An 87,205-nucleotide genomic window follows, 5' to 3' on the forward strand; every position below is an offset into this window, starting at 1 on the left:
ACCCGATAACTGAGAGCGCATTCAACTCCTTGCCGCATACTTCACAAGGCTTATTCACTCTTTCCGAAACAGTCATTCCATAATGGGTTCGCGCAGTGAAACAGACGATGCTGGGGGACAGTCCATCCTCGATATCGTAGAGGACTGGTATCATATCCCTGCACTCCTCCTCGTTGTCGTCGCGATGGCGGCAATCCGACTGCAGTCGTATAGTAACTTCATTCGAAACGGAGAGGTGTTCTTCTCCGGGAACGACGCGTGGTACCACCTTCGGTCGACAGTATACACCGTCCAAAACTGGCCATCGACGATGCCGTTCGACCCGTGGACGAACTTCCCGTACGGGACGTACGTCGGCCAGTTCGGGACCCTATATGATCAGATCGTCGCGACAGCCGCCCTCGTCATCGGACTGGGTTCGCCGAGCCCCGAACTCATCGCGAAGACGCTTCTCGTTGCACCTGCGGTCGCAGGCGCGCTCACGGCAATCCCGGTTTATGTCATCGGAAAGCGCATCGCAGGTCGGTTCGCTGGGCTCTTCGGCGCGGTCGTGCTCCTGTTACTCCCAGGATCGTTCCTCAACCGAACCCTCGTCGGCGTCGCCGACCACAACGCCGTCGAGCCACTGGCGATGGCCCTCGCAGTCGCCGGTTTCGTGATCGCCCTCCAGAAAGCCCAACAGACGCTCCCCGTCTGGGAAGTCGTCCGGGAGGAAGTGATCGAGAACCGCGAACTCGACTCGTTGGAAGAGCCGCTGAAATGGAGTCTCCTCGCCGGATTCCTCACCGGCATCTACGTCTGGGTGTGGCCACCGGCGGTTGTACTCGTGGGCATCGTCGGTGTCTTCGCGATTGTCAAGATCACGAGTGACGTCGTCACCGGCCAGACACCGGAGCCGACGGCATTCGTCGTGGCGACGAGTATGCTGGTCGTTACGATAATGGCTCTACTCGCGTTCGAGCAGTCGGGCTTTACGACGACGATCCCGTCGCTCATCCAACCCCTGGCAGCGCTCGGCGTGGCAGTCGCAGCGATCGCCTTATCGTGGCTCGCCCGCGTCTGGGAAGGGACTGAGTTAGATACGGATCTGTACCCGATCGCTGTCGCGGCGATCGGTGCCGTCGGAGTCGGTATCTTGGCGATCCTCCCGATCGGTCTCCTCGACCTCGTCGTCGGCAACCTCCTCGGTATCGTCGGCTTCTCTGCGAGCGCCACCGCTCGAACCATCGGCGAGGCCCAGCCGTTCATCTCTCCTGGTTCGCTCCAACGCTACGGCGTCGATGCCGCCGGACGGATTTCGCTCGAATACGGTCTGACGTTCTTCACGGGCATCCTCGCAGTCGTGTGGCTCCACGCTCGCCCGCTCGTAAAGAAGGGAACGACCAGAGCGTACGGCTACATCAGCGGCGCACTCGCCGTCATCGCGCTGCTCTTCCTCGTCCCCGCGATTCTCGGCGGAATCGAGAGCGCCACCGGTATCGACGACCAAGTCGCTGGCCTGCTCATCATCTCGGCGCTCATCGTCGGTGCGACCCTTATGACGAACTACGACGCGGACAAACTCTTCCTCGTGGTCTGGGCAGTGTTCATCACGTCGATGGCGTTCACCCAAGTCCGCTTCAACTACTATCTGGCAACCACCGTCGCCGTCTTCAACGCCTACCTGTTCGGACAGGTCCTCTCGTGGCTTGATCTCAACGTCTCCGCGCGTGAGGCCGTCGACGACATCGACGGCTATCAGGTGCTAGCGATCGTCGCCACCGTCCTGCTGATTCTCGGTCCCGCACTGGCCGTGCCGATAACTGTTGGCAACACGTCGACGTCGCCCGCGTGGGAGTCCGCGCAGAACAACGGTCCCGGCGCGGTCACCGTCTGGGACGAATCCCTCGAATGGATGCAGGGCAACACGCCCGAAGAGGGGAATCTCGGAGGAGCTGGTAACGAAGGGGAAATGGAATACTACGGCACCTACGAGCGCACTGAGGACTTCGAGTACCCTGAAGGAGCCTACGGCGTGATGTCTTGGTGGGACTACGGCCACTGGATCACCGTCGAGGGCGAACGCATCCCGAACGCGAACCCGTTCCAGGAGGGCGCGGGCGACGCCGCGAACTTCCTGCTCGCTCCCGATGAGGAACAATCCGAGGACGTCCTCGCCTCTCAGAGCGACACGGGCGAGCAGACCCGCTACGTGATGGTCGACTGGCAGATGGCGACGCCGGGATCGAAGTTCGGCGCGCCGACGGTGTTCTACAACGCGGAGGAGAACGTCTCGCGCGAGGACTTCATCCGGACGATGTACCGCTTCGACGACGAGAACGAGGGGCAGTTCGTCGGGACCACCTCCGTTCGGACGGACCGTTTCTACGACAGCACGATGACGAGGCTGTACTACTACCACGGCAGCGCGCAGGATCCCTCGCCGATCGTCGTCGACTGGGAGGACCGCCAGGTCCAGACCCAAGGCGGCGACGCGGTGACCGTCCCCGCCAACCCGCAGGGTGAGGACACCTTCGTCCGGACGTTCGATAATATGAGTGCCGCCGAGGAGTACGTCGAGGAGGACGGCTCCGCACAGGTCGGCGGGGTCGGCTCCTTCCCGACCGAGCGCGTCGACGCGCTCGAACACTACCGGCTGGCGCACGTGAGCGACACGTCCGCGGCGAACTCCATCCTCCGGACCACCGGCCGCAACTCACAGATCGCGGGCGTCAACCCGCAGGCGGTCGTGCCGAACAACCCCGCGTGGGTGAAGACCTTCGAGCGTGTGCCCGGGGCGACGGTACAAGGCAGCGGTGCGCCCGCGGACACGACGGTGACCGCACAGACCGAGCTACGGATTCCGAATACGAACTCGACGTTCACCTACACCCAGCACGCGGAAACGAACTCGGACGGCGAATTCGAGATGACGCTGCCGTACTCGACGACCGGCTACGACGAGTACGGGCCAGAGAACGGCTACACGAACGTCAGCGTGCGCGCGACCGGCCCGTACACGGTCGCGACGTCGCCCACACTGAGCGATAACGGCACGCTCGTCTCCTACCAGTCGAACCTCTCGGTCTCGGAGGGCGACGTCAACGGTGACGGAGACGGCACCGTCAGCGTCGAACTCGAACAGAGCGAACAGGAACTCAATATCGGCGGCGGCTCCGGAGACGACGGCTCGACGGACGAGTCGACAACGGATGGTTCTTCGACTGACGGCGCGGCGGCCGATACCTCGTCCGATACGCAGGGTTGAGTGGCTCGCCGTTCGAATCTGTGATGGCGAACGTGGTCTGATTTTATCATCGTACTCGTCGGGTTTTGCGATTCCTGCTCATTGAGTGACGTTTGAAGTGGACGTATGCGTGTGTCACATATCTAAAAAATAGCACTCACGCACTCAATTATCGCCCACAATTGTGTGTGATGCTCTATCACAATATATCGGTCTCTCGGGGGCGTTTGCGGCCGATTAGCGTCAGACGACTACACAAAGTATTTACCGGACGTAGTACTTGGTTGTCCCGTACCCCTACCCATGGTGGCACCAGCGAGTACTGCGGACCGCCCGATCGGTCAACTGGCCGAACTCCGGTGCGCGTAAAACTGCTGTCGCCGATTGTGGTAACACAACAAACTATGACAGGAAATACAAACAAGACCCGCGCGGTCATTCTCGCGGCGCTTATGGTTTTCAGCGTTTTCGCTGGGACCGTGGCGTTCACGGGAACGGCTGCTGCGGCTAATGCGACCTATGCTGGTGGCGCCGTCCACTACGACAACGCCAGCGATGGGTCCAGTAATTTCGTTATCGAGGTACCGTTCGAAGACAATGCTGGTCTTGCCAGTGAAAATCTGACTGCGCAGAACTTCACCCTCTACGACGGAGACACTAACGTCTCTGGTCAGGTGAACTACGGTGACAGTTGGACTGACGGCAACACCGTCTACCTGAACACCAGTGGCTCTGCTATCGCGTCGAACGATCTGGAGCTCGAACTGTCGAGCCAGGTTGTTGACAGCAGTAGCAGTCAGACCATCACCGTGGCATTCGCGGCTGAGTCGTACAACACGAGTCAGCTCAACACGGATCGAAACGTCTACCAGGGCACGACAATCGCCGTTTACAACGGAAGTACGCCACCGAGTGACTTCGATATCACGGGCGATGACTACTTCCGAAGCTTCTCTGCCGGAACAAACAGTGAAGTTTTCTACGTAAACACCGCTAACCTTGAAACTGGCACGTACGACTTCGACGGCCAGTCGAATTTCACGGTTCGCGACCTCGGTCTGTCGGTCTCCGTTGACGAACTGAACGTCACCACTGAGGACGACATCGAAGGAACCGTCGAGGCGACGGCATCCAACCGCAACATCCTCGTCGAACTCGTCGACAGTGACGGCGACACCGTCGAGAGTGACGGTGCTTCTCTCAGTGGTCAGGGCGACTACGACTTCAGCTTCAGTGCTGACCGAGACACGGGCGATTACACGGTTCAGGTGACGGACAACGCGTCCGCTGTCGAAGTCGAATCTTCGACGGTCACCATTAGCGAACCCGCTGACGACGACGTCAACTTCGCCGACGGTGTCATCACCGAACAGCGCGGTGACGTCTTCGAGTTCACCGTCGAACTCGACAGCACCGACACCGCGAGTGTCGAGTTCGGTTCGAGCAGCGACGGAGTCGTCGCTAACGCCACCCTTGTTGACGACAACAACGATGGTGAAGTGACGGCCTACCTCGATACGAGTGCACTGTCCGACGATGTTGGCAGTGACACCGTGTTCATGCTCGACTCCGACAGCGACGACGTGATCGACGAGCAGTACCTCGCAACGAACACGTCGGACCTCGTCGATGCGGGCGACTACGACTTCGAGGCCTACGCAGCTGATAGTACCTCGGGCGACGACTCCACGGACATCGCGACGGTCACGCTCCAAGAGCGCGGCACGGACGCGGTGAACACGTGGACCCTCCCGGACGGAACCTCTGTCTCTGATCTCGAGGACGTCACGGCAGCCGTCGAAGACGGTGAACTGACTGAATCCTCCGAAATCGCCAACGGCGACCAGCTCGTCGTTGAAATTCAGGCCTCCGGTCTTGAAGGCGCACTCGGCGCCCAGGACAGTGAATCACTGGATGCAGACACGTATCTCACCGCATCTGCTCACTCCCTCACGATTGAGGAAGCCAGCCCCGGTGCGAACCAGGAAGCCTACACGCTCAACCTTGGCGGCGACAATACGTCTGTCCTCGCCAACGGTGACGAAGACACCTACTACGTCGTTGTCCAGACTGGCGACGTCAACACCTCTGAAGGTGACCTGATTGAGGACGACACGGAACTGACCGCTAACTACACGGTCCTCAACCAGAACGACTACCTGTCTGACGAATACGACGACGACGAGCAGGAGACGACCGAGACCAACTTCGAGGTCGTCGAACCTGAGGCTTCGGTCGACGAGCCATTCAACGTCACGAACGCTGCCGAGCAGAGCGTCACCGGTACGACCTCGCTCGCCCCGGGTACGGAGCTCAGCCTCCGCATCCGCAGCACTGGTGACACCAGCCCGAGCTTCCTGAAGTCCGCTTCGCCTGTCGTCCAGTCTGACGGCACCTGGAGCGCAACGTTTGACTTCAGCGAACAGAGCGTCGGTGACGAGTACGATATCACTATCCGCAGCAGTGGTAGCATCCTCGGCAGCGACGTGACTGAGTCCGGCACGGTCGTCGAAGCGGTCGACGACTCCACGACCACGGCTGAACCGACGGACGAGCCGACGGACGAGCCGACGGATGAGCCAACCGACGAGCCAACCGACGAGCCGACGGACGAGCCCGCTGACGGCGACTCCGATGGCGACTCTGACACGTCCACGCCCGGATTCGGTGTGGTCGTCGCGCTCACCGCGCTCCTCGCCGCCGCTCTGCTCGCGGTCCGCCGCGACTGAGCTGAACGGCTGAACCACCGGAACTGATTCCGGTCCTTCGATTTTCCTTTCTTTCGACGCTACATCCGAGAGCGACAGCGCTAGCCACTGGCTCTGCGAGTGAAAACCGCTCCCTACGAGCTCTGTCCGTCTACTTATATGTGCGCAGTACGGTGACGAAAACGATCACCGTAACCGAAGGGGCGTCTGATCCGGCATCTTCTCAGCACTCTCAGCGCTGCACGGTACTTCTCGAAGGGATCATCTCCGTCCGACGTGGTCGGTTCTCTCTCTTGGATTATGTAGCCGGAATCGACCTCCTCAAACGCGACCTCATCGCCCGGCTCAATTCCGAGCGCATCCCGGATTCTCTCGGCGATGGTGACGTGGCCCTTGGTGGTGACGCGTGGCAGATGTGTACTAGCGAGGTAACACCTGATGGGTATTACGTCCACTCTCAGACACCCATAGAAAGTGACACTAAGCCACCGAATCGAGATCCGCTCTGTTCGAGTTTTTAGAACTATCGAGAGCCGCTATGGGACGGATTGGTGGTGGCGCCGCCTACTCCCGATCGTCATCGGACTTCTCACGCACTGCGAGGATATCCCTTGCGACGTCCGCAACGCGCTGCTGGTGGGCGGCTGACGTCTGTAGGCTTTGAGCTGCATCGAGTTGGCCGTTGACAATCGCATTCTGCTGTGACCCCCACTTCTCCGGCGGTTCTGATCGGATGTATTCAACCCACCGCTTGATACCCTCGATGCGTTGCTCGCGGTTTCGTTCGTGCTTCGCATCGAGGCGCTTATGCGCGTTTGAGTCGCTCATATTCGTCTTCGACATCGAGCCGCGTTACCCACATTTCGAGGCGAGACACACTAAGACTTTCCGCGAAAAGCGTATACAGGTGGACCGCATCCTCAATGTCCTTCTGCGCGCCGAGATGAAGTTTGTAGGCAATCTGTAGCTCCAACGGTCCAATCGCGAGGGGGGTATCGTCGATTTCGGCCGTGATCGCGTTTTCGAGGGATGCGCGGTCGAACTCGTCGCGTGGGAACTTGACTTCGAGATGCGGCGTGATCTGGTCCGTCGGCGCAACCCAAATGTTATCGCCGTGATCGAGCATCTCGTACATCGATGTGAGCGGCATCGCCGGTCCCCAAAAGCCCTCCTCGTCAAGCGTCTCTACGAGCGCTTCTGCAGTTTCTTCGTCTATTCGTTCGATGAGGACGTCGACGTCTTCGGTAGAGCGCGCCCGCCCGGCGAGGATCGAGACGTAACCCGCGATGTAGACGTGCTCGATATCGAACCGATCGAGAACGTGAGAAAACGCAATCGCTAACTCGTCTAGCTGGTTTAGCTCACGTTCGACGGCGAGTGTTCCGTTCCGTAGTTCGATACCGCCCATAGACGTCGATCAACAGGTGGACAGATAAATCGTCGGGAGTGATTTCGTGATTTTCACCTGAGACGATCGATCCAGAATCGGAGAGTCCGCACGTCGACTCCTCGGAGGCCAAGTATCGTTTCTTCGCGATGATCGCGGTCGCGGGGAACGTGATCACGAGTGAAACGGTACAACCGATCGTATCACGTCGTTCGTGACAGCAGTACTCAAAAAGTGCCCGGGGTGGGCTCCGAACCCACGATCTCCGCATGTCCCAGGTCCGAGGCTCGGCGGGCCCCGTGGGGAGCGGCGGAGGCTTCCAAGGCGTACCGCACCGAATCTCAGGAAACCCTATGAGTGCGGCGCTATGTCCAGCTAAGCCACCCGGGCTCATCTCCTCGTAAGCCGATGACGTTCTTAAACCTTCGCAAGTCCGACGACGGCGTCGCGGTCGTCGTCTGTCGATCTCGGGTCATCGCTCGCGTACGCAACGCCCTCAAACCTCGTTACCGTTGTCTCCACCCGCACCACATCGATCCAGATACCAGTCGTACGCGACCGGTCCCAAGAGGAGCACCGCCGTCAGTCCCGCGGCGACGACCACGCGGGGATCGAACACGTTGCTGACGTCACTTACGAGGAGCGACTCCGCGGACGCGCCCGCGAGCACACCCGCGACGACCCACGGAACCTCACCGATCGCAGTCCCGACGAGGAACGTCGAGAGGCGAACGCCCGCGATACCTGCCGCGACGCTCACGACGTCGGAGGGGGCCGGTACGAGTCGACTGGCGACGACGCTTCGCACGCCGCCCGCTCGATCGACGAACGCCTCACCCGCGTCTGCGAGCCCGCCCGTCCGTCCGTAGCGCCGCGCGAGGAGAAACGGCGGCACGCTCGTCAGCGTGACGAGCGCGAGCGCCAGCGGGAATCCGACCGGACCCAGGCCGTAGCCGAGAAGGACGGCCAAAAGCGTCGTCGGCCACGCGAGGAGGGGACGCACGGCGGCGAGTGCGATCGAGGCGGCGACGAGCCGCCACGGATCGGCGACGAGCCACGAGGCGCGCGAGAGCACCATCTCCGGCGAAACGACGACCGCGGCGGCGACGACCGCGGCGATCGTCCCCCCGACGACGACGCGCACGCGCAGGCGGGACCGGTCCATCGTCTCCGCGTCGCCGCCCCGCGGGCATAACAGTTATTTTGTCGCTGCGGGACCGACGACCGGTCGAACCGTGGCCGACGAGGAAGAGCGACAACCCGATCTCTCGACGTTCGGCGGGGACCGCGAGCGCGACGACGGGAGTGGAGAACGCGACGATACCGATGCCGAGAGCATCGCCGGGACTGACGAGTTATCAGAATCCCCCGTCGAACGCGAGCGACGGCCCGTCGCGGAGCTCGATCGGACCGGGCGCGTCGAACTCGGCGTCGACCTGCTGGCCCATCTCGAACACGAGTCGCTGTCGCTCTCAGAGGCGGTCGACCGCATCGAGTCGGTGACGACGAACCCCGCGCTCACCAGAGAGATCCTCGACACGGCGGAGCTACGGGGCGTCATCGAGCGTGAGGACGGGCGACTCCGGACGCGCCGGGGCGGCACGTACGTTCGATTCGAACAGCAGGTGGTCGAACGGACGGGTGACTACGAATGCCGACGCTGCGGCGCGAGCCTTTTGACCGGGCACTTCGTGAAATTTGAGGCGGGTGAACTCGGTCCCTTCGGCCCTTCGTGCGTGCGGAAAGTTCTCGGACGGGAATAGTCGGACGAGAATGATCGAACGAAAATAGTCGGACGGGGGTGGTCGGACGAAAATAGTCGGACGCGAGTCGCTCTCGGTGAGCAAAGATCACACACGGATGAACAGCAGAACAAACCGCTCCGTCGTGACCGACTATCGGCCGCGACGGAGTTCTTCGATGAGCTGTTCGATGAGTTCGCGCTGCGTCCGAATCTCGTCGCTTTGCTGCTCGACCGTTTCGCGGAGCTCCGCCAGTTCGTCGAGGACGCGTTCGTCCGCCGGAGCCGCCGCCTCGAAGCCCGATCCCGCGAAATCGGATGGATTCGGTTTCGAGTCGTCGGTATCCCGCGCACCCCGCGTCGAACGGGATTCTCCCGCCTCGCCGGTGGATTCCGTCGAGCCGCTTTCAGCCGGACTCACACCCAGCGGATCCGACTCCCCGGCGTCCGAAGCCGTCGTCGCCGCGGGTGATTCGGGAGCCGACCCGCTCTCGGTCGCGTCGGACTGCGACGGCGAATCGGCTTTGACGCCTCCCGACGTCTCGTCTTCGGGACGCCGCTCGACCTGTTGGGCGAGGGCGTCGACGTTCCCCGGCGCTGACTCGTCGCCTCGTGATTCTTCGGCCGATCGGGTCGCGTTCGCCGGGAACTCCTCGGGTTCGGACGGGTCGGCGATCAACGGGTCCGGTCCGTCGCCGAACGTGACCTCCTTCGAGTCGGCCGCCTTGGCCTCGGCGTCCGTATCGTCTTCTTCGGGTTCCGCGGCCGCCCGAAACTCCTCGATCGAATCGACGTCCCAGTAGGACAGAAGCGTCGTCTCCAACGCCGCGCGGACCGCGCGGGCCTCGTCGTTCGGCGCTTTGAACCGCTCTTGTCGACCGTCGACCGTCAGAACGATCGACGTCGCGACGCTGCCGTCCTCGAAAACGAGATCGGTGACGTCGCCGAAGTGGTACGACTCGAAGTCCTCATCCCACAGGCTCTCGCCGATGTGTCGAACCACGCGCTCGCCCGCGATCGCGACCGTGAGCTCGCTGAATCGGAAGAGCCGCTCCATCGGTTCGTCGGGTTCGAGAACGCCGTTTGCCTTCAGAACGCCCTCGACGATCGGGTGCAACGCGCGCTCGAACCGCTTCGCGGGGAGCGATATCGTCTCTTCGCCGTCGAGACCGTAATCGAGCGTCACCTTCGCCTTGCGGCGGCCCTCCGAGACGGTGATCCGCTCGGCCTCGTGGGGGTACTCCTTGACGGACTCGTCGGAGAGTAAGCCCTCCGCACGGTAGAGCAGCGTCCGCGTCGGCGTCACGTACAGTTCGTCCTCGCCGCCGAGGTCGACTCGAGCGACCACGTCCTCGTCAGCGAGGTCGGCCTGGACGATCTCCGGTTGGCTCATAGATCCGTCCACCGTCCGTTTCGTCATAAATCCGTGGGTATCCTTCGCCGGGGTTGACACTGAAACGGCCGCTGATCGTTCTCGTGGGGTGTGATCCGACAGAATTCGTGATAACGGAGACCGATTCGTCGGCGACGGTCAGTGAACTCAGTCGCCGTCGATGGTCGGTGAACTCAGTCGTCGGGGGATGCGATCTGTCGTCGGGGATGCGATCAGTCGTCGGCGACGGCGTGGTGGCTCGTACTCGTCATCTCGAGGACGTCGTCAAAGAACCCCAGCGAGTCGTGCGGGCCGGGATGGGCCTCGGGGTGGTACTGTCGCGTGATGACGTCGAGTTCGTCGTTCGCGAGCCCCTCGGCGGTGCCGTCGTTGACGTTGACCTGCTTCACGTCGAGTTCATCGCCGGGTTCGCCGACGGTGTAGCCGTGGTTCTGCGTAGTCATGACGACCTGCCCGGAGTCGAGGTCGCGAACGGGCTGATTGACGCCGCGGTGGCCGAAGTCCATCTTCTCGGTGGTGCCGCCGAGCGCACGCGCGACGACCTGCTGGCCGAGGCAGATGCCCGCGATGGGAACCTCACCGACGTACTCCTCGACGAGCGTCTGGGCGGCCCCGAAGTTCGCCGGGTCGCCCGGGCCGTTGGAGATGAACAGGAGGTCGGGGTCGACCTCGGCGAGCTCCTCCGGCGTGGTGTTGTAGGGGAGCACCTCGACCGTCGCGTTCCGCTCGACGAGCGACTCGACGATCGACAGCTTCGCGCCGCAGTCGACGAGCGCGACGTCGATGTCGCCGTCGCCGTAGGTGGTGTGCTCGACGGTCGTCACCTGTTTGCCGATGTCGACGTGCTCGCTCATACCTTTGCACTCCGCCAACTCGGCTTTGGCGTCCTCGGGCGTGACGTCCTCGCCGACCGCGATCCCGCACTTCATCGCCCCCTCTTCGCGGATGGAGGTGACCAGATCGCGCGTGTCGATGTGATCGAGCGCGGGGACGTCTTCCTCGTCCAGCCACTCGACGACATCCTCGGTGAACTCGTGGGCAATCGCCGCGCGCGGGTGGACGCGGTCGGACTCGAATCGCTCCGTTCGGACGCCGTAGTTTCCGATGAGCGGGTACGAGAACGTCAGGACCTGCTCCTCGTAGGAGGGATCGGTCAGGCTCTCCTCGTAGCCGGTGTAGGCGGTCGTGAACACTAGCTCGCCGCGGGTCCGTCCCGGAGCGCGTCCGCGGGCCTCGATTACGCGGCCGTCCTCCAGGGCCAGATAGGCGTCCGACATTACGAGAAACGCACGGTATCCGGGGGTATAAGTGTTGCTTTCGTAGCTCAGTTACGATTTTCGTAATCGGTAAGCCCCTGCGGTTCGTCGGGCCCGTATGGACGACCTCGATCGGCAGATCCTCGACATTCTGCGACGGGACGCGCGGACGCCGTACACCGAAATCGCCTCGCAGATCGGGACCTCCGAGGGAACGGTCAGAAACCGGGTCGAACGGCTGACCGAGGAGGGGGTCATCGAGCGGTTCACCGTCTCGACGCGCACGGGGAACATCAAGGCGATGATCGAGGTGTCGGTGAAGGTCGACGTCGACACCACCGAGATCACGGACCAGATGACCGAGTGGGAGCAGGTCGACTTCGTCTGGCAGGTATCGGGCGAAGAGGACGTCGTGCTCGTCGTCGACGCCGCCGACACCCGTGCGGTGAATCAGCTCATCACTCGCGCGCGCGAGCTCGACGAGGTGAAGAACACCAAGACGCGACTCATCCTCGACGAGCAGTTGGGCCGGTCGCCGTAGTTCCTGTGAGTCCTTCGAGGTCGTCTCCACATCGATTTCGACGGTGCCACTCCGAACGACACAGTACAGCGCCTGCGGAACGAATCGTTTTAGTGCTCGCTGACGGAACAGTGGAGTATGGCGATCAAACCCAAATACGTCAAGCAGCTCGGAAAGGTGCTTTTAGAGAAGTATCCCCAGGCGTTCAACACGGACTTCGAGACGAACAAAGAGAGCGTCGCGAGCCTGACGAACGTTGAATCGAAGGGCGTCCGAAACCGCATCGCGGGCTACATCACGCGCAAGAAGGGCAGCTCGGCACCTTCCTCCTCGGCGTAATTTGGATCTCGATTCTCGGTAGCTAGCGACGTGGTGAGCGGGAGCTTCGGGTTCAAACGCGCAACCGCGTCTGCGCCACCGGTCAGAACCGATCCGCACGCGCCGCCGCAGTCCACTTCTCACGCGGCGCGCCGTCGGGGACGCGTCGAACGCGTCGGCCGCTCGTCGCGCTCACGCGACCGGCGAACGCCCATTTCTCGCCGTCCCACGTCGGCCCCGCGCGGGCCGCTGCGGCGGCGACAGCGACGGCCGCGCGCTCGCCGTCTGAGACGTGTGCGGCGACCGCCGCAGCGATCGCAGCGGCCTCCTCCTCGTCGGCGACGTCGGGGATCGATAGGCAGTCGGTGAAGTCGTCTTCCCCCTCGGCGACGTTCTCGCTGTTCATCGGCGATCAGATCGGGAGGTTCCCGTGTTTCTTCTCGGGGAGCGACTCGCGCTTCGAGCGGAGCAGTTCGAGGTCAGAAACCAGTCGCGCGCGCGTCTCCGGCGGCTCGATCACGGCATCGATGAAGCCGCGGTCGGCGGCCGTGTACGGGTTCGCGAACTCGTCGCGGTACTCCTCGATCAGTTCCTCGCGGCGCTGTTCGGGGTCCTCCGCCGCCGCGAGTTCGTCGCTGTAGAGGATGTTCACCGCGCCCTGCGGCCCCATCACGGCGATTTCGGCCGTCGGCCACGCGTAGTTGACGTCGGCTCCCAGGTGCTTCGAGGCCATCACGTCGTACGCGCCGCCGTAGGCCTTCCGCGTGATGACGGTCAGAAGCGGCACCGTCGCCTCCGAGTAGGCGTACAGGAGTTTCGCGCCGTGGCGGATGATGCCCTCGTGCTCCTGATCTGTGCCGGGCAGGAAGCCGGGGACGTCAACGAAGGAGACGATGGGGATATTAAACGAATCGCAGATCCGGACGAACCGCGAGGCCTTCTCGGACGCCTCGATGTCGAGCGTTCCGGCGTTGACGCGCGGTTGGTTGGCGACGACGCCGACGGAGTGGCCGTCGAGGCGGGCGAAGCCGACGAGGACGTTCTTCGCGAATCCCTCGTGAACCTCGAAGAAGGAGCCCTCGTCGAGAACGCCCTCGAAGACCTCGCGCATATCGTAGGGCTTTCTCGGCTCGTCAGGTACAACAGAATTCAACGACTCGTCGGCGCGTTCTGGATCGTCCCAGGGATCGACGCGCGGCGGGTCCTCGACGTTGTTCGGCGGGAGATACGATAAGAGACGCCGGATGTCGTCGAGCGCTTCCTCCTCACTCTCGCAGGCGAACTGGGCGACGCCCGAGGTGGCGGCGTGGGTGACCGCGCCGCCGAGTTCCTCGAAGCTCACCTCCTCGCCCGTGACGGTCTTGATCACGTCGGGGCCGGTGATGAACATGTGGCTCGTGTCCTTCACCATAAAGGTGAAATCCGTCAGCGCGGGCGAGTAGACCGCCCCGCCCGCGCACGGGCCCATAATCGCCGAGATCTGCGGGACGACGCCCGATGCCTCGGTGTTTCGGCGGAAGATCTCGCCGAAGCCCGCGAGCGACTGGACGCCCTCTTGGATCCGCGCACCCGCGGAGTCGTTGAGGCCGACGACCGGCGCGCCCACCTCGACGGCTTTGTCCATCACCTTCGTGATCTTCTCGGCGAGGACCTCGCCGAGCGAGCCGCCGAAGACGGTGAAGTCGTGGGCGAAGACGAACGTCTTTCTCCCGTCTACCTCGCCGTAGCCGGTCACGACGCCGTCGCCCGGAAGCCGTTTCTCCTCCATCCCGAAGTTGTGATTTCGGTGCGTTCGGAGCTGGTCGATTTCCCGAAAGGTCCCGTCGTCGAGGAAGTACTCGATCCGTTCGCGGGCGGTCATCTTCCCCTTGTCGTGCTGGGCGTCGATGCGCGACTGTCCACCCCCTTTCAGCGCGCGCTCGCGCTTTTCGCGTAGCTCCTCGATACGGTCCTCCATCGTCACGTCGGACCACCTCCGATCATCGTCCCGTACGTACCGACGGGAGGCAAAAGGGTTTCCGCAATCCGACAAGGGAAGGTTCGTTGAATGTCGATAATCCATCCGCAATTCCGGCAAAAGGATACGAATAATAATTATACTTATTATGGCGGAAGCCGTGTTAGATGATAGCACAATGGCGAGCACGTACAGATCACCCTTCGAGCGGCTCAAAACGCAGTACAGCCAGGTCGACCTCGTCTGTCCGAAGTGCGGCTACGACGACACCGACGGCGAGTGGCAGGCGGTGACGACCGGCGGGGTCGTCCAGTACCGGCACATCTGTCCGAGTTGCGGCGCAATTCGTCGGCGGACGATCTCGCTCGGCCCCTGAGAGCGGTACCGTCGCGAGCGAGTTCTCACCGATTCCGTCGGAAACGTGCGTCCACGCGGGCTACACCAGCGATCGCTCGGTCCGCACACCGAGGAACGCCGCGGCACCGACGAGGACGGCGACGCCGACCGTCGGCCAGAAGCCGATGCTGGCGTCGATGCCGAACGTCGTCAGCAGCGTAAAGAGGAGGAAGATGGGAAGAACGACGCCAGCGCCGAGCAGCCACGGCGTCGCGAGCGCGTCCGTGAGCCCGCCCGCGCCCGATCGGAGTTCCGCCACGGCGTCGCGTCCCATCACCCAGCCGACGAAGACTAGGACGGCGGCCAGCCCGGCCGTCAGGAGCGTGTCGACGAGCGGGCCCGCGACGAACCCGAACACGCCCACACCCGCGATGGTGGGATTCATCGCACAGACGCCACCCGTCACGACCACCGCGGCGGTGACGAGCGCCACCGCGCGCGGTCGCGAGAGGTCGTACTCGTCGACGAGGAAGGAGACGGGAATCTCGAGCATACTGATCGACGACGACAGCGCCGCGAGGACGACGACGCCGAAGAACGCCGTCGCGACGAGCGCGCCGGCGGGGAGTTGGGAGAACGCGCCAGCGAGACCGACGAACAGCGCGCCCGGACCGGGAGCGGTCTGGGAGGGATCAACGCCGAGCGAGAAGAGCAGCGGGAAGACGACGAGCCCCGCGAGAACGCCGACGAGCGTGTTGAGCACGGCGATAACGGTTCCATCGAAGGGCAGCGAGCGGTTCTCGTCGATGTAGGACGCGTAGGTGATCATCGTCCCCGCGCCGAGCGAGAGCGTGAACAGCGCCTGTCCCGCGGCGGGGCCGAGGACGTCGAAGAAGTTCGCCCGGACCGTCGCGATATCGAAGCTGAGGTAGAACGCATACGCCTCGGCGGCACCGGGGCGCGTTCCGGCCCAGACCGCGAGACCGATGAGCAGCGCGAGGACGGCGGGCATCATCACTTTCGTGCCGAGTTCGATCCCGCGGCGGACGCCCGCGTAAACGACGACCGCTGTCAGGCCGAGAAAGAGCAGGTGAAAGCCGAGCGCGTCCAGCCCCGCGGAGGCGGCACCGAAGTACGCGCCCGGTTCGGCGAAGTACGCGGGCTGTGCGCCGGCGAGTCCCAGCGCGCTCGAACCGAAGTATCGGAGGATCCACCCGCCGACGACGCTGTAAAACGAGATCAGCGCGATCGCGGTGACGACGTAAAAGACTCCCCAGAGGCCCCACGTTCGCGAGCCCGACAGATCCCTGAACGCGCCGACGGGACTTTTCTTCCCGCGCCGACCGACGACGAACTCGCCGAGGAGTCCGGGTACCCCGACGAGGAGCACGATACCGAGATAGACCAATAGAAATGCGCTTCCCCCGTTGTCCGCCGTCACCCACGGGAAACGCCAGATGTTTCCCAATCCCACTGCAGAGCCCGCGGCAGCGAGGATGAATCCCACGCGCGTCGCCCACGTCTCTCGTGTCATTGGCTCTCAGTCCACCGCTCGCGAGTAAGTGGCTTTCGGACCGCATCTTTCTCAATTGGCCGATACAACGGACGTTCGTGATGAATCCGGCGGTCGTCGACCTCCTCCCAGTCCGCCGATAACCGAGACACCCTTTTGAAACCCATCAGTAGCTCGGGCTGACGCTTATCTGGGCCTACTATAATGAACAAATATGGATGATTCGGCACACGTCGTGATCGCTGGAAGCGGACGAGTCGGACACCGCGTGGCACAGTACTTCGCCGACCGGGAGCGACCCGTCACCGTCGTCGACCCCGATCCGGACGGCGCGATCGAGGGTGACGACATCGAGGTCATCCAAGGGGACGCGACGAAGCCCTCGGTGCTCGAAGCGGCAATCACCGATCGGACGGGCGTCGTCGGCGCGCTCACGGACAAGGAGGACACGAACCTCGTGATTTGTATGGCCGCAAAGCGGTACGCCACGGGGCTCCGGACCGTCGCCCGCATCGACGACCGGGCCGGAGACGAGTACGAAGAGTACGTCGACGAGGTGTATCTCCCCGAGCGCGCCAGCGTCCGCGCGGCGGTCAACGCGCTCACCGGGAGCGACGTTCGAACCCTAGAGGAAGTCACCGGCCAACTCGAAGTGCTGGACGTTCGAATCGACTACGACGCGCCAGCCGCAGGTTCGGTCGTGGCGGACGCGCTCCCGGAGGGTTCCGTCGTCATCGCCGAATCCGGCGGCCACGTCGCCGTCCAACACTCAACAAAACTGATCGAAGGGCGTCGCTACCTCGTCGCCGCCGACCGCGACGTCGTCGGCGAAGTCATCGAACAGTGCCGAGGCCGAGGGGGGTCCTGACGACTCCGGCGCCGCCGCTGAACCGCGTTGATTCGTCGCTGTCCCCACCCATCCGCCGCGATCGACCTCTCCAAAGGTCGCCGGTCCCGGCGTCTACAGCGGCGGGATGATCGCGGGGCTCTCCGCGAAGAACAGCGTCTGAACACCGAGCGCTAGCGTGAGCAGGACGCCGAGAACGACGACCGTTCGGACGAGCCACAGCCACGTCAGGCCGACGCCGTCACCCAGCGACGATCCCGAGAGGAGTTCCTCGACGGCCGGGCGGCCGTACACCCAACCGATGAAGAGGAGAACGCCCAGGACCGACAGCGGGAGCAGCAGTTGGTACGCGAGCGTGTCGAACCAGGTGAGCCACGACGTGTTCCACGCCGAGGGAATACCGAGCAGGAAGATGAGTCCGCCGAGCCCGGCGGCGACCTGTGGACGGCGCGCGCCGTAGTTGTCGACGACGTACGAGGTGACCACTTCGAGCAGGCTGATCGCCGACGACAGCGCCGCGATGAGGACGACGGCGAAGAAGGCCGCGCCGACGAAGCGACCCGCGGGAAGCTCGGCGAACGCGGTCGCCAGACTGACGAAGAGCGCACCCGCGCCGCCGCTGCCGGGTTCGATCCCCTGCACGAACAGCAGCGGGATGACGACGAGACCGGCGAGGATACCGACCGCGCTGTTGAACACGACGACGGTGACGCTGTCCCCGAAGAGGCTCTGATCGTCGCCGACGTAGGACGCGTAGGTGATCATCGCGCCCATTCCGAGCGACAGCGAGAAGAACGCCTGGCTCACGGCGAAGGGAATGATCTCCGTGAGCGGCCCGCTAAAGGACGGAAGGGGATCGAACGAGACGCTCAGACTGAGCTGTGAGAGGTCGGGCGAGAGGAAGTAACTGTAGCCCGGTCCCGCCCCCGGAAGGGTGAACACCCACACGGCGAGGGCGCCGAGGATGACGACGATGCTCGGCACCATCAGCTTCGTCGCCTTTTCGATGCCGTCCTCGACGCCGCTCGCGACGATCGCGACGACGAAGATCATAAACAGCGCGTGGAGCGCGAGCGCCTCGGGTCCGGCCGAGACCTGCCCGAAGTAGCCCGCCGGGTCGGCGAAGTAGCCGCCGGTGAGGCTCCCGCCGATGTAGCGGAGCACCCACCCGCCGACGACGCTGTAGTACGACAGGATCCAGAAGCCGGTGGCGACGCCGAGGACGCCGACCCACTTCCAGGAGCGGTGTCCCAGCTTCTCGAACGCGCTGATGGCGTTCAGGTTGCTCTTTCTCCCGATGACGAACTCCGCGAGCATCGCCGGGAGCCCGATCCCCAGTGCGGCGACCAGATAGACGACGAGGAACGTCGCCCCGCCGTACTCGGAGGTCTTGAAGGGGAACTGCCAGATGTTTCCCAATCCGACCGCCGAGCCGACGGCGGCGAGGATGAACCCCGCGCGCGTCGCCCAGGTCTCTCGTTGACTCATGTCGGCTCGATCTAATCAGTGGGGAAGTGATAAGACACGCGATTATCGGGCGCGCCCGCTGCGAAAAGTGAACACACACGTCTCAAAACGGACAGTTCTGTACGTTCGTCGATAGTGGTCTAACGCCTCTGTATCGATGGCCAGCGCGTCGGAGCGAACAGCCGAGGCTACGCTCCGAGATACTGGTTCAGTTCGCGGAATTGCTCGGACGAGAGGATACCCTCGGTATCGAACGCATCGAACCGCTCGAAGTCGTCGTCGATCGTCAGCACAGTGTTCACGCCCTCGTCGATTGCGGCCCCCGCGTAGTACCCGTCCCGTCCGCCGACATTCGCATCGCTGGCCTGAGAGAACGCGTTTCGGACGACGCTGTGGGTGATTTCGTCGTACCAACGGAACCGTTTCGCATCCAAGAGATTCTGTAGTCGACGACGCGAACCGCTTACAACGTGACGACTAACTTCCCGACGAAGCTGTCCTCCAGAACGGCCCGCTGCGCTTCTGCGGTCTCGTCGAGGGCGTACGCCCCGTAGATCACGGGTTCGACTTCGCCGCGGGCGCAGAGATCGGCGAGTCGTTCCAACACCGCGCCGATGTCGTCGGCGTTGTACATCGACATGAACTGATAGCGGATCTCTTTGCCCTTCGTGATCCCGATATCGTCGAATGAGCCACTGGAAGTGTCGTTACCGATTCCGATTACGCGCGCGCCCGCGTTCGCGACACTCGCGTTGAACTGGAGGTACTGATCCATATGCAGATCGACGACGACGTCCGCGCCGCCCGCGTCGACGACGGCGGCTTCGAGATCATCGCGCGTGTAGTCGAAGACCTCGCTCGCGCCGAGCGCTTCGAGGTCCTCTGTGTACTCGGACGAGGCGGTCGTGTGGACGCGCGCGCCCATCGTCTCCGCGAGTTGGATGGCGACGTGACCGACGCCGCCGCTGCCACCGTGGACGAGTACCGTCTCCGCTGGCTCGGCGGCCGCGTGGTGGACGAGCGCCTGCCACGCGGTCGTGCCGACGAGCGCGAGCGCCGCCGCGTCCGCGAAGTCGACTGCTTCGGGTAGGTGTGCGATGAGGTCCGTGGGCGCGGCGACCGCTTCGGCGTACGATCCGGGGCGTCCGTTTCCGAGACCCGTTCCGAACACGCGGTCGTCGATATCGAACTCCTCGACGCCGTCGCCGACGGCCGCGACAGTGCCCGCGACGTCGGAGCCGCCGATGAACGGGAGGTGTGGAACGGGGTACGCGCCCTCGCGGAAGTACGTGTCGACCGGGTTCACCGCGGCGGCCTCGACGTCGACGACGACCTCGCCATATTCGGGTTCGGGCTCGTCGACCTCGTCGACCGTCAGTACGTCGGGTCCGCCGTGCTCGTGGAATCTGACTGCGCGCATTGCTGTGAGTTTGGAGAGGGCGATCATAAAATCGGTCGGAACTGCACGGCTGCGAAGCTGGTGTTTCACTCCCGGTGTCACCGAGTATATCGGTTCAAATCGCCGGTGAACCGAGTACGCCGAGAATAATATCGACGGGCTTTATGCGCGCGCACGCCGGAGTTTCGCACGATGCGCTTACACGAATATCAGGCGAAGGACGTCTTCGCCGACGCCGGTATTCCGGTACCCGAGTCTCACCTCGCGACGACTGTCGAGGAGGTCGTCGAGGCGGTCTCGGAGATCGGATTCCCGGCGGCGATCAAGGCACAGGTACACGTCGGCGGACGGGGCAAGGCCGGTGGGATCAAGATCGCGACCGACGAGGCGGAGGCCCGACAGTACGCCGACGAGATCCTCGGAATGGACCTCAAAGGCTACACCGTCGAGAAGGTCCTCGTCGAGGAGGGGGTCGACTTCGAGAACGAACTCTACGTGGGGATCACGATGGACCGCGGCGAGGGCGAGCCCGTCGCGATGGTCTCTACTGAGGGCGGTGTCGACATCGAGTCCGTCGCCGAGGAGACGCCGGACGCGATCGCCCGCGAGCACATCGATCCCGCGTTCGGCCTGCACCCCTACCAGGCGCGGAAAGTCGTCTACGACGCTGAGATTCCTCGCGACGTCGCAGGCGACGTCGCTTCGATTCTCTCGACGCTCTATGACCTCTACGAGTCGAAGGACGCCTCCGAAGTCGAGATCAACCCCGTGATGATCACCGCGGACCGCGAGGTCATCGCCGCGGACGCTGTGATGAACATCGACGAGGACGCGCTCTTTCGGCAACCAGACCTCGCCGAGATGGAGGACGAGGCTGCCGCGGACGACCTCGAAGCCAAGGCCAACGAGTACGGCTTCGACTACGTTCGGCTCTCGGGCAACGTCGGCATTATCGGCAACGGCGCGGGCCTCGTGATGACGACGCTGGACCTCGTCGATCACTTCGGTGGAACGCCCGCGAACTTCCTCGATATCGGCGGCGGGGCGAAGGCCGAGCGCGTCGCGAACGCGCTGGATATGGTCTTCGCCGACGAGAACGTCGACGCGGTCGTCTTCAACATCTTCGGCGGCATCACCCGCGGCGACGAGGTCGCGAAGGGAATCAACGAGGCGCTCGAATCCTTCGACGAGATCCCGAAGAAGGTCGTCGTCCGACTGGCGGGGACGAACGCCGAGGAAGGAATGGAGATTCTCAACACCGACCTCGTCGAGGTCGAAGCGACTCTCGAAGACGCGGTGCAGCGAGCGGTCGAAAACGCACAGGAGGCAGGACAATGAGCATCTTCGTCGACGACGACACGCGCGTTGTAGTACAGGGAATCACCGGTGGGGAGGGCAAGTTCCACACCGAGCAGATGATCGAGTACGGTACGAACGTCGTCGCTGGCGCGGTCCCCGGCAAGGGCGGTCAGGAGGTTGCGGGCGTCCCCGTCTACGACACCGTCGATCAGGCGGTCGACGCCGAGGACGCCGACGCGTCCGTGGTGTTCGTCCCGCCCGCGTTCGCGGCCGACGCCGTTTTCGAGGCGCTCGATACCGATCTCGACCTCGTCGTCGCGATCACGGAGGGAATCCCGACCCAGGATATGGCGAAAGTGAACAAGCGCCTTTCCGAAGTGGATACCCGTCTCATCGGACCGAACTGCCCCGGGATCATCACGCCCGGCGAGGCCAAGTTGGGCATCCTGCCCGGCAACATCTTCGAGTCCGGAGACGTGGGACTCGTCTCGCGCTCGGGCACCCTGACGTACCAGGTCGTCTCGAATCTCACTGAAAGAGGAATCGGCCAGACCACCGCCATCGGCATCGGCGGCGATCCGATCATCGGCACGTCGTTCGTCGACTCGTTGGAGGCCTTCGAGGCTGACAGTGAGACGAAGGCGGTCGTGATGTGCGGCGAGATCGGCGGCGAGGACGAAGAGCAGGCCGCGAAGTTCATCGCGGAGAACATGGACACGCCGGTCGCGGGCTTCATCGCCGGGCGCACCGCGCCGCCGGGCAAGCGGATGGGCCACGCGGGCGCGATCGTTTCAGGTTCCGGGACCGGAACCGCGGAATCGAAGATCGACGCGCTCAACGACGCGGGCGTCCCCGTCGGCGACACGCCGAACGAAGTCGCCGACTACATCGAGGACTTCCTGTAACTGGCCGTTCGGTCCCGAACGCCGTTTTTCTATGCTGTCGTACCCAGTACGTCGAAGTTCAGTACGTGACTACGTCGATATCTAGACGCTCGAAGTCATCGACGTTCCGCGTGAGGACCGGCTCTTCCAACACAGCCGCAGTCGCCGCGATGATCACGTCACCGTCCCCGACCGGCGTTCCCTCGTTCTGCAGTTCGCCGGAGAGTCGGCCAGCCTTCCGCATCACAGCGGTATCAGCGGGATAGATCGGTTTTGATTCGAGGATTTCTTCGACTGTATTGCGTTCGGACTCTGTGTCCATCGCTCGCGCGACACCGTAGTACAACTCGAACAGCGTCATCGACGAAATCCGCTGTTGGACGAGATCGCGCTCCACCTCGCGAGCTTTCTCAATGGCCCCCTCGTCGCCATTCATCAAGTCGATGAGAAATGCCGTATCGAGGAGCACCCTATGCCTCCCGCATCCGCTCTGCAATCGCTTCGAGTTCCTCGCCGCGTCGCCCTCGCCGCTCGGAGACCGCTTCTCGGAGTGCGTCGGTTTCCTCATCGCTCAGGATTCCCGCGAGGTCGAGGAGCGATCGTTCCCCGGCCAACCGGAGAACGACCTCTGAAAACGTCTCGTCTTCGCGTTTGTGCGCAGCGAGACGATCGTACGCCTCCTCGGAGAGGCGGATACTTTTGGACATATGCATACGGTTGTATGCAGACGAACAAAGTACTTTCTCCGGGAGATTGCCGGACGGGCGCAATCCGTTATGTGATATCGATTGAACGTTCGGTAATGCGCGTCAGCGACATCTGCTCGTCGACGGTTGTCACGGTGGACCTCGGCGCGTCGCTCGCCGATGCCGTCGGGGAGATGCTCGACGCGGACGTCGGGAGCGCGGTCGTCACCGACGACGGCGCGCCGGGTGGAATCGTGACCCAGCGCGACGTGTTGGAAGCGACGCACCGCACCGGTGAGTCGCTGTCGTCGATCGGTGTCAGGAGGGCCGCGAGCGCGCCGCTGATCACGATCGGTCCCTCGGCGACGATGCGGCGTGCAGCGGAAACGTTGCGCGAGAACGACGTTCACCGGTTGGTCGTCGTCGACGGGATCGACGTCGTCGGTATCGTCTCGACGACGGATCTCATTCGGAACTACGCCGGACTTCGCGAAGCCGAGCGCAGACGCGCGGATGCGGAGTACGACTGGCTCACGCGCGAGGATGTGCGGTGACCCGACGGTTTTCCGACAGCTTCGGTTCGTTCGCTGAGAGCGAGAACCTTCGGAACCGTCATCACTGTCGACGCGTAACCTGGCATCGAGAGATGGAACGTCCTCGAAACCCGTCGTCGCGATCGAGCACGACCCGGCGAGCGTTTCTCGGCGGCGTCGCCGCCGGTGGAGTGGTCGGCACTGCGGGTTGTCTTCAGGCGCTCGGCTTTCAGCGGGAGTCGGCGTGGCGCGATCCGCCGCTGGCCGCCGACCGTCCGGACGCGGTGTACGTGCCCGCGGTCACCGAGGGGATGGGAATGTACGGACGGACGACGACGGGTCGGTACGGCGTCGCGCTCACGTACTCCTACCCGCACCGCTTCTGGACGCTCACGGGCAGTGAAACGTCGAAGACGGTCGTCGAGGCTGACGACGACGTCCACCTGATGGTGTCGCTGTGGGACACGGAAACCGAACAGGTCCTCCCCGTCGATTCGGGACTGACGATCGAGATCCGGGACGAGGGCGGGATCGTCACACAGGAGGTCGCCTACCCGATGCTCTCCCAGCAGATGGGGCTGCACTATGGCGACAACTACGCGCTCGCCGGGGAGGGCGCATACGAGGCGCGGATCCACGTCGGCGGGATTTCGACGCGACGAACCGGCGGATTCGAGGGCGCGTTCGAGTCGCCGGAGACTGCGACGATCCCCTTCGAGTTCCACGCCGACGATTTGTCCGCAATCGAGATTTCGGAACCGGACGGTGCGGGGGAGCGCGGGGCCGTGCCGCCGATGGAGATGCACGACGCTCCGGTCGGCCGAGCCCCGGACGCGGCGTCGTTGCCGGGGCGGCATCTCGGGCGGGCGACCTCGGGCGACGTCGTCTTCGAGGCGTTCGTTGTCGACAACGAGGAGGTTCCCGGGCGGTCCGAGGGGGAGTCGTATCTGTACGTCTCGGCGCGGACGGCGCACAACGGGATCCTGCTGCCAATGATGGGACTGGCGGCGACGCTGACGCGCGAGAACGAGACTGTATTCGACGGTAGATTGACGTCCACGCTGGATTCGGAGATCGGCTACCACTACGGTGCGGCCGGATTCGATGCCGACGTGCGGGCGGGCGACGAGCTCACGATCTCAGTCACGACTTGGTCGCAGATCGCCCGTCACGATGGCTACGAGACGGCGTTTTTCGCGTTGGACGACGTCTCTGTGAGAGCCTGAAGCGGGCCCGTCACTCGTCGAAAACGATTTCGAGCTCAGTCGAGGTCGGGTTCGGGGTCTTCGTTCCCCATCCCGCCTCGCATCGCCTCGCGCTCGTCGGGTTCGTCGCGACCGAAGTAGTCGACGAGCCAGAGGACCGCCCCGACGATGATGAGCGCGATCCCGATCAACGAGGTCGGCGGCGCGGGGATGAAAAACAGGACTGCGCCGACGAGGATCATCATCCCGGGACTCAACCAGGCGACCCATTCGCGTGCTGTGTGTGGCATCCTTCGAACCATAGCGGAACGCACGACCGAGACCGTATTTGTAATGAACGCAGTTCGAAAAGTGACGGTGCCCGTAACCGAACCCCCGATCGCGTAAGGACCACGTACCCTCGCGCCACACACGATATCGAAAGCGACGGTCTGTGAACACCGGAAAGGGTGATTCGGCGCGGTACCGGTGGCTTTCTCGGCCACACAACCAACGTCTTTACCGTATCACGCCCAACCACCGGGTATGGATTCGATCAACCGGATGGCCATCGAGCTCGTCGACGAGGCCATCGACTTCGCGGGCGAACTCCGCGTCGTACCGCACGAACTCGACTCGGGGGCGACCGTCCTCGACTTCGGGGTCGACTCGCCCGGCGGCGTCGAGGCCGGAATGCTGCTCGCCGAGATCCAGACCGCGGGTCTTTCGACGGTGCAGACGCGGATGGACGACGTCGCTGGCGCGCCGACGCCGTACGTCGAACTCCAGACGGACCACCCCGCGCTCTCGCTGCTCTGCTCGCAGAAGGCGGGCTGGGAGCTGACCTTCGACGACCCCCCGTTCGACGGACTGGGGTCCGGTCCGGCCCGCGCGCTTGTCGCCGAGGAAGACGAGTTCCACGCGATGGAGTACTTCGACGAGTTCGACCTCACCGTGCTCTCCGTCGAGAGCATCGACCTCCCGAGCGATCGGATCGCCGAGCACGTCGCCGATCGCGCGGGTGTCGAGCCCAGTGCCGTCTTCCTCCCGGCGTACGCGACCGGGTCGACCGTCGGTAGCGTCACGGGGGCCGCCCGCGCGGCCGAACTCGCGCTCTTCAGACTCTTCGAGCTCGGATACGACGTCCATAACGTCCAGTCGGCGTTCGGCTCAGCCCCGATCGCTCCCGTCAGCTACGACGAGAGCGTCGCGATGGCCCGCACCAACGACGCCGTCGCCTACGGCGGCGAAGTACATCTGACCGTCACCGAGGACTTCGACGACTTCGATCGAGTCCCCTCCAGCGCACGCGAGGAGTACGGAACGCCGTTCGAGGCGATCTTCGACGACGCGGAGTGGGATTTCTACGAGGTCCCCGAAACGATCTTCGCGCCCGGAAAGGCGACGATCGACGTCGTCGACGGCCCCACGCACGTCCTCGGCGACACCGACGAGGGGCTCTTGGCCGAGTCGTTCGGCTACCGATCGTAGGAGGCCGCTATGCGATTCAAGCTCCTCCCCGAACTGCCGGATTCCCTCGACCGCGTCGCCGACGCCCAGCGCGCCGTCCCGCTCGTTCCGGGAACCGAGGACGACTGCTGCGCCCGGCTGATGCGTCGACTCGGCTTCCCCAGCCGCGACGTGGCGCGAACGTGGCTCACGTTCCTGCGGGCGCTCGAGCTCGCCGCCGAAACGCCGTCGGGATTCGTCCGCGAGTCGACGGAGCCGACGCCCGAGCACCTCCGGTCGGCGTTTCGAGAGCGCGTCTACGGCGCGCGGGAGGTCCTCGATGGTCTCGACACCGACGAGCCCCGAACGGTCGACGAGGTGTTCGACGCGTTCGAGGAGCGCGTTCCCGTCTGGGAGACCCACCGCGCCGCTGGCGACTGGCGCGACGTGTGGCGCGAGCGCGTCGAGCGCATCCTCGGATGGGCGGTCCTGCTCGGCCTGGCGGACGAGCGGGACGACGGATACGTTCGCGTCGAGTGACTCGACCACGGGAATTCCGGGTCGCGCTCGGTCATCGAGAAATCACGTCGCCGACGGCGGGACGTCGGCGTCGGGATCGCCCTCACCGGAGGCCTCCGCGCCGTACCGCTCGCGAAGCCGACGAATCCGCTCGGGGATCGGCGGGTGCGTCAGATGGAACGCGGCGTAGGCGGGGTGCGGGAACGGATTGCTGAGGTTCTCGCCTGCGAGCGTCTCCAGCGCCCGCGTCATCGATTCGACCTCGCCCATCGTCTCGGCGGCGAAATCGTCAGCCTCGCGTTCGTGCGCCAGCGAGAGCCGGTTCGTCAACGGTGCGGTGAGCGAGAGCAACGGCCCGGCGTACAGGAGGCCGATCCCGAGCGCGGCGTACGTCTCCGCGGGGAGGCCGAACGCTTCGTACACCCACGCCGAACTCGTCACCCACCACAGGAACGCGAAGACGACGGCCATCTGTACCGCCGACGCACCGATCTGCTTCCAGATGTGTGCCTTCTTCCAGTGGGCGAGTTCGTGGGCGAGCACGGCCTGAATCGCCTCGCGGTCCATCTGCTCGACGAGCGTGTCGAAGAGGACGACGCGCTTCGCTCGCCCGAAGCCGACGAAGTAGGCGTTCGAGTGCGACGACCGCCGACTCGCGTCCATCTCGTAGACCTGCTCACAGGAGAAGCCCGCGCGCTCGAAGACGTCCTCGACGGCCTCTCTGAGCGCCCCCGATTCGATCGGCTCGAAGTCGTTGAACAGCGGTGCGATGACGCGGGGATACAGCACCATCATCACGAGCGAGAAGCCGACGACGAGCGCCCAGCCGACGACCGGCCAGCGCGTGGGAAGCGCCTCCACGGCGAGGAGGACGCCGCCCGCGACGATACCGCCGATGACGAGGGCGACGACCGTTCCGACGAGGAGATCACGCAGCCACAGCGTGAGCGTCCGGTTGTTGAACCCGAAGCGCTCCTCGACGACGAACGTCTCGTAGAGGTCGAAGGGGATCGAGAGAAGTCGGCCCGCGAGGACGGCCCCTGCGAGGAGGAGCACGCCCTGCGCGACGCTCGAAAGTCCGGTTTCGGACAGTGCCATCGCCGCGTCGCCGTAGAGTCCGGAGACGACGACCGCGAGAACGGCGAGCACGCCGAGCCACGACTGTCCGTTCGAGAGGAGCGTCTTCGAGCGCTGGTACGCCACCATCTCCTCGGGATCGTCGACGCCGAGCGACGACCGAATCCACTCGTCGGCGTCGCGGACGGCGCGAGCGCCGTAGCGGAGATTCAGCCGGTCGAGTACCGATTCTAAGAGCTGCACGCCGCCGAGAAGGGCGACGAGTGCGAGCGCGGGCGCGGAGATCATTACTGCTGACTCGGGCCCCGCGGGACTTCAACGTCGCGGGCGCACCGGTGTGAACGTCGCGGGCGAGTCGATGTGAACGCTGCGGGCGAATTTATGTGTACGCCGCGGGCGAATCAATGTGAACGCCGCGAGCACGACGTAGCCGATCAAGGTGACGAGGCGGTACAGAAACGAGCCGCTACGACGTCCCACCGACGTCGACGACGGTGCCGACGCCCTTCGACCGGCCCTCGCGGAAGACGAACCGCTGGCCCTCCTCGACGAGATACGGCCGGAACTTGAACTCGACCGTCGCGGTCCCCGTGTCGCCGGGGAGGAGCTGTCCGCCCTCCGGTTTGAAGATGACCGCCTCGCTCACCGTTTCGAGGTGTACGACTGGCTCGTAGCCCTCGCGGATCCGCGTCGGATGGTTGAGCACCATCACCTCCGCCTCGAAGGAGCGGACGGCGGTCGGGTTCGCCTCCGGCGAGAGCAGCGCCATTCCGCGCTCCATCTCCGCTTCGCGGACGCCTTTCAGGGCGATACCGACGATCCGACCCGCCTTCGCCCGGTCGACGCGGTGGTGGTGCATCTCGATCGATCGCACCTCGACCTCGCGGAAGGAGCCGTCCGGCATCGGGCCGAGCAGCAGCTCGTCACCGGCCTCGACGCTCCCGGCGTTGACGGTGCCGGAGGCGACCGCGCCGACGCCCGTCACCGAGTACGTCCGGTCGATGTACATCCGGAAGTCCGCGCCGGACTCCCGCGTGGTCTTCGGGAGCCGCTCGAACATCGCATCGAGGTCGTCGAGCCCGTCCATCGTGACCGCGCTGGTCGTGAGGACCGGCACGACTGAGTCGCTGATCTCCTCGACGGCGGCGTCGACGCCGTATCGGTCTGCCCGGAGGGGAGTCCGGCCGACGTCGCGGAGCAGCCGCTCTACCTCGCGTTCGACGGATTCGAGCCGCTCCTCGTCCACTGCGTCGGCCTTCGTGATCGCGACGATCGTCGGCAGTTCCATCGCGAGCAGGATGCCGAGGTGCTCCCGGGTCGTCTTCGTGGGGCCGTCGTCGGCGGCGACGACGAGCAGGCCGTAATCGAGCCGCTGGCCGACGAGTCCGCGGATCGTCGTCCGTAGCCACGGCTCGTGGCCCACGGTGTCGACGAAGGAGACCAACCGCTCGGCCTCCTCGACGACGCGCGCGCGGTCGGACTTTCGATGTGGGTTGTCCATGTGGACCGGGCTGTCCGCCGTGAATCCGTAGACCGCATAGGAGAGGTCCGCCGAGAGCCCGCGTTCGACCTCGTGGGGCTGGACGTCGAGGAATCCGCGGGTCTGGCCCTGCCCGTCGTCGGCGGTACCGGTCACGAGCGAGCCGACGAGCGTCGATTTCCCGTGGTCGACGTGGCCCGCGGTCCCGACGACGATGTGGTCGTCGTCGACGTCGAGCATCGCGCCCTCCTGGAGGGTCGCGACGCCGACGAGTCCCCGATCCGCCTCGTCGCCGACGCCCCACGTTTCGACGTCTTCGATGTGTGCGCCCGCCTCCTCGGCCAGGATGGAGAGAACGTCCATCGATTCGGAGAAGGCGTCGGGTTCGATGCCGGCGATTCCCCCGTCGTCGGTGACGCCGACGACGTAGGTCGCCGTGCCGTCGCCGGAGAGCACGCGGTGACGCAGTTGCGCCGCCAGACTCTCCAGGCGACCGTCGGCGAGGTGGAGCTCTCGCGAGAGCCGCTCTTTGAACTCGACGCTGCCGCCCTCCTCCTCGCCGCGCTCGAGGGCCGATTCCAGAACGGCCCGATCAGCGCTCATAGCCGCGGATAGGGAACCGCCTATTAAAACCCTTTTCGTGGTGTGAGTTCGCGTGTCACAGTAGGGCTATTGCGGTAGCGGATCGGCGAATCTACGCGGGATGGTTTGTCGCAGAACTCGTTGCCGAACGCGAACAGCGGTAGCCAGGCGAACGTCCGCCCGCTCACTCTTTGAGCCGTTCGTACGCGCGGTTCACGCGCTTGAACTGCTCCTCGTCGCCGCCGTCGGCATCGGGATGCGCCGTCTTCACCCGCTCGCGATAGGCGGCTCTCACCGCGTCGGCGTCGGCGTCGGCGTCGAGGCCGAGCGTCCGATACGCCTCCGCGAGTGTCGGTTCGGTCGGGTCGCGTCGCCGGTCAACCCGTCGCCAGTCATCCCGTCGCCGGTCACTCTGCCGCTGACTGCCTCGTGCCCGGTTTTCGTGTCCGCGGCTCCCGGTCGCTGCTCGTCGACCGGGGCCGAAGCCCTCGAAATCACCCGGACCGCGTCCGGCCGCGTTCGCGCTCCGGCGGCGCTGACGTCGCGCGCCCGCAGCGCTCGCGGTCGTCCGCTTGATCCGCTCGCCGAGGCGACCGCTCGCGTGGTACCAGATGAAGTACGTCGCCGCGGCGAAGATGCTCGCGAACAGCAGGAGCAGCGGCTGATAGGCGATTCCGAGAACGACGAAGAGCACTGTCGTCCCGGCGAGCACCGCCGTAATTCCGATGGCGAGTCCGTCTTCGTCCACGGGCGAACAAGGCGATCGAGAACCGTAAGCGTCCCGGCGTTCCTCGATCGGACGTCGAAGCCGAGGCGACAGAACAATGATCGGCGTCGCGAAACCTCTTCCTATGATCCCCCTCGAGGAGACCTACATCGAGAATCGGGTGCTCGTCCAGCCCAACGACACGAACAACAACGACACGGCCCACGGCGGCAACGTCGTCAAGTGGATGGACGAGGTCGGCGCGATGTCGGCGATGCGCTTCGCGGGCGAAACCGTCGTCACCGCGAATATGGAGAGCGTCGACTTCCACCGGCCGATCCCCCGCGGCAACGCCGCGCTCATCAAGTCGTACGTCTACGACGCGGGCACGACGAGCGTGAGCGTCTACCTTCGGGTGTTCAGCGAGAACCCGCTCACGGCCGAGACCGAACTCACCACGGAGTCGCACTTCACCTACGTCGCGATCGACGACGACAACAGACCGACCCCCGTGCCCGATCTCGAAATCGACAGCGAACGGGCGATCGAACTCAGAGACGCCGCCAACGGGGAACACTGACGGAACTCGGGGAATCAGCCGCTCATCGACTCAGATAGCCGCCTTCGACGCCGAGCGCCTCGCCGGTGACGAACGACGCCTCATCGGAGCAAAGCCAGCAGACCGCGTCCGCGACTTCCTGGGGCGTGCCCAAACGATTCATCGCGTGTAACCCCTCGATCTGCTTGCGCATCTCCGGATCCGACGTGATTCCGCCCGAGTCTAACAGGGGCGTCTCGATGAAGCCCGGACAGACGGCGTTGATACGGACGCCCGTCTCGCCGTTCTCCAGCGCGGCCGTCTTCGTCAGGCCCAACAGGCCGTGCTTCGCCGCGACGTAGCCCGACGACGAGGCGAAACCGACCTGGCCCAGGATCGAGGAGTTGTTGACGACGGCCCCGCCGCCCTGCGCCTGCATCTGTTCGATCTCTGGCTTCAGGCAGTTGAACACGCCCACGAGATTCACGTCGATGACGGTCTGCCAGTCGTCGGGATCGTAGTCGGTGATCGGCGTCTGCGCGCCGCCGATCCCGGCGTTGTTGAACGCGAAATCGAGCCGCCCGTACGCGTCGACCGCGACGTCGACCATCCCCCGCGTCGCCTCGGGATCGGTGACGTCGGTCTCGACGAAGCGCGCGTCGCCACCGGCGTCCTCGATAGCCTCGACGGTCGCTTCGCCACCTTCGATATCGACGTCGGCGACGACGACGCTCGCGCCGCGCTCGGCGAACTCGATCGCCGTCGTTTCGCCGATGCCCGACCCGCCGCCCGTGACGACTGCGACCCTGTCGATGAACGAACCCATAGTGAAAAATCACAGTGGTTTCGCAAAAAAGTGACGGGGAAGAGAGAGAGAATATCATCGAGATAGATGCGCTACCTTCACAAATTGGCATTCACTCGTGTGATCACAACACGCTCTCCCGTGAAATTGTGTGCGCCTTACGCTACTGGAGCGAAAAATAACGACAATAGATGAGAGAACAGATCGTCACGGAATCATTTGATTCCCAACTCGAAGCGCTATCACACGTCGAGCGTCGTCGGTTGCTCGTAGCACTATTGAAGGCGACGCGGAACGACGGGACGCCGATCGATGCCACTGAGATCGAATCCGACGCCGACGTGAGTGAGCTCTCGATCCGAATGGCTCACGTTCATCTGCCGAAGTTGACGGGAGACGGATACGTCGACGCCGCTACGAACGGATCGAGCCGAAGTCTCGACCGGGTGACTGTCGGGCCACGATTCGACCGGATCAGACCGCTTTTGGAACTCCTCGACGCTAATTCAGGGCAGTTGCCTGACGACTGGAGGTAAGGGAACGACGGATTCAGCGCCAGCTCATCGAACTCGTGCGGTCTCGTCTGGTCCCCCGAACGAGCAGCCCGGACATCGCAACGGCTATTTCCTGTGGGGATCACGCCCCGGAAACAACCCCTGCGAGAGCAGCCGCCGGGAGATCACGATGAGCCCGTTCCGGAACCCACCGCCGAAGATCGCCTGCTCCTCGCGCGTGTCGGGAACGATAGTGCTAACGAGAATGTTCGACCGATCCACGAGTAGCAGGCGGCCGATCGACAGTTCGTCACCGGACTCCCGCTCGGGGCGCAGCCATTCGAGCCCCGAGACGAACGTCGTCGCGTTCGGGAGCGCGTCCCGGAGGTGTTCTTCGAGCGATTCGGTCACGGCACCGACAAGGACGTCGACGTCCTCATCGAGGCCGTTCACGGTCTCGACCAGTTCCTCGGTCAACAGCGAGTCGTGGCCGAGGACCAACACGACCTCCTCGTGTCCGCTTTCGACGAGCTGATTCGATCGGTTCGCGATCGCGTCCGAACCGGACAGCGCCCAGATTTCCTGTACTGAATCCTCGTCGTCCGGTTCGATCTCACCCGCCGTTTCGAGGGCCTTTGCGAGCCGCTCGACGCGGGCCTCGTACTGGTCGCGAAGCGTCTCGGTCGCTTCCGCCAACGGAACCGCCCGAAAGCGCTGCGGGCTCGAGTGCTGAATCTCGACGAGCCCCTGCGCTTCCAACACCCGAACCGCGTCGTAGACCCGCGTTCGCGGCACGTCCGTTATCTCGCTGAGCTGTTTCGCGGTCCCCATCGAGAGCCGGGAGAGACCGACGAAACACTTCGCCTCGTACTCCTTCAGTCCCAGCTGTTGGAGCACCTCTGTTGCCTCCTCTAGTGCGTTTTCTGAATTCATGTGTCCCAACCGATAACCCGGGTTCTCCCCGAAGTCCTCAGAACGTCGCGCCGCTGGACAAATATGTGTTGTCACTACGGGAGGGACGCCGAGCCACGGTCAGCCGGACAGGTGACTGGGAACGCTGGCGATGACGACACCGGATGACTAGTTGTGAGGATGGACGTAACAAAATTCAAAGAAAGAGGTATCTTCGATACACGCCCACCTCGGCACGATACAGGATTCACTCGGTTAATCACAAAATCATTATAGGCAACGGGGCAGTAGCGTTCACCCGGCGTGCATCCCGGAATTGTGTCCCAACCACAACCCGCCTGCGCGCCGACTCGGTCACAGTTCGTGGCCGGGTTTTGCCGCGTCAGAGGCACAATCGCCTATGAGTTCCGATCCAATTGATGACCCGCAAACTGCGGCGATCGAGCAACTCGAACAGTTCGGACTGAGCGCGTACGCCGCGCGGACGTTCGTGGCGCTCGAGAAACTCGGAACGGGCACTGCCATACAGGTGAGTAGCATCGCCGACGTCCCGCGAACGCGGGTCTACGACGCCGTCGCAGAGCTGGGCGACAGGGGACTCGTCGACGTTCAGCACACCGTTCCCAAGGAGTTCTGGGCGATCTCGGCCGAGAGCACCGGCCGGAAGTTCGAGCGGGAGATGGCGCACCGAACAGCCACCCTGACTGCCGCGCTGGGCGACCTCGAACCCGTAGAGTCTCGGGACGAACAACGGGGAGTCTGGACGGTCGACGGACGGCCCGCGATCACGGATCGCGTCGTCGAGTTTCTGGAGACCGCGGAAGACGAGATCGTCTATATGAGCGTCGAGGAACTGCTAACCGGCGAGGTCGTCGACAGCCTACACGCGGCCGCTGATCGGGGCGTCGAGATTAAGCTCGCGGGACTTTCACCGACGGTCCAAGCGCGCCTCCAAGAGCGGATTCCGGAGGCCGAGCTGTTCGACTCGCTCTGGCTGTGGTCTGATACTCCGGCCGGGCGGCTGCTGATGGTCGACGGAACTGAGACGCTCGTGAGCGTCCTCATCGACGACGAGCAGTCGTCGGATTCGCAGCAGGAAACCGCCATCTGGGGGGCAGGCGAAACGAACAGTCTCGTCGTCGTACTAAAGGCGATTTTCACGTGGCGGCTGGGAGCGACTGGCGAGGAAGACTGCTGAATTCATAAGAACACAGCAGAGTGGAACAGAGTCGAGTCGCGGTCGAAGAAACGTCCGACAGATTCCGCTGCCGACAGCGACGAGGGGTGTCGAGAACGGTACGGTTGGGGTCGAAGGTGCTCCCGACCACGACTGTCGAAGCACTCGCGATGGCGACCGAGAAACAGCTCTAATCGGCAAATCTCTGGATCGTGTCACGGTCGATATCGCATTATAAGATATATCTCATCGGCTGCGGCCTTCCAAATCAGTATATTCAACACCGCCCACGCGAGATCTATGGGTATGAGCCTCGAACGGGAGTACGAGTGCCCCGAGTGCGGTCAAACTGGCTTCTGGAAAACGGCGTCGATGGAGCTGCACCTCGGCACGAAGACGAAGTGGCGCTGCAACGAATGCGGCTACGGCTTCATCGAGATCAACGGCATCAGCACCGCGAAAGCGTAATCGAGGGGGTTCGACGCCGGAGGTTACTCTTCTTCGCCGAGCGCGCGCCAGGAGAGCCGCGGGTTTCGCGCGGCGCGAGCCTGATCGATGCGTCCCGCAGTCGTCTTCGACGGCGCGGGTTCGAGTTCCGCGTCCGAATCGGCCATCGCGGCGTCGAACGCGGCCGCCAAGTCGTCCAGCGAGTCGAGACTCTCCGCCTCGGTCGGCTCTGTGAGCATCGCCTCGGGGACGAGTTCGGGCCACTTCGTCGTCGGCGGGTGGACGCCGTAGTCGAGCATCCGTTTCGCGACGTCCGCGGCGTCGCGATCGCCCGCCGTCGCGGCGAACTCGTGGTGGAACGGCCCGTAGGGGATGTCGTAGTCGATCTGTGAGGCGAGGTAGTTCGCGTTCAACACGGCCTTCGCGGAGGCGTCTTCGAGCCCCGAATCGCCGAGTCGGGCGATGTAGGCGTACGCCTTCACGAGGACGAGCCAGTTGCCCTGATAGCCGTGGACCTTGCCGATGCTCCGCTCGGGATCGTACAGTTCGTAGTGGCCTTCGCGCTCGCGGACCCGCGGGCTTGGGAGGAATTCGGCGAGTTCCTCGGTGACGCCCACCGGTCCGGCACCGGGGCCGCCGCCGCCGTGCGGCGTCGCGAACGTCTTGTGCACGTTGTAGTGCATCACGTCGAAGCCCATATCGCCGGGTCGAACGCGACCGAGCAGCGCGTTGAGGTTCGCGCCGTCGTAATACAGCAGCCCGCCCGCGTCGTGGACGATCTCCGCGATTTCGACGATGTCGCGCTCGAACACCCCGACGGTGTTGGGGTTCGTGAGCATCAGCGCCGCGGTCTCCTCGGAAACCGCGGCCTCCAGGGCTTCGAGATCGACGCGGCCGTCGTCGCCCGAAGGGAGTTCGACGACGTCATAGCCCGCCATCGCGGCGCTCGCGAAGTTGGTCCCGTGCGCCGACGCGGGGATGATGACTTCCGAGCGGTCGTCGTCCCGCGATTCGTGGTACGCCTTCGCGACGAGGATGCCCGTGAACTCCCCGGCGGCCCCGGCGGGCGGCTGCAGCGTCACCGCGTCCATCCCGCCGATCCGGGCGAGAGAGTCCTGCAGCCCGTAGAGCACTTCGAGCGTGCCCTGAACCGTCCCGTCGGAGCGATCCGGGTGAACCGCCCCGTTCGGGTCGGCTGCGACGTCCTCGGTGAACGAGGGGTTGTACTTCATCGTACACGAGCCGAGCGGGTACGGCCCGCTCTCGACGCTCCAGTTCATCTGCGAGAGCCGCGTGTAGTGTCTGGCCAGCTCGGGCTCGGAGAGCCCCGGCAGTTCGAGGCTGTCGCGGGTCAGATCGTCCGGCAACGGCGACGACTCGCCGACATCGACGGTCGTCGTGTCCTTCTCGGAGAGCAGCGGTTCGTACCGGTCGTCATCGCCGTAGCGTGCCTGATCGTAGTTCATTAGAGCGCCTCCTCGAAGGCCTCGACCAGCGCCTCCGTCCGCGCCGCGTTCACGTCGGTGACGCACACCTGTAGCAGGTGGTCGTCGACGACGTGGACGGCGAACCCGCTCGCTTCGAGATCCCGCGCGATCGCCGGGGCGGGCTGGTCGGTTCGCACGAGGAACTCGCGGAAGTGATGTCGGTCGTGGACGGGCGCTTTGACGCCTCGGAGCTCACTCAGCGCCGTCGCGAGCGATCCGGCCTCGCGGACGCACTGGCTCGCGAGGTCGACGAGGCCGTCGGGTCCGAGGTACGCGATGTGCATCGCGGTCCGCAGCGCCACCCACGCCTGATTCGTACAGATGTTCGACGTCGCGCGTTCCTTCCGAATGTGCTGCTCGCGCGTCTGCAGCGTTAGCGTGTACGCTCGCTTGCCAGCGGCGTCCTCGCTCGCGCCGACGAGACGGCCCGGGACTTGCCTGAGGAACGTCTCGCGGGTGGCGAATACGCCGAGCCCCATCCCGTAAGCGGTCGGGAGTCCCAGCGCGTCGGCCTCGCCGACGACGACGTCAGCGCCGACGCTGGCCGGTTCTTCGAGCAGGCCGAGCGCGACGACGTCGGTCCCGAGACAGAACAGCGCGTCGGCCCCGCTGGCGACCTCGCCGATTTCGGTGAGTCGCTCCTCGATCGTCCCGCGAACGGTCGGGTTCTCCGCGTAGATCATCACCGTCTCCTCGCCCGCGAGTTCCGCGAGCGCGTCGACGTCGACGATACCGTCGTCCATCGGGTACGTGTCGATTTCCAGACCGGTGCCGTCGACGTAGTTGTCGAGCACTTCGCGCTTGTTCTCGTGGATGACCTCGGGGATCAACACCGTCGATCCCGACGTCTGACGGACGCGTCCGGCGAGTCTGGCCGCCTCGCCCAACGCCGTCGCCGCGTCGTACATCGAGCAGTTGGCGACCGGGAGGCCGGTCAGTTCGACGAGCAGCGACTGGTACTCGAAGAGCGCCTGCAGGAATCCCTGAGTGATCTCCGGTTGATACTGCGTGTAGGAGGTCAGAAACTCCGAGCGCCGCGAGAGGTCCTCGACCACCGACGGCACGTAGTGTGAGTGGTGTCCCCGACCGAGGAATTCGGTCAACTCGTCGTTCTTCGCGAGCGTCCCGGACAGTTCCGCCCGAAGTTCGCGTTCGCTCCGCGGTTCGATTCCGAGGGCCCCGTCGAAGCGGACTTCCTCCGGCACGTCGAAGAGGTCGGCCTCGCTCTCGACGCCCACCGCTTCGAGCATTGCAGCCGTCTCCGCTGGCGTGTGCGGCGCGTACGGACTCCCGTCGTGGTGTTCGTGTCTGGATGTATCAGTCATCTCGTACACTTCCGAGTCGGACAGTGCTCACAACGCAGACCGGGGCGGTTCGCGCCCCCGACTGCGCTGCGTTGATTCGATCACAGATCGACGCGTCGGTCGTATTCACGGCCGTTCACTCGGTCTGTTCGCGGTATTCCTCGGCGGAGAGGAGGTCGTCGAACGCCGATTCGTCGGCGACGTCGATTTCGAGCATCCACCCGTCGCCGTAGGGGTCTTCGTTGACCAGTTCGGGCCGGTCGAACAGTTCCTCGTTGACGGCGGTGACCGTCCCCGAGATCGGCGCGTAGAGATCCGAGACGGCCTTGATCGACTCGACGACGCCGAACGCTTCGTTCTGCGTGATCTCGTCGCCGACGGCGGGCAGTTCGACGAACACGACGTCGCCCAGTTCGTCCTGCGCGAAGTCGGTGATGCCGATCGTTGCGGTCTCGCCGTCGGTGGTGGCGTATTCGTGCGACTCCTGGTACTTCCGGTCTTCAGGTACTTCGAACATTAGTTGTCCTCGATGAATGGCGTAGAGACGATTTCAGCGCGTTTCTCCTGGTCGCGAACGACGACCGCAATCTCCGTTCCGGGCGTCGAAAGCGACGACGGCACGTAGCCGAGGGCGATCGCCTCGCCCAGGGTCGGGCTCATCGTGCCGCTCGTCACGTGGCCGACGACGTCGCCGTCGACCGCGATATCGTAGCCGTGACGGGCGATTCCCCGCTCGCGGAGCACGAGGCCGACGAACGTCTCCTCGACGCCCGCGGCTTCGATCTCCGCCAGCGCGTCGCGGCCGACGAAGTCGGTGTCGAGCGCGACCGTCCAGCCGATCCCGGCCTCGTAGGGGGTCCGCGGTTCCGCGTCGGGGTCGAAGTCCTGCCCCGAGAGGAGATACCCCATCTCGGTGCGGAGCGTGTCCCGCGAACCGAGCCCACAGGGCGTACAATCGCCCTCGAAGGCGGACCAAAGAATCGGTGCTTCCTCTGTCGGACAGAGGATCTCGAAGCCGTCTTCCCCGGTGTAGCCCGTGCGCGCGGTCAGCGATTCGACCCCGTCGATTTCGGCGGTGACGACGTCACCCTTCGACAGGGACGTCACGTCGACGTCCGTCACGCGGTCGACCGTAGCTGCGGCGTCTGGCCCTTGTACCGCCACCATCGCCCACGCCTCGGTTTGGTTTTCGACAGTCGCGTCGAGATTCCACTGGTCACGGTAGTCGACCCACCGGTCGTGGATCTCCTCGTCGTGACCGGCGTTCGGGACGAAGAGGTACTCCTCTCCTTCCGGGAGCCGATATACGATCGTATCGTCGAGGATGATTCCCGACTCGTCGGTGATCGCCGAGTACTGCGATTCGCCCGGCGAGAGCCGGGTTATGTCGTTCGACGCGAGGCGTTGCATCAACTCAGTCGCGTCGGCTCCGCTCACGACGATCTCGCCCATATGCGAGACGTCGAAGATTCCGACGGACTCCCGAACGGCCGTATGTTCCGCCCGGATCGAGTCGAACTCGACGGGCATCTCCCACCCGCCGAACTCGGTGAACGTCGCCTCGGCGGCGTACGCGTCGTACAGCGGCGGCTTCCGAAGGGCCATACGTGAGCGTTGGTTCGCGGCAAGAAATGTTTTGGTATGTCGGCCGTGAACGCAGGTCGCTCCGAGCGCAGGTAAATCATATAGTGCTATAGTAAATTTAGTGAGTCCGATGTCATTCGCTTTCTGAGCACCGGGCGACTCCGTTCACCGGGAAACGGTTATCTCACAGAGCCGCCACCAAGTGGTATGATCGAACCGTTCATCCTCCTTTTTGAGGGGCTCTCGGCGATCGAAGCGACGGTCCTCGTCCTCGTCATCTCCGTCGCGGCAGCGGTCGTGATGGAATTCGTCGTCCTCAGACTCGCCACCCGGTACGTGTCGAACACCGAGACAGTCTACGACAACATCGTCATCTCGTCGCTCCGCGCACCGATGGTCGTTACCGCCGCGCTGGCTGGCGTGTACGTGCTCACGCAGGTCCCGTCGGTACGCTCGTCGGTCCTGCTCGATCCCGGGACCCTCGATGACCTGTTCGGGAAGCCGTCGCTCTCAGTCATCGTCCTCGTGTGGGCGTACGCCGCGAATCAGGTGGTGAACCGACTCGTCGCCGCCGTCAACGAGGAGGGCAGCCGGTTCGATTTCGCCCCCGTCTTTTCGAACGTCTGGACGCTGTCGGTTCTCGTCGGCAGCGCGGGGACGCTGCTGTGGCTCTGGGGGATCGAGATCACGCCGCTTCTGGGCGCCGCTGGAATCGCCGGTATCGCCGTCGGCTTCGCGGCGAAGGACACCGTCGCGAACTTCTTCGGCGGCATCGCCCTGTACTTCGATGACACCTACAAGCTCGGCGACTACATCGTCCTCGACGATGGCACGGCCGGGACCGTCATCAAGGTCGGCGTCCGCTCGACGACGCTTCTCACCCGCGACGAGGTGATGGTCACCGTCCCCAACGCCACCCTCAACGCGTCGAAGGTGACGAACGAGTCGGGCCCGCAGCGCCGCCGTCGCGTCCGGGTCCCCATCAGCGTCGCCTACGGGACCGACATCGACGCGTTCGAGGAACTCGCAATCGAGGTCGTGACGGCGGAGTCGCTCGTTCTCGACTCGCCGAAGCCGCGGGCGCGGTTTCGATCGTTCGGCGACTCGGCGCTGGAGTACGAACTCCTCTGCTGGGTCAATGGTCCCACGCGTCGGCGACGCGCGCAGCACAAGCTCAACCGCGCGCTGTACAAGGCGCTGAACGCGGCGGATATCGAGATCCCCTACCCGAAGCGCGACGTGACGGTCACCCGATCCGCGTCCGACTTCGTATCCGACGCCGCGGCCGTCGACGACGGACAGGCCACGACCGGCGCTGATCGGTCCGCCTCAACTTCCGCGACCGGGGCGGACAGAGACGGCCACCAGACGAACGGTTCGACGTAGGTGAGCGAGGTCCGCCGCCGTAGCTGAGGTCTCGTGGCCGTCAGCTGTGATCTCGCGGTCATTGTCTGTGATGTCGTGGTCGTCACCAGTGATCTCGCAGTCGTTTCCTGTGACACCGTGGTCGTTATGTTTGTCGCCGTATATGCGGCCGTATGGACTTTCAGGGAGCCCCGGACGACGAAGAGTGCGACGCGGCGGATTCGTCGGAACCGCGGGTCGCGCTCTTCGTCGACGGGCCGAACGTCCTCCGCGATGAGTTCGACGTCGACCTCGACGACGTCCGCGAGGCGGCCGAAACTGCCGGGCAGGTGACCGCGCTCCGACTGTATCTCGACGAACACGCGACGCCGGGGCTGATTCAAGCCGCGGAAGCGAGGGGATTCGAGGTCGTCGTCACGAGCGGCGACGTGGACGTGCGGCTCGCGGTCGACGTGACCCGCTTCGCGGTCGAGAACCGCGCGGACGTCATCGCGATCGCCTCCCGCGACACGGACTTCAAGCCAGCTATCGAGACCGCGAACGCCTACGGGTGCCGGACGTTCGCGATTGCGCCCGGAGAGTTCGGCCGATCGGACGCGCTTCGGAACGCGGCGACCGAGCAGGTCACGATCGAGCAAGGGGACGAAGAGGACGGCCCCACACTCGTCGGTTACGATACGTAGCGCGCGTCGGGTCTGAGAGGGCCCCCGACCGAACGATCTTTTGTGATTGCGACGCCCAGCGGGCGTATGGAAGACCTCGGAACGCCTGTTCTCGACAATCACCTGCATCTCGATCCTGTGCGCGGCCGCGGACTCGACGCGGTCCGAGACTTCGTCCACTTGGGCGGCACGCACCTCCTCGTGGTGAACAAACCCTCGTGGCACCTGGGCGTCGAGCCCGAGTCGGGTGCGGACTTCCGCCCGGTCTTCGAGACGACGTGCGACGTCGTCAGGGAGGCGAGCGAGATTCTCCCCGGGCGGGCGTGGCCCGTCCTCGGCGTGCATCCCGGCCTCGTCTCGCGGTTGGTCGACGAGCGCGACTTCTCCCCGGAAGAGGCGAGCGAACTGATGCGCGCGGGACTCGATCAGGCGGCCGAGTTCGTCCGCGCGGGGGACGCGCTCGCGGTGAAATCCGGGCGACCGCACTACGAGGTCACCGACGCGGTGTGGGACGCGTCCAACGAGGTGATGAAACACGCGTTCGAGTTGGGTGCCGACCTCGACTGCGCCGTCCAACTGCACACCGAAGCGGCCGACGACCTCACCGAGGTAGCCGGGTGGGCGGAGGACCGGGGGCTGCCGTCACATCAGGTTGTGAAACACTACGCGGGCGGCACGCTCGCCGGTCCGACGCCGAGCGTGATGAGCGAGAAGGATCGACTGGCCGTCGCCGCCGACTCCGGCGAACCGTTCCTGATGGAGACCGACTTCGTCGACGACCCCGACCGACCGGGCGCGGTGCTCGGCCCGAAGACCGTCCCGCGCCGCGTTCGGTGGCTGCTCGACGACGAGCGGGGCGACGCTGTCGAGCGCGCACACGTCGAGACGCCAAAGCGGGTGTACGGAATCGACACGCGGGCGACGCTGTCGCGATAAGCGACCTGACAGACGCGGCGGGCCATCTCGCCGACTCACTGAAATCGCGTAACGACACTGTATCGGTGAATCACCCGGTGTGAGCCACCCGCTGGCATCCACCACCCCGGCTTCCGACAAGAAAGGCATTTGAATCCGGGCGGGAATGGTGGAGTATGACCGAGGCCGAGGAGACCTACTACACCGAAGAACGCTGGCAGAACTGGCTCGCGCGCGTCGAGGAAGAAGAACTCGACCCCGAGAACGAAGACTCCGCGCGGCTCCTGTTGAACCTGCAGGACGACGCCGCCATCGCGGTCGCGAAGATCGTCTCCGCGCACGAGGAAGGTCGCCTCGATGACGAGGAGGCGATCGAGGAACTCGAACGCGTGCGGACGATCGTCCTCTCGGAGCCCGAACTGGAGATCGAAGACGAGGCCGCGCGCGAGGACAAAGTGATGCTCATCGACGGCGTTCAGACGAGCCTCATCTGCGTCTTCTACGCCGCCGAGGAGTACATCGTCGCGGGCGCGGCCGAGGAAGCCCCGCTCGAAGAGTACGTCGAGGCCGCCGCCGCGGCAGAGAAAGAGGACGATATGGACGCTGCACTGGGCTACCTCGTCCAGGCCGGGACGCGGATCATCACCGGTGACGAACTCGATATGACCGTCGCCGAGAGCTTAGAGTACGGCCTCGTCTCCGAGTGGGTCAACGGTCTCGACAGCCTCCAGAGCGCGATGAGCGACCCCGAAGTCGTCGAGGAAGAGGACTGAGAAGGGAGCGCGGCCGTGGCGTTCGGCCGCACCCGACAATCCAATCATCACGACGACTCGGCCTCGTTTCGTCATCCATCACACCGCTTTTCGGGTTGGTGTCCGTTCTCGATCGGGATTCCCCCGGTAGTCGCTGCGCTGCCGACAGCAACGCGCCGCCGGGTCTCCGAAACCAACGGTCCCTGTGCCCCCGGTGTCAACGCATCACGTGCTGCCGATACGCAACGAGTGTTACAGAATCGTGTCATTCGACGGATGACGTACCGAATTATCGACAAACCCATATGGGCAGCCTCGAAATGCGCGGCTATGACTGCCGTCGGCATCGACGCAATCGAGCTCCGGACCGGAAAGCTTCGGCTGGATCTCCCAAACACGTTCGCACCGGTAAAAGGCGAAGACCCCGGAAAGTACACGAAGGGGATCGGCATCGAGTACTCCTCGCTGCCGGACGTCTACGAGGACATCGTCACGATGGGCGCGAACGCGGCGAGGAATCTGATGGACCGCAAGGGCCTGGCGCCCGACGATATCGGCCGAATCGACGTCGCGACCGAGTCGGCGTTCGACAACTCAAAACCCGTTTCCACCTATATTGCAGGCTGTTTAGAGCAGGTGTACGACGGCGACTTCCACCACGCGAACAAGGGCGAGCGGAAGTTCGCCTGTCTCTCGGGGACCCAGGTCATCGACGACGCGTACAACTGGATCCGCGCGGGTCGCAACCGCGGGCGCGCGGCGCTCGTGATCGCGACGGACACGGCGCTGTACGAGCGGGGCGACCCCGGCGAGGCGACGCAGGGTGCCGGTGCGGTGGCGATGCTCATCGACGAGGACCCCGACGTCGTCGCGCTCTCGACCGAGCAGGGCTACGGCAGCGCCGACGAGACCGACTTCCTCAAGCCCAACCAGCAGTTCCCGAGCGTCGACGGCAAGCGCTCGATTCAGGTGTACCTCGCGCGGATGCGCGAGGCCCTCGAAGACTACGAGTCAGTCGCCGGTGACACCCACCCCGACGACTTCGTCTACTTCCCGTTCCACACCCCCTACCCGGGGATGGTTCGAAAGGCCGCGCTGCTGGGCTACCGACACATCACCCGCGGGACGGACATCGAGGATGCGCTCGCCGACGACATCGGGATGCAGCCGCGCGAAGCCGACTTCGCCACCTGGGAAGACTACGAGGAGGCGATCCGCGCGTACATGGACGAACTCAAGGAGACTCGTCGGTACCGCGAGTGGTACGAGCGAGCGATCGAGCCGACGATCGGGATCTCCGGGCAGGTCGGCAACTGGTACACCGGCTCCGTGCACGTCGCGCGGCTGTCGGCGCTCAAGGAGGCGGCCGCCGAAGGCGTTGACCTCGCGGGCGAAAAGCTGCTCGTCGGCTCCTACGGCTCCGGCGCGCAGGCGGAGATTCACGCCGAAACGGTGCAGGACGGCTGGCGGGAAGCCGTCGACGCCGTCGACGTCGACGACCAACTCGACGACCGCTACGACCTCTCCTACGACGAGTACGAACTCGTCCACGACGTCCACAACCACGAGAAGGAGGTCGACGTCGAGGAGTTCACCCAACCCGCCGGGGAGTTCGTCTTCACCGGCTGGGGCCGGATGAACGAGCGTCGATACGAGTACGTCGAATAGCGCGACAGCGTGGTCTGCGTCTCTGCGACAGTGCCGGGGACGCTACGGCAATCGCCGCAGATCCTCGAGCATCTCTTCTAAGTCGCGGTTCGAGATCGCCAGCGAGAAACCGTCGATAGTCGCGAGTGCGGGCGCGTGCTCCCAGAGGTCGTCCTCGGTGAGTCCGTGGAGGATGACGGCGTTCGGCGTGGGGTTGACGACGCGCATCGCGACCAGCGGCGACTCTCCGCGCGTGACGCCCGTGAAGACGAGCGCGCGCGACGTCGACTGCCCGTAGAGGCGGTAGAACTCCTCCGAGGAGAGCCGCGTGATCGCCTCGATGCTGTTGATCACCGTGTGACCGCTGATCCGATCCTGGTCCCCGCGGACGAGTTCGGTCGCGTCCATCGCCTCGTACAGCGTCTCCAGCGGGATCGACGTGGGGTACTCCCGGAGGTCCTGAACGATATCGCTCTCGAAGCCTGCCGAGATCACGCGCGCGTACTGGCGGATACGCCCGCCGCCGCGGGACTCGTCGATGTCGAGCAGCGCCTCGACCATCCGCCGGACGACGCCGATCCCGGGGCTCTCGCGTCGGCCGCTCTCGTAATCGGAGATCACCGATGAGGAGACGTCCAACTGCTCTGCGAGCGCGGTCTGGGAGACGTCGAAATCCGTGCGCCACTTTCGAAGCGTCGCGCCGGGATCGTCACTCAACGTAATCTCGCCCGCGATTCGCCGCGCGAGGTCCTCTCTGGGCACCGACGTCACGATCGACAAACCTCCGCAATCGGTCGCTCTCGGTTCATACTGCTCGCATCTGTGGGAGGCGACCGCAAAAGCGTATCGAACACGGGGTTCGACGAACGCCGATATCGGAGACGCATTCGGTCTCGTCGCGTCGTCGACAGCCGATACGTGTCTGTCAGGCATCACGTCTCGGGAGAGATACCAGCGCTCTTGTCGGCTCCGTGACGAGGTGCACTGATGACCGAGAACGCCTCCGAATCGAACGCTACCGTGCGCCCGTTCGACGAGCAAGCCGACGCCGAGGAACTCTGGGCGCTCAAGCGCGGCTTCGAGTTGGGGATCGGTGCGGGGACCGGCGGCGACGAGAAGGGAGCGATCTACGAGGAGAAGCTGACAGAAACGTATCGCGAGCGGTGGCTCGACTGGGTAGCACGCTGCGTCGACGACGATCCGGGCTGTGTCATCGTCGCCGCCGATGACGATGCCGATCTCGTCGGCTACGCGTTTCTCCTGCCCGAGTCGATGTCGTTCGTCTGGGACGCGGCAGTTCTCAACGAACTCTTCGTCGACCCCGAGTACCGCGGGACCGGCGTCGCCGACGCGTTGATGGCGGGCGTGCTCGAATATGCCCGGTCTCAGGATCTCCCGCTCGACCGGCTCGTGCTCGACGTGGACCGCGAAAACGACAGAGCGCGGTCGTTCTACGACCGCTACGGCTTCGAACACTGGGGCGAGATGGTCGCCAGAGAGCTGTGAGCAGAAGGTCGGGGACCGCGGTTCGGTTCGAGGCTGCGTCCTCACCGGGTAGAGGCTGCGTCCTCACCAGGTAGAGGCCGCGATCTCATCGATTCGAAGCCGCGACCTCAGCGATTCGGGGACCGCCTTCTCAACGATTCGAAACGAACGATCCCAGCGCGCCGCCGACGCCGCCGAACACGAGCGGGTAGACGAGGCCCGCGAGGAGTGCGGCGGTTACGAGCGTCGGTCCCGCCGTCGAATCCCCGACGGAGATCGAGAAGAGGAACGCTCCGGCGATCGCCAGCGGGAGGTAGCCGATCGCGACCGACGCGCCGCCGAACGCGCCCGAGAGTGGTGTCTCGGCGCGGCCGACGACGGCGACGAGTCCGCCCGCGATCAGGAGGACGACCGGCGGGATGACGAAGAGTGCCGCCGAGAAACCGTCGCCGCGGCTGATGAGGTTCACCGCCGTCGAGCCGAACAGTCCGGGGATTTCGCTCGTGACGTAGTGGGTGCTGTAGAACACCCAGCCGACGAGTTTCCACGTGCCGGGATCGCCGGTGGCAAGTTCGAGGATGCGGGCCGCCAGCGAGTTCGCAATCTGCTCGCCGGTCATCGCGTACGTGATCGCGTACGTGATCGCGTAGGAGAGCAGCCCAGCTATGGCACCCATACCGAGCGTGCGGGAGGCCGGTGCGATTCCATCGGTCGTTGCGGTCGACTCAGGGCGTGACATCGTTTCGACGTGGCCACGCCCCTATAGGTACTTTCTGGTTGCTCGCGATTGCTTTCAGTGCTCTGTCAAAGACGCCTCACTCGATTCCGACGCGCGGCTTTTCGCGCCGTCCGGTGAGTTCGTCCGGGCGGAGTCGATAGAGTTGGTAGTCCAACTCGCGCGGCGGCTCCTCGTAGATCGTCACGAACGGGATGTCGATCGAGCGGATCGCCTCGACGACCGTTCCGTCGATCGTCGCTTCCGGGACCTCCGACAGCGGTCCCCGGGCGACGACCGACGCCCACCCCTTACTGTCCTCGACAGTGACCACGAGGGCGGCCCGATCCGAGCGCGCGAGATACCGTTCCTTTTCGGAATCCTCTCCGAATCCGAGGCGGAGGTATAGCGCCCCCTCGTCGGCGTCGTAGCCGTAGGAGACCGGGACCGCGTACGGGTCGCTTTCGTCAGCGAGCGCGAGCACGCCGACGCCGCCTGTCCCGAGCAGTTCGTCGATCGCGTCACGCTCCAGCACGACTCCGCTGTCGTCGTCGGTCATACTGGAAGTTCGCTCCGCGGAGGGTTAAACTGTCGTTCAGGCTAAATAAATGCGAGTACAGCCAACGAACTGGTAAGGGACCCGTAGAAGCCAAACGGAGACCCGCAGAAGCTAAACGGGACTCCCTCCTTCACCCCACAATGACCGATTGGACCGAACGGTACCGCCCGTCGACCCTCTCGGAGGTCCGCGGCAACAACAAGGCCCGCGACGCCCTGAAAGAGTGGGCGGAGACGTGGTCCGAGCACCGCGAGCCGGTCGTGCTCCACGGCGCGCCGGGGGTCGGCAAGACCTCCGCGGCGCACGCACTGGCGAACGATATGGGCTGGGAGGTCGTCGAGCTCAACGCCTCCGACGAGCGGACCGCCGACGCCATCGAGCGGTTCGCGGGTCGCGCGTCCCGAAACGCGACGCTGGCGGGCTCTCTCGGCGGCGGAGGCGGCGGTCGCCAACTGGTCGTGATGGACGAGGCCGACAACATCCACTACCAGTACGACCGCGGCGGTAAGGCCGCGGTCACGAGCCTCCTGAAGGAAGCGAACCAGCCGATCGTCCTCATCGCCAACGAGTACTACGACATGTCGAACGGGCTGCGCAACGCCGCCCGCGAGATCGAGTTCCGCGACGTCTCCGCGCGATCGATCGTCCCGGTGCTTCGCGATATCCTCCGCAAGGAGGGAATCGAGTTCGACGAGGAGGCGCTCGAACGGATCGCCGATGCCAACAGCGGCGACCTCCGCGCCGCGGTGAAGGACCTCCAAGCGACCGCCGAAGGCCGCTCGAACGTCACGCTCGAAGCCGTGACCACGGGATCGAGAAACCGCGCGGTCGGCCTCTTCGAGTTCCTCGATGCCGTGTTGAAAGAGAAACCCGCGGAGGAGGCGCTTCGGACCGCCTACGACGTCGACGAGACGCCCGACGACCTGCTCAAATGGGTCGAGGACAAGGTACCGCTGGTGTACGAGGGCGAGGAGCTCGCCCGCGCCTACGAGTTCCTCTCGAACGCCGACGTCTGGACGAGCCGCGTCTACGCGACCGACTTCGATTACAGCTGGTGGCGCTACGCGACCGACAACCTGGCCGGGGGGGTCGCGGCCGCGCGGGACCGAACCCGCGGCGGGTGGACGCGATACGGCGGCGCACCCTATCGCTCGACGCGAAACGCGACCCGCGACGAGGTCGTGCGCTCGATCGCCGAGTCCGGCGGTTTCTCGATGGCGACCGCGCGACTGGACGTACTGCCGTTTCTCTCGGCGATGACGCACCACTGCAAGCCCCGGGAACTGACCGTCGCGATGGCCGCGTGGTACGACCTCGACGCGTCGGCCGTCTCCTACGTCACCGGCAGCGGCGAGACGACGAACAAGGTGCAGTCGATCGTCGAGGACGCGAGCGAATTGCGATCCGAAGCGGTGGAAGACCACGCCAGAGGGGCGTTCGCCCAGCGAGAGGGAACTGACGGCCGCGACAGGAGGGCGAACGGAGACGGTGCGGAGACAGACGGCGAAGAGGCGGGCGAGGACGGTGGTCTGACCGATCAGCGGGACGGCGACGACGGCCGAAGCGATCAGCAAACGCTCGATTCGGAGGCGCTGGACCGCGACGCGGAGTCGGACGCCGCGGAAGGAGACGAAGACCCGGCCGAAGACGACGGGCAGGCCGGGCTGTCGGACTTTATGTGATCCTCGATTCGACCACGCGGTCGACCTCGTTCGACTACGCGGTCAGTCGTCCGCGGAGGAACCGAGACGCTGCCGCGTCGAGAGCGACACTTCCGAGCGCGCCCGGAGCGGCCAGCAACGCGCCGAGCGCCGCGGCTTCGAGTGCACTGGTGAGCGCGATTCCGGCGAGCGCGCCGCCGATCCCGCCGAGAGCGTAGCCCGCGGTCGCACAGCGGAGCGCGTGCGGCCACGAGACCTCTCGCAAGACGACCGTCACCGCCGCACCGGCCGCGATCGGAATTCCCTCGACGACGACCGCGAGGAAGAGGCCCGCCACGAGGACGACCGCAGTCGTCCGAAGCAGTCCGACGATCACACCCGCGGCGAGGTCGAGGTCGGTCCCGAGATTGAGGACGGCGACGCCGACGCCACCGACGAGGGCGACGGCGTGGGTCCCCACCAGCGCCCATTCGATCCGCGCGCTGGTCGCGCGGGCGACGAGCAGGCTCACGGCGGCGAGGACCGGGAGGGCGAGGAAGAGTCCGATCGCCGCGAGGATAACGACGAATCCGAGACCGGGGACGTTGGTCACGGCCGACGCTACACGGCGGTTCGGTAAGTGTTTTGTCGGGAATCGAGTTCCCGGTTCAAAGGATCTTTGAGAGGAACTGCTCGCCGCGGTCGGTCTCGGGACGCTCGAAGAACGACTCGGGATCGCCGGTTTCGACGATCCGCCCCTCGTCCATCAGCACGATGCGGTCGCCCACCTCGCGGGCGAAGCCCATCTCGTGGGTGACGACCATCATCGTCATCCCGTCGGCCGCGAGCTCGCGCATCACTTCGAGCACCTCGCCCACGAGTTCGGGATCGAGCGCGCTCGTCACTTCGTCGAAGAGCATCACTTTCGGGTCCATCGCGAGTGCGCGGGCGATGGCGACGCGCTGCTGTTGCCCGCCGGAGAGCTGATTCGGATAGGAGTCGGCCTGATCGAGCAACCCGACGTCCGCGAGGAGTTCCTCCGCGCGCTGTCGGGCCTTCGCCTCCGGAATGCCCCGGACTTTCCGCGGTGCAAGCGTCACGTTTTCGAGCGCGGTCTTGTGCGGGAAGAGGTTGAACGACTGAAACACCATCCCGATGCGCTGGCGGAGGCGGTTGATGTCGGCGTCGGGGTCAGAGATCGAGCGACCGTCCAGTCTGATCTCGCCGTTTTGGATCTCCTCTAAGCGATTGGCACAGCGAAGCAGCGTCGACTTCCCCGAACCGGAGGGGCCGACGACGACGCACACTTCGCCGTCATCGACGTCGAGGGAGACGTCTTTCAGGACGTGCGTCTCCCCGAAGTACTTGTCAACGTGCTCGAATTCGAGCAGCACGCGTTCGCTGCTATCGGTCGGTGCGCCGTCACGGCTCGGTCCGTCGGTGTCGTCGGTCATCGTGAATCACCGCCCCAGTCCGAACGAGCTTCGAGATATTCGACGAGCCGCCCCATCGGAATCGTGATCGACAGGTACGCGATCGCGACGAGCACCAGCGGCGTCCACGGATCGAACGTCGCGCTGTTGACGCTGCGGAACTGCTGGATGAGTTCGGGGACGGCGATGACAGTCAGCAGCGAGGTGTCCTTCACGAGAATGATCTGATCGTTCCCGACCGCCGCGAGCGCGTTGCGCCACGCCTGCGGGATGACGACCTCGCGCATCGCCTGCACGTAGCCCATCCCGAGCGAGCGGGCGGCTTCCATCTGGCCCTCGTGAACCGCGCCGATACCCCCTCGGACTGCCTCGCCGACGTATGCCGCGTGGTTGAGCGTCAGTGCGATGATCGCCGTCGGGATCCCCCAATCGGAGATCGGAAACGTCCCGGGCCACAGCGTCGGAATGCCGAAGTAGACGACGAAGATCTGAAAGAGCAGCGGGGTCCCGCGGAAGAACTGGACGTACGCCGCCGAGATACCGCTCGTGATCGCCGTCTTCGAGACGCGTGCGAGGCCGACGAAGATCCCGGACGTCACCGACAGCACGCTGCTCGTGACGACGATGCCGAGCACCAGTCCGTAAGCCCTGATGAACTGCGGTAAGATCGTCGGGATCAGGCCGTAGTTGACCTGTGACGTCAGGATGTACAGGAGTAAGAGGACGATACCGAGTGCGAACAGACCCGACAGCCCGACGCCGAGATACTTCAGCGTCTGATCGTCGAAGAACCCGTCGGCAGCGGCGTTGGCTTCGGGTGATGCGCCCGAGTATGAATCAGCCATTGTTGGGGCGAGGTGGGTAGCGTTCTGCGCGCGTTATCCGGAGAAGTACTCCGAGTAGATCTCGTCGTACGTGCCGTCTTCTCTGATCGCCGCGAGCGCCTCGTTGACGCGCTCGCGGAACTCGTCGTCGTCCTGTCGGAAGGCGATACCGTAGTTCTCGACCGTGAGCGTGAGGTACGGCGGCGCTTCTTGGTCGCTCTCGGCGGCCGCGCCGTCCCCCTCGAGGAAGACGACGTCGTCGCGGTCGTTCGCGAACTCCGCGTTGACGGTGTTGTCGTTGATGATCGCGTCGACCTGTCCGTTGATGAGCGCCTGGAACGCCCCGGAGATCTGGTCGTAGCTCTTGATATCGAGGTCGCCGTCGAACTCCGTCTGGAGCTCCTCGGCGGCGGTCGCACCGGTGGTCCCCTTCTGGACGCCGACGGGGTGCCCCTGCAGATCCGCTTTCGACGTGATCTCGCCGTCGTCGCGGACGATAACCGTCTGATAGGCCGTGAAGTACGGATCCGAGAAGTCGACCTGCTCTGCTCGCTCGTCGTTGATCGTCATCGCGGACATGATGATCCGGAAGTTGTTGTTGTTGAGCGAGGGGATGATCGAGTCGAAACTGGTCGCCTTGAACTCGTAGTCGACGCCGAGCTGGTCTTCGAAGACCGCTGCCGCGATGTCCACGTCGAAACCGGTGAGTTCGCCCGAGGTCGTCTCGTACTCGAACGGCCGGTACGGGATGTCCGAACCGATGACGACGTTCGAGGGGACGACCGATTCCGTGGTCGCCGCGTCGGTCTGCGTCGAGTCCGAACCCGAATCGCCGTCCGCTTCGGTCGTCGATTCCTGTCCGCCAGACCCGCCGCCGGTACATCCGGCGAGGAGACCGCCAGCGAGGACGCCCGCGCCGGTCTTCACGTAGGTCCGTCTGTCCATAACATCGTCTCGTAATAGAGAACCATATAACAACGTGTCGTTTCGGCACACGTCTGTTCACCCGTCTCACCCCGTTTCGACCGTTCCTGCTGCGATATTCCGATCGCGTTCGTGGTCGATCCGAGTGGCAGTCCCTCTCGATTGGTCACCCTCAATCGATCGCACCCGAACGGTCAGTCGCTCCCGGAAATCGCACGTGCGTCGGTCGCGCCGCCGCGGATTCGTGCGACGTACCACGCCGCGGCGACGAGTCCGAGTGCGAGGAGCGTCCCGCCGACGGAGACGTACTGCAGCGTGCCGCCGTACACGAGCCGTCCGATGACCAACAGCGAGATGACCACGAGCGCGGCCGCCGCGCTCAGGCGGCGGAGCGGTCGGGACGTCACTCCCACACCCGCCGGAGCGGCCCACACCGCCGCCGCCAAGAGCGCGGTGTAGGCGGCGAGGCCGAGTGAGTAATACACCGCCTGGACGGTCGGCCCGAAGGTGACGAAGGTGTGCGGCGTCAGGACGAGTAAGATCGGGAGTAACCCCGACGCGGCCGCGAGCGAGCCTCGTATCCGATCCCGCGCCGCGGCGTCTGTCGCGGGTTCGTACGCCCACGCGGACGCCAGCGCGACGCCCGTGAAGATGATCGAGGCCGTCCCGAAGTGCGCTAAGAGAATGGCCCACTGGTAGGTCGTCACCGTGAGCGCCCCGAGGATGATCTGGGAGGGGAGAAGGATCGTCGCCCCCGCCAGCGCCAGGCGAACGCGGCGGTCCGCGCCCTGCCGCCACGCCAGAACCGTCGTTCCCAGGACGACGAAACCGGTGATCATCGCGACGAGTCGGTGGAACCACTCGACGAAACTGCTCCAGTTCGCCGGGAACAGCCCGAGATAGCCGTCACAGAAGGGCCATCGACCGGCGCAGGTCAATCCCGCTCCCGTCGAGGCGGTGTACACGCCGAGTACCATCAAGATACCCGTGAGCGCGGCGGAAACGCCGACGAACCGTCGGAGACGCGCATCCATACGCGCACGTCGGGAGCGAAGCTACTTGAATCGCTCTTTCGGAGCGTCCCGGCCGCCATCAAAGACGGCGGGAGACGGGAACAGCCAACTGTTCGAACGGGCGCTGCGGGAGGGATGTCAGAACCGGCGCAGGGACGCCTCTGACGCCGTCGAGAACTCGTATTCGAGTTGTAGTTCGTCGTCTGTCGAATCACCATTCGACAGATAGCTTTTTTTGTGCCGGTATCATCGCCGCCGCTATGGGACTGGACGACGACGCGAGAGAGTATCACCGCGAGGAGCCGCCCGGGAAGATCGAAATTTCGACGACGAAGCCGACGAACACCCAGCGCGACCTTTCGCTGGCGTACTCGCCGGGCGTCGCCGCGCCGTGTCGCGACATCGACGCCGACCCCGCGCGTGCGTACGAGTACACGGCGAAGGGGAACCTCGTCGGCGTCGTCTCGAACGGCAGCGCCGTGCTCGGCCTCGGGAACATCGGCGCGCAGGCGTCGAAACCGGTGATGGAGGGCAAGGGCGTCCTGTTCAAGCGCTTCGCCGACATCGATGTCTTCGACATCGAACTCGATCTGGAGGACCCCGACGAGATCGTCGACACCGTTCGCGCGATGGAGCCGACCTTCGGCGGCATCAACCTCGAAGACATCAAAGCGCCGGAGTGCTTCGAAATCGAGTCGCGACTTCGCGAAGAGGTCGATATCCCGGTCTTCCACGACGATCAGCACGGCACGGCGATCATCTCCGGCGCGGCGCTTTTGAACGCCGCCGACGTGGTCGAGAAGGACCTCGCCGACCTGAACGTCGTCTTCTCCGGCGCGGGCGCGTCCGCGATCGCGACCGCGCGCTTCTACACTACATTGGGCGTCGACCGCGACAACATCGTGATGTGCGACTCCTCGGGCGTCATCGGCACCGACCGAGACGACCTCAACGAGTTCAAACTGGAGTTCGCCGCCGACACCGACGACGACACGCTCGAAGACGCGCTGGAGGGCGCGGACGTGTTTGTCGGCCTCTCCGTCGGCGGAATCGTCTCTCCGGAGATGGTCGCGTCGATGGCGGAGAACCCGATCGTCTTCGCGATGGCGAACCCGGACCCCGAGATCAAATACGAGGACGCGAAGGCCGCCCGCGACGATATGGTCATCATGGCGACGGGGCGCTCCGATTACCCGAACCAGGTGAACAACGTCCTCGGGTTCCCGTTCATCTTCCGCGGCGCGCTCGACGTGCGCGCGACGGAGATCAACGAGGAGATGAAGCGCGCCGCGGCGAAAGCGCTCGCGGACCTCGCGCGGCAGGACGTCCCCGACGCCGTCGTGAAGGCCTACGGCGACCAACCGCTGCAGTTCGGCCCCGACTACGTCATCCCGAAGCCGCTCGACCCGCGCGTGCTGTTCACGGTCGCGCCCGCGGTCGCGAAGGCCGCGATGGACTCCGGTTCCGCGCGGACGGAAGTCGATCTCGACGCCTACGAGGAACGGCTGGAAGCGCGCCTCGGGAAGTCCCGCGAGATGATGCGCGTCGTCCTCAACAAGGCGAAGTCCGATCCCAAGCGCGTCGCGCTCGCGGAGGGCGGCGACGAGAAGATCATCCGCGCGGCCTACCAGATGCGCGAGCAGGGGATCGCAGAGCCCATCCTCGTCGGAAACGCGGACAGGATCGAGCGGACCGCGGACGGCCTCGGTTTGGATTTCGACCCCGAGATCGTCGATCCGCGCAGCGGCGACTGGGACCACTACGCCGATCGCCTCTACGAACTCCGCCAGCGCGAGGGCGTCACGAAGAACGAGGCTCACGAGCTGATCCGCGGCGACAGCAACTACTTCGCCAGCGTGATGGTCGAACAGGGCGACGCCGACGCGATGCTCACGGGGCTGACGCATCACTACCCCTCGGCGCTTCGGCCGCCGCTTTCGATCATCGGTACCGCGCCCGAAGCCGAGTACGCGGCCGGGGTCTACCTCCTGACGTTCAAGAACCGCGTCATCTTCGCCGCCGACACGACGGTCAACCTCGATCCCGACGCCGACGTGCTCGCGGAAATCACCAAGCACACCGCCGACCTCGCTCGGCGGTTCAACGTCGAACCGCGCGCGGCGATGCTGTCGTACTCGAACTTCGGCAGCGTCGACAACGCGGGCACGCGGAAGATCCGTGAGGCGGTCTCGGAACTCCACGGCGATAGCGAGGTCGACTTCCCCGTCGACGGCGAGATGCAGGCGGACACCGCCGTCGTCGACGATATCCTTGAGGGCACCTACGAGTTCTCACAGCTCGACGAGCCCGCGAACGTCCTCGTCTTCCCGAACCTCGAAGCGGGGAACATCGGCTACAAGCTCCTCCAGCGCCTCGGCGGCGCGGAGGCCATCGGTCCGATGCTCGTCGGGATGGACAAGCCCGTGCACGTCCTCCAGCGCGGCGACGAGGTGAAAGACATCGTCAACCTCGCGGGCGTCGCCGTCGTCGACGCGCAAGGCTAGTCCGCCTCACTCGCTGTCGGTTCTTATGTGCCAATTCGCGGACAGTCAGAGGCCGATCGCAGTTAATCGCTCGCACGTCCCTCGAATCGAGACGGCGGCGGGAACTGCGGATCGGCGTTTTCAGTGCGCTCTCCGAAAGCGGCGGTCCTCCCGTCGGTGCCGTCGTCGATCGGATCGATCTGGGCGGGGAGGACGCAGCGGTCCAGGCTGCGGTTCACGTGGGCGTACGCCTCCGGCGCGTTCGCGAGGGGATGAGCGGGGTTATCCCGGCTGTCGATCCGCGCGGCCCGGAGCTCACCGAAGCCAGCGATGCGCGCGCGGATGCCGCGCCAGTGCGACTCGCTTCCGGACGGGACCCGCGGGCCGTCGCCCGGTCGCCAGCCGGTGTCGCCGCTCGCGTCGACTAGCACCTCGCCGTTCACCGCTGCCGCGAGGGCGTCGTGATCGACGAGGACGCCGACGCGCGCGTGCTTCGGTGCCCGCGCGGCCAACACGTCGAGACCGAGGTGGAGCGCGCGGTACTCTGCGACGTTGTTGTTCGGGGCGGCGTCGGGAAGCGAGAGCCGCGCGACGCGAGTTCCGTCGCGGGCCTCGATGACGACCCCGAGACCGCCGTCCGCGCCGTTTCGGCGATACGACCCGTCGGTCGCGACGTAGAAGTGTCGGTGGTGGGTGCGCGGCGGGTGCGCGATGTGCGGCGTCGGCGAATCGTCGAACAGGTCACGGAGGGTGGAACGGCCGTGAGCGGCCATACCATCGCTAATTTGCGGGCGTTCATAAAGATATCTCAGTCTCGGTTCTCCCCGCCGCAATAATTAGCCCGTCCGACGACAAACTACCGCGTATGTCCCGGAACCAACCGTTGGCGGCGCGCGATCTGATGACGACCGACGTCGAAACCGTTTCGGCCGAAGACGACGTGAGCGAGGTCCTCGGCCGACTCGCCCGCGCGGATTTCAACGGCTACCCCGTCGTCGACGAGGAGGAGAGAGTCGTCGGCATCGTCACCCAGCACGACCTCGTGGGCCTGTTTCAGACGAAAGACCGGACGCTGTGGATCCCGGTCGGGTTCCCGCCGTTTCTGGAGACGCTCACCTACGCCGTCGATATCTCGTGGGATGATCTGGATCTGGGAATCGACCTCCTGCGGAACACGAACAAACCGATCCGTGAAGTGATGACGGCGGACGTCGTGACCGTCGGACCCGATACGACGATAGACGAGATTCTGGATCTCCTCGCCGACGAGGAGCGCGACATCAACCGGTTGCCGGTCGTCGAGGACGGGAAACTCGTGGGAATCGTCGCCCGCCAGGACGTCATTCGAGCGATCCGAGACGAGCGGCGGGCGTCCGGTGAATCGCCGGAACCAAAGGTCGAATGAGCGGTAGCGGCTGGCGGGCTGCCGGATGAGCGGTAGCGGCTGGCGGGCTGCCAGATGAGCGGTAGCGACCCGCGACCGTCCGAACGCGGCCACGGATGTGCGGCCGACAGGATGGCGATCCGCGAACGCGTCGACGGAACGAAACGTTGAGGGCGACCGCCGCGACAGTTTCGCTGTGACCCGGTATCGAAACCTCATCTTATTCGCCCTGCTCGCCGCGGCGTGGGGTTCCGCCTTTATGGCCATCAAGGCCGGACTCGACTACATCCCGCCGGTTCTCTTCGCCGCGCTCCGCTACGACGTCGCTGGCGTGTTGATGCTCGCGTACGCGTTCTACGTCACCGATCGACCCCTCCCCCGGACCCGCGAGCAGTGGACGGTCGTCGGCATCGGCGCGACGCTGCTCATCGCGGGCTATCACACGCTGCTCTTCATCGGCGAGACCGACCCAGCCGTCACGTCTGCGGCGGCGGCCGTCATCGTGAGCCTCAGCCCCGTGTTGACGAGCGGGTTCGCCCGGCTGTTTCTCCCCCGGGAACGCCTCACCGCGGTCGGTATTGTCGGCCTACTCCTCGGATTGGTGGGCGTCGTCGTCCTGTCGAACCCCGATCCGAACAACCTCCTGACGGGCGGTGCCGTCGCGAAGCTCCTGATCTTCGGTGCGGCAGCCGCGTTCGCGCTCGGCTCGGTGCTGACCCGCCGCGTCGACGCCGACCTCCCGATCGAGACGATGGAGGCGTGGTCGATGATCGGGGGCGCGCTCATTATGCACGGGGTGAGCCTCGGGATGGGCGAGTCGATGGCCGACGTCGTCTGGACGATCGAGTCGCTTGCGGCGCTCGCGTACCTCTCGGTCGTCGCGAGCGCGCTCGGCTTCCTCATCTACTTCGATCTGCTCGATCGGTTGGGCGCGATCGAAATCAACCTCGTCTCCTACGTCGCCCCGATCTTTGCGGCGCTCGCGGGCTGGGCGGTCCTCGATGAAGTGCCGACCGTCTACACGGGAGTCGGCTTCGTCGTCATCTTCGTCGGCTTCCTGCTCTTGAAACGGCGGGCGATCCGCGCGGAAGTGCCGCGGCTCCGGAAGCTGGTGTCGCGACCGTAGCGCGAGACAGACGGCGAGCGTCGAGAGCGTATCGAGACTCCCTAACTCAGAGTTCGATGTCTTTGGTCCGGAACGCGCCCTCGTCGACCTCGGGATCGTACTCCTCGATGGCCGTGAGGACCATCTCCAGCGTCGCCGAGGGGCTCCAGCGCGCGGTGTTGACCGAGAGATCGTAGAAGGACTGATCGGAGACGTCGACCCCGTAGTACGACTTGTACCGACCGGCCTCGCTGACCTCGCGGACGCGCATCTCGGCCTCCATCTCCTCTCGGTCGCGCGTCCGATCGACGCGGACCTCATCGGGCGCGTCGAGCCAGATCCGGAGATCCGCACGGTTGCCAGCGAGCCACCCGGCCAGTCGGGACTCGAGGACGAACGGCTTGTTCGCCGCGCCCCACTGCTCCGCGATCGTCCGGAGGCGACGATCCAGCGCGCGGTCGATCTCGTCGGTCTCATCGGTCTTCGCGATGAGCTGTGACAGCGACATATCACGCTCGTCGGCGAGTTCGCGGAAGATGTCGCCGCCGGAGACGTAGCCGCAGTCGAGCGCCGCCGACAGTCCCTCACAGAGCGTCGTCGCACCGCATCCGGGCGGCCCCGATACGGTGATAAAGAGGTTGCTGTCGACCGACCGCGCCGTCGGGACGTCGTCGTCTGTCATAGACGTTGGGGACTTATCCCCGAGCCACAAAAAGCCGCGTGACTGAGCCCCGCTTCGACGCTTGCGAGCACGTCACGCGTCGCCACGGGCGGTCGCGGTACCGTGCCTATTCCCGAAATAATTTCACGTAGTTTATATTTTCCCGCGAAAAAGCGTTAGCGCCCCGGATAAACGGTATCGATCGATCTCCTGGCGTCGTAAACACCTCTCTAACCGCCTTTCGAGGTCGTAAACGGGCTTAAATCGACGGGAACGCTCGGGCGGCTATATGGGGGATACCACCGTAACGCTGGTACGGAGTGTCCCCGCATGTCTAACTCACACGATCCCTTCGGCTCCGAACGCGTGGCCCGCGCACGCGAGCGGCTTTCGGATCCGTCAGCCGTCCGTCCATCGATAGAATCACTCGCCGTCCCCCTCCGCTTCGTCGCGTTCTGGTCGGCGGTCGCCCTCCCGTTTCTGTACGTGCCGCTGCTCCTCGGCGGCCTCGACGGGAGCGAGCCGACCGTGTTTCTCACGCTCTTCGCGGCGAACGTCGTCGCCCTCCTCGTCGGCCACGGGTACCAGCGGGACGGTCGAAACGCCGAGCACCGGTGACGCGAGGGACTTGGTAGCGTACGCGCCGCGTGAACGGAGACGGTTGCTTCCCTCCCCGCCGTCTCGACCCGGTCCGCGGCATCGAACCGTCAGACGTTACGGTGCGGCGCGGAATGTACGGGTATGACCGACGCCGACTACGTCGAGACGCTCCGTGCGAACCGCGAGGAGAAAGACGATTTCTTCGGCTCGCACCCGCAGTCGCCTGTGCCCCCGGAGGCCCGCGACGGGTTCGACGGACTGGACTACTTCGAACCGGCTCCAGCGTACCGCGTCGAGACGACGGTGACGCGTCACGAGGATCCGGAACCGGTTCCGATGGAGACGAACACGGGCGATGAGGTCAGATACGTTCGCATCGTCACGTTCGAGTTCGAACTCGCCGACGAGCGGCACCGACTCCACGGCTACAAACAGCGCCCCGAAGACGGTGAGGAGGCGGTTTTCGTCCCGTTCCGCGATAAGACGACTGGGCAGCAAACGTACCGCGGCGGCCGGTATCTCGAACTGCACCCGGAGGATGAACTCGAAGGCGGCGAGACCGTCGTCATCGACTTCAACCTCGCGTACACCCCGTTCTGTGCGTTCAGCGACGCGTTTTCCTGTCCCCTGCCGCCCGAAGAGAACTGGCTCGATGCCGTCGTTCGCGCCGGTGAAAGGGACTGGTCGGCGTAACACGTCGCAATCCGCCGCCAGCGCGCGTCAAGAATCGCCCTCAGCGTCCCTCCTAGCAAAGGTTCATTATCGATTGGCGGGTACCTTCACGGGATGGCCGATGTCCGAAAAAGTCCCCCGTGAACGAGACTCGTCGATCCACGAGGTCGAGTTCACGCTACGCGATTCGAAATATCCCTTCGTCGGCGTCTCCGAATCCGAGAACTGTACGGTCGAACTCGTGGAGATGCTCTCTCGCGGCGACGGTCGGTACTCGGAGTTTTTCAACGTGATCGACGCGGATCCGCAGCGGGTCGACGCCCTCTCGACGGCGCACGGATCGGTCGACACGACGTTACTCTGTGACTACGAGAGCGGGGGCCTCTTCGAGTTCACCGTCTCCGGTGACTGCCCGGCGTACCACCTCGCCGAACTCGGCGCGCTCCCGCGGACCGTTCGCGGTGAGAACGGAGAGGGGCGAATCGTCGTGGAGATCCCACCGCAGTACGACTCCAGAGCGATCATCGACGCCTTTCTCGCGAAACATCCGAACGCTGAACTCACGGGGAAACGAGAGAAGGACGGCGTCACCCCGATGTTCAGCCGGTCAACGTACCAACAGCTACTCACGTCTGAACTGACAGAAAGACAGCGAGAAGTCATCCAGACCGCCTTCGAGGCCGGGTACTACGACTGGCCGCGGGAGACGACGGGCGAGGACGTCGCCGCGGAACTCGGGATCACGTCGGCGACGTTCTCCGAGCACATCCACGCCGCCGAGCGCAAGCTGTTGTCCGCGCTGTTCGCGGAATTGCCGTAGGGAACGTCGCTACCGATGCGAGATCGGCCGCGAGACGATCGTTCGACGATCGGCGTAGACGGCGACCTCACAGCCTGCAAACTGAAACGTCACGCACACGTCGGTGGAAGCGAGGGAGCGCTCCGCTTGTCCGTCGATCAGGTCGTCGATCGCGTCGGGGTCGATCGACTCATACAGTGACGGAAGCTTCGTCGGATCGGTTCCGCGCAACTTTCCGACGGCCTCGATCACGCTGTTGGAGGGGGATTCGTCCGGCTCACGGGTGTATACGAGCGTCTCTCTGTCGGTGTCGACGTCGTCGATCGACTGTGGATCAGAGTGGTTGGTCATAGCGAGGGCCGATAGTCAGGGTAACGGGCCGGAGCGGTATAGGGTACACCCCTACATATCAAGGGTCGAGAGCGCACACAACTCTGAGTGCCCCGTAGACCGAGATTCAGTGCACGCCGAAAGCCAGCACCCAGTCGGGAGCCACCACACGGCCGAAAGCCAGCAAACAACCGGAACCACGCAGCCCGTGTGGCGAAAGGCGTTTGGTCCGCACGGACGACCGTCGAGTATGGACCCGCGAATCCGCGAACACGCACGGATCGTCGCCGACCACTCCACGGGGATCGAGTCCGGCGACCGCGTCGTGATCAGCGCGCCCGCCGCCGCCGAGGACCTGGTCGTCGCACTACACGAGGAGTGTGCCGAGCGCGGCGCGCACCCCGTCTCGCTCAACAGCGACTCCCGCGCGACCCGCGCGTTCCTCCGGAACCGCGACGGCGACTTCGAGACGCCCGAACACCTCCTCGCGATGTACGAGGAGATGGACGTCTACATCGCCGTCCGCGGCGACGTCAACGCGACTGAAACGGCCGACGTCGACCCCGAGCGCAACGCGGCGTACCGCCGCGCGATGAAGCCCGTCCTGCAGGAACGGCTCTCGAAGACGTGGTGTCTCACGCAGTTTCCGACCTCAGGCAACGCCCAACTCGCGGGGATGAGCACTGAGGCCTACGAAGGGTTCGTGTGGGACGCCGTGAGTCTGGATTGGGAGGCACAGCGCGAACACCAAGCGCGGATGGTCGAGATCCTCGACGACGCGGACGAAATCCGCATCCGCTCGGGCGAGGAGACCGACGTGACGATGGGTCTCGCGGGGAACAAGACGCTCAACGACTTCGGCGAGGCGAACCTTCCGGGCGGCGAGGTGTTCACCGCCCCCGTTCGCGACGAGGTCGACGGCGAGGTCTATTTCGATATGCCGCTGTACCGACAGGGCCGCGAGATCGAGGACGTGCGCGTGCGCTTCGAGGACGGGCGCGTCGAATCCTACAGCGCCGGTCGCAACGAGGACGTGTTGGACGGCATCTTCGAGACCGACGAGGGCGCGCGCTACCTCGGCGAACTCGGGATCGGGATGAACCGCGCGATCGACCGCTTCACATACAATATGCTCTTCGACGAGAAGATGGGCGATACGGTCCATATGGCGGTCGGATCCGCCTACCCGGACACGGTCGGCGAGGACAACGAGCGCAACGAAAGCGCCGAGCACGTCGATATGATCGTCGATATGAGCGAGAACTCGGTGATCGAAGTCGACGGCGAGGTGGTCCAGCGCAACGGGACGTTCGTCTTCGAGGACGGATTCGAAGACGCCTAACGGACCGCTACGCCACGTCGCGGTCGGCCAGAGAGAGGATCCAGTTATCCGCGGCGAGTACGTCCGCCCCCAACGCGGTCTCGGCATCGGGAGAAAGCGACCGAACGGCGTGCGTCGTCGGCGTCGCCACACGGTCGAGCGGGAACCCGGCGTCGCTCAGGAAGCCGTGGCGTCTGAGCACGCCCGGGAACGGCGTCGTCGACGCTTCGAGGCAGTCCGCAGTGGCGTGGTCGCTCACCAGGGCGGCGAGGGCGGCCTCGAAGGCGGGTTTCCTCGCTGCGTCAGTCACCATCGGCTGGGCGTCGAGAAGCCGCGTGAGGACGGACTCCCCGACCCGCTCTGTCGCCGCGACGAGCGTCACGACCGGACGACCGCCGTCGCGGGCGACGTAGGTCGTCGTCTTCCAGCGCGGGTTCGCGAACCGCCACGCGAGGAAGGCTTCCTGGCGCGGAACGTGGATCTCTTCGGGCCGCGTCTCGCCGTACACGGCGCGCACGGCCGACGTCGCGATACCCTCCACCCGATCGACCTCGATGCCGTCCGACGTCGGTGTCACGCGATCGATCGCCCCCAGACAGGCCCGAACCACGGGTGAACCCGCACTGGCCGCGGCACGAGCCACCCGCGCCGACGCACCGTCATCGTCGGGGGCGAACCGGGTCAAATTTTGGATCCGGTACCTGGTCGACACCGAGCCGAGTTCGGTCCACTCGAACTTCTGGAGTCCGGGACGAAGGACCTCACTCGGGAAGTTGAACAGGACCGAGGTTCGATCCGCGGCCGTCGAGAGCAGTTCCTCGGTCATTCGCGTGAAGAGACCGCGGCGTCTGTGATCGGGATGGACGATCCAATCGACCGGCTGTCTGGCCGTGACCGTCCCCTCAGCACTGGCGAGCGGGAACGCGAGTAACGGTTCCGCGCCGACGACCTCCCCGCGACGTTCGGCGACGATGATCTCGACGCGGTCGGCGTAGGGGTTCTCCGCGAACCGCCAATCGAACCACTCGCGTCCCTTCGACCGTCCCCATACCGCCTCGTACAGCGAGAGAAATCCGTCGCGGTCGGCGGGGCGGTAGCGGCGGACGTCGTACTCCTCCGCCGCCGCCTGTTGTACGTTCGCCATACCCAACCGTACGGTCTCCGCGCGTCGTTAGTATTGACACGTTATCTATGGTAGCCCGTGCCATCGGGAAGCTCTCGATCAGATTTCGGGACCCTATCCCGAGTCAGCGTCGGGTTCGGAGGCGCTGCCCGTGCGAGGGACCAGAGCGTGTTTTTCCGCGAATCACCGAGCTGAGTCCCACCCGAATCCGAGTTCGTTGCGCGGCGCATCCAGCGGACTCCTCGGCAGTCCGGCCGCGACGTCGGGATCGTTGTACCCGCCGGGGGCGACGTCGTTCGGCCCGTCGGGATAGAACAGCGACGCGAGCAGTTGAATGTGGTCGCGGCCGACGCCGAGTTCGAACTGCCCGCCGCCGTACAGGTCGATGTCGCGGGCTTCCGCCCACTCGATCGTCTCGAACAGCGATTCGACCGTGCCGAACCGCGAGGGCTTGACGTTCAGCCACTCCGGCTCGAACGGGAGTGCCTCCACCGATTCGACGCCCGTGATCGGGTAGTCCCACGAGACGCGTCCCTCCGCTCCGTCGAAGAGCGGCCGCGTCTCGTCGGTGAATGCCGGATCCTCGAACACGGCGTCGGAGAAGGCATCGAGAAGGCGCTCGTAGAGTGTCGGATCCGGTTCGGCGTCGACCTCCGTGCCCTCGTACAGCCCCTTCAGATCGAGGATCCGAACGGCGTCTGTCGCGGCGACGGCATCGATGAGCCCGGACTCCCACTCGGGCGTCGGGTCCAGTTTGAACTCGGTTCCGGGGTAGGTGTCGAGAATCGCCTCTAGTCTATCTGTCGTCGGCGGGTCGCCGAGCCGTGTCGAGACGACGAACCGCAGCGACTCGGGATCGCGACCGACCGCGCTCGCGAGCGACAGGTCGTTCTGGCGGAGCGCGAGATCCAGCGCCGCCGACTCGACAGCCCAGCGGCGGTAGTGACGCGCCGTCTCGCGCTCCGGCGGTTTCGTCGGGAACAGGTCCACGTCGTCGAGATACGCGGAGAACTCCGCGAACGTGTACTCGCCCGCGAAGTCGAACGACGGCGCGTCCGCGAGGGCATCGTGATCGGCGGTGTCGTAGGAGACGTCCTCGCCGCGGCCGACGTGCTTCCCCCCGTGAGACGCCGATCCCGCCGTTTCCGGCTCCTCCGGTTCCGACCCCGTGAGATGAAACGTCGTCGTCACCCGGAGGAACCCGCTGGACGTGTCGCGCTCGCGCCGCGTTCTCTCGGCCGATTCGATCGATAACGGCAGGTCGGCGACGGCGTCGAAGAGATCACTCATCGGGTATACTAGGTACGGCATCCGGAAAAGCGTGATCGCCGCGGTATCAACAGATCGCTCCGGTATCCGCCGGGCACGGGTGTCCAGTTATCGGCCGGGCACGCGTGCTTCCAACTTCTTCGCCCGCGTCGCGAGCGCGAAGAAGGTCGCCGCGAACGTGAGCAGGACAGCCCCGGCGGCGGCCAGTTGGAGTACGGTCGTCCCGCCGCCGACGTCGACGACCGTCGCGTCGGGCAGCGGCAGGGACGTGTGGTGCGGGTCGCCGACGATCGGAACGAAGTAGTCGACGACGTCGTTGAGCGCGTACCACGCGAGCGCGACGGCGACCGCGCGGACGGGGAAGTCGGCGATCCGATGCAGGACGAACGCCTGTACGACCATCGCGAGGTGGCTCACGAACAGGAAGACGTAGAGCGGGATCCACGTGGTCTGCAGGAACGCCTCCGAGAAGACCGCGAGGACGTACGGCGTCCAGAGACCGAGCTTCCAGCAGCCGAAGAAGGCGAGCGCGGCGAGGTACTCGTTCGTCCGCCCGAGCTTCCAGCTCGCGAAGGCCAGCGCGATGAAGAGCGTCGCCATCGGGCTATCGGGAACGAACGGCCACATCGAGACCGGTTCGGCCGCGAACTGCCAGGTGATGAGCGGGTCCGAGAGCGGCAGCGGGTGGAAGCCGTAGTACCAGAAGCCGAACGCGGTGCCGAGGAGGTTGATCGCGACGACGACCCAGGCGAACCGGAGTCCGACGTTTTCGAGCCACGTCGGCAGCGGCGCGAGCCACCGCGAGAGGTCGTCGGGTTCCGGAAGCCCCTCGCCGGAGACGAGTGCGCCGATCGGCGACGGCGCGCGAGACGGTGCCATATGCGACGCTCGGCTGCCGGTGAAAAAGGGATGCCGGTTCGACGATTTCCTCCCGTTCTGTCACCGGCCAAACCGCCGACGGGGCCGTGACTAAACCGTTTAAGTGCATCCGACCGCAATTCTGTGGTATGTCCGAAGAGACTGATCTGTCTGAACTCCGCCGCGGGACCGAGCTCGTCAAGCGGGGGTTCGCACAGATGCAGAAGGGCGGCGTCATTATGGACGTCGTCGACGCCGAACAGGCGAAGATCGCCGAGGAGGCGGGCGCGGTCGCGGTGATGGCGCTGGAAGCCGTCCCCGCGGACATCCGAAAGCGCGGCGGCGTCGCGCGGATGGCCGACCCCGCGGACGTCAAAGAGATCGTCGACTCGGTCTCCATCCCGGTGATGGGAAAATCCCGGATCGGTCACACGAAAGAGGCCGAGATCCTCCAGTCGGTCGGCGTTGATATGATCGACGAGAGCGAGGTGCTCACCCCCGCCGACGACCGCTACCACATCGACAAGCGCGACTTCACCGCACCGTTCGTCTGCGGCGCGCGCAACCTCGGCGAGGCGCTCCGGCGGATCGACGAGGGCGCGGCGATGATCCGCACCAAGGGCGAAGCCGGTACCGGCGACGTGAACCAGGCCGTTCACCACCAGCGCAACATCAAGGGGTCGATCCGCGAACTGGAGGGCAAGACCCACGAGGAGCGCGAGAAGTGGGCCCGCGAGAACGAAGCGCCCGCGGAACTCGTCCACGAGACCGCCGAGATGGGTCGGCTGCCTGTCGTGAACTTCGCGGCGGGCGGCATCGCCACCCCCGCGGACGCGGCGCTGATGATGCACCACGAGTGCGACGGTATCTTCGTCGGATCCGGGATCTTCGGCGCGGAGAACCCACCGGCGATGGGCACGGCCATCGTCGAAGCCGTCAACAACTGGGACGACGCCGACGAACTCGCCTCGATCGCCTCGAACCTCGGTGCGGGGATGAAAGGCGAGGCCAACACGAGCCTCCCCGAAGAAGAGAAACTGCAGGGTCGCGGCGTCTAAGCCGCGATATCGTCTACTCGCTCTGAGTCGCGGGATCGTCTACTCGCTCCGAGCCGCGATATTTTCATTCGCCTCGTATCGGCCGTCGCAACGCCTCCTCACGTCGTATCAGCCGCGGTAGTACCGACTCGCGTCGCGGCTCGGGTACTGCACCGCGGCGTTTCGTGTCGCTCCCGACCGAAGGCGACGATCGATACAGCGTTGTGAGGACAATTAGTACAGCGTGGCGCCTCGACTCACGCACGTCTGGTACGCGCGCGACTCGACGCCCGCGTCGGCGAAGGCGTCGACCATCGCGGCGGCGACGTGCCGTCGGTCGGATTCGCGACACGGCGCGAGGACCGACGGTCCGGCACCGGAGACGGTGACGCCCGTCGCTCCCGCGTCGAGCGCGGCCTCGTGAACGGCGTCGTAGCCGGTGATGAGTTCCGCGCGGGCTGGCGTGACGACGCGCTCGTCCATCCCGACGCCGACCAGTTCGGGATCGTCCCGGCACATCCCGACCGCGAGCGTCGCCGCCGAGCCGACGGTGTGGACGACGTCCTCCATCGACGCCGACGCGGGAATCACGTCGCGCGCGTCGCGCGTCGAGACGGCGATTTCTGGGAGACAGGTCACGAGCGGGATCGAGGCGTCCACGGTCGTGACGGCGTCGCCGCGGGCGACTGTAAACCCGCCCAAGAGCGCGGGGGCGACGTTGTCGGCGTGGGCTTCGCCGGAGACGACGGCTTCCCCCTCGGCCGCGATGGGAACGAGTTCCTCGCGGGAGAGTCCGCGATCGTAGAGCGCGTTCAGCGCGACGGCCGCCGCGGCGGAACTCGCCGCGGACGAACCGAGGCCCGATGAGGGCCGCACGCCCTTGTCGATCTGAATGTGGGCTGGCGCGTCCAACGCCTCCGCGACCGCGCCGACGACGTTCTTGTCGGGGTCTTCCGGGATGTACTGACTTCCCACGCCGGTCATCTCGATCGTCGTTCGGTCTGCCTTCTCGACGCGGACGACGTCGGCGGGACGATCGAGGGCGACGCCGAACACGTCGAATCCGCTGCCGAGATTCGCGCTCGTCGCCGGGGCCCTGACCGTCTGCATACGCGTCAGATTGCCCAACGGCGGTAAAAAGGTAGCGAACGACGGAGCGGTGGCTGGGGCTCAACGCATCCCGGAGGCGACTACCTCACCCGTCGAATCCGCCGACGCACCGGCGGCACCCAGAGCGGAACACATTTTCCCTGCTGCCGAGAAAATCAGGTATGATCGGCGTCGTCGGCGGCGGCATCGCGGGACTCGCGGCCGCTTATCGGATGCAAGGGCGGGGATACGACGTACAGGTGTTCGAGGCCGCAGACCAACTCGGTGGCCTCGCAGCCACCTACGAAACCGCCGGTGACGACATCGAGAAGTTCTATCACCACCTCTCGAAATCGGAGGAGACCATCGTCGAACTCGCCGAGGAACTGGGCCTCGGTGATCGGATCGAGTGGCGCATCGGCACCAACGGCTACTACGTCGACGGCGTCGTCCACCCGCTCGACACTCCCTGGGAAATCCTCGCGTACCCGCATATGAGCATCTACGACAAGTTCAGGCTCGGGATGCTCACGCAGGGAATCGACGTCCGGGGGCTCGTCCCCGACTTCGACGCCTACGACGACCTCGCGGAGTACGAGCACGTGACGGTCCGAGAGTTCGTCGAGGAACACACGACCGCGAGCGTCTACGAGAACTTCGTCGACCCGCTGTTGGACGGGAAGTACGGGCACCGAAAAGACGACATCTCCGCCGCGTGGTTCCTCGGTCGGGTCCGCTTCCGCGGCGAGCGCGACCTCCTCCGCGGGGAGATCCTCGGCTACTTCGACGGCGGGTTCGGCGTCCTCCTCGACGCGCTCGTCGACGCCGTCGGTCGGGAGAATATCACCACCGACGCGCCCGTCACGGACCTCACCGTGGCCGAGGGGCGGGTGCAGTCGCTGACGGTGGAACACGACGGAGAAGAAGCGTCACACGACGTCGACGCCGCCGTCGTCGCGACGATGCCGAACGTGCTGGAGTCGCTCACCGGCTACGCCTGCGACATCGACTTTCAGGGGGCGGTCTGCGGGCTCGTCGCGATGGACGAGTCGCTGCTCGACACCTACTGGCTGAACGTGGCGCACGACGCCCCGTTCGGCGCGCTCATCGAGCACACGAACTTCGTCGAGCGCGAGCGCTACGGCGGGAACCACCTCCTCTACGTCGCGGCGTACGTGCAGGACCAGACGGCGGAACTGTGGCAAATGGACGACGGAGGGGTGCGAGAGACGTGGCTCGCGGAGATCGAGTCGATGTTCCCGGAGTTCGACCGCTCGACCGTCTCCGAATTTCGAATCGCGCGCAACCCGCGCGCCGCACCGATCTACGAGCGCGGCTATCTCGACCTCGTAGTGCCGTACCACCTCGATAGGGAGGTCGGCGAGGGCGTCTACTACGCCGGGATGGCGTCCGCGGCGCAGTATCCGGAGCGATCGCTCAACGGCGGCGTCGTCGCGGGTTACGAGGTGGCCGACCGGATCGACGCGTCGCTCGACGAATGATCCCAAACTGTCGCAGCAGGTAGTGTGGAACGGCCCGACGGTCAGGCTTCGGTTTCGTTGGCGTCGCTCTCGTCGTCGACGTCTCGCAGCCCAGGAGCCGCGCCGACGTCGACGTCCTCGGGTTCCTCACGACCGCCGACGCGGAGTTCACCGTTCTCGTCTTCGACGTAGACGTCGTCGGCGAAGCCACTCTCCGCGTGCGGGTGCTCCGGATCGTCGAGTCGTTCGGGCGTCGCTGGCGCGTCCGGAACCTCCGTCGTGCGGAAGTCCCCGAGCGGGTTCGCGATGTCGATGGCGTAACGCTCGAAGAACTCCTCGTAGCGCTCGTAGTGCGCTTCCAGTTCGTCGACCGGGAACTCCATCATCTCCGTCCAGCCGTGGTTGTAGAAGTCGAAGTTGGCCTGGATGTGCGTGATCTCGCGGGCTTTCGCTTCGGTGAAGCCCTCTTCGAGCGCGCGGACGTACGTGTCGAACGTCAACTCGAAGAACGTCTCCATATGCGGCTCGCGCTCCTCGCGGTGTTCGGGATCGGCCTTCTCACCGAACACGCGGACGTGGAGGTCGACGAGTTTGTCCGTCGCGATGTCGCCGACGACCGGCATCGTCAGCGCCTTCTTCGCCGCGAAGTGGCGGATGTTCTGGCGGAGCTTCATTACCGGTACCTGGGTCCGACGAAACTTGAATGACACGCGTTTCCTACCAGCGCTGTCCGGGATGGTCATCGAAGCCGACGTCACGACAGGGAACGCTTCGGAAACCCTCGCGGTCTGGTTGGCGAACAGTCGGCACACCGCCCGCGACGACGCCCCCCACAGCGCCGTCGTCTTCGTTCCCGCGTCGACGTGCCGAGCAACCGCGATCCGACGCGGGATCGTCGTCAGATCACGGCGCGTCTGGCCGCGGTTTAGTAGATAAATCTACGGCAGAGGGAAGTCGAAAAGCACGAAAACAGTCAGAGGTGGGTTGCGCGCTTAGTCGTCCGAGCGCGCGCCCCACTGCTCGACGCGGCGCGGGCGATCGGAGACGGCTTCGACATCGATGGGTTCGTCCTTCGCGTCGAGGGCTTCCAGCGCCGCGAACGCGGAGGCGGTCGTCGAGAAGTAGGTGATCTCCTCTTCGACGCAGACTTCGAGGGCGTCGCGGTCGCGGGAGACGACGAGGTCGATCTTGCCCTCGCGGATCGCCGAGACGAGCGCTTCCTCGTCATCGAACTCGACGAGGTCGAAGTGCGTATCGTAGCCCGCGCGGAGCGCGTTCCCGTCTTCGCTGTCGGGGTCGGGGAACTCGTCGGCGGAGAGGTCGACCCACGCCGTGCCGGAGGCGGGGATCGCCTTGCCCGTGGCGTCCTGGGCCTTGTCGTAGGCCTTTCCGAACGTCGAGGCCGTCCCCATCACCTCGCCCGTCGACTTCATCTCGGGTCCGAGGCGCGGGTCCGACCCCGGGAGGCGGTCGAACGGGAGAACGACTTCCTTGACGCTCACGTCCTCGGGGATCTGCTCTTCGGCGGCGAGGTCGTCGAGCGTCTGCCCGGCCATCACCTTCGCGGCGATCTTCGCGATCGGAACGCCCGTCGCCTTCGAGACGAACGGGACCGTCCGCGAGGAGCGCGGGTTGGCTTCGAGGACGTACACGTCGCCGTCTTTCACGGCGAGTTGGACGTTCATCAGGCCGACCGTGTCGAGCGCGGTCGCGATGTCTTCGGTGACCTCACGCACGCGTTCGAGGGTGTCGGCGTCGAGCGAGCGCGGCGGGATCATACACGCGGAGTCGCCGGAGTGGACGCCCGCGCTCTCGACGTGCTCCATCACGCCGCCGATGATCGCGCGCTTGCCGTCGGAGACGGCGTCGACGTCCAGTTCGATCGCGTCCGCGAGGAACTGGTCGATGAGGATCGGCTTGTCGGGGGAGACGCGGACCGCCTCCTCGATGTACTCCTTCAGCTCCTCGTCGGAGTGGACGACTTCCATCGCGCGGCCGCCGAGGACGTAGGAGGGACGCACGAGTACGGGGTAGCCGAGGTCGTTCGCGAGATCGAGCGCCTCCTCTTCACTCGTCGCGGATCCGCCCTCCGGCTGGAGGATGCCGAGGTCGTCCATCAGGCGGTTAAAGCGGTCGCGGTCCTCCGCGAGGTCCATCGCGTCGACGCTTGTCCCGAGAACCTCGCAGTCGAGGCCGCGGCGGTCGATCTCGGCTTTGAGCGGGTGGCCGATGTTGACGGAGGTCTGCCCGCCGAACTGGACCATCACACCGTCGGCGTCGGCGGCCTCGATCACGTCGGCGACCTCTTCGGCGGTAATGGGCTCGAAGAACAGGCCGTCGGAGGTGTCGTAGTCCGTCGAGACGGTCTCGGGGTTGTTGTTCACGACGTGGGCGTCGATGCCCATCTCGCGGATCGCCTGCACGGCGTGCACCGAACAGTAGTCGAACTCGACGCCCTGCCCGATGCGGATCGGCCCGCCGCCGACGACGACGACACTCTCGACGTCGCGGTCGACGCGGAGTTCGCCCGCGGCGGCGTCGCCCTCGTACGGCCCCGAGTAGAACTCGGGCTTGCGCGAGGAGTAGTAGTACGGCGTCTGCGCGGCGAACTCCCCGGCGCAGGTGTCGACCTGTTTGTAGGTGCGTCCGGGGACCGCGGTCTCGACCTCACCGACCGCCGATCCCGTGGATGTGGCGATCTCGGCGTTCGTCACGCCAGCCGTCGCGGCGGTCGTGTAGTCGCCCTCCTGGGCGGCGTCCATCGCCTCGGAGACGCGCTGGTAGCGTTCGAGGTACCACTCCTTGATGCCGGTCAGTTCCTGCACGTCGTCGACGGAGTAGCCGCGGTCGAACGCCTCGAAGATGGCGTACGTCCGATCGGGCGTCGGTCGCGCGAGGAACTCCGTTTCGAGTTCCTCGTCGGAGACGTCTTCGACATCCGTCGCGGGCTCGTACTCCGTCGAGCGGATCGCCTTCAGCATCGACTCCTCGAAGGTCCGTCCGATCGCCATCGCCTCGCCGGTCGACTTCATCGCCGTCGAGAGCGTGAAGTCGACGTCGCCGAACTTGTCCTTGGGCCACCGGGGGATCTTGGTGACGACGTAGTCGATCGCGGGCTCGAACGCCGCGGTCGTCTCGCCGGTGATCTCGTTTTCGATCTCGTGGAGCCGCTTTCCGAGCGCGACCTTCGCGGTCACGCGGGCGATCGGGTACCCGGTCGCCTTCGAGGCGAGCGCGGAGGAGCGGGAGACGCGGGGGTTGACTTCCACCACTCTGTACTCGCCGCCGGGCGTCCCGTCGTCGTGCCAGGCGAACTGGATGTTACAGCCGCCCTGAATGCCGAGTTCGCGGATCACTTCGAGCGCCGCGTTGCGCATCTCCTGGTGGCCCTCGTCGGGGATGACCTGCGAGGGCGTCACCACGATGGACTCGCCGGTGTGGATGCCCATCGGATCGATGTTCTCCATATTGCAGATGATGATACAGGAGTTGTCGGCGTCGCGCATCACCTCGTATTCGAGTTCGACCCAGCCCGCGATCGACTCGGTGATGAGCACCTCGCTGTTGCGCGAGAGGCGGAGGCCCTTTCGGACGCGCTCGTACAGTTCCTCCTTCTCGTCGACGACGCCTGAACCGGAGCCGCCGAGCGTGTACGTCGTGCGCGCGATCACGGGGAGACCGCCGACCTCGTCGACGGCGTCGTCGACGCGGTCGCGGAGGTCTTCTTCGGTCAGGCGCTGGACCTCCTCGCCCTCGTCGAGCGAGATCGTCGTCGACGAGGGGACGGGCTGGCCGATCTTCTCCATCCGCTGGCGGAAGAGGTCGCGGTCTTCGGTGGCGTAGATGGTGTCGAGCGGCGTGCCCATAATATCGACGTCGTACTCTTCGAGGATGCCCTGCTCTGCGAGTTCGGCGGTGACGTTCAGTCCGGTCTGCCCGCCCAGTCCCGCGATGACGCCGTCGGGTTCCTCCTTGCGGATGATCTCCGAAATCGCCTCGGGCGTGATAGGCTCGATGTACACCCGGTCGGCCATCTCCGGGTCCGTCATAATCGTCGCCGGGTTCGAGTTGACGAGGACGACTCGCGCCCCCTCCTCCTGGAGCGCTCGGCAGGCCTGCGCGCCGGAGTAGTCGAACTCGGCTGCCTGTCCGATCTGAATGGGCCCGCTACCGATGAGCAGTATCGTCCGGTCTTCGGACGCTGCCGCACCGTCTGTCGCGATGTCCTCGTCAGTCATTACTCTGGGGAAGTCCGTACATCGTAATAAGCCCGGCGAAATACTACGAGAAGCGAAAGCCGATTTCGAAATTCGTAACGTGTGGGTAACGGCGTCCCTGGCCCCGTGCCGCGCCAACAGTTGCGGGCACGTGCTGCGATGACGGTTGCGAGGATACGGGCTGTTGGGGGCGCAGGACGGGGGGCCGGTCTTCGATGCGTCGGTGAGTGCAGTTCCCGATGCGTCGGTGAGTACAGTCCCCAATGCGTCAGTGGTGCAGTCTGGGACGCAGTGTCAGTCGCGATTCGCCGATTCGGTGAGTCGGTACCGATACGGACTCCCCTCGACGACGAGGATCGGACCGCCGCGTTCGACGATCTGTCCGAGCACGGTCGCGACCCGATAGGGCGTCTCGAAGCCCTCGACGTCGCGTTCGTCGAGTCGGTCGCAGATCTCCCGCGCGGTGAGCGGCTCATCGGCGTCGGCGAGGACGTCGAGGAGTTGCTCGAACCCGGGGGGCCGGGTCGAAATCATACCCTCACAATGGTTCGGTGACGCTTATTTTTCAGTGCGACAGGCGTCAGACGATCAGGAGTGACGGTCATAGCCGGTGACAATCCCGACATCCTTCACGCGTACACGTCGTCTTCGGAGAGGTCGCGTTCGGCGCGGTACTCCGCGACGAATTCGCTCACGTCGAATTCAAGCATCTGCGCTTCGAACGCCGAGACGGCGCCGTCGTCCTCGGCGTGGCTGATCGCGTGCTCCATCAACTCGACGACGAGTTCGACGATGATCTCGTGGAGCCGTCGGGAGTCGAAATCGGTCACCCAGAGGATACCCGCGCCGACGTCGCCGTCGTCGCTCACGTCCGCGGAGACGACCCGCTGGGGGAACTCCTCGAGGACGATGCCGAGGAGGTGCGCCGTCCCGAACTCGGGCATCTCCTCGCTCGTCGTCTCGACCGCTTCGCGAAGCACCGACACCAGAAAGTCCGGGAGGAACCGCTCGGGTGGGTGCGCGTCCATCACGATCGCGTGCCGTTCCCCGCAGGCGCAGTCGAACTCGCGCATTCCCAGGTCGAACGTCCGGACCGAGCGCGTTTCGCCGCACGGCAGCTCGAGTGTCTCACCGCCGTCGCCCGGAACCTGCGGTTGTGCCATACCCGGCGTTGTCGGTGCCAGCGGTTAAACGTCGCGCTCTCGCGGCATCAGTCGGACGAAAAGCGGGTCGCAGTCCCCGAGCGGTGAGTCGGGGCTTTCGCGTCTCACTTGCTCGCAGTCGTGTACAGCAGCGGGCCGACGACGAGGAGTGCGAGACCGAGAAACAGATATTGGATCGGCACGAGCGACTGGGGTGTCAGCGCGAAGATGGCACCGAACGCGATGGTGTTGATGGCCAGGATCTTCTGCGATTTCAGGGGGAGCACTCCCACCGTCGATAACACGAAAACGGCGATGAGTGCGTGCCCGACGTGGTAATCGAGCAGAAAGCTGTCGACGAGCTGTAGGGGGAGCATCCTTATGCGGTGGTTCGGCGCGAATCGAGTATTAAAGTTCCGTTCTTCGTGGAGCCGCGACGGGCCGTTCGGCTGGCCCGTCGATCAGTTCGGCCCCGTGATATCCATCGGCCGGATCCACGCGTACCAGATCGTGAGTATCATTCCACCGTAACCGAGTATGAAGACGATCGCTCCGAGGCCGTCGTATCCGAGTTCGCCGAGGAGCCGACGCGCGACGCCGGAGCCCGCGATGCCGACGAACAGCAGCGCGGCCAAGAGAAGTTTATCGCGCGTCAGCTCGAAGAGCCCGCCGTCGGAGCCGTGTTCGCTTCGGGTATCGTCGGTCATTGGTACGCGCTTGTGGCTGCACCACCCTCACCTTGTCGGACGCGCACGGAGGAAGACCAATGCTGGTATCGGGGCGTTTGCAACGGATTACACACCCGATCGCACGCCGTCGTGCGAGCGGGCTTCCAGAGCGCCTGTGAGCGGGTGGACCTTCGAGTTCCGGTGTTGGAATTCCTGCGAGACGGCGTCTGCAAGGCTCTCACCACCGTCCGTGACGAGCGGTTGCCGCTCGCGTTTTCTCACGCCAGACGGTAGGCTCAAACAGTGATTCATTCGTTTTAATAAATTCACATTCTGGGTGAATTCAGGGCTTAATCCGTTCTAAGAGTGAAGGTTCACTCGGGAGACCCACATAAGTGTGATTTCAGAGCTAGCAATCGGAATCGGCGTATTTGCCCTCGTCATCGTCCTATTTACAGCCATCTCCGAAACCCTCGGACTCTTCTGAGAGACCCCTCTCCCGATCCGTCACTCACCGTCACCTCGCCGCCGTCGTGGGCATTCGCTCACATTCGTTCATTCGTTCACTGGTGCGCAGTTCGCCCGCACTCAGGGTGAGCAGGGAGTCGTGTGAGATAGACCGCACGAATCCTGCGGCCGGTTCACATAGAAAGGTCCGTGTGCAATCGATATCAGTCGCAGAGTCTCCGACAACCCGAGACAGACGTGCAATCATCTGAATAATTGCGCCGTACCGAAAAATTGCGCTCAATAACTAACCGTGGCCCTGTCGCATATAGACGTGCACTATGCCACTGTATATGGACGTTCACAGGGATGTTGATGCAAGCGTTGAGGACGTTGTGGAGGCTCACAAAAAGGACCTCGAAACGCAGGAAAAACACGGTGTGAAATACCTGAATTACTGGGTAGATGCTGACGAAGGGGCCGTTTTTTGTCTCTTTGAGGGTCCCAGTAAAGAAGCAGGTGAGAAAGTCCACAAAGAAGCCCACGGTCTCACCGCCGACGAGATCTTCGAAGTTGAGCAGGGCGAGTGAAGTAGGCCCACCGAGAAACGGATAGGGCGTATGCAACGAACTGCTCGTCCGATCGCACGACAGCGTGCGATCGAGTGAGAGAAGAGTTGCACGTGCGACGATACTCTGGGCGATTTGGACGATCCAAACGCAATACCTCGAATACGGTTTCGAACACAAGGTAGGCCAGGGCTCTACGTCGGTACGTAATTCCCCCTTACTGGGCGATTGTTGCTTCGGGTATGATGAATCAGCCAGCGACCACTGACGCAACGATCTCACTATCCTCGGCTGTCTGCCTATACCGTTCGCAGACGATTTCGTCTATCGGTTTGAATGCGAACTCGCGTCGTCGTCGCAGCCCGCTCGTCGCATTCTCGATGGCGCTCGTCTAGACTGGGCGTTCGGACGTCGCGACCGGCAGCGGATCCTTGTTGAATCCGGACGGCAGTATCACACTCGAGGCAGCGATGTGCGACACCGCCACCGTCGCCGTAGACACGGCGGAAGTCGTTGATGACCTGTGCGCCGCAGTTGTCGCAGTACCGAGGCTGCGCCTCGTAGGAGAGGCGCATCATCGGCTTTCCCTCCGTGTGATGAAAACCGCAAGACTCGGAGGGGTGGCGTCCGTATTTTTCTTCTGTTTCGAATATAGAGACCACTCGTGAGTTTGGTTATCGAACGGAATTAGGTGGCTGGGGAGTTGAACGGCCCCAAATCACCCGACCCATCGTGGGGATGGATCGATATGGGCCAACGCGGATTTGAACCGCGGACCTCCCGGTTATCAGCCGAGCGCTCAACCTGACTGAGCTATTGGCCCAGGCGAGCGCATCTAGTCGTTGTTCGATGAGTAGTTTAAGGGTTTCCTTTCGACCGCCGTTGGGCACGCAGTACCGGGGTTAGGTGTTATCGTCGCCCGAACGGCCGTACTCCTCGGGGTCGAGGTTCACCACGTCATCGTCATCGCTCGGGAAGCCGCCGACCCAGACGTTTCCGGTGACGAAGCCGCCGGTCTGGCGGTCCAGATAGGGGCGAACGACGTAGCGTTTCAGGACTTCCCGAATCGGGTATCGGGTCACCGGAAGCGCGAGCGCGAAACCGAGAAAGTCGGTGACGATACCGGGCGTCAGCAGAAACGCTCCGGCCGCGATGAGGAGGCCGCCGTCGAGCAGTTCGTTCGTCGGGACGTCCCCTGTGGCCGCCTTCCGCTGGAGTTTCGACAGCGTGTGTCTGCCCTCCGCGCGGACGAGGAGCATTCCGACGAGGCCGGTGAGAACCACCAGAAGCACGGTCGGGACGAGGCCGATCGCCCCCGCAACCGGCAGCAGCAGGAGCGTATCGGCGAGCGGGATCGCGAGCAGGAGCGCGATTACCCAGCGCGTTCGCATACGATCCCGTTGGCGACCGCCGTTCATATCCCTTGTGTCGTGTGGGCGACGACAGCGCGACCAGAAAGCACGAACCTCGAAGGGCTTACCCGCTGGCGCGCCCGAGCGCAGATATGACCGACGACCGGACGCACGTGGAGTGGCGCGAGTGGGGTCCAGCGCCGTTCGAGGAGGCCCGCGCGGCCGACCGACCGGTGCTCCTCGCGCTCACGGCGACGTGGTGCGACAGCTGTCACGAGATGGACGCCGAAACGTACGGTGAGCCGCGGATCGCCGCGAACGTCAACGACGGGTTCGTCCCGATCCGCGTCGACGTCGACCGACACCCCCGCGTTCGTGAGCGGTACAATATGGGCGGTTTCCCCTCAACGGTGTTCTGCACGCCGTCGGGAGCGGTTATCACCGGCGCGACGTACCTCGCGCCCGACGGGATACGGCAGGTGCTCGACTCCGTCCGAACCGTCTGGAGTGACCGCGGCGAAGACGCCGGACGGATTCCGCGGGCGCTCGCGGGCGATCCGACTCCCGCGGGACCCGTCGACGAGCGAATCGAGTCCCACCTCGCGGGCCAACTCGACGAGAAGTGGGACCCGCGCTTCGCCGGGTGGGGAACCGACGCGAAATTCCCGCTCCCGCGAACGATCGAATTTGCGCTCAAGCGCGCACGCGACCAAGCCGTCGAGACGCTCGGCGTGGTCGGCGAATCGCTCTACGACGACGAGGCGGGTGGGTTCTACCGATACGCCGAGGGGCGAGACTGGACCGATCCCCACACCGAGAAAGTGCTCGACGCTAACGCAGCGCTCATCCGGGCATTCGCGAACGGCTACCTCTACACCGGCGACGAGTCGCTGCTCGATCCCGCCCGCGGGAGCCAGCGATTTCTCATCGACACCCTCTGGAACGGAGTCGCTTTCGGCGGCAGCGTCGCGCCCAACGGAGAGCACGGAGACGACGCCGGAGAGAGAAATAGCGAGGGGACGACCGAATTCGGACCGCGCCGCGATCTCACGGCCTACGCGGGCGGGAACGCGCTGGCAGCGGACGCGCTCTTGACACTCGCGTCGTACACCGACGACGAAACCGCGCGGGAGTACGCCACGCGCGTGCTTGAGGAGCTCGAAGCGCGGTTCATCGACAGAGAAGGGACCGTGGCGCACGTCGCTCCCGGCGCCGCGACCGACGGCGAATCCGCGGCTGACGGGAGCACTGACCCGGTATCGAACGTCCCGCGGCTCCTCCTCGAAGATCACGCGCGAGTCGTCGCCGCGTTCACCCGCGCGCGTCAGGTACTCGGCCCGAACGAACTCGCGACGGAGCGACCGCCGCTCGCCGTGGCGCAGGCCGTCGCAGACCGCGCCATCGAGGCGTTGCAGGAACCGGAAGGCGCTTTCCGGGACGGCCCCGACGAGGGTGTTGGGCTGCTCGATGAACCGCTCCGGCCGCTCGACGGCGGCGTGGAGATGGCCGAGGCGTTACTCGACTTGGACGCCGTCGTCGACGCGGTCCGGAGCGGTTCCGGCGAGGATGCCGTGAAAACGGAGAGAGCGGATTACACTGCATCCGCCCACGCGGGAATCGCGGCCTTCGCTGGCGCGTGGGACCGCATCGGGATCCAGATCGCGGGGTACGGATCGGTCGCCGCCCGACTCACGCGCCCGGATCTAGTGGTGGCCGTCGGCGACAGCGCCGGAACCGACCTCCACCGGGCGGCGCTTCGGGTCGCCGACCACGAGGCCGTCGTCGTTCCCGACGCGACGGGCGTCGCGGAAAGCGTCGCCGTCGTCCAGCGGGGAGACGAACGCCGGGAAGCCACGACGCCCGACGAGTTGATGCAAGCGGTCGCGGCCCTCACGGGCGGCGCGTGAGCGTCGGCAGCGTGGTCGGATCGGTGTAAACCGCCGATTCGTTTTTATTGGTGGACGCGCAGCGTGAGGTATGGCGAGCCTCAGGGACCTCGGGCTGTCGGAGTACGAAGCGCGCGCGTATCGCTCGTTACTCAGCACCGGGGCGACAACCGCGAAGGAGTTGTCCCGGGCGAGCGACGTCCCGATGGGTCGGATCTACGACGTGCTCAATAGCCTTGAACAGCACAGTCTCGTCAGGAGTCAGGCCGCAAGCCGCCCGAAGAAGTACGTCGCCGTCGAGCCGGACACGGCGCTCGATCGGCTGTTAGAGAGCAAGCGCCGGGAGCTAGCAGAGAAAGTCGAGCAGTACGAGGGCGTCGTCGACGAACTCACCGCGGAGTTAGAGTCCGCAGAGCCGGTCCAGAGCCAATTCTGGACGGCCGCGGTCGGGGCCGAGGAGTGGGTCGAACTGCTCGTCGAGCGGCTGGCGGCCGCCGACGATTCGCTGGTCGTCGTTTCCGGCGACATCTCCCCGCAGTTCGATCTCGGGGTGATCGGCGACCGCGTCACCGAGGAACTCGCCGCCGCGCTGGATCGCGGCGTCGACGTCTCCGTGCTGATGTCGCCGGAACTCGTCTCATCCCTGCCGCCGAGCGTCGGCGAGCGCTACTCCGACACGCTGGCTGACCACCCCTCGTTCGCCGTCCGGACCGCACCCGACCTCTCCGGAACGTTCGAACTCATCGACGACGTGGAGGTCTGCATCGAGGTGCCGAACCCGCTGGCCCCCGGACAGGCGTTCGCGATGATTGACCTGAAGGACCCCGAGTTCGCCGCCGACGTCAGGGAACAGTTCGATCCGCGGTGGAACGCCGCGGAGCCGCTGTCCTTGGCAGCGTTCGCCACCGAGGAGTAGCAGGAAGATGGCAGAAGAGTAGCAGAAAAATATCCGTTAGAGGTCTGTTACTGATCGCCGTTCAGTTCCGCGCGAAGCTGTTCGAGCGTGACCTCGCGTTCGGCGTGGGCGTTGTGCTGGTGGATCGACTCGTCGTTCGACTGCTTCATATGGACGACCGCGTCGTCAGCGAGGTGGTCGAACTCGTCGATGACCTGTTCGGCCATCGACCGGACGCAGTCCTCGACGAACTTCGCGTCCGCGTGCGCGTGGTACGTCATATAGTCCTCGTCGGGGCGCTTCGCGAGGTTGTAGATCCGCGCGGACATCGAGTCGCGAGCGACTTCGACGATGTCCATCAGATCGACGTCGGGCGACCCTTCCGTCGTGACCGTGAGCGTTGCGTGACCGCGCTGGGAGTGACCGGGCTGTGGCACCTGTTCGAGGAAGTCCTCGATCGTCTCCTCGTCGACGTCGAGATCGCGCATTACGTCGCGGGCGCGTGAAGCCGACATCCCCTGCGAGCACGGGCAGACCGTCATTCCGATGACCTCCGCGCCGATCTCCTCGCGGGTGCCCTCTTCGGTCGCGGTCGCGCTGGCGACGATGGTGATCGTGCTCTGGGTGGGCAGTTCGCTCGCGGGCGTGTCCTCGCGGACGACGAAGTCTGCGGTCATTCTGACCTCCGCGGTCGAGGTGTACTCGTGCTTTTCGAGCAGGCGCTCGGCGACGTCGCCGCACATATCCTCGACGCGGTAGGCCGGCTCGGAAACGGCGGCTTCGAGCGTCTCGTCGATGACTTGCATATTCCGGCTCATATCGATGCCTTTGCGACCGCTGGGGAGATCGACGAACACCTCGAACTCCGCCATCAGGATCAGCGGGCGCTTGCCGTCGCGGGCGAGTTTGACGAGTTTGTCGACGCCGGTGACACCGACCTGACTCAACCCGACGGTGACGTCGGGCTCGCTCGCCTGCACGTCGGGAAGCTGGTGACTCATTGTCATACGGGAGGGACGGAGTTCGATTAACGCTTTCGTTAGCCGAATTTCGAACCGTAGAACGATGACCGGTCGGGGCCAGTCGGCAGATTCGCTCAGGGCCAGTCGTCGCGACCGCTCGATGCGAAGTGGTCCTCGGATTCGGTGTCGCCAGCGACCGCCCATCCGGCGGCCTCGGCGGCCTGTTCGAGCGGAAGGTACTCCCATCCCGCCGCCTCGGCGACTTCCCTGTCCTCGTCGGTCGTTCCGACGAAGACGTGACGGGCGGTGTCGAACTGTCGTTTGACGTTCTCTAAGCTCTCTTTGACGCCGCGAGGCCCGGAGAAGAAATCCTGCCGGATGCGGTGTTTCCGCGTGAAGTTGGTGACGACGTACGTGGGCTTGTCGCTCAGCACGCCGACGTACTCGGTCCACTGTCGAGCGTCGCTGAACACGGCGTTCGGATCCGCGAGCGCCTGCAGCGCGGCCAACTCGAAAGCAAGCGTCATCTCGGCGTCGCCGCCGGGACCGCCGGGGGACGAGGACTCGTCGCTCATACCCGACTCTATCGCCTTGTCGCCGAAAACTGCATCGGTCCCCGGAAGCGTTCTCGGTCCACCGACGGCTCCCGAGCGAACGCTCGGTCCAGACACTACCCTCAGAAGCGCCCTCGGTCCGCCGACGGCCTCCGCTCACACCACGCGGTAATACGCGGTGTAGCGGACGACGTCACCGGCCGTGAGTTCACTCGCATCGATCTCTCGCGTGGCGTCTTCGACCGCGTCGAGGAAGGCTCGGCAGTCGCGTTCCGAAAGCTGATCGAGGTCGCGGACCCGATCACTCGCGTTCATCTCGGTCGGATCGCACTCCACCAGGGTCGGGCCGATGTCAACGTCCCCCTGACTGCGGACCGATCGTGACATACGGTACCAATTAACAGGAACGATCATAAAGATTGGGGCGAATAACGAGCACCACAGTCGAGATGCACAACTCCCCGAGAAGGTCACATCGAGAACGGGGAAGAGAGATCGAGATGGGAACGAAGAGAAGGAAGAGAGGGAGAATCAAGAGGGAAAATCGCCGTCGGCTACGGCGTCACTCCGCGGCCGTCTCTTCCAGTTCCAAATCGTCGAGCTCGAAGGTCTCCTGCATCAGCACGTCCTTTTGATCGGCGACGACGCGCCGCTCTCTCATCAGCTGCTTGTACTTCGTCTGCGGCGAGAGGTCGCCGATGAGGACGCCGCCGACGATGCGGCCGTCCTTGAATGCGAGTCGCCGCCACTCGGTGTCGGAGTACTTCGCCTCGGCCTCGTCGTCCCCGAGCGTGGGGTGACCGAAGGAGAGGAACGGGAAGTCGAAGTGGGTGATGGAGTACGAGGAGACCCACTCGAACGGCTCGGAGCCGTACTCGACCATGTTCTGCGCCGCGATCGAACCCTGTTCCTTCGCGGAGCCCCACGCGCCGTTCTGCGCGCGCTCTCCGAGAATGAGGTCGTCGAATTCGGTGATGTCGCCCGCGGCGAAGACGTCGTCGTGGTTCGTCCGCATATACTCGTCGACGACGACGCCCGTGTCGGTCTCGATCGGCGTGTCCTGCAGAATCTCGGTATTGAAGTTGAGACCGATCGCGATTCCGACGAAGTCGGCGTCGTACTCGTCGCCGTTGGGGTCGACCGCGGTCGTCACGCGCCCGTCCTCGTCCGTCTCGAAGTGATCGACGCCCGAGTCGAACACCGGTTCGACGTCGCGCTCGCGCAGCGCGTCGTGGATGATCTCCGCCCCGTCTTTCGACAGCGCGTAGCGCCACCAGCGGTTCCCGCGCATCAGGTACTTGCCCTCAACGTCCTGTGCGGCGGTGATCGCCGCGAGGTCGATGCCCAGCAAGCCCGCGCCGATGACGACGGAGCTGTCGGCCGCCTCCATATGCGATTTGATCGCCCGGGCGTCCTGGAACGTCCAGAAGTGATGGATGCCCTCCGCGTCGGAGTTATCGACCGGCAGTTGCGTCGGCGTGCCGCCGGTCGCGATGAGGAGTTTGTCCCACGGGATTTCCGCCCCCTCGTGCGTCTCGATCGTATGGCCGTCGACGTCGATATCGACCACGAGCGTGTTGAGCCGAAGGTCGATGTCCCGCTCCGTGTACCACGATTCGTCGTGGATCGAGATCGGAGCCTCGGGGAGCTTCCCCTTCGCGAATTCCTTGATCAGGATCCGGTTGTAGAGGGCCTCGCCCTCGTCCGTGATGACGGTGATGTCGGCGTCGGGTTCCTCCTCCCGGAGGGTCTCGGCGGCGGAACTGCCCGCGACACCGTCGCCGATGATCACGTACGACTGAGTCATATGCGAGCGATTCGTCTTCGGGGTTAATGTGGATTGCTATCCGGTCGGCCGCGGGTTTGGCAACGTTTCACGCACATTTTCGGCCGAATGTCACGCACGCGTTCGGCGAGCGTCAAAGTCGTGCGGTGAATCGTCGGTGTCGCTGGACGCCAGACGGCGGACCCTCAGTCTAATTTGCCGAGCGCCTCGAAAAAGTCAGACGCCGGTCCCGCCATCCGAACCGGCTGATCCGCGAGTTCGACAGTGACTTCCGTCGACGGCGCGACGCGCTCGCGGATCCGCCCGTCGACGACTACGACCGTCGACTCCGTGTCCGAAACGGTAACTGAGACTGTCGCGTCGCGGTCGACGACGAGCGGAGGCATCCCGTCGACGGCGGCCATCTCGGTGACGACGACGCCCGAGACGCCCGGATGGATCAGCGGTCCGTCCTCGCTGAGGTTGTAGGCGGTGCTGCCCGTCGGCGTCGAAACGAGAACCCCGTCGGCGTGACCCGTGGCGTACGGCGATCCATCGATCGCGACTTCGACCGATCCGCCGCCGCCGTGGCCGCGGTGTGACCCCTGTACGACGATCTCGTTGACCGCGGGCGGGAGCTCCCAGCCGTCGCCGCGTGCGACGAGTCGGGGCATCGACCGCGTGGGGAGGTCGCCGTCCCGTCGGAAGTGCCGCACCTCGGTCAGCACCGCGTCGACAGCGTCGTCGGGTGACACGGCGTTGAGAAAGCCGACCTCGCCGAGGTTGACGCCGAGGATCGGCGTCGTTCCAGCGCCGTGGGCAGCGAAGAGGAACGTCCCGTCACCGCCGATGCTCACCACGAGGTCCGCGGCGTCGAACTCGTCGACGTCGCGTCCGGGTACGTCCAGTTCGGCGGCTGTCGCCGCGTCCACCCACACCGTAACGTCCGCGTCGACCAGCTGTTCCCGGATCTCGCTGGCCAGCGCGGCCGTCCGGTCGTTTCCCCACTGCGCGACGATGGCCACCTTCATTTCCGTCGGAGCGTTCGACGCCACGTCAAAAAAGGGCACCGTCACGTCAGTCTCGGATTCGACCAGCCGCACGGGCAACATTGATAGCCGCGCCGGTCGACGTGGAAACGACGGCGATGGATCGACTCCACGAACACGGCGGGAGACCGCGTCGATCGAGGCGTGCAGCGGTACCTGTGGGGCTGCAACAGTGAGCGACGAAGACGACTGGTTCGAGCGCGGAATCCGCGAGGACGCTCCCGACGATCCGGAAGATCCCGAGGACGTCGACGCCCCTGACACCTCCGACGATCCTGACGACCCCGAAGACCTCGAAGGCTCCGAGAATCCCGGCGACCCCGACGAAGACGCTCGCGACGACACCGGAGACGTGTCCAACGGCGGTGCTGACACGGGCGACAGCACCGACAGGGAAAGCGATCCGGAACGCGGACAGAATACTGATCCGGCAAGCGGCCAGAGTGCCGATCCATTCGAGCAACCACCCGAACACAGCGGGAACGGGAATCCGTTCGAGGAAGACTTCGCGTCCGCGTTGGAGAACGCTCCCGGTCCGGGCGGCGGTGACAGTTCACAAGTCGGTGGCGACGGTCCCCCGTCTCTACCGGGCGGCGACGGTGCCTTCGAGGACTTCGGGGACGCTCCAGGGGGGTTCGACGAGAGCGCCTTCGACGAGGGGTCGTTCGAATCCGACCTCGAACGGTTGGACATCGGCATCGAGGGGCTCGATAAGATGATCCTCGGCGGCGTCCCCCGTCGGTCGCTGATGGTGGCCATCGGTTCCGCCGGGACCGGCAAGACCACGTTCGGACTGCAGTTTCTGAATCACGGGCTCGAACGGGGTGAGTCCGGGGTCTACATCACGCTCGAAGAGAGCTACGATCGAATCCTCTCGACGGCGAACGAGAAGGGCTGGGACTTCGAGTCGTACGTCGAAGACGAGCAGTTGGCCGTCGTCGATATCGACCCCGTCGAGATGGCGAACAGCTTAGACAGCATCCAGAACGAGTTACCCGAACTCATCGAGGCGTTCGGTGCCGACCGGTTGGTCTTGGACTCGGTCTCGCTGTTGGAGATGATGTACGAGCACACCCCGAAACGTCGAAGTCAGGTGTTCGGGTTCGCGCGGGCGCTGAAGAACGCCGGGGTGACGACGCTTCTGACTTCCGAGGCGAGCGAAGACAACCCCTACGCCTCGCGGTTCGGAATCGTCGAATACCTCGCCGACGCGGTGTTCGTCCTGCAGTACGTCCGCGAGAGCGACTTCCGCGAGACCAGGCTCGCCATCGAGATTCAGAAGATCCGGGACGCGAATCACTCGCGGGCGACGAAGCCCTACGAACTCACCGAGTCGGGAATCTCGGTCTACCGACAGGCGAACATTTTCTGAGCTGCTGAATCGAGGCTGGAAAAGGCGGACAACGAGTCGTCAGTACAGCAGCGCCGCGTCGTCCTCGATCATATACAGCGCCCGCGCGGCGATGTTGACCGCGTGGTCGCCGACGCGTTCGAGGTCGCGGATCGTGAGCAGCAGTCGAGAGATATCCTGCAGATAGGCCTCCGCGTCGACGCTCTCCTCGCCGAACGGGTCGCGTTCGATGAGGTCGCGGACGACGATCGAACTCGCCGCCTCGCACATCGCGTCGAGGTCGTCGTCGCGGTCGGCCACTACGTAGCACGCCTCGCTATCCTCGTCCGCGTAGGCGGCCATCGCGGCGTCCAGCATATCGAGCGTCTCCGTGCCGATCTGCTGGACGTCGACCTCGGGGAAGACGTCGCGGTCGGCGTCCATCGCGTACTGCGCGAGGTTCACCGCGAGGTCGCCGATGCGTTCGAGGTCGGTGATGATCTTGAACGACGCCGCGATAAAGCGGAGATCCGAGGCGACGGGCTGCTGGAGGGCGATGAGGTCGACGCACTCGCCCTCCAAGTCGAGGTACATCTGATTGACCTCGTCGTCGCCGGAGACGACTTCCTTCGCCGTTGATCGATCCTTCTGTTCGAGCGCGTCGAGCCCCAGTCGAAGCCGTTCGGCGACGACCTCGCTCATATAGAGGACGTCCTCGCGGAGGTTCGAGAGGGACTCTTGGTACTCCTGTCTGGGCATAGTTAGCAGATCACGTGAGTTCGGTTTAATACTGTTGCGGCGACCATCGTGATCGAATTGGGCGGGTCACGGCTCATACGTGGATCAGCCGAACTTCCCGGTGATGTAGTCTTCGACGCGCTGGCTCTCGGGGTTCTCGAAGATCTTCTGGGTGTCGTCGAACTCGACGAGTTCCCCGCCGGTCAGGAACACCGCGGTCTGATCGGAGATTCGCGCCGCCTGCTGCATATTGTGCGTCACGATGACGAC

The 87,205-nt window shown here is 64.8% G+C and carries 90 protein-coding genes, 2 tRNA genes and 2 pseudogenes; 38 read left to right on the top strand and 56 right to left on the bottom strand.

Annotation, left to right across the window (positions count from 1 at the left end; all coding sequences use genetic code 11):
• The first annotated feature begins 82 nt into the window (after positions 1-82).
• Together FJT57_RS08000 and FJT57_RS16635 are read left to right on the top strand one after the other, a co-directional pair.
• Entirely contained in the window at positions 83-3,247 is a 3,165-nt protein-coding gene (locus FJT57_RS08000; protein WP_144903922.1) for an oligosaccharyl transferase, archaeosortase A system-associated, read from the top strand.
• Positions 3,248-3,630: 383 nt separating this feature from the next.
• Positions 3,631-5,955: a BGTF surface domain-containing protein gene (locus FJT57_RS16635; protein ID WP_203229126.1), complete on the top strand. Its 2,325-nt coding sequence runs from the start codon at positions 3,631-3,633 to the stop codon at positions 5,953-5,955.
• A 186-nt stretch (positions 5,956-6,141) separates the two neighbouring features.
• On the opposite strand, the pseudogene FJT57_RS08010 reads toward FJT57_RS16635, so the two are convergent.
• The 5 genes and pseudogenes from FJT57_RS08010 to FJT57_RS08025 form a co-directional block, all read right to left on the bottom strand.
• Positions 6,142-6,347: pseudogene (locus tag FJT57_RS08010) on the bottom strand (AbrB/MazE/SpoVT family DNA-binding domain-containing protein); the annotation flags it as partial.
• Between the two features lie 151 nt (positions 6,348-6,498).
• A complete protein-coding gene (locus FJT57_RS08015; RefSeq protein ID WP_144903926.1) occupies positions 6,499-6,762 on the bottom strand; it encodes a hypothetical protein in 264 nt (87 codons plus the stop codon).
• Positions 6,740-7,342, bottom strand: coding sequence for a hypothetical protein (locus FJT57_RS08020; RefSeq protein WP_144903928.1), 603 nt, complete (start codon positions 7,340-7,342; stop codon positions 6,740-6,742). Before FJT57_RS08020 ends, FJT57_RS08015 begins: the two co-directional genes overlap by 23 nt.
• A 214-nt stretch (positions 7,343-7,556) precedes the next feature.
• Positions 7,557-7,711, bottom strand: a tRNA-Met gene (locus FJT57_RS16400).
• 106 nt (positions 7,712-7,817) lie between these two features.
• Positions 7,818-8,486: a TVP38/TMEM64 family protein gene (locus tag FJT57_RS08025; RefSeq protein WP_144903930.1), complete on the bottom strand. Its 669-nt coding sequence runs from the start codon at positions 8,484-8,486 to the stop codon at positions 7,818-7,820.
• Positions 8,487-8,658: 172 nt separating this feature from the next.
• Between FJT57_RS08025 and FJT57_RS08030 the strand changes: the two genes are divergently transcribed.
• Positions 8,659-9,084 carry a DUF5830 family protein gene (locus tag FJT57_RS08030; RefSeq protein ID WP_394348810.1) on the top strand — a complete coding sequence of 142 codons (426 nt, stop codon included), beginning with the start codon at positions 8,659-8,661 and terminating at the stop codon, positions 9,082-9,084.
• A 132-nt stretch (positions 9,085-9,216) separates the two neighbouring features.
• Here the strand turns inward: FJT57_RS08030 and FJT57_RS08035 are convergent, their stop codons facing one another.
• Entirely contained in the window at positions 9,217-10,455 is a 1,239-nt protein-coding gene (locus FJT57_RS08035) for a DUF7115 domain-containing protein (protein ID WP_144903932.1), read from the bottom strand.
• A gap of 212 nt (positions 10,456-10,667) precedes the next feature.
• Positions 10,668-11,732: a glutamine-hydrolyzing carbamoyl-phosphate synthase small subunit gene (gene carA / locus FJT57_RS08040; protein ID WP_144903934.1), complete on the bottom strand. Its 1,065-nt coding sequence runs from the start codon at positions 11,730-11,732 to the stop codon at positions 10,668-10,670.
• Positions 11,733-11,829: 97 nt separating this feature from the next.
• On the opposite strand from carA, the gene FJT57_RS08045 reads away from it, so the two are divergent.
• A complete protein-coding gene (locus FJT57_RS08045) occupies positions 11,830-12,252 on the top strand; it encodes an Lrp/AsnC family transcriptional regulator (RefSeq protein WP_144903936.1) in 423 nt (140 codons plus the stop codon).
• Between the two features lie 117 nt (positions 12,253-12,369).
• The gene (locus FJT57_RS08050) at positions 12,370-12,570 is read left to right on the top strand and encodes a 30S ribosomal protein S17e (RefSeq protein ID WP_144903937.1); all 201 of its coding nucleotides are present in this window, start codon (positions 12,370-12,372) and stop codon (positions 12,568-12,570) included.
• Positions 12,571-12,652: 82 nt separating this feature from the next.
• Here the strand turns inward: FJT57_RS08050 and FJT57_RS08055 are convergent, their stop codons facing one another.
• Positions 12,653-12,955: an acc operon protein gene (locus FJT57_RS08055; protein ID WP_144903939.1), complete on the bottom strand. Its 303-nt coding sequence runs from the start codon at positions 12,953-12,955 to the stop codon at positions 12,653-12,655.
• A gap of 6 nt (positions 12,956-12,961) precedes the next feature.
• The gene (locus FJT57_RS08060) at positions 12,962-14,506 is read right to left on the bottom strand and encodes an acyl-CoA carboxylase subunit beta (protein ID WP_144903941.1); all 1,545 of its coding nucleotides are present in this window, start codon (positions 14,504-14,506) and stop codon (positions 12,962-12,964) included.
• Between the two features lie 178 nt (positions 14,507-14,684).
• On the opposite strand from FJT57_RS08060, the gene FJT57_RS08065 reads away from it, so the two are divergent.
• Positions 14,685-14,882, top strand: a complete 198-nt coding sequence (locus FJT57_RS08065; protein WP_144903943.1) for an HVO_0649 family zinc finger protein — start codon at positions 14,685-14,687, stop codon at positions 14,880-14,882.
• Positions 14,883-14,942: 60 nt separating this feature from the next.
• Here FJT57_RS08065 and FJT57_RS08070 read toward each other — a convergent pair whose 3' ends face one another.
• A complete protein-coding gene (locus FJT57_RS08070; protein WP_144903946.1) occupies positions 14,943-16,376 on the bottom strand; it encodes a sodium-dependent transporter in 1,434 nt (477 codons plus the stop codon).
• A gap of 193 nt (positions 16,377-16,569) precedes the next feature.
• Here FJT57_RS08070 and FJT57_RS08075 point away from each other — a divergent pair, with 193 nt between their 5' ends.
• Positions 16,570-17,223 (top strand): potassium channel family protein, encoded by a 654-nt coding sequence (locus FJT57_RS08075; protein ID WP_144903948.1) that lies wholly within the window; start codon positions 16,570-16,572, stop codon positions 17,221-17,223.
• Between the two features lie 93 nt (positions 17,224-17,316).
• On the opposite strand, the gene FJT57_RS08080 is transcribed toward FJT57_RS08075, so the two are convergent.
• The 3 genes from FJT57_RS08080 to FJT57_RS08090 form a co-directional block, all read right to left on the bottom strand.
• On the bottom strand, positions 17,317-18,690 hold the full coding sequence (locus tag FJT57_RS08080) for a sodium-dependent transporter (protein WP_144903950.1): 1,374 nt from the start codon (positions 18,688-18,690) through the stop codon (positions 17,317-17,319).
• A gap of 167 nt (positions 18,691-18,857) precedes the next feature.
• Positions 18,858-19,103, bottom strand: a complete 246-nt coding sequence (locus FJT57_RS08085; RefSeq protein ID WP_144903952.1) for a hypothetical protein — start codon at positions 19,101-19,103, stop codon at positions 18,858-18,860.
• Positions 19,104-19,132: 29 nt separating this feature from the next.
• Positions 19,133-20,089, bottom strand: coding sequence for a zinc-binding dehydrogenase (locus FJT57_RS08090; protein ID WP_144903954.1), 957 nt, complete (start codon positions 20,087-20,089; stop codon positions 19,133-19,135).
• A 171-nt stretch (positions 20,090-20,260) separates the two neighbouring features.
• On the opposite strand from FJT57_RS08090, the gene sucC reads away from it, so the two are divergent.
• A complete protein-coding gene (gene sucC, locus FJT57_RS08095) occupies positions 20,261-21,406 on the top strand; it encodes an ADP-forming succinate--CoA ligase subunit beta (protein ID WP_144903956.1) in 1,146 nt (381 codons plus the stop codon).
• Complete coding sequence (sucD, locus tag FJT57_RS08100) at positions 21,403-22,272, top strand: succinate--CoA ligase subunit alpha (RefSeq protein WP_144903958.1); 870 nt, start codon at positions 21,403-21,405, stop codon at positions 22,270-22,272. Before sucC ends, sucD begins: the two co-directional genes overlap by 4 nt.
• 58 nt (positions 22,273-22,330) lie before the next feature.
• On the opposite strand, the gene FJT57_RS08105 is transcribed toward sucD, so the two are convergent.
• Both FJT57_RS08105 and FJT57_RS08110 read right to left on the bottom strand, forming a co-directional pair.
• Positions 22,331-22,720 carry a type II toxin-antitoxin system VapC family toxin gene (locus FJT57_RS08105; RefSeq protein ID WP_144903960.1) on the bottom strand — a complete coding sequence of 130 codons (390 nt, stop codon included), beginning with the start codon at positions 22,718-22,720 and terminating at the stop codon, positions 22,331-22,333.
• A gap of 1 nt (position 22,721) precedes the next feature.
• Positions 22,722-22,958 carry an antitoxin VapB family protein gene (locus FJT57_RS08110; protein WP_144903962.1) on the bottom strand — a complete coding sequence of 79 codons (237 nt, stop codon included), beginning with the start codon at positions 22,956-22,958 and terminating at the stop codon, positions 22,722-22,724.
• Positions 22,959-23,053: 95 nt separating this feature from the next.
• Between FJT57_RS08110 and FJT57_RS08115 the strand changes: the two genes are divergently transcribed.
• Both FJT57_RS08115 and FJT57_RS08120 read left to right on the top strand, forming a co-directional pair.
• A complete protein-coding gene (locus FJT57_RS08115; protein ID WP_162524318.1) occupies positions 23,054-23,491 on the top strand; it encodes a CBS domain-containing protein in 438 nt (145 codons plus the stop codon).
• A 92-nt stretch (positions 23,492-23,583) separates the two neighbouring features.
• Complete coding sequence (locus FJT57_RS08120) at positions 23,584-24,696, top strand: DUF7350 domain-containing protein (RefSeq protein ID WP_144903966.1); 1,113 nt, start codon at positions 23,584-23,586, stop codon at positions 24,694-24,696.
• A gap of 35 nt (positions 24,697-24,731) precedes the next feature.
• Here FJT57_RS08120 and FJT57_RS08125 read toward each other — a convergent pair whose 3' ends face one another.
• The gene (locus FJT57_RS08125) at positions 24,732-24,965 is read right to left on the bottom strand and encodes a hypothetical protein (RefSeq protein WP_144903968.1); all 234 of its coding nucleotides are present in this window, start codon (positions 24,963-24,965) and stop codon (positions 24,732-24,734) included.
• Positions 24,966-25,200: 235 nt separating this feature from the next.
• Here FJT57_RS08125 and mch point away from each other — a divergent pair, with 235 nt between their 5' ends.
• Positions 25,201-26,145: a methenyltetrahydromethanopterin cyclohydrolase gene (gene mch, locus FJT57_RS08130; RefSeq protein ID WP_144903970.1), complete on the top strand. Its 945-nt coding sequence runs from the start codon at positions 25,201-25,203 to the stop codon at positions 26,143-26,145.
• A gap of 9 nt (positions 26,146-26,154) precedes the next feature.
• Complete coding sequence (locus FJT57_RS08135; protein ID WP_144903972.1) at positions 26,155-26,643, top strand: hypothetical protein; 489 nt, start codon at positions 26,155-26,157, stop codon at positions 26,641-26,643.
• A 42-nt stretch (positions 26,644-26,685) separates the two neighbouring features.
• Here FJT57_RS08135 and FJT57_RS08140 read toward each other — a convergent pair whose 3' ends face one another.
• The 3 genes from FJT57_RS08140 to FJT57_RS08150 form a co-directional block, all read right to left on the bottom strand.
• Positions 26,686-27,987 carry a M48 family metallopeptidase gene (locus tag FJT57_RS08140; RefSeq protein ID WP_144903974.1) on the bottom strand — a complete coding sequence of 434 codons (1,302 nt, stop codon included), beginning with the start codon at positions 27,985-27,987 and terminating at the stop codon, positions 26,686-26,688.
• Positions 27,988-28,165: 178 nt separating this feature from the next.
• Entirely contained in the window at positions 28,166-29,782 is a 1,617-nt protein-coding gene (locus FJT57_RS08145) for a GTPBP1 family GTP-binding protein (protein ID WP_144903976.1), read from the bottom strand.
• Positions 29,783-29,945: 163 nt separating this feature from the next.
• Complete coding sequence (locus tag FJT57_RS08150) at positions 29,946-30,509, bottom strand: J domain-containing protein (protein ID WP_144903978.1); 564 nt, start codon at positions 30,507-30,509, stop codon at positions 29,946-29,948.
• Positions 30,510-30,612: 103 nt separating this feature from the next.
• Here FJT57_RS08150 and FJT57_RS08155 point away from each other — a divergent pair, with 103 nt between their 5' ends.
• A complete protein-coding gene (locus FJT57_RS08155; protein WP_144903980.1) occupies positions 30,613-31,047 on the top strand; it encodes an acyl-CoA thioesterase in 435 nt (144 codons plus the stop codon).
• Positions 31,048-31,069: 22 nt separating this feature from the next.
• Here FJT57_RS08155 and FJT57_RS08160 read toward each other — a convergent pair whose 3' ends face one another.
• Positions 31,070-31,831 (bottom strand): SDR family NAD(P)-dependent oxidoreductase, encoded by a 762-nt coding sequence (locus FJT57_RS08160; protein WP_144903982.1) that lies wholly within the window; start codon positions 31,829-31,831, stop codon positions 31,070-31,072.
• 170 nt (positions 31,832-32,001) lie between these two features.
• Here FJT57_RS08160 and FJT57_RS08165 point away from each other — a divergent pair, with 170 nt between their 5' ends.
• On the top strand, positions 32,002-32,346 hold the full coding sequence (locus FJT57_RS08165) for a hypothetical protein (protein ID WP_144903984.1): 345 nt from the start codon (positions 32,002-32,004) through the stop codon (positions 32,344-32,346).
• A gap of 84 nt (positions 32,347-32,430) precedes the next feature.
• Here the strand turns inward: FJT57_RS08165 and FJT57_RS08170 are convergent, their stop codons facing one another.
• Positions 32,431-33,237, bottom strand: coding sequence for a TrmB family transcriptional regulator (locus FJT57_RS08170; protein WP_144903986.1), 807 nt, complete (start codon positions 33,235-33,237; stop codon positions 32,431-32,433).
• A 379-nt stretch (positions 33,238-33,616) separates the two neighbouring features.
• Here FJT57_RS08170 and FJT57_RS08175 point away from each other — a divergent pair, with 379 nt between their 5' ends.
• Together FJT57_RS08175 and FJT57_RS16640 are read left to right on the top strand one after the other, a co-directional pair.
• Positions 33,617-34,414 carry a TrmB family transcriptional regulator gene (locus FJT57_RS08175; protein ID WP_144903988.1) on the top strand — a complete coding sequence of 266 codons (798 nt, stop codon included), beginning with the start codon at positions 33,617-33,619 and terminating at the stop codon, positions 34,412-34,414.
• A gap of 285 nt (positions 34,415-34,699) precedes the next feature.
• Positions 34,700-34,861, top strand: a complete 162-nt coding sequence (locus tag FJT57_RS16640) for a DUF7838 family putative zinc beta-ribbon protein (RefSeq protein WP_203229127.1) — start codon at positions 34,700-34,702, stop codon at positions 34,859-34,861.
• Positions 34,862-34,884: 23 nt separating this feature from the next.
• On the opposite strand, the gene gcvPB is transcribed toward FJT57_RS16640, so the two are convergent.
• The 4 genes from gcvPB to gcvT form a co-directional block, all read right to left on the bottom strand.
• Positions 34,885-36,306: an aminomethyl-transferring glycine dehydrogenase subunit GcvPB gene (gene gcvPB / locus FJT57_RS08180; RefSeq protein WP_144903990.1), complete on the bottom strand. Its 1,422-nt coding sequence runs from the start codon at positions 36,304-36,306 to the stop codon at positions 34,885-34,887.
• Positions 36,306-37,652, bottom strand: a complete 1,347-nt coding sequence (gene gcvPA / locus FJT57_RS08185; RefSeq protein ID WP_144903992.1) for an aminomethyl-transferring glycine dehydrogenase subunit GcvPA — start codon at positions 37,650-37,652, stop codon at positions 36,306-36,308. The genes gcvPB and gcvPA overlap by 1 nt, the downstream gene beginning before the upstream one ends.
• Positions 37,653-37,767: 115 nt before the next feature.
• Positions 37,768-38,148 carry a glycine cleavage system protein GcvH gene (gene gcvH / locus FJT57_RS08190; protein ID WP_144903994.1) on the bottom strand — a complete coding sequence of 127 codons (381 nt, stop codon included), beginning with the start codon at positions 38,146-38,148 and terminating at the stop codon, positions 37,768-37,770.
• On the bottom strand, positions 38,148-39,236 hold the full coding sequence (gene gcvT / locus FJT57_RS08195) for a glycine cleavage system aminomethyltransferase GcvT (RefSeq protein ID WP_144903996.1): 1,089 nt from the start codon (positions 39,234-39,236) through the stop codon (positions 38,148-38,150). Before gcvT ends, gcvH begins: the two co-directional genes overlap by 1 nt.
• A 186-nt stretch (positions 39,237-39,422) precedes the next feature.
• Here gcvT and FJT57_RS08200 point away from each other — a divergent pair, with 186 nt between their 5' ends.
• From FJT57_RS08200 to hmgB, 5 genes are all read left to right on the top strand, one after another.
• A complete protein-coding gene (locus tag FJT57_RS08200) occupies positions 39,423-40,601 on the top strand; it encodes a mechanosensitive ion channel family protein (protein WP_144903998.1) in 1,179 nt (392 codons plus the stop codon).
• Positions 40,602-40,753: 152 nt separating this feature from the next.
• Entirely contained in the window at positions 40,754-41,263 is a 510-nt protein-coding gene (locus FJT57_RS08205) for an NYN domain-containing protein (RefSeq protein WP_144904000.1), read from the top strand.
• A 66-nt stretch (positions 41,264-41,329) separates the two neighbouring features.
• The gene (locus FJT57_RS08210) at positions 41,330-42,178 is read left to right on the top strand and encodes a TatD family hydrolase (protein ID WP_144904002.1); all 849 of its coding nucleotides are present in this window, start codon (positions 41,330-41,332) and stop codon (positions 42,176-42,178) included.
• 155 nt (positions 42,179-42,333) lie between these two features.
• Positions 42,334-42,930, top strand: coding sequence for a DUF2150 family protein (locus tag FJT57_RS08215; RefSeq protein WP_144904004.1), 597 nt, complete (start codon positions 42,334-42,336; stop codon positions 42,928-42,930).
• Positions 42,931-43,239: 309 nt separating this feature from the next.
• On the top strand, positions 43,240-44,577 hold the full coding sequence (gene hmgB / locus FJT57_RS08220) for a hydroxymethylglutaryl-CoA synthase (RefSeq protein WP_144904006.1): 1,338 nt from the start codon (positions 43,240-43,242) through the stop codon (positions 44,575-44,577).
• Between the two features lie 42 nt (positions 44,578-44,619).
• Here the strand turns inward: hmgB and FJT57_RS08225 are convergent, their stop codons facing one another.
• Positions 44,620-45,327: a helix-turn-helix domain-containing protein gene (locus FJT57_RS08225; protein ID WP_144904008.1), complete on the bottom strand. Its 708-nt coding sequence runs from the start codon at positions 45,325-45,327 to the stop codon at positions 44,620-44,622.
• 216 nt (positions 45,328-45,543) lie between these two features.
• On the opposite strand from FJT57_RS08225, the gene FJT57_RS08230 reads away from it, so the two are divergent.
• Entirely contained in the window at positions 45,544-46,062 is a 519-nt protein-coding gene (locus tag FJT57_RS08230; protein ID WP_144904010.1) for a GNAT family N-acetyltransferase, read from the top strand.
• Between the two features lie 130 nt (positions 46,063-46,192).
• Here the strand turns inward: FJT57_RS08230 and FJT57_RS08235 are convergent, their stop codons facing one another.
• Positions 46,193-46,780: a transporter gene (locus FJT57_RS08235; RefSeq protein ID WP_144904012.1), complete on the bottom strand. Its 588-nt coding sequence runs from the start codon at positions 46,778-46,780 to the stop codon at positions 46,193-46,195.
• A gap of 76 nt (positions 46,781-46,856) precedes the next feature.
• Positions 46,857-47,315, bottom strand: coding sequence for a pyridoxamine 5'-phosphate oxidase family protein (locus FJT57_RS08240; RefSeq protein WP_144904014.1), 459 nt, complete (start codon positions 47,313-47,315; stop codon positions 46,857-46,859).
• Positions 47,316-47,455: 140 nt separating this feature from the next.
• On the opposite strand from FJT57_RS08240, the gene FJT57_RS08245 reads away from it, so the two are divergent.
• Positions 47,456-48,997 carry a replication factor C large subunit gene (locus tag FJT57_RS08245; RefSeq protein ID WP_144904016.1) on the top strand — a complete coding sequence of 514 codons (1,542 nt, stop codon included), beginning with the start codon at positions 47,456-47,458 and terminating at the stop codon, positions 48,995-48,997.
• A 34-nt stretch (positions 48,998-49,031) separates the two neighbouring features.
• Here the strand turns inward: FJT57_RS08245 and FJT57_RS08250 are convergent, their stop codons facing one another.
• The 5 genes from FJT57_RS08250 to FJT57_RS08270 form a co-directional block, all read right to left on the bottom strand.
• Positions 49,032-49,568 (bottom strand): hypothetical protein, encoded by a 537-nt coding sequence (locus FJT57_RS08250; RefSeq protein ID WP_144904018.1) that lies wholly within the window; start codon positions 49,566-49,568, stop codon positions 49,032-49,034.
• A 55-nt stretch (positions 49,569-49,623) separates the two neighbouring features.
• Entirely contained in the window at positions 49,624-50,409 is a 786-nt protein-coding gene (locus FJT57_RS08255; RefSeq protein WP_144904020.1) for an amino acid ABC transporter ATP-binding protein, read from the bottom strand.
• The gene (locus tag FJT57_RS08260) at positions 50,406-51,233 is read right to left on the bottom strand and encodes an amino acid ABC transporter permease (RefSeq protein ID WP_144904022.1); all 828 of its coding nucleotides are present in this window, start codon (positions 51,231-51,233) and stop codon (positions 50,406-50,408) included. Before FJT57_RS08260 ends, FJT57_RS08255 begins: the two co-directional genes overlap by 4 nt.
• A 33-nt stretch (positions 51,234-51,266) precedes the next feature.
• Positions 51,267-52,157 (bottom strand): basic amino acid ABC transporter substrate-binding protein, encoded by an 891-nt coding sequence (locus tag FJT57_RS08265; RefSeq protein WP_144904024.1) that lies wholly within the window; start codon positions 52,155-52,157, stop codon positions 51,267-51,269.
• A 173-nt stretch (positions 52,158-52,330) separates the two neighbouring features.
• Positions 52,331-53,170, bottom strand: a complete 840-nt coding sequence (locus FJT57_RS08270; protein ID WP_144904025.1) for a COX15/CtaA family protein — start codon at positions 53,168-53,170, stop codon at positions 52,331-52,333.
• Between the two features lie 239 nt (positions 53,171-53,409).
• Between FJT57_RS08270 and FJT57_RS08275 the strand changes: the two genes are divergently transcribed.
• Positions 53,410-55,653 (top strand): NADP-dependent malic enzyme, encoded by a 2,244-nt coding sequence (locus tag FJT57_RS08275; protein ID WP_144904027.1) that lies wholly within the window; start codon positions 53,410-53,412, stop codon positions 55,651-55,653.
• A gap of 62 nt (positions 55,654-55,715) precedes the next feature.
• Here the strand turns inward: FJT57_RS08275 and FJT57_RS08280 are convergent, their stop codons facing one another.
• Positions 55,716-56,405: a reverse transcriptase-like protein gene (locus FJT57_RS08280; RefSeq protein ID WP_144904029.1), complete on the bottom strand. Its 690-nt coding sequence runs from the start codon at positions 56,403-56,405 to the stop codon at positions 55,716-55,718.
• Between the two features lie 92 nt (positions 56,406-56,497).
• On the opposite strand from FJT57_RS08280, the gene FJT57_RS08285 reads away from it, so the two are divergent.
• Both FJT57_RS08285 and FJT57_RS08290 read left to right on the top strand, forming a co-directional pair.
• Entirely contained in the window at positions 56,498-57,037 is a 540-nt protein-coding gene (locus FJT57_RS08285) for a CBS domain-containing protein (protein WP_238993946.1), read from the top strand.
• A gap of 175 nt (positions 57,038-57,212) precedes the next feature.
• The gene (locus FJT57_RS08290; protein ID WP_144904032.1) at positions 57,213-58,142 is read left to right on the top strand and encodes a DMT family transporter; all 930 of its coding nucleotides are present in this window, start codon (positions 57,213-57,215) and stop codon (positions 58,140-58,142) included.
• A gap of 46 nt (positions 58,143-58,188) precedes the next feature.
• Here the strand turns inward: FJT57_RS08290 and cmk are convergent, their stop codons facing one another.
• Entirely contained in the window at positions 58,189-58,803 is a 615-nt protein-coding gene (gene cmk, locus FJT57_RS08295) for a (d)CMP kinase (RefSeq protein ID WP_144904034.1), read from the bottom strand.
• Positions 58,804-59,112: 309 nt separating this feature from the next.
• Between cmk and FJT57_RS08300 the strand changes: the two genes are divergently transcribed.
• The 3 genes from FJT57_RS08300 (at position 59,113) to FJT57_RS08310 (ending at position 60,874) form a co-directional block, all read left to right on the top strand.
• Complete coding sequence (locus tag FJT57_RS08300) at positions 59,113-59,400, top strand: hypothetical protein (protein ID WP_144904036.1); 288 nt, start codon at positions 59,113-59,115, stop codon at positions 59,398-59,400.
• Between the two features lie 123 nt (positions 59,401-59,523).
• Positions 59,524-60,075 carry a DUF1684 domain-containing protein gene (locus FJT57_RS08305; RefSeq protein ID WP_144904038.1) on the top strand — a complete coding sequence of 184 codons (552 nt, stop codon included), beginning with the start codon at positions 59,524-59,526 and terminating at the stop codon, positions 60,073-60,075.
• Between the two features lie 100 nt (positions 60,076-60,175).
• On the top strand, positions 60,176-60,874 hold the full coding sequence (locus FJT57_RS08310) for a helix-turn-helix domain-containing protein (protein WP_144904040.1): 699 nt from the start codon (positions 60,176-60,178) through the stop codon (positions 60,872-60,874).
• A gap of 9 nt (positions 60,875-60,883) precedes the next feature.
• Here FJT57_RS08310 and FJT57_RS08315 read toward each other — a convergent pair whose 3' ends face one another.
• The gene (locus tag FJT57_RS08315; protein ID WP_162524319.1) at positions 60,884-61,204 is read right to left on the bottom strand and encodes a HalOD1 output domain-containing protein; all 321 of its coding nucleotides are present in this window, start codon (positions 61,202-61,204) and stop codon (positions 60,884-60,886) included.
• A gap of 229 nt (positions 61,205-61,433) precedes the next feature.
• Between FJT57_RS08315 and FJT57_RS08320 the strand changes: the two genes are divergently transcribed.
• A complete protein-coding gene (locus FJT57_RS08320) occupies positions 61,434-62,525 on the top strand; it encodes an aminopeptidase (protein WP_144904042.1) in 1,092 nt (363 codons plus the stop codon).
• Positions 62,526-62,532: 7 nt separating this feature from the next.
• On the opposite strand, the gene FJT57_RS08325 is transcribed toward FJT57_RS08320, so the two are convergent.
• The 3 genes from FJT57_RS08325 to FJT57_RS08335 all read right to left on the bottom strand — a co-directional run bounded on the left by FJT57_RS08325 (position 62,533) and on the right by FJT57_RS08335 (position 65,775).
• Complete coding sequence (locus FJT57_RS08325; RefSeq protein ID WP_144904044.1) at positions 62,533-63,648, bottom strand: GNAT family N-acetyltransferase; 1,116 nt, start codon at positions 63,646-63,648, stop codon at positions 62,533-62,535.
• Positions 63,649-63,810: 162 nt separating this feature from the next.
• The gene (locus tag FJT57_RS08330; protein ID WP_144904046.1) at positions 63,811-64,917 is read right to left on the bottom strand and encodes an enolase-like domain-containing protein; all 1,107 of its coding nucleotides are present in this window, start codon (positions 64,915-64,917) and stop codon (positions 63,811-63,813) included.
• 87 nt (positions 64,918-65,004) lie between these two features.
• Positions 65,005-65,775: a DUF1405 domain-containing protein gene (locus FJT57_RS08335; protein ID WP_144904048.1), complete on the bottom strand. Its 771-nt coding sequence runs from the start codon at positions 65,773-65,775 to the stop codon at positions 65,005-65,007.
• 128 nt (positions 65,776-65,903) lie between these two features.
• On the opposite strand from FJT57_RS08335, the gene pdxS reads away from it, so the two are divergent.
• On the top strand, positions 65,904-66,812 hold the full coding sequence (pdxS, locus tag FJT57_RS08340) for a pyridoxal 5'-phosphate synthase lyase subunit PdxS (protein WP_144904050.1): 909 nt from the start codon (positions 65,904-65,906) through the stop codon (positions 66,810-66,812).
• Positions 66,813-67,025: 213 nt separating this feature from the next.
• On the opposite strand, the gene FJT57_RS08345 is transcribed toward pdxS, so the two are convergent.
• The gene (locus FJT57_RS08345; protein ID WP_144904052.1) at positions 67,026-67,901 is read right to left on the bottom strand and encodes a homoserine kinase; all 876 of its coding nucleotides are present in this window, start codon (positions 67,899-67,901) and stop codon (positions 67,026-67,028) included.
• Positions 67,902-68,062: 161 nt separating this feature from the next.
• Between FJT57_RS08345 and FJT57_RS08350 the strand changes: the two genes are divergently transcribed.
• On the top strand, positions 68,063-69,382 hold the full coding sequence (locus tag FJT57_RS08350) for an NAD(P)/FAD-dependent oxidoreductase (protein ID WP_144904054.1): 1,320 nt from the start codon (positions 68,063-68,065) through the stop codon (positions 69,380-69,382).
• Between the two features lie 41 nt (positions 69,383-69,423).
• Here FJT57_RS08350 and FJT57_RS08355 read toward each other — a convergent pair whose 3' ends face one another.
• Positions 69,424-70,035 carry a DUF6149 family protein gene (locus FJT57_RS08355; protein WP_144904056.1) on the bottom strand — a complete coding sequence of 204 codons (612 nt, stop codon included), beginning with the start codon at positions 70,033-70,035 and terminating at the stop codon, positions 69,424-69,426.
• Positions 70,036-70,060: 25 nt separating this feature from the next.
• Between FJT57_RS08355 and FJT57_RS08360 the strand changes: the two genes are divergently transcribed.
• Positions 70,061-70,297 carry a hypothetical protein gene (locus tag FJT57_RS08360; protein ID WP_144904058.1) on the top strand — a complete coding sequence of 79 codons (237 nt, stop codon included), beginning with the start codon at positions 70,061-70,063 and terminating at the stop codon, positions 70,295-70,297.
• A gap of 56 nt (positions 70,298-70,353) precedes the next feature.
• On the opposite strand, the gene carB is transcribed toward FJT57_RS08360, so the two are convergent.
• The 5 genes from carB to FJT57_RS08385 all read right to left on the bottom strand — a co-directional run bounded on the left by carB (position 70,354) and on the right by FJT57_RS08385 (position 75,427).
• A complete protein-coding gene (gene carB, locus FJT57_RS08365; RefSeq protein WP_144904060.1) occupies positions 70,354-73,599 on the bottom strand; it encodes a carbamoyl-phosphate synthase large subunit in 3,246 nt (1,081 codons plus the stop codon).
• 273 nt (positions 73,600-73,872) lie between these two features.
• Positions 73,873-74,112: a helix-turn-helix domain-containing protein gene (locus FJT57_RS08370; RefSeq protein ID WP_144904062.1), complete on the bottom strand. Its 240-nt coding sequence runs from the start codon at positions 74,110-74,112 to the stop codon at positions 73,873-73,875.
• 95 nt (positions 74,113-74,207) lie between these two features.
• Entirely contained in the window at positions 74,208-74,741 is a 534-nt protein-coding gene (locus FJT57_RS08375) for a DUF5815 family protein (protein WP_144904064.1), read from the bottom strand.
• Between the two features lie 104 nt (positions 74,742-74,845).
• Positions 74,846-75,097 (bottom strand): hypothetical protein, encoded by a 252-nt coding sequence (locus tag FJT57_RS08380; RefSeq protein ID WP_144904066.1) that lies wholly within the window; start codon positions 75,095-75,097, stop codon positions 74,846-74,848.
• Positions 75,098-75,181: 84 nt separating this feature from the next.
• Positions 75,182-75,427, bottom strand: a complete 246-nt coding sequence (locus FJT57_RS08385; protein ID WP_144904068.1) for a hypothetical protein — start codon at positions 75,425-75,427, stop codon at positions 75,182-75,184.
• 749 nt (positions 75,428-76,176) lie between these two features.
• Between FJT57_RS08385 and FJT57_RS08390 the strand changes: the two genes are divergently transcribed.
• Positions 76,177-76,425, top strand: a complete 249-nt coding sequence (locus FJT57_RS08390; protein ID WP_144904070.1) for a DUF4242 domain-containing protein — start codon at positions 76,177-76,179, stop codon at positions 76,423-76,425.
• A 278-nt stretch (positions 76,426-76,703) separates the two neighbouring features.
• On the opposite strand, the gene FJT57_RS17430 is transcribed toward FJT57_RS08390, so the two are convergent.
• The 3 genes from FJT57_RS17430 to FJT57_RS08405 all read right to left on the bottom strand — a co-directional run bounded on the left by FJT57_RS17430 (position 76,704) and on the right by FJT57_RS08405 (position 77,795).
• A complete protein-coding gene (locus FJT57_RS17430) occupies positions 76,704-76,982 on the bottom strand; it encodes a DUF7563 family protein (protein WP_449405203.1) in 279 nt (92 codons plus the stop codon).
• A 171-nt stretch (positions 76,983-77,153) separates the two neighbouring features.
• A tRNA-Ile gene (locus FJT57_RS08400) sits at positions 77,154-77,227 on the bottom strand.
• 79 nt (positions 77,228-77,306) lie between these two features.
• On the bottom strand, positions 77,307-77,795 hold the full coding sequence (locus FJT57_RS08405) for an FxsA family protein (protein WP_144904072.1): 489 nt from the start codon (positions 77,793-77,795) through the stop codon (positions 77,307-77,309).
• 113 nt (positions 77,796-77,908) lie between these two features.
• Here FJT57_RS08405 and FJT57_RS08410 point away from each other — a divergent pair, with 113 nt between their 5' ends.
• A complete protein-coding gene (locus FJT57_RS08410) occupies positions 77,909-79,663 on the top strand; it encodes a DUF255 domain-containing protein (RefSeq protein ID WP_144904074.1) in 1,755 nt (584 codons plus the stop codon).
• 70 nt (positions 79,664-79,733) lie between these two features.
• Positions 79,734-80,558, top strand: a complete 825-nt coding sequence (locus tag FJT57_RS08415) for a TrmB family transcriptional regulator (RefSeq protein ID WP_144904076.1) — start codon at positions 79,734-79,736, stop codon at positions 80,556-80,558.
• A 47-nt stretch (positions 80,559-80,605) separates the two neighbouring features.
• On the opposite strand, the gene mptA is transcribed toward FJT57_RS08415, so the two are convergent.
• The 5 genes from mptA to FJT57_RS08440 all read right to left on the bottom strand — a co-directional run bounded on the left by mptA (position 80,606) and on the right by FJT57_RS08440 (position 84,849).
• Positions 80,606-81,538, bottom strand: coding sequence for a GTP cyclohydrolase MptA (gene mptA, locus FJT57_RS08420; protein WP_144904078.1), 933 nt, complete (start codon positions 81,536-81,538; stop codon positions 80,606-80,608).
• A 95-nt stretch (positions 81,539-81,633) separates the two neighbouring features.
• Positions 81,634-82,026: a DUF7124 domain-containing protein gene (locus tag FJT57_RS08425; protein ID WP_144904505.1), complete on the bottom strand. Its 393-nt coding sequence runs from the start codon at positions 82,024-82,026 to the stop codon at positions 81,634-81,636.
• A gap of 183 nt (positions 82,027-82,209) precedes the next feature.
• Positions 82,210-82,440: a hypothetical protein gene (locus tag FJT57_RS08430; protein ID WP_144904080.1), complete on the bottom strand. Its 231-nt coding sequence runs from the start codon at positions 82,438-82,440 to the stop codon at positions 82,210-82,212.
• 175 nt (positions 82,441-82,615) lie between these two features.
• Positions 82,616-83,860 (bottom strand): NAD(P)/FAD-dependent oxidoreductase, encoded by a 1,245-nt coding sequence (locus FJT57_RS08435; RefSeq protein WP_144904082.1) that lies wholly within the window; start codon positions 83,858-83,860, stop codon positions 82,616-82,618.
• 164 nt (positions 83,861-84,024) lie between these two features.
• Entirely contained in the window at positions 84,025-84,849 is an 825-nt protein-coding gene (locus FJT57_RS08440) for an NAD(+)/NADH kinase (protein ID WP_144904084.1), read from the bottom strand.
• 190 nt (positions 84,850-85,039) lie between these two features.
• Between FJT57_RS08440 and FJT57_RS08445 the strand changes: the two genes are divergently transcribed.
• Positions 85,040-86,239, top strand: a complete 1,200-nt coding sequence (locus FJT57_RS08445) for a KaiC domain-containing protein (RefSeq protein ID WP_144904086.1) — start codon at positions 85,040-85,042, stop codon at positions 86,237-86,239.
• 39 nt (positions 86,240-86,278) lie between these two features.
• Here the strand turns inward: FJT57_RS08445 and phoU are convergent, their stop codons facing one another.
• Both phoU and FJT57_RS16940 read right to left on the bottom strand, forming a co-directional pair.
• A complete protein-coding gene (gene phoU, locus FJT57_RS08450; RefSeq protein ID WP_144904088.1) occupies positions 86,279-86,956 on the bottom strand; it encodes a phosphate signaling complex protein PhoU in 678 nt (225 codons plus the stop codon).
• A gap of 84 nt (positions 86,957-87,040) precedes the next feature.
• Positions 87,041-87,205: pseudogene (locus FJT57_RS16940) on the bottom strand (phosphate ABC transporter ATP-binding protein); the annotation flags it as partial.

The sequence above is a fragment of the Halobellus captivus genome (assembly GCF_007655485.1).
Classification (GTDB): domain Archaea; phylum Halobacteriota; class Halobacteria; order Halobacteriales; family Haloferacaceae; genus Haloquadratum; species Haloquadratum captivum.

Coding starts and splice junctions, on each gene's coding strand:
- FJT57_RS08335 (WP_144904048.1), bottom strand. CDS start 65,775: ATGGCACCGTCTCGCGCGCCGTCGCCGATCGGCGCACTCGTCTCCGGC.
- FJT57_RS08330 (WP_144904046.1), bottom strand. CDS start 64,917: ATGAGTGATCTCTTCGACGCCGTCGCCGACCTGCCGTTATCGATCGAA.
- FJT57_RS08375 (WP_144904064.1), bottom strand. CDS start 74,741: ATGGCACAACCGCAGGTTCCGGGCGACGGCGGTGAGACACTCGAGCTG.
- FJT57_RS08380 (WP_144904066.1), bottom strand. CDS start 75,097: ATGCTCCCCCTACAGCTCGTCGACAGCTTTCTGCTCGATTACCACGTC.
- FJT57_RS08415 (WP_144904076.1), top strand. CDS start 79,734: ATGGCGAGCCTCAGGGACCTCGGGCTGTCGGAGTACGAAGCGCGCGCG.
- FJT57_RS08070 (WP_144903946.1), bottom strand. CDS start 16,376: ATGACACGAGAGACGTGGGCGACGCGCGTGGGATTCATCCTCGCTGCC.
- FJT57_RS08090 (WP_144903954.1), bottom strand. CDS start 20,089: ATGCGCGCAGTCAGATTCCACGAGCACGGCGGACCCGACGTACTGACG.
- phoU (WP_144904088.1), bottom strand. CDS start 86,956: ATGCCCAGACAGGAGTACCAAGAGTCCCTCTCGAACCTCCGCGAGGAC.
- FJT57_RS08045 (WP_144903936.1), top strand. CDS start 11,830: ATGGACGACCTCGATCGGCAGATCCTCGACATTCTGCGACGGGACGCG.
- FJT57_RS16640 (WP_203229127.1), top strand. CDS start 34,700: ATGAGCCTCGAACGGGAGTACGAGTGCCCCGAGTGCGGTCAAACTGGC.
- FJT57_RS08205 (WP_144904000.1), top strand. CDS start 40,754: ATGGACTTTCAGGGAGCCCCGGACGACGAAGAGTGCGACGCGGCGGAT.
- FJT57_RS08065 (WP_144903943.1), top strand. CDS start 14,685: ATGGCGAGCACGTACAGATCACCCTTCGAGCGGCTCAAAACGCAGTAC.
- FJT57_RS08305 (WP_144904038.1), top strand. CDS start 59,524: ATGACCGACGCCGACTACGTCGAGACGCTCCGTGCGAACCGCGAGGAG.
- FJT57_RS08405 (WP_144904072.1), bottom strand. CDS start 77,795: ATGCGAACGCGCTGGGTAATCGCGCTCCTGCTCGCGATCCCGCTCGCC.
- FJT57_RS08230 (WP_144904010.1), top strand. CDS start 45,544: ATGACCGAGAACGCCTCCGAATCGAACGCTACCGTGCGCCCGTTCGAC.
- FJT57_RS08240 (WP_144904014.1), bottom strand. CDS start 47,315: ATGACCGACGACGACAGCGGAGTCGTGCTGGAGCGTGACGCGATCGAC.
- FJT57_RS08245 (WP_144904016.1), top strand. CDS start 47,456: ATGACCGATTGGACCGAACGGTACCGCCCGTCGACCCTCTCGGAGGTC.
- FJT57_RS08265 (WP_144904024.1), bottom strand. CDS start 52,157: ATGGACAGACGGACCTACGTGAAGACCGGCGCGGGCGTCCTCGCTGGC.
- FJT57_RS08350 (WP_144904054.1), top strand. CDS start 68,063: ATGATCGGCGTCGTCGGCGGCGGCATCGCGGGACTCGCGGCCGCTTAT.
- FJT57_RS08015 (WP_144903926.1), bottom strand. CDS start 6,762: ATGAGCGACTCAAACGCGCATAAGCGCCTCGATGCGAAGCACGAACGA.
- gcvPA (WP_144903992.1), bottom strand. CDS start 37,652: ATGACTGATACATCCAGACACGAACACCACGACGGGAGTCCGTACGCG.
- FJT57_RS08370 (WP_144904062.1), bottom strand. CDS start 74,112: ATGATTTCGACCCGGCCCCCCGGGTTCGAGCAACTCCTCGACGTCCTC.
- FJT57_RS08155 (WP_144903980.1), top strand. CDS start 30,613: ATGATCCCCCTCGAGGAGACCTACATCGAGAATCGGGTGCTCGTCCAG.
- FJT57_RS08055 (WP_144903939.1), bottom strand. CDS start 12,955: ATGAACAGCGAGAACGTCGCCGAGGGGGAAGACGACTTCACCGACTGC.
- FJT57_RS08310 (WP_144904040.1), top strand. CDS start 60,176: ATGTCCGAAAAAGTCCCCCGTGAACGAGACTCGTCGATCCACGAGGTC.
- FJT57_RS08215 (WP_144904004.1), top strand. CDS start 42,334: ATGACCGAGGCCGAGGAGACCTACTACACCGAAGAACGCTGGCAGAAC.
- FJT57_RS08390 (WP_144904070.1), top strand. CDS start 76,177: ATGCCACTGTATATGGACGTTCACAGGGATGTTGATGCAAGCGTTGAG.
- sucD (WP_144903958.1), top strand. CDS start 21,403: ATGAGCATCTTCGTCGACGACGACACGCGCGTTGTAGTACAGGGAATC.
- carB (WP_144904060.1), bottom strand. CDS start 73,599: ATGACTGACGAGGACATCGCGACAGACGGTGCGGCAGCGTCCGAAGAC.
- FJT57_RS08115 (WP_162524318.1), top strand. CDS start 23,054: ATGCGCGTCAGCGACATCTGCTCGTCGACGGTTGTCACGGTGGACCTC.
- FJT57_RS08135 (WP_144903972.1), top strand. CDS start 26,155: ATGCGATTCAAGCTCCTCCCCGAACTGCCGGATTCCCTCGACCGCGTC.
- FJT57_RS08430 (WP_144904080.1), bottom strand. CDS start 82,440: ATGTCACGATCGGTCCGCAGTCAGGGGGACGTTGACATCGGCCCGACC.
- FJT57_RS08260 (WP_144904022.1), bottom strand. CDS start 51,233: ATGGCTGATTCATACTCGGGCGCATCACCCGAAGCCAACGCCGCTGCC.
- FJT57_RS08160 (WP_144903982.1), bottom strand. CDS start 31,831: ATGGGTTCGTTCATCGACAGGGTCGCAGTCGTCACGGGCGGCGGGTCG.
- FJT57_RS08020 (WP_144903928.1), bottom strand. CDS start 7,342: ATGGGCGGTATCGAACTACGGAACGGAACACTCGCCGTCGAACGTGAG.
- FJT57_RS08140 (WP_144903974.1), bottom strand. CDS start 27,987: ATGATCTCCGCGCCCGCGCTCGCACTCGTCGCCCTTCTCGGCGGCGTG.
- FJT57_RS08435 (WP_144904082.1), bottom strand. CDS start 83,860: ATGACTCAGTCGTACGTGATCATCGGCGACGGTGTCGCGGGCAGTTCC.
- pdxS (WP_144904050.1), top strand. CDS start 65,904: ATGTCCGAAGAGACTGATCTGTCTGAACTCCGCCGCGGGACCGAGCTC.
- FJT57_RS08345 (WP_144904052.1), bottom strand. CDS start 67,901: ATGCAGACGGTCAGGGCCCCGGCGACGAGCGCGAATCTCGGCAGCGGA.
- FJT57_RS08170 (WP_144903986.1), bottom strand. CDS start 33,237: ATGAATTCAGAAAACGCACTAGAGGAGGCAACAGAGGTGCTCCAACAG.
- FJT57_RS08120 (WP_144903966.1), top strand. CDS start 23,584: ATGGAACGTCCTCGAAACCCGTCGTCGCGATCGAGCACGACCCGGCGA.
- sucC (WP_144903956.1), top strand. CDS start 20,261: ATGCGCTTACACGAATATCAGGCGAAGGACGTCTTCGCCGACGCCGGT.
- FJT57_RS08035 (WP_144903932.1), bottom strand. CDS start 10,455: ATGAGCCAACCGGAGATCGTCCAGGCCGACCTCGCTGACGAGGACGTG.
- FJT57_RS08300 (WP_144904036.1), top strand. CDS start 59,113: ATGTCTAACTCACACGATCCCTTCGGCTCCGAACGCGTGGCCCGCGCA.
- gcvPB (WP_144903990.1), bottom strand. CDS start 36,306: ATGAACTACGATCAGGCACGCTACGGCGATGACGACCGGTACGAACCG.
- FJT57_RS08175 (WP_144903988.1), top strand. CDS start 33,617: ATGAGTTCCGATCCAATTGATGACCCGCAAACTGCGGCGATCGAGCAA.
- gcvH (WP_144903994.1), bottom strand. CDS start 38,148: ATGTTCGAAGTACCTGAAGACCGGAAGTACCAGGAGTCGCACGAATAC.
- FJT57_RS08275 (WP_144904027.1), top strand. CDS start 53,410: ATGGGACTGGACGACGACGCGAGAGAGTATCACCGCGAGGAGCCGCCC.
- hmgB (WP_144904006.1), top strand. CDS start 43,240: ATGACTGCCGTCGGCATCGACGCAATCGAGCTCCGGACCGGAAAGCTT.
- carA (WP_144903934.1), bottom strand. CDS start 11,732: ATGTCGGACGCCTATCTGGCCCTGGAGGACGGCCGCGTAATCGAGGCC.
- FJT57_RS08425 (WP_144904505.1), bottom strand. CDS start 82,026: ATGACGCTTGCTTTCGAGTTGGCCGCGCTGCAGGCGCTCGCGGATCCG.
- FJT57_RS08270 (WP_144904025.1), bottom strand. CDS start 53,170: ATGGATGCGCGTCTCCGACGGTTCGTCGGCGTTTCCGCCGCGCTCACG.
- FJT57_RS08110 (WP_144903962.1), bottom strand. CDS start 22,958: ATGTCCAAAAGTATCCGCCTCTCCGAGGAGGCGTACGATCGTCTCGCT.
- FJT57_RS08210 (WP_144904002.1), top strand. CDS start 41,330: ATGGAAGACCTCGGAACGCCTGTTCTCGACAATCACCTGCATCTCGAT.
- FJT57_RS17430 (WP_449405203.1), bottom strand. CDS start 76,982: ATGATGCGCCTCTCCTACGAGGCGCAGCCTCGGTACTGCGACAACTGC.
- FJT57_RS08200 (WP_144903998.1), top strand. CDS start 39,423: ATGATCGAACCGTTCATCCTCCTTTTTGAGGGGCTCTCGGCGATCGAA.
- mptA (WP_144904078.1), bottom strand. CDS start 81,538: ATGAGTCACCAGCTTCCCGACGTGCAGGCGAGCGAGCCCGACGTCACC.
- FJT57_RS08440 (WP_144904084.1), bottom strand. CDS start 84,849: ATGAAGGTGGCCATCGTCGCGCAGTGGGGAAACGACCGGACGGCCGCG.
- FJT57_RS08320 (WP_144904042.1), top strand. CDS start 61,434: ATGGACCCGCGAATCCGCGAACACGCACGGATCGTCGCCGACCACTCC.
- FJT57_RS08075 (WP_144903948.1), top strand. CDS start 16,570: ATGGATGATTCGGCACACGTCGTGATCGCTGGAAGCGGACGAGTCGGA.
- cmk (WP_144904034.1), bottom strand. CDS start 58,803: ATGACAGACGACGACGTCCCGACGGCGCGGTCGGTCGACAGCAACCTC.
- FJT57_RS08385 (WP_144904068.1), bottom strand. CDS start 75,427: ATGACCGACGATACCCGAAGCGAACACGGCTCCGACGGCGGGCTCTTC.
- FJT57_RS08025 (WP_144903930.1), bottom strand. CDS start 8,486: ATGGACCGGTCCCGCCTGCGCGTGCGCGTCGTCGTCGGGGGGACGATC.
- FJT57_RS08000 (WP_144903922.1), top strand. CDS start 83: ATGGGTTCGCGCAGTGAAACAGACGATGCTGGGGGACAGTCCATCCTC.
- mch (WP_144903970.1), top strand. CDS start 25,201: ATGGATTCGATCAACCGGATGGCCATCGAGCTCGTCGACGAGGCCATC.
- FJT57_RS08080 (WP_144903950.1), bottom strand. CDS start 18,690: ATGAGTCAACGAGAGACCTGGGCGACGCGCGCGGGGTTCATCCTCGCC.
- FJT57_RS16635 (WP_203229126.1), top strand. CDS start 3,631: ATGACAGGAAATACAAACAAGACCCGCGCGGTCATTCTCGCGGCGCTT.
- FJT57_RS08280 (WP_144904029.1), bottom strand. CDS start 56,405: ATGGCCGCTCACGGCCGTTCCACCCTCCGTGACCTGTTCGACGATTCG.
- FJT57_RS08410 (WP_144904074.1), top strand. CDS start 77,909: ATGACCGACGACCGGACGCACGTGGAGTGGCGCGAGTGGGGTCCAGCG.
- FJT57_RS08285 (WP_238993946.1), top strand. CDS start 56,498: ATGTCCCGGAACCAACCGTTGGCGGCGCGCGATCTGATGACGACCGAC.
- FJT57_RS08235 (WP_144904012.1), bottom strand. CDS start 46,780: ATGTCACGCCCTGAGTCGACCGCAACGACCGATGGAATCGCACCGGCC.
- FJT57_RS08315 (WP_162524319.1), bottom strand. CDS start 61,204: ATGACCAACCACTCTGATCCACAGTCGATCGACGACGTCGACACCGAC.
- FJT57_RS08060 (WP_144903941.1), bottom strand. CDS start 14,506: ATGGAGGACCGTATCGAGGAGCTACGCGAAAAGCGCGAGCGCGCGCTG.
- FJT57_RS08255 (WP_144904020.1), bottom strand. CDS start 50,409: ATGACCGACGACACCGACGGACCGAGCCGTGACGGCGCACCGACCGAT.
- FJT57_RS08145 (WP_144903976.1), bottom strand. CDS start 29,782: ATGAGCGCTGATCGGGCCGTTCTGGAATCGGCCCTCGAGCGCGGCGAG.
- FJT57_RS08165 (WP_144903984.1), top strand. CDS start 32,002: ATGAGAGAACAGATCGTCACGGAATCATTTGATTCCCAACTCGAAGCG.
- FJT57_RS08125 (WP_144903968.1), bottom strand. CDS start 24,965: ATGCCACACACAGCACGCGAATGGGTCGCCTGGTTGAGTCCCGGGATG.
- FJT57_RS08355 (WP_144904056.1), bottom strand. CDS start 70,035: ATGAAGCTCCGCCAGAACATCCGCCACTTCGCGGCGAAGAAGGCGCTG.
- FJT57_RS08325 (WP_144904044.1), bottom strand. CDS start 63,648: ATGGCGAACGTACAACAGGCGGCGGCGGAGGAGTACGACGTCCGCCGC.
- FJT57_RS08050 (WP_144903937.1), top strand. CDS start 12,370: ATGGCGATCAAACCCAAATACGTCAAGCAGCTCGGAAAGGTGCTTTTA.
- gcvT (WP_144903996.1), bottom strand. CDS start 39,236: ATGGCCCTTCGGAAGCCGCCGCTGTACGACGCGTACGCCGCCGAGGCG.